This is a genomic window from Variovorax sp. dw_308, from assembly GCF_019207085.1.
Classification (GTDB): domain Bacteria; phylum Pseudomonadota; class Gammaproteobacteria; order Burkholderiales; family Burkholderiaceae_C; genus Variovorax.
Genome location: NZ_JAATOM010000019.1, coordinates 1 through 115,343, shown reverse-complemented (window position 1 = coordinate 115,343; position 115,343 = coordinate 1). Strand labels below are relative to the sequence as shown.

The following is a 115,343-nucleotide window of genomic DNA, read 5'->3' as shown; positions in this document are numbered from 1 at the left end:
CTCATCGACGTCGGCAATACAGTCGAGAGCGTGCGTGAAAACGTCTCCGGCTTGGTGCGCATGAACCTGATCGGATGGGAGGCTGGCAATGCCTAAGCGCATCGTCTCATTGCCGCGCACTGCGGGCATGGAACTCGACATCGTGAGCTATGGTCGCCGAGGGCCAGGCGGCACGTTGCGGTTGAATCCGGAACAGGTCGAGCAAGTCAAACGCACCACCAGTCGCGTCCCGGAAGTGATGGTCAAGGTGTCTGGCGGCGCGCGCGACTGCGGCGGTGCGAGGGCGCACCTGAAATACATCGGTCGTCACGGCAAGGTTGAAATCGAGACCGACGACGGGCTGACGCTGCAAGGCCGCGACGTTGCGGATGGCCTGCTGGTCGACTGGCAGCTTGATCTTTGTCCAAGCCAGTACAAGCCCAAGCCGCGGGAAGGACAGAAGGACACGCGGGCAAAGCTGGTGCACAACATCGTGTTGTCGATGCCTTCGGGCACGCCGCCCGAAAAGGTGCTGCGTGCAGCCCGCGACTTCGCCCGCGAAAACTTTGCTTTGCAATATCGGTACGCAATGGCCCTGCACACCGATCAGGCGCATCCGCATGTGCATCTGGTCGTGAAATGCCAACATGAAACTGAGCCCGGCAAGCGGCTCTACATTCGCAAGGAGACGCTGCGTCAGTGGCGTGAGCAGTTCGCGGCGTTGATGCGCGAACAAGGAGTCGCTGCGAATGCTACGCCGCGCCAGATTCGCGGGCAGATGAAGACTCCCAGCAAGGATCCGATTCATCATCGCCTTCGCGCAGTGCGGGCGTTCCAGAGTCTTCCGAGCAACGAGCGTGCAGGACGGCGACCTCCCGCGCCATCTACTTTCTTTCGTCGCAAGGTTGAAAGCGTCGGGGAAGATCTTCGGTCACGCCAGGCGCTTCCCGATCCGGGCAGGGCGACTCTGTCGGCAACCCGTGGTCAGGTCGAAGCTGATTGGAAGGCAACGATCGAGGCACTTCGACTGCAGGGTGACGAGGCCTTGGCAAAGCAGGTGGAGCGATTTGTAGTCGCAATGCCACCCGTGCGTACGGACCGCGAGCAGATGGCGAGCAGGCTGCTTGAAGCGTTGAAAGCGCGCCGAGGCGCGCGTGACTCTGATGGTAGGGATCAGTCGAAGGATCGAAGCCGCTAGGCCTGATGCAAAAACGACCCAAGCAAGTGCGGGCACGGCTTAGGTGCGATAGAGGTTGAATCATCCACCGGCGTTGCTCTCGTCTCGGCAATCGCGCGGCGAGGGCGCGACTCACTGCAGCCGTTGGCTGTACTCAGTCGAGCGTCTCTTGCGTCTCGAGCGGCACCAACCCACAGCGGTAAGTATCGACCGCTGGCTGGCTCGTTTGCAGAGATAGCCAACCGTCACAGTCTTGCATCGGACCGGGGTTCTGTCGTACCTTGAGCGGCCAATCCATACGCCGTCGCAGGACGTCTATGCGTGCTGTAGAGTGGCCAACATGAAGCACCTCAAGCAATTGGTTCTCGTGGGCGTCGTCGCAGCCTTCGGACTGGCCGTCTTGGCGCCTACGAGCGCCTTCGCCGCTGCCAAGAAGTGTCACTGGGACAAGAAGACCGGCCGCATGGTCTGCCAGCGCCCAGCGCGTTGACCCCTGGAGACCCCGTCAGTCTGCTGAAAATTCCGAGGCCACCACCGCTCGCATCGAAGAACGCTGCGGCCGAACTTCAGCTTGCTACGATCGCCGTCATTCGGAGGCGAAATTCGAGAGGCAGCACCCAGTCTTCAGCGCCAGTTCGCGGCGGCCACACGAATACCAGCTCATGGTCGGGTACGTAAGTAGCCCCAGCTTCGATCTACGACGCTTTTGCAGCAAAGTCTTGAAGCTTAGCGGGGGCGAGGCAACGGCCGGACTGGTCGGGCGATACAGGAATGACCTGCTCAGCGAATCGGCGGTTCGCGCTCTTTCTCTCGCGCCGCAATGCGTGCCATGTCGCCGCGCTCGATGCGCTGCGCGATGTTTTCGCGAGCACTGGCCAGGAAGCGGGCGCTCTCTGTTTCTTCGTACTTCTCAGCTTCGACGACTGCTGCGCCAAGTGCATTGACCGCGCGCTTGTGATGCGGAAACTCCCGCTCGAATTCGAAGCGGTCCATGACTCGGAAGGCGGCGCCCTCATGAGCCCATTGCAACATCTGCGCGGCGGCCGGCGTTGCCTCGCAGCGCGCAGCAGCGTCGTTACGCCATATGAGCGCCTGGCTGGCGACGTCGCGAGGCACGTCCGGGCTGTGCGCGAGGCGCTGCACCAGCGTCTCCCATCGCATGGCGAACTTCGCGAGGTCCTTGGGCAATCGGGGCTTGTCACGCACGGTATCCAGGGCGGCTTGGGCGCGCGGCTCCCGCTTCCACTTGCCTTCGACCAGGCGGTTCTCGTAGAACTGCAGCGCGTTCCGGTCGATGATCCGCAAGCCGTCCACAGCGCGCCGCTCTTCCAGCAGGCCGATGGCCGAGCGAACGTTGGCTAACGCCAAATCGTGCTCCTGCTTCGAGACGAAGCGTGAAGCGAGCCCCCGATCGCGCCAGAGGTCGTACTGCGCCATTGCCGACAGCGAGCTCTCGTCCCCGTTGGTTGCCACAAACACGGCCTGAACGACGTACGCATCCTTGCGCAACGTGGTGGCCACCCTGTAGATCGAGCGGGGATCGCGTATCTCATCCTCGACCAGAAGGTGCATGCGGCCCTGCTGCGCGTCCTGGACGATGCGATTCGACCAGTAGGCGACCTCCGGCTCCAAGCCTGGGGCGCTGAGCAATCCAGCCCCCGCGCCCGGCCGCCAGGCGGGGTGATAGGCGCGCAGTCGATCGTCGCTCAGCTGCACCACGGCGCCGATCGTCTTCGCCAGTTCGAGGCGAAGGGTAGCCGCCGCGAAAGGGATGCCGGCTCCTGGTTGTCCCGCGACAATCATCGCGGCCGGGGTCCTTGACGGCGCGGCGCCAGCGAGCAGATCCGGGCGAATTCGACCCTCGTATATCCGGTCGCGCTGCTCCTGGCTCAGGCGTGCCGAGATCATGTCTGTGCCTCCGGTGCTGGCCCTTCGTTTGAGTCGGGTGAGAATCGATCCAGGATCTTTGCGACGGCAGCGGTATTCTTTGGATCGAAGGAGGCCAGCAGCTCACACGCTTCATCACGCTCGTTGCGGACTGTCTCAAGCCGCTTCAGATCCGGTTTCCTGGAGGCCAAGCCTTCGTCGAGCCACGCCGTGCGGTCGGCGATGGCTTGGTGGAGAACGGCCAGTGCAGCCTCTGCGTCAAGGGCGGCCAGAGCATCGGCCCAGTAGCGCGGTTCGTAGGCCAGCGCCGATCGACTTTCGGGGGGTCTGTCGCGCGCAGGCTGTTCCTGGTCAATGGAAAAGTCACCAATGCGCACCGCCTTGGTCAGCATCATGCGCATGATGTCTGGCAACTCCAGGCCCCGCTCTGCGGCCATGCGGTGCGCGCGCTCGGCAATTTCGCGGTCGAGGCGGAAGCGGATGATCGGGCTGTTGTCCATGGCGACGCGAGTTATAGCAGCACTGCACCGCCCGCCAGACCTGGCCGGCCTCTGAAAGTTGCGTGGAATGCGGCTCGCCCCGTTAGGGACCCGTGACGGGCTGCGTCGCTTATGAAATGAGCTTCAAGGCCAACCAGATCGCAGCGAGGTGAACGGGATAGAAGCCATAGAAAAGCCAGCGACGACGTTCGAGTGGAAGATCGATTCGCGTTGCCGCCAGGAGGAGGAGAAGCGCTGCCATCGCGGCGAAGTTCCGGTTGATGAGCCAAAGCGACGCCAGTGACATGGCCCACAGCGCGAGGCGCACCCCGGTGGGCTTCCGGCAGTACGCCCAAGCACCAAGGCACGTCAACACTCCGAACCACCAGAATTCCACCACCGCACCCACCAGCATGAAGGTCAGCACCGCCAGGACGGTTTGGACCCGACCGCCGCACTCAAGCAGCCAAGTGATCCCAGTGGAGAGAAGCAGCATGAAGAGGATGTTCAGGGGCCACCACCCGACCAGCGCGACGAACATCGGTGTGGAGAGGGCGCCGAACACCAGCAATCGTCCCATGACCCGCACATGCACGCCCGCGGCCAAGGCTCCGGGCCGCGCGAGGTTGTACATGAGGACAAAGCCGAAGACGGGCATGACCATGCGGCCGAGGTCGAAGAGCACGGCGCTCGCTTCTCCAAGAAGGTACTTGTTGACGTGGTCCCGCGTCATCAGGACCAAGCCCAGCCACTTCAGGGCTTCCAGGGTCCCCGTGGCAACCCGTAGCGGGGCGGGGCGGCCGCCTATTGCGGCACGCGGGACATCGCCGTGCAGCGCCTTCGTCATGTCAATAGGACGGCGCGAGTTCAGAACCTTCGTTCCAGAGGCGGCGCCATTCTGCGTCGTACTGGGCCGAGGTAGCTGGGGCGTTGCGAACCACGATCACGTTCTCTGCATTGCGCTGCGCCGCCGAGGAGGTGTAGTTGAAGCTGCCCGTCTGCACTGTGACGCCGTCGATCACCATGAACTTGTTGTGCTGGATCGCGTAGCGTCCGTTGGTGCGCACCGGCACTCTCTCATTTGCGAGGAAACGCACGGCTGAATATCCCTTGCCAGCCTCCGTGGCGTCGGCGAGGACGAACACCTTCACGCCGCGCTTCGACGCTTCAAGCAACTCGGTGGCGACGGGCTTGCTGGTGAAGGTGTATGCCGCGACGAAGATGGTCGACCGTGCGCCTCGAATCGTGTCGAGCACGAGCGCCAAGGCCCTACCCGGCGTGAAGGCGGTCGAGACCACAACAGGTTGCGCGGGAACGAGTTGCGCCAACGCAGGTGGCGTTGCAGCAAATGCGCAGCACGCCATCACCACCGTCGACAGGAAACGGCTTGTGATTTTGGAAGAGGATTGCTGAGTCGACATGGAGGCGACGTTCAGGTCATTCGTTGATCTCACCCACGAGAATGCTGCCGCTCTTCCCGAGACGGACCACCGCGATTGCGATGGTGAACCGGGTTTTGATGGGCCCGCTGCTCAGGAAGTTTGATCTGCTGGCCTTGAGCAATCGCATTGGCCAAGCCTGTGCGAATTGCCTGGACGACGCGCGCCTGTTCGGCGGGATCCGGCGTCAGGCGTTGCGCGAATTGCTCGGCCAGTTTCACACCAACGACCGCGCCCGTCAGGTCTGGAAACTGCGACACGACGTCAACCGGTGAAACCTCACCGGTTCGAAGAAGATTGGCCTTGCGCTCCAGGGTTTCCAGGTAGTGGGCTTTCTCAACGCTCCAAGTCGTACGCTGCGCGACGAGTTTCTTGTCGCCAATCAGTTCGCCTTCGGCATTGCGAGCCGGCACCCGAACGGTGACAGCCCGCGCGCCGCGCTGAGCGATGACGACCTCATCTCCGACCTGTGCGTCAGAGCGCGACTCCGCGATGGCGCGTTCCAGGTCAGTCCCCCAAAGAGTACGTTCCCCGACTTCTGTCTCAACGCGCACGTAGTACGACAGCCGCTGTTCGGGATCGAACTGATAGGGTGCGGCGGCGTGCGCCAGGAGCACTCCGACGGTCGGTGGACGCATACCCGTGCGTGAACCGGCGGGTTCAGGATCATTGGGTGAAGGGCCACTCAGTTCGGGTGCATCGTTGCGCGTAGTTATGGCATCCCGCTTGCCCCGCTTGCCCTGCTTGCCACGCTTGTCCTGCTTGCCACGCTTGTCCTGCCTATCCCGCGCAGGCTCGTGCGAAGGCGGCTTCGAATCACGATCCAAAGTGCGCTGCAGTTGATGCATCTCCAGCGGGTCTGGTTCGTAGCCCTGAACGCCGATGCCCCGCATGGTGGCTTCGTGCCAGACCTTCTGACGGAATTCTTTGGTCCCGGTCACCCGAATGGTTTGCCAGCCCCGCGCCTCCATGATGGCCACGACGCTGTGCACCACTTCGAGGTTGTGCGTGCGTACCTTCAGGCGGTCACCGTGATCAACGAACGCGAGAGTGCGGTCAGCAAAGAAGTACCGATCACCGATGCGCAGAAAGCGCTGTGCGACTGCGTCCGGGACGATCCTATTCGACGGCTTTGAAGGTACGGGCGGGTGTTCGCCGACCGAGCCAGCATCATCGGCGTCGTCGTTCTGGTCTTGAGGGTTAGCCATGGTGTTTGCCTCACGATCTCAGTCGAGCAGTTGCGACACGAACCTGTCGGCCGCGGCCTGGACTTCCGCATCGGTCCATCCCCCCTTGGGGATCACGACGTCGTCGAAGTCAAGGGAAAAGTCATCGAGGTTGAGCTCGTCAAGGCGAGCTGGATCGACTTGCATTTCGGGTACCTCCTTGGTTTCCTTGGAAGTGGCATGGGCGGTGGACGAAGAGGATTGGGGTCGCTTGGCGCGGGAGTCGTTCCTGGACGCCGGGGCGGCCGTCGGCGGCCGCGAGTTGGACGGCTTCGCGATCTCAAGTTTGGGAACCTCCGGTGGCGGCAGCTCGCGCCGGGCGAAGTACTTGTCGCGGAAGTAAAAGACGCGGTGTGCTAAGACGGGGCGCAGGCCTTCGTAGAACAAGATCAACCAGTCGGCGCCCAGCTCCTTGACCTCCGGCGGCAGCAGGAGGCGGCGAGGCTGCTCGCTGATGCTCACGCTCGGCGACTTGCCCGCGCCGCCCCACATGGGGCGACTGACGCTTTTCTGCTTGACCGTGTAGGTTCCGAGCTCACGCGAAACGGCCTCGGCGTCCTCGAACTCCTTCGGCGGAAAGACTATTCGCGCTGCCAGCATCTTGCGGATCGACTTGGCTCCCTCGACGCCGTACTTCTCGATGAGCTGGGAGTTCGACTGGACGATGATCACGGTGCGGACGTTGTAGCCCGGCAGGAAGGCGGTGGATTCCGCGATCACGGGGATGCGTCCAAGGGCCGGAAACTCGTCGAGCATGAGCAGCAACTGGTGTCTGAGTTCCGGGTTGTTCTCGGGCAGTTCGCGCGTCTGCAAGCCGATCGCCTGCTGGAAGAACAGATTCAACAGTGGCTGAAGCCGCGCGATGTTGTCGGGGTTGATCTGCACGTAGATGGAGATCGGACGCTTGCGCAACTCGCGCAGGTCGAAATCGTTGGCCGAGGTGGCCGCGTCGATCATCGGGTTCAGCCAGAGGTCGAGTCGGCTGGTGAAGGTCTTGCGGATGCTCGACGCGGTGGTGGGAGCGAGGTCGATCACGTCATAGAGGCTTTGCACGGTTTCCTGCGAGAGCGGGTAGCCGGCGCGCTCGCAGGCGTCGATGACACGCTTCCAGTGTTTCTGGAAGCCTTCGTCATCACTGGCCATGCCTTGACGCAGCACCTCACCCAGCGTGCGGGTCGCACCTTCGGTCTCGAAGAGATACAGGGCGATGCCCAGGAACAGCGAACGCGCCGACGAGGTCCAGAATGGATCGCCGGCATGGGGATCCGGAAACAGCATGGTGCCGATGCGCTGGAGATCGTCGATGCAACGGTAGGGAATCTCGGAGACATAGCCCAGCGGGTTCCAGCGCGCGGAGCGTTCTCGTTCCGACAGCGGGTCGAACAGGTGGACTTCCTGGCCATGCGCCTTGCGGAAGCCCGCGGTGCGGATGAAATTCTCGCCCTTGATGTCGCTGACGATCGTGGAGCCTGGCCAGTTCAGCAGGTTCGGAATGACGACGCCGACGCCTTTGCCACTGCGGGGCGGGGCTTCGAGTTCCACGCCCTGCTGACCCGGGAGCACGAGGTACCGGTTGCCGAGGCGGCCCAGGATGATCCCTGCCTCGCCGAGGAGGCCGGCCTGTTCGATCTCCCGCCGGCGCGCGAAGCGTGCTTCCCCGTGCAACGGCCGACGCCGTGGCAAGAGCGCGAATCCGATGACACCGAGCGCAAGTCCTTCGCCTCCGGCCAGCGCCATCAGCAAGGCGCGCCGGATGTCCGGGCGCTCGCCGTAGTCCTGCCAGTACCGATAAGTTGTGAGCGGAGTGGCGTCGTGCGGCGGCAACTTCACGGCCATCAGGAAGAAGTAGCCCGCGAGGTACAGGCCTACCACCGCCGCCAGCAGCAGCGCTGCTCCCACCTTAAGCGGGCTACGGGAGCCCTCTGAGCTTGGTACCAGGGTCATACCAGATCTCCCGCACCATGCGGCGCTGACGGTCCCGCGCGCACTGCACCACCACGTCCACGCTGAGCTGCGCCAGTTCGACGCCTTCGCGTGTGCTCATGCCCTGGCCAGCTTCGCTGCGCTTCATCAACTGCGCGAGCGCCACGAAGGCCATCTCCGCGCTGTCTGCATGGATGCTCGTGATCGAGCCCGGGTGGCCGGTGTTCACTGAGACGAGGTAGTCATAGACCTCATCGCCCGTGCGAAGCTCGGACACAAAGACGCGGTCCGGGCGCTGGCGCTTCGCGCTTGCGAGCAGCTGTCCCGGCGTCACCGATGCCTGACCCTGGGCACCTTGCGAATAAAAGAGTCGCACATGGTTCGGCTGGTTGCGCAGCGACAGTTCCTTCACGTCCTCGATCGTCACCAGCCGGTCTTCGGCGGGCACTTCGAGGATCAGCGCCTTGCTGATCGTGGTCTTGCCTGAGCCGGTGGCGCCTGAGAGCAGGATGTTCTTGCGCAACTGAACGGCCCGGCGCAGGAACTGCACGAACCTGCGCGTTGCTAGCAGGCCCATCAGTTCCCGGTCAGCGGGGGCAAGAGCGCCTTCGCTGTTTACTTGACAGCGTGCCGCGGGCGCGCCACGCGTGGCGTCGAAGATGTTGAAGGCCTCGAGTTCTTCCAGTGTCCACAGCACGTTCGACGGCCGCCGGATCGTGATCGAGACGGTCCTGTCCTCGGTGGCGGGAGGCAGCACGATCTGGATGCGCTCGCCGCCCGGCAGCGTTGCGGACAACAAGGGCTCGCTGGCCGAGATGCGCTGGCGCGTGAAATTGGCGACGAGCTTGGCGATCGACATGCACCACTCAAAGCTCGCGAAGGGGAGAACCTCGTGCTTCCAGCCTGACTGTCGCTCCACGAAAGCCGAGCCAGGCTGATTGATGCAGATCTCGGTGACTTCCGTGTCGTTGAGCAAGGAGGCCAGTGGACCAAGGAACAGCGAAAGCGACGACGGCCCGTCCGTCAGCGTCATGCCGTGCTGGGCGACGCCGCTGTTGCCGCCTTCGAACCGAGTCGTCGCGTGCGGCGCAACGTCACGGATTGGCTGGATCGTTTCGGAGTGCATAGACTGTCCTGAAGTCCACGTCGCGTGCCACGAGGATCTGGATGCGTTCCCCTTGGTTCTTGATGACGGTCGGCGGTATGTTGACGGTGCTGCGAAGCACTTCGGTCACGACGTCACGCCCGCTTTGCGGGCCGAGCACCACGCCACCCCCACTGCCGACGTTGGTGCCGCTTTGCTGGCTGGCGGCGATAGCCTGCATCGTCCCGTCGATCACCGAGATCAGGATGGCCGCGCCAAACCGCTCCCAGAAGTGCCTGTCGACGAAGCCGGGGAGGCCGTTCCGGCCAAGCTCGTCTGTGCCCGGGGAGGCAAGCTGCACGACAACGCCCGTGGGCGTGCGCGCCTCGTTCCAGACCACGAAAACGCGGCCCTGTCCCTGCCGCGGTTCGCCGCGCTGCTCACCGACGTACTTCGTGCCCCGTTCGAGCAGCACCACCTTGCCATCCGCGCCGTAGATGTCGCTTGCCCCTATGCAGGTGGTCATGCCTTCATAGGTGGAATCGATGGCCGTCTCCAGCGTGCAATCGATGAATGCGCCCTTGGGCAGCAACATGCGTCGGGTCGGCAGCATCTGGGCGGTCACTGCCGGCGTCGGCGTGGGCCTCAGGTTGGCTGCCAGGGTTCCGCCCGCGACAGGCGCAGCCGTGCCCGGCATCTGGAGGGTGCCGAGGAGCTGCGCCATGTTGGGCAGGGCGCCGGGCTGTGCGCCCATGTACCCACCGTAGGGGCCATATGGGCCAGGGGGCCCAGCCGGGCCCGGTGTCTGCGCTGTCTGTGCACGTCGTAAGACCGGGATCCCGAGTTGTCGCTCGAGCGCGAGTTGCTCCGGGGTTTTCTGTGGCGGACCTGCGTTGGTGTTTGTGGCTGGCACCGTCGGGGGCGTGGGGAGGGCTGCCGGCGCAGCGACGGGAACTGAGCCCTGCGCGGGCCTTGGGGGATCGACGCGGCCCAAGGGGGGAACCTTCATCTCACCGCCCGCGCGCGCTGCGGCGGCTTTCTTTGCGGTCTCCTCGACCTCATGGGCCCTGGAGTACTGCGTGTTGTAGTACCAGAACAGAAATCCGACGCCAAGGAGGACAAACGTGCCGAGCGCGAGCGAGCCACTGATGCGAGACTGGATCGAACGCTCGCGGTTGACCGACGGGATCGCCCGTTCGCCCTGTACCGTGGCTGCCCCGGCGTTCGGGATGGACGCATCGTTCCGGCCCTGCGGATCCTCCCGTGGCGAAAGGATCTCTCCAGTCTCCTGGTCGACGTCGTACGAATCGCTGCCACCATCGACTGATGATGGCTCGCCGGGAGGGGCATGGCGAAACCGATCCTGCCGAGTCATGGGTTCTCTCCTGAATTCGTGCGCTGGACTCCCGGTACGTTGGTGTTTGCCTTCGTGCGAGCTCCACCGCCCGCGAACGACTGGTTCAAGACGCAACCGACCAGCTTGCCCCGGCGCAAGACGAAGCGTCGGGCCACACGATGGATCACGACCTCGTCGTCCTCGATATTGAAGTTCAACAATGACTCCGTGCCGTCGTCGTTCTGGACGAACATGGCCGGAAATTCGGATCGCGCCTGGAAGCGCAGCCGCGTTTGCACGCCGTCGTCAACGGCGCTCATGGGCTTCAGGCTGTCGCTGCCGCAAAACCAGTAGTCGGTGTTGAGCGGCCTCCCCGTGGCCGACTGCCGGATGCGTGCCTCCGTCCGTTGTCGTTCCCGCTCGGCAGCGGCAAATCGCGCGTCGTCTTCGGGATAGGTGAAGCGGATCGAATAGACCATGCGTCGGGCGGCAGCCCCCGTGGGCGCGTTGGCGGAGACGACGTAGTCGAAGTGATAGGCCCTGCGGTTCGTCAGCACGGTAAGGTTGGTCGACGCGTGCGCTTCCTTCGGCTTGATGAAGAAGTGGTTGCGCTCCGCACCCACATCGAATGCCCCGTTGTCGCCAGAGCCGAGATTGACGAACTCTTCGCCTTCCGCCCACTGCAGGTGGATCTGGTAGCCGACATAGCCCTGCAGCGTGACCACATCGTCCGGGTTGTAGGCGACGACGCGGATGCGCGCATCGACCCGTCCCATCGGCGGCATGGTCGCAGCAAAGGCAGTGCCCTCTGGCGCGAGGACCGGGGCGAAGACGAGGATCAAGGCGCCTGCGAGCAGGACTGCGGGGAAGGAGTTCATCGCGGGCCAGCCTTCGCGGGCGGGTCGACTCCGCTCGCCGCAACTTCTGGTTCCCGGCGGTACTCCAGCACCCGAAATCCCAAGGGGTTCAGCGACCGTGTCTTGTCGTCCTTGAAGGGCTGCGTATACGCGAACTCGATGGTCGACACCCAGTGGCTGGCCTGCTCCTCGCCGGTGCCGCCGGGACGCGCGTAGCGGCTGAAGCGAACCTGGGCCAGTTTGTCACGGCCACTCTCCAGTTTCAGGAAGGTGACCGAACGGACCTGCGTGCGCACCGTCGTCCCGTCCTTGAAGACGTTGAGCGGCGAGAGCGGGTTGTTCACGTTCCAGAGTGCCGCCCATTCCTGGTTCAGCCGCGGCGAGTTCTCGGCGGCGACCAGGTCATAGTCAGCCTCAGCGGTACCGTAGAAGTAGCGCTCGCGTGCGATGACGTAGGTCGAGAGCAGGTTGCGGGTGACCACCTGCTCGATATCCGTGGTGCCTTCATACGCCGGCACGATATCGACGACGCCGCTGCTGCTGTCGACGCGAATGACGACAGGGACCGGCTGCTTGAGAGGCGTCAGGCCGGCAACTGCACCGACGGCAAGGAGCGCAATGAGCGAAGCGACGCCAGCGACTATCCAAGCGATTTTGGAGGACCGCTCTGCGCGACGCGCGCGGTCCATCTCCCAGCTCTGGGCCTCCAAAAGATAGCGATCAAGGGTTGGTTCGCGATTCATGGAACGCCCCTGCTGAAGAGACTTGGCCCGGTTGTCCGTTGATAGGGCTGAGCGATCCTTCGCATTCAGGTGGCAGCGGTGGACGCGTGCCGCAACCTGGCAGCGAGACACAAACGAACAGGGCGAACAAGGCGAGTAGGGATTTCATGATGCCTTCCCGACGCTTAGCGGCGACGGTTCGGGTTTGGCATGACCTGCTCACGCGGGATCAAGGTGCCGCCACGGCGCGCTCCGCTTGCGCGGTCCCATGTGCTGGCAACGCCGGCACCAACGCGGTTTCCTGCCAGACGGCGGAACGAATCCCATCTACTGCCAGGCTCTCTCTTGAGGCCGTCGATCAACCCCCGACTGAACTCATACGAAGTGCGCCGAGCTCCGCCCATTCCCCAGCGGATGGCCCCGCTCACCGCCCCATAGGTGCTGAGCGCGACACCGCTTGCGAGCCCCGCAGAAATGGGCATTACTTGGCGCATCACCAGAAACACCAAGGTTGACACCATGCAGACGCGCGCGCTTTCTGCAACCGTTATTCCAGTGCCGGACGCGGCGGCACTTGATGCGTAGGCTTTGACCACTGTCAGCAGTAACGCGGAGGTCAACAACGTGAGTATTCCAATCAACGCATAGTTCGCGAGCTGGGCCACCCATGCCTCGAAGAAGCGCTTCGTTGCATCGAAGAACAACATCACGATGAAGAGCGGTCCAATTGCCAAAAGAATCGCGATTGCAACCTTTGACAACGCCAGCATGAATGCGGTGACAACCACTGCCAGGCCGACCAGTAAGTAGACAAGGAAGCCTGCAGCATAGAAGGCGAAGTCACTGTCGAGGATGCTGCCCTTTCTCAAAAGCAGTTCCGCAATCGCAGTGCCTTCAAGCCAAACTTGGTCTATCACGCTTACGACATTTGGAGCCCCAACTACTGCGGCGGCGAGTTGGCCTGGGGCCGTGAAGAACGTATTTGTGATGATCTCGTTGTATGTCCACAACCGGAGGCCTACTCCGAGAATCAGGACGATTGTGATGATGCGTCGAATACCTTCCCAAATCGGTTCCTGTATGCGGCCGGTGATGCTCATGAATCCCCACATCATCACGTAGATGGTGGCTAGCGTCACGGCGGTCGGTTCGATAGCGGCAGCGACTCGGATTGTGTTCAAGCTCACGTAGACCGCAACTTGCGCGTCGATCCACGTGAAAAATTGAGCAAAGAGTCCCACGGCAATCTCCTAACGTTGCGCTAAGGAATTGGGACGGGTTTGAGATTCTTGGTGCTGCCGATGCCTTCGAGCTTTCGACGCTGCATTTCATCGTCGCGTTTCTGTTGAGGCGCAGCAATCGAAGGCTCAGGACTGGATGGCATCGCCGTCGCTGGTTGCTCGACTTGCTGATGCTGGGTGTAGTAAAAAACGGTTCCTCCCGCTGCCACCACGAGGACAGCGAGGCTGAAAGCCCACGCAAGCTTTGTCACGATCGATCCTAGTAGTCCACGGTGCCAAGAGATCGAGCAGAACCAATATCTGAAGTCACCCGCTCGCGTATTCTTTGACGGCGTGCGAGTTCTTCAGATTGGGCGACTTGGTACAGGCTTTGCAACTTCGTCTGCTCGTTGGTCAGCATGGCCTGTTCCGCTTGCATACGTGCCTGGAGGTCCTGGATCGCTTTCGGATCCTGTGCAGTGCCGATCCGGCTGATCAGCTGTTGTAGCGCAGAGAACCGCTGGCTCGTGTTCTGGTAGGCACTCTGCGTCATGCCGCTGAGCATGGCCGAGGCCTGTCGCCCCTGCTCGATTTCGTATCGCATCTGCGGGGTCAGCGCGTCCATCTGGGTGCTCGACAGGATGCCGTTGGCCTTCATGATCGACTGGACCTTGTCCGCCAGTCCCGCATAGTTCACCGACGAGCCGTTGATCGTACCCATCAGTTCGCCGTAGCTGGAGGGCAGGTAATTACGCGCCGCGTCCGAGGTGGGCAGCAGCTGGTCCATCCCCCGGCTGCCTGTCATGGCGTTGTAAGTCTGCTGCAGTTGATCCTTCGACTGCTTCAGCTGTTCGTATTGCCTCTGCATCCCCTGCAGCTGCTGCTCCCAAGCCACGAGCTGCTGCATGAGGTTGCCGATCGCGGCGAAGTCGATCACGGGGATGCCGGCATGGGCATGAGGCGGCGCGAGGAAAGCGGCGGCCGCAATCAGTACGGCAAAGAGTTGTTTACGCATGAGATGTCTCCTTGAGGGAGGGAAGGGAAGGGACGGTGCCTTGCGCGGTCGCGAGTGCCGCCAGAAAATGCGGTAACCACTGATCGGGTTGCGGCCCGTGGATGTCAATCAACTGCTGCATCAAGCGGACGTTACTGGTGCGCCCAGAGATCACATGGAGTGCGTCATCGAACCCCGTGAGGTCGAGCTGTGCGACCACGCTGATATGGTTCTGCTTGATGAGGAACTGCCGTGAGCCTGGCTCGAGCTCCTGCTTGATCAGCGCGAACTCACGGTCTGTCAGATTGAAGCCTTCGGTGTATTCCTTGTAATCCGCCTCCGGGTTCGGAAACAGGATCTTGGTGGGCGTCTGCTCGACGATCGCACGGGCGATGTTGGAGTCAAGGACGTGGCTTGCACTTTGCGTGAAGGTCTCGAGGTTGGCGTTCTTCTTGCGCCAGGTCTCCAGGCCGTTCTTCGCGAACTTCGCAAACGCAGGGTCGTTCAGCAGCTTGGCGAACTCGTCCATCCAGCACACGAGCTTTCTGCCATCCACCATGCGGTTGACCAGATGGAAGAGGTACATCGTGAGCGGCGCGCGCACGATGTCGTTGTCCAGAAAGTCGGTCACGTCGAAACCCACCAGCGAATGACGCGACAGGAGGGGCGCCACCTCGTCGTAGGGGTTGTCGAAGACCCAGGCATAGTCGCCCTGCTCAGAGGCGCACCACTTGCGCAGCCGCGCATGGATTCCTTCCGGATCGGTAATGTCGAGGAACGCGGCGAGACGGGAGAGACGTCGGAAGGGAGGTTCCAGTCGGAGCGTGCCCTTCAGCGCCTGGTCGAGGTCGTCTTCCTGGCGGACCGTGAGGGTGTCCGTAGGGGTACGGAGCACGAGCCGACGCAGCCAATGTCGCATGAATTCGACGTTGTCGGAGACCGTCTCGTCGAGCTGCAGGGGGTTGCAGCCCGTTGGCGCGCCGTTCTTCAGCGGCAGGTACTGGCCGCCGAGTGCTCGCACCAGGATATGCAGGCCCTCGTCCTTGTCGAAAATCACCTGTGTCGCGTCCAGCCGGTTGCAGATCGCGACCATGCAAAAGCCCAAGAAGGTTGTCTTGCCGGTGCCCACCGGTCCGATGCTGGTAAGGTGTCCGACATCCTTGCGGCTGCCGCCATCGGCGCTGCGCGGATCGCTTGCGTGCAGCGAGAAGTAGTACGGCGAGCCAGCGCGCGTCATGAACATTGTCAGTGCATCGCCCCAGTAGTTGCCGGTCGCGCGACCGGTCGGAAAATTGTGGAATGGCGACATTGCCGCAAAGTTGCGGCTGGTGATGGGGGCCTTGCGAGTGCGGAAGGCGAAGTTGCCAGGGAGCTGCGCCCAGAAGGCGGCTTCCAGTGCCAGGTCCTCGCGGGCGACGACCATGCCGGTGTCACTCAGCAAGTACCGGGCCCGCGCGACGTTGTCGTTCAACTGCTTCAGGCGCGGACGGCCCTCTGCTTCGCTGAGGCCGTCATAGGCGTCCGCAAGCACATGCAGGGTGAAGTGGTGGTCGCCGACGACGAACCGGTTGCTCATCAGGTCGTCCAGTGCATCCTTGAGTTCTTCGGCCTGTGAGACGGCCATGTCGCCGGCTGCGGCCATGCGATTGTGCTGGCGGCTCATCATGTCGGTGGCTGCTCCCTTTCCGAGGAACGTGAAGCTTTGCGTCAGCACGAAGGGGAACGGCGCGGTCAGGAGCGAGCCGAACATCCCCGGCGCCGTCGGCGTCGGATACTCCTTGATGCCGAGGAACGCTCCGATGCGGGTCTCAGTGCCCGTCCGGTACTCCATCGCTTCGTTGCCGAAGAACGGGCGGGTTGTGGCCAGCACTTCGTTCAACGGCGACCGTGGCAGCGGCATCCGCTGCCACTCTCCATTGATGAGCAGCGCCTGAAATTCCAGGAACGAAGAGAACAGGACGGGCGTGCCGGCAAGCCGGTAGATGCCCAGCGGCTCCGGGTCATACCGCTCCAGCGCAGCGAGCAGTTCCTGCCGTTTCTTGGTGCACTCGTCGAGCGAGTCGGTTAGTTCGGTGCGCTCGCCTTCACAATCCGTCTTCTTGAGGATGCGAAGCGCTGCGTTGCCGATGCGCGTCGGCTGGGGCCGGAAGACCAGGGAGAGGTACAACTCGTTGACCATCAGCCGTTCGCCCGCCATCTTGCGGCGGTAGCGCTGCTCGAGGTCGTGCGCAAAGCCGGGAATGGTGCGGCCGGCAGGGTAGCCTGACTCCCTTCGCCTGATGACGTGAGTCCATACGGCGTGATTGGGCGACGCGATGTTGCGCAGGAAGACATTGAGGCGTTTGTGCCAGCTGTTGATGTCCTCGTCGTCCGCGCTCTCGAAGCTCGCGCCTGCGAGGCGAAACGTCTGGACGTAGTCGCCGGCCTTCGTCCTCGCGACATGCTCGTCCACGTGCGCGAGCAGCGGGATCATCGATGCAGCGCTGGCCTCGCGGCGAAGCGTCCGATCCTTGCGCAGGGTGAGTGCCATCAAGACTGCTCCTCAGAGCATGACGCGGTCTGGCACCTGCCGGCGCCGGCCGTTCAAAGCTGGCAGGTCAAGGGCAAGCGGGCTGTACGAGTTCGCGCGCCAATAGCGCACATTGCCTGCCAGGATGGCCGGCAGTCGTGTGCGGCCCCAGAGCTGCAGCAGGTCGAAGAAGCGGGGCTCGTAGAGGCAGACCAGGTACAGCACGCCGTGGATCGGCAGAAACGCTAGCAGCCAGGCCAGGTTCTTGGTCACGATAAACGACTCGGTCGTGATCACGACATTGAACATCATGGCCGAATACGTCACGCCCCAGATCATCGAGGGACGGGTCATGCCGACAAACAGCGTGTCGGCAACGATGCCCTGGTTGCGGTTCATGGCGGCCTCGATCCATGCCTTGCGCGTGGGTACGTCGTCGCTCAGACGCCGAACATCCCGCGAATCCAGGACACGATCTGAGGGCCACCGAAGACCAGCACCGTGCCCAGCACGACACCCACCATCCACCACCAACTGACCCGCCCGAACCACGCCATAACACCGGAAACCATGACTGCCACGGCGGCCAGCGGCGTCAGGATGCTGACCAACTGGCTTTGTGTGGCGTTGGCACCGGTGGCGAATGGACTGCCGGCCAGCGCAACGCCAGGCAGAACCAGAACCAGCAGTGCGAGCCCCTTCCAGAAAGCATGGATGCAGGCCGCTCGAATAGCATCTAAGGCAGAAGCTCCAACCGTGTCACGGTGTGAGTTGCGCCCATCGTCTTGAGGTGACGCACGAGTGTCTCGAGAGTCTTGAAGGTGCGCGGGGCTCTCCAGCCTGTCAGCGTCCAGCGCCCCACCCGCCAGGCAATGATGGCCTCGATGCGATACAGGTTGGGTGCGAACTCCACGATCACCAGTTCGTGAACTGCGCGCTTTTGCAGCAGGCCAATAAAATCCACCTGAGATATTTCGTTCCCCGGCGGCTCCAGTTCCGGGGGGTTCTTGCTGACCCGACGGGTCGTTGCCATGGCTGTCCTTTTTATTGATCGATGGCGCGAGATTCTGAGGGATAGCAAGGACAGCCATGTTGGATCACTCCATGCGATGGGACGGTTCGAAGCGCGCTGATGTGGGGCGGGACGCCTGGGCAGAAGGGCCGCTAACGGCAGCGTCTGCGCGCCCGGACTTGCCATAGACATCCCACCATGGGGCGGCCTTCTCGGTCTTGGGCTGAACAGGTTGGGCCGCCAGGGCCCTGACGCCAGCCGTCGGAGCTCTAGGCTGTGTCGGTGAAGGAGCTGGTTGTGTCGCGGCAATCTCGCGCTTGATCCCAGCGATGTCGCTCAAGACACGGATGCGGTCACTTTCGGCTTCATCCGCTGCAACGATGTCGGATGCTGCAAGGCGCTCGGCTCTGCGCTTCGCAAGCGATTCGACGAGCGCCTCAGACTTCTTGAGTTCATTGCGTAGGATGAGAAGCCGATCGTCTTCGCGCGCGGCCTGTTCGGCCGTGCTGACCTTTGTCGACACGGGCTGGCTCATTGCATCTCCTGGGCAAAAGGCCAGCGCAAGAGCAAGCGAAAATGCGAGGGAAAAACGCGGACAGGACGCGGCGGAAGGCTTTCCCATGCCTTTCAACACAGCAGCGATGCGTTGAACTTCCCGGACTTCCATGGCCGCAATGTTTCATGCAATCGTGGCGTTGTCAAGTGGTAAATTGGCTCGAAGTCATTCTATAGCTAGCTATAGAAGCTTGACTAAACATGCCGAGGGCTGCTATTTTCCGTCTGCGACGCTTGCAGTCGCATGTGTTCTGTAATTGAAATCGCGCCAGAACGCGCAGCCCGTTTCGTATCGTCGGAAATATGTTAGGACGCCGGCACCTTTCGCTCAAGATACCCGAAGTCAGGTACCTCGCAAGTTTTGCAACCGACCGTAAAAATGGGACGGATGACGGGAAGCATCTGCCGCGGCAAAGGAGAGTTCAATGCGTGTTGTGGTCATCAGCAATCAAAAGGGCGGCGTAGGCAAATCGACGCTCGCAGTACTTTTTGCACAGTGGCTTGCCGCCAAACACGCCGCGGCCGTGTGTGTGATCGATCTCGATTCGCAGTGCAATTGCTCGAAGTCACTGGCGCGCTTTGGCGGAGAGTTGGAGGCCGCCGCACTGTTCGCGGTGGAGACGGTTGCTGTTGCAAGGGCTGCGCCTGGCAGCGTCACGTTGCTCAAGGGCAGCAAACGTCTGGCAGACCTCGAATTGGCGCGCGCTGAGGTGGTAGTTCCAGCGTTTCGCCGGCAAGTCGCTGCCTTGGGAGGGACCTATGACTTCGTGATCATCGATACGCCGCCAGCGCTCGGCCTGCGCATGAGCACGGCATTGATCGCCGCCGATGTGGTTGTCTGTCCGATCGAACTGGAGGAGTACAGCATCGACGGCGTCACGGACATGCTCAAGACGATCTTTGGTGTCCAGAAGCGCTACAACCCGCGCTTGACGTTGGCTGGCGTCGTGGCCAACCGGTTCAATCCACATTCATTGCGGCAGAAGGCGGCTCTGCGCGACCTGGTGGCGAACTACGGCGAGTTCGTGCTCCCCGCCAAGATCTCCACCCGCTCCGCCATCCCGGAAGCATTGGCTGCAGGCATGCCGGTCTGGGAACTCAGCAAGACTTCGGCGCGCGAGGCAAGTGAAGAGGTGTTTGAGGTTTTCCGTTTGATCATGCAGCGCATGCACTACGACGCTGCGGTGGAGGAAAGTGCCACATGAATACCATCCAAAGCCTTGATCTCAGCGGCCTGGCGCAGTTCAAGGCGAGCGACTTGTTGCAGATCGAGCCGATAGCCGGCCCCGGAAAGCCGATGCAGGTTGCGATTGCCCTGATCGATTTCGATCCCCGTCAACCGCGGCGCAATGTCGATGAGGCTTCGATTGCAGAATTGGCCTCGTCGATTCTCACGCACGGTGTCCTCGAACCTGTGTCGCTGAGAACAAATCATGACCTCGAGGGCCGCTTCATCGTCAACCGCGGGGAGCGTCGCGTTCGTGCTGCATGCGAGGCGGGATTGACTGAAATGCCAGCGTTCCTGGACGAGCGCATCGATCCGTTCGCGCAAGTCGCGGAAAACCTGCATCGGGAAGACATGTCGCCGTTCGATCTGGCGACATTCATCGCGGAGCGCGAACGGGAAGGGCATTCGCGCGTCGAAATCAGCAGGCGCCTCAACAAATCGCGCTCCTTCATCACGGAGGTGGCAGGCTTGATCGAGGCGCCCCAGGAGATTCGACAGGCGTTCGAAGCCGGACGTCTGGGGGCGGATGTGCGTGTGCTTTATCGGCTGGCCATGACGATGAAGACGCAGCCCGAGCGGGCAACTGCCTTGCTCGCTGGCGCAAGCGTCATTACCCGGGCCAGCCTGGATCCGCCGTCACGGGAAGAGAGTGCGACGGTGAACCCGAACACGTCGTCGAGCACCGTCGGTGTCAAAGCCAGCGGCGCACCCAGTGCGGGACGCACCGTGCTGGTTGTCGAACACGCCGGGCGACGCGGCTCGTTGCGCTTGAAGGCGCACGATCACGACGCCGCAGAAGTGCGTTTCGGCGATGGGTCGCGCGACATGGTCAAGCTGAAAGATTTGCGGCTCGTTTGCTGGGCCACGGAGGAGTAATGAAATGGCCAACATTCAGATCAACCGGCGTCAGTTAAGGCGTGGCGAGTTCGTGGCTCCCCGACGATCGCTCGGACTCCGGATGCTGGGAGTGCTGCTCCTTGTTGTCTGGCAGGCCGTGCGGCTGACCTGCTGTGCGGTGCTGATCCTGCTCGAGCCATTGTTGCGCGCGACGCTGGTGCCTATCGCGTTCCTGAGCTTCATCGTCACGCTGATCTTCGGCTTCCTGATCGGCGACCCGCGGTTTCCGCGATGGGGCATGCTGGCCTTTTCGATAGGCACGCTGATGCTCTACTGGCTGTTCCTCGCCCTGATGAGCGTTTTCATGAACCTCCCGCCAAGCCATGACCGTTGACGAGCCCATTCTTGAACGCGTCCTCAGGGAGCGCCGCTTCGATGAGCGGACCGCGGAGATCGCAAGACGCCTGTTCCTCGGAAATGAACGGCCACAGAAGCTGGCAATGGAGTACTGCTTGCTCGACAAGCGTATCTACGCGATCCGCGCCGAGGTGGTCAAGCACGTGAAGGGATACGCGTTGCCGGCGGGATGGTCGGAGGTCACGCTGAGAGGCCCGGTCGATGCGGTCAAGGCAGCGCACGCGCTTTTCCGCAAGCGCATGCGCGAGCATGAAGAAGCGTCTCGCGACTAGCGCTCGGTCGCTAGCATTTGAGCACGCCTTCCTGTCGTCGCACGGAAGCCGCTACGGCCATGAGAACGGCTGCGTGGGCGCCTTTGTTCTGCGTGAGCGTGATCACGACTGCCGCATCGGATGTGGTGGATGCGGCAAAGTAAGTAGCCTCACAAGGCGCGGCTTGTTGACAGTGCGGCTGGACGATCGATGACCGTTCATATCAGTCGCGTCATCACGCGTTCGTCGTCTCATCGTCGCCAAGTGCGACGGCACGGTCGGCCAGCACGATGAGGAGTAGGTCGCCGTGAAGTCGCGTTCGGAGATCAGACGCTGAGGCTTCGCGAGGAGCGTGAGTTGGCATCTTCCGCCGGCTGCGGCGCCCACAATCTTCTGGGCAAGGACTCAGATGACGTCGGCCGGTGCAGCGACGACCCGGTCGTACTTCCTCATCGCCTCCGGTTCGATCCCGAGCCAGCGCGCGACTTGCACAGCGTCTGTACCGCGGCGCAGCTGGCGAATGGCGAAGGTGTGCCTCAGGCGGAAGGATCCGCCCTCGCTGCTGTCCAGGCCGGCGTCCTCGAGCACCTGGCGCGCGCACTGGTAGTGCGACAGCTTGCTCCAGGGCTTGCCCGTGCGCGTCGACGGGAAAAGGAACTCACCGGGGATGCCTGCCTCCGCACGAACCTGCAACCAGTGCTGAAGCAGTTCGCCGGCCCACGGCGCGATCGGTGTCTCGCGCGGAAGCGAGCTGCCATTGCCCGGAACCGACACTTTCCAGGGCCGCTCGCGCACGCGGCCGCCATGCGATGTCGGCGATTGCAGCGTCAAGACCCGCACGTCGCCTGGCGTCAGTCCGCCGCCCAGTTGCAGTGCCACCGCGGTGCGATTGCGCAGTTCCTGCCAGGTGAACGAGGAGTGGCTGTTGCGTCGGGCCTCCGACAGGCCCGGTCGTGGCCGTGCGGCCGAGAGGTAGGCGATCAGGTGCCTGGCCTCGACACTGGACAGGTACTCCGGAAGCGGATCGGCGCTTGCCGCATCGGCAAAGCGAACTTCGGGGTGCGAAGCGATCCAGTCGGCCGCCGCTGTGTTCGGCTGTTGATTCATCTCTGCCGCATGGTGGCCAAGCACCCGGTCGATCAGTCGCATCAATCGCAGTGCATGTCGAGGGGTCAGGGACAGGTCCGAGTTCTTGGTACCGAACCGGGCTGCATGGAATGCCTCGAGATCGCGCGGGTCCAGCGACGCGAGCGTCACAGTGGGTTGCTGGCCGAGACACCAGGCGGTGAACGCGGCCCACATTTCCCCGTAGACGGCGATCGAGGACGCTTGGCGCAATGTCCCGGCGGCGCGCTGGTCGGCCAGCCAGCGCTCGAAAGCAGCGGTATGGATTTCCGCCGGAGTGTCGGAGAACAGGGCGAGGGTAGACATAAGAACATACTAACGGAATGCAGCATTATGTTGCTGTACTGTACTTTGCCGATGAAAGACTTCTGTTCCCCGTTAGTTTATTTGTGACGAGGCTTTCTAACAGCCGCAGGCAACTCAACACTTTCGACCCCCACCTCCACGGCGCGTGGCGTAGCCTCGCGATGAGCAATGCCAGTCCCAGGAACGGAACATCTTCACCAGGCGGCCCTTGACGCAACAGAAGTACTCTTCTGCGCCACCGGCGGCGCTTCTTTCTGCATTCCGATCCCTGGAACGACACCGCCGGTCTATGTGGCCGCGGGCGAGCGCGACACAATCAGACTGATACAGCCGGACTGCGCGAACGAGACCATCGCTGATTCAACTCCCAGGTCATCTCCATGCGGAGCGCAATGCGGCGTTCGATAGAGAGGGGCAGCGAGTCCGATGCGAGTCGACAAAGGGGGATTCAGCCTGTCATGCGCATATCGCCGGCGCTCAGCCCCAGAACTTCCACCACGGGCGCCTGGCCGATCGGAGATGCAGCGGCCGCGTGTCCAGGCGGTCAAGCACGATAGCCGCCGCACCGAAGCGAGACTGCGCCGCCTCATCGGCGGCGCTGATGGGGGCTACTTCCCGGGCATCAGAACGCTCGCCATCTAGCGGCAACGGGGTTGGTCTCAGGGCCCCCTCTTCGGACAGAGGGTCAGGATCGGTCATGGCGTCATTTTCGTGCCTTTGGGCGGCCTGAGGATCCTCTCCCGCGCCGGATTGATGCCGCCGCCTTGCGGCATCCGTCCTGTCGGCGGGTCCGCGTGCTCCGTTGAGCTGCACCAACTTGCTTGGCCGGCGTCCACTATCCTGTTCGCCGTTGCAGCGTCGAAGCGCCTCGTGCAGTTCCGCCCATTACTTGAACGGAAAGCGGACGAACTTCGCTCCCTTGGACGGCGGGCGGCCCGACTCCTCTTTGCAGTTACTCAGTCCCCGAACATCTTTTGCTTCAGTTCGCGGCGCTGTTGCGCTTCGAGGGACAAGGTCGCCGTTGGCCGCGCCAGCAGGCGACCGACGCCTATCGGCTCACCGGTTTCGTCGCAGTAGCCGTAGTCGCCGGCGTCGATGCGCTGGATCGACTGCCCGATCTTCTTCAACAGCTTGCGCTCGCGGTCGCGCGTGCGCAATACGAGGGCGTGCTCTTCCTCGATGGTGGCGCGGTCGGCTGGGTCGGGCACGACCACCGCGTCGTCGCGCAGGTGGTCGGTGGTCTGGGTGGCATTTTCCAGGATGCCCTGCTTGAGGCTCACCAGCTTGAGCCGAAAGAACGCCATCTGCTTCTCGTTCATGTACTCGCTGTCGGGCATGGCGATGACTTCGGCGTCGCTCAATTGCTCGGGCGACTTTGTCTTCCAGTTGTTGGCGAGCTTCGGGTCTTTCTTGACCGTGACGTGCGGCGGTGGCACCAGCGCGCTCGACACGACCTGGCTGAAGCTGGACTTGGCGGCGGTAGAAGCCACCGACTGCGCCATCGAAGGCACCGTCCGTTGGGAAAGGCGCGAAACGCGGGGCACGCGAGCGGGTGGATCGGGGACGACGGGGCTCCCCGGAGCGGGTGTGGGGGCGGCAGCCGTTTCTTCATGGGCGTCTTGATAGGAGCAAAAGGGTCGCACAACCAAGTCCCGCCGCGGCCGTGCCGAGATGTCAGGAAAGAAGCGGCGAGGCAAGACGACTGACAGTGGCGAAGTCCAGAACGACACCATCGTAAACCTCATGGCAGTTGATGGTTGACCTTTGATGTTTGGACGAACTCACTCTCCCGCCTGGCTTCGAGGAGCTCGAGCCATATAGCCAACGATTCGAGCTTCAGTCTGCGCGGTGGTCCGGTACACGCCGCGCTGCTTCGTGCGCAACAGAACGCCGGAAGCGAGCCAGGCCTGAATCATGTGTCGCGCGACGCCGCGCGAAATCAACTCACCGGCCGTGACGGCCCTGCCTTGCGCACGGCGCGGCGCTACCGCTATTCTGTTTTTCGCCGACACCGGCGGCGCGGGCGGATCGACGACTTGGGGCTTCCGTGAGCGCTTGCGCGACGGCGCTCCGGCGGGCAGCGGTAGCGCCGTTGGCGCGGCGGATGCATCGTCGAGATCGATGCCGAACAGGGCCGACAGATCGGCGCTGTCCAACACACCTTGCGCGTCGGGCGGCGTCATCATCGGAATGTCGGCGGCTTGCCGAATCAGTTCCGTCGGCTCCACATGGCGCAGCCGGAACAGCAGTTCCGGCTCATCGTCCAGCCGTGCACCGATGCCGTACAGCGTTGCCGCGACATGCTTGCACATGGATGCCGCATCCGGGCAATTGCAGCGCAAGCTGATTTGCGTCGGCTGCGGGAATAGCCCCTCGCCACGGCGCGTCACCGTTTCCATCACCGCTTGGGACAGGCGACCCTGCAGCAACTCGATCACGCTCGCAACCTTGCCTGAGCATTCCTTCATGATCGCGTCCCACGCCTTCGCCTCCAGCGGGTGCACAGTGATCTCGACGCTGTAGAGTTCGGATCCGCACACGAGCGCGTGCACCTTGCCGGGCTCAATGCGCAGGTCGATCACCGAGCCGTTGCGCGCATACGTTCGCCCGCGCGGCAGCCTGTTTGCAAAGTCGCTGTAGGACTCCAGGTTGTCGCACCACGCCTTGCCCCAGAAGCTCTTGGCGATGGCGCGGCCTTGGATCGTGACCGGTTGACAAACCTGCCCCTTCTTCGCGAGCGCCGCGGCCTTTTGCTTCGCTTTGTGCTGCCGCTGTGCCACCGGAACGTAGGGCGCCCAACTGCCGTAGTCGTTTCGTGCCATGTGTTTTCTCGGCTCCCAGGTCTTAGTCCTTGCCCACTTGGCCCGTGTGGCCCGCCTTGGGCTCGATCATCGCACTACCGATATCCAGCGCCACCATGCGCAGCAACTCGTCGTTGCTCATTTCTGTCAACAGTGCCTCGCCGCCGCCCTCGATGATCTGGTTCGACAAACCGAGTTTTGCTTCAACAAGGGCGTCGATCTTCTCCTCCACGGTGCCGCGACAGACGAACTTGTGAACCAGCACATTCCTCTTCTGCCCGATTCGATAGGCACGGTCGCTCGCCTGATTTTCAACGGCCGGATTCCACCAGCGATCGAAATGCACGACGTGCGACGCGGCGGTCAAGTTCAGGCCCGTGCCCCCCGCCTTGAGGGACAGGACAAAGAATGGCGGCCCCTGCTCGCGTTGAAACGCTTCAACCAGGGCCGCGCGTGCCTTCACCGCGGTTCCGCCGTGAAGCACCAGGCCTGGTCGCCCGAAAACGCCATGCAGAAACTGCGCCAGCGGCGCGGTCATTTCCTGGAACTGCGTGAAGACCAGCACCTTCTCCTGGCGCGCAGCGATCGCCTCGGTCAATTCGCGCAGACGTGCAAACTTGCCGCTGTCATGCGGCCCGTACGCGCCGTCGCCCAGCCATTGTGAAGGGTGGTTGCAAATCTGCTTGAAGCGCATCAGAAAGGCCAGGACCACGCCACGGCGCTCTATGCCCTCCAGGGTCTCGATCTGCGTGGCCAGCGCTTCGACCGATTGCTGGTACAGGCTCGCCTGGACCCTGCTGAGTGCGCAGTAGGCCTTGACCTCGGTCTTGTCGGGCAGGTCGGCAATGACGCGCTTGTCGCTCTTGAGGCGCCGCAGGATGTAGGGCTGCACCAGGCGGCGCAGCGACGCGTAGTCCGCGTGCTCGCTGTCCGCCAGGCGGCGTACGAAACGGTTGAATGTCGCTGCCGACCCCAGCAATCCGGGGCAGATGAAATCGAAAAGCGACCAGAGGTCGCCGAGCCGGTTTTCCACCGGCGTGCCCGTCATCGCGAAACGCACCCGGCTGTTGAGGGTTTTGATCTTGCGCGTCTGCTGTGCGCCGGGGTTCTTGATGGCCTGCGCTTCATCCAGCACGACCAGGGACCACTGCACTTCGGCCATCCAGGGGAGGCGCGCGACAGTGCCGTAGCTCGTCACGACGATGTCAACGCCCGCGAGTCGATGCCGAGATAGCGCGGCCAGTTCCTTGGCCGGGATCACTGAAGGGTGCGCGACCAGCAGTCGCAAGTGGGGTGCGAAGCGTGCCGCCTCCGCCTGCCAGTTGGCGATGAGCGAAGCGGGCACGATCAGAAGATGCGGCCCCGGATCGCGCTCGCGCTTGGCCAGCGAGAAGAGGCCCAGCACCTGAACCGTCTTGCCCAGTCCCATGTCGTCGGCCAGACAGCCACCCAGCCCCAGGCGGTTGAGCCACCACAACCATTGGACCCCCTTGCGCTGGTAGGGCCGCAGTTGCGCCAGAAGCTCGGGTTGCGCATCGGCCCCCTCCTCAGGTTCGCGAAGTTGTGCGAGCGCATCGTGCAACCAGTCGCCCGCCGCCACGATGGACCACTCGGCAGTCGATTCCGCCAGCGCCGCCGGGGCCTCGCCGTCAATGGCGGCGCCCGACAGCAGTCGCATCCCCTGGAGAAAGGAAATCCCGTCGGCAGCGGCCGAGCGCTGCACCGTCTTCCAGTGGGCCAGCACGGCGTCGAGCTTTTCGCGGTCGACCTCGACCCAGCGTCCCTTGAGTCGCACCAGACCGTCGCCGGCCGAGTACATGCTTCTCCGCTCCTCGTCGGAAAGCGCTTCGCCGTCGAGCGTGAGCTCGGCCTTGAAGTCGAGCATCGTGGCCAGCCCGATGCCCGAGGCTTGCTGACCCAGCGTCACCCGCACTTGCGGGCGTGGCGGGTGGCGCGGCTTCCACCAGTCCGGTATGCGCACAATCAGGCCGTTGGCCTCGAACAGCGGCACGTTGCGCAGGAACTGGTGCGCCTCGGGTGGCGACCAGGCCAACGGATGGAACACCTTTCCTGAATCGACCAGCGATTTCAGCCACGGGCTCTGCTCGGCGGCCTTGTGCACCGGCAGCAGCAGTTTCAACAGCCCGGCGCGATCCTGGGCCTGCGAATAGCTCTGCAGCGCTCGCCCCAATGGCACGTGCTGGACGCGAGCTTCCTTTGACACATGGCTCGCGCAGGTGGCAAGAAAGGCGAACGGTGCCAGTTCGTTGCCCTTGTTCTCCGCCAGATGAAAACAGACCCGGCCAACCAGGTTCCAACTGGGATGTTTGCTTCGCAGCCACGAATCTATCGCGCCACCGCTGGCCGCGATTTCCTCGCGCACTGCCGAGTGCATGTCCGCCCACCATGCATCGAGCGCCGTTCCGTCGAGGTATTCCGCACCCGTCATCGGTGGCGCTGCGGCTGCCAGTTGCTCCAGCTCTGCGCGGGGGGCGGGCAACTCGACGTTCGCCCAGTCCTCGGCCAGCGTGACAAGGGCGGTCAGCCGCACCATGAACAGATGCGCGAACTCGCGCCCGAAGGCCAGCGAGGGGGGCAGGGCGGCGCCCAGTTCTACCGCGCCCAGCTGCAGCAATCCATGCGCGCTGCCGCGCTCGTAGGCCTTGCGAATCCGCGTTGCCGCATGCGACACCGCAGCGTCGCTCGCATCGTGCACGATCTCGAGGTAGCCCCGGCCGGCCGGCGAAATGGCAAGGGCAAGATCCAAGCCCATGTGATCGCCCTGAGGGACCGACTCAGCGCCATCGTAATCAGCCATGAAGGAGGATTTTCGCTAGAGAGTGGAGTGGCCGGAAATGGTACGCGCCAGTCACCTCAAGCAAGCCGGCCGCGGCACCGAAGCGGATGCGCGTCGCGTCGTTCGCGGCGTTGACGCGCGCGTCTGCCCGTGCATCAAGACGCTCGCCGTGCAGAGATGCGGGACTGTCTTGAAAATATCTCCCCGCAAAGGGGGCGCCTGCGAGAGTGGTCAGCAACTGCATCGACCTCACCACGCGCCCGCGAGATTGACCGTTGTGGCGTCTTGCCGATGCCCCTGCGGGAGCGCTGCTTCTGACCGGTCGACACCCGCGTTGGCGGGTCGCGTCAAGGGCCTCGCTGAGGATTGTCACGGAGCCGATCCAGGTCGCGAACGACTATGCGGAAGCGTTGACGGCGTCCTTCAGTGCCTTGCCTGCTGTGAACTTCGGCGACTTGCTCGCCTTGATCGTCATCTGTTCACCCGTCGACGGATTGCGGCCAGCACGCTCGGGGCGGCTCGCCACCGTGAAGTTGCCAAATCCGATCACTTGCACAGTCTCCCCACGCGCCAGGGCCTTGGTCAAGTTTTCGAGCACTGATTCCAGAACGCGGGCCGCCTCGGCCTTGCTGAGATCCACGTCGGCTGCGATCGCGGCGATAAGTTCGGTCTTGTTCAAACTGAGATTCCTCGTGAAAGTTGAAGGGAAAGGATAGCTCCGGTAAGTCAGGCGATTTGCGTCGCAGTCTGCGCGCGATTCGGAAGGGTCGCCAGTGCACGGTTGGCAGACTCTGCCTCACGACATCGCGGCGCGAATCGCCTGGTCCAAATCGCGCGAGAAGCGACATGGCGATCGCGGACAATTCGCAGATGGAGTTACCGCTTTGATCGTTGCAGAGGACATCCTTCGTGCCACCTGGTCGCCCGAGTACTAGGCCATCCGGACGCACTACGCCGATAGGGTCGCGAAAGGCTCAGGGGTCGCGCTCCTGCAGCGCATCGACGAGGGGCTGATGATCCTGAGCGAACTCGACGCCACGGAGGCTGCGATGCGTGCATTCTGCCTGCACCCACTGTTCCAAGCGGACGAGGACCTGATTCACCACGGCCAGGATTTCATGAACAGCGTCGACGCGGACCCGTTCGTGATCCTGCTGGTCATGGAATTCCGCAGCAGGGCCAATGCCTGGCCAACCAGCAGGGCGCAACGCTCGCATGAAGGCCTTCGCATGGAGTCCAATGGCTATCCTTCCGCCGGCCCTATCGAAGCCGTGAAGCACATGCTCATCGCGGACAAGGTGCAGCACCGCAAAGACTTCATTCGTCATCACAGGGGCAAGCATCCCTGCAGCGACGCACTGGACCTGCACTTCGACCAATGGTTTGGCGCCCTGGGCGTGGACCTGACCGAGTACGAAGAACTCTGCGCGGCCATCGACATCTCCAGAATCCGAAGGTGACGGCCTGATCAACAACGCGCAATGGTAGCGAACGGTGTGCTGCGCAACGGAGGCAGCGGCATGTTGCGAGGGCGTATGAGGGTAGACCGCAGGTCGATCAATAGGTCGCGCGCCGGGGCAACGCTAGGCGTCGTGGGAGTCGTCGTCTTGAGGACCGCAGAGCTCCAACAGCCTGCCAAGCGAGTGGTAAAGGACGCGACGATGTTCCGGTGCCAACTCCAGGAGCATTTCAGCTTGCCGACGACGAGCGATCGGCATCACCTGGTCGTAAAGGTCGGCGCCCTTCGGTGAAATCGTGCAGGTAACTTTCTTTTGAGATCCGGCCCCTTCGCTGACCGTCGTCAAGAAGCCCTTGCCTTGCATGCTGCGAAGCATCCGGACCAAGGAGCCCTTGTCGGTTGAAGCGGAAAGAGCGAGTTGGGAAAAGTCCATACGCCGCGCATGGGCCAGCACCGACAAGATTCGCCACTCCGCCGGCGACATGCCGAACTGCTTTGCGTAGCTCAGCGTAATGCGCTTGCGCAATGCATTCCCGGTATTGATGACCTGGGTCGTAAGGAAGTCAGTAACGGAGAGCCCTTTTCCATCGGCATCCAGGTCGTCCCATGGGGATTTTTTCGGATTGCAGGGGTGAGTCGATTTAGATTTTGACGAGGCACTCATAGCAGAGAGATATTCTTTCACAGTCAACATGCCTCTTGCTCCCGACCAAAGGCAGCACGTGGCGTAGCACCGGTGCAAGCAGCATCGCTCACCGGGAGGCGCGATGGTCCCGTACTCCCGCGCTGCAATAAACGTAGCCGCAAATGCGAACCCGCGCTGAAGCAACTATTCGGGCCCTTCACTCGCGGGCCGACGGACGCCCTGATCGCTCAACTTGTGCGCACGAGGTCGATGAGCCGCATCGTCAGTGTTTACCCGATCCGAACGCTAACAGAACCGAAATTGTCTTGTTGACTTCTCAATAAGAGATTATCATTTGGTTCACCGACAAACCAACGTTCCATAGGTGGAACAACTCGAGGAGTGCTTGTATGCCTGCTTCACGCCGACTTTTCAGCTTGTTCGCTGTCTTCCTGACGTGTGCTTTCTGGGCCTGCGGTTCAGCGCTGGCCCAGGCGTATCCCTCGAAGCCGATCACCATCGTGGTCTCGTACCCCGCCGGTAGCGACACCGATTCCATCGCACGCATGCTGGGCGAAAAACTTTCGGCACGCCTGAACACTCCCGTCTTGATCGACAACCGACCAGGCGCCGGTGGCACCATCGGCAACAGCTACGTGAGCCGTGCGCATCCCGACGGCTACACCCTGCTGTTCACGCCGAACCCGTTCACCACCGCCCCCATGGTGATGAAGCTCGGCCCGTCATCGAATTACGACGTGCTGAACGGGTTCGAGCCAGTGATCCAGATCGGCACGCAGCCCCTGGTCCTGGTGGCCTACCCCGATCCCGACATCAAGACGATTCCCGGCATGATCTCTGCAGCCAAGGCCGGCAAGCCCCTGAGCTACGCCAGCCCCGGGGCGGGCTCGCCCATGCACATCGTCGGCGAGTGGCTCAACTCCGCCGCTGGCGTGAAGATCATGCACGTCCCGTACAAGGGTGTGGCGCCTTCCGTCACCGACGTCGTTGCGGGCCACGTCAGCACTGCATGGGTCACGCTGGGCATCGTCCGCGACTATGTCGCGACCAACCGTCTGACGCCGTTGGCCATCGGCGACGCCAAGCGCTCTTCCCTTGCCCCGAACGTCCCCACCTTGACCGAGTTTGGCTACAAGGATGTCGTGGTCGGAGCGTGGAACGGCTTCTTCGCGCCCAAGGGGACGCCGAGCGACGCCATCCAGATGCTGAACACCAACCTCAACGCCATCCTGGCCGAGTCCGATGTCAAGGCCAAGCTGACCCAGTTCGGCGCCGTGCCGGTTGGCGGTTCGCCTGACGTGTTGCGGAAGACAAATGCCCACGAGTACCAGGTGATGGGAAAGGTCATTCGTGACCTGCATATCAGCGCCGAGTAGATGGCCATGAGCAACTCAACCATCGGGAAGTCTGTGCCCCAAGTCACCGCTCGGGCCAAGGTGCTTGGACGGGCACTCTACGCAGGCGATATCAAGGTTGCCGGGATGCTGCACGGCAAGGTCTTGCGAAGCCCGCATCCGCACGCGCGGATCCTGAGTATCGACACCAGCCAGGCGTCGGCCTTGCCAGGTGTCAAGGCGGTGGTTACCGGAGCCGACGGTCCCCGAGTGTGCTGGGGCGTTCATCACAAGGAACGGCGCATCCTCGCGGAAGGCGTAGCTCGATTCGCCGGCGAAGAAGTGGCGGCTGTAGCTGCCGATTCCGAAGAAATCGCACGCGACGCTCTGGATCTCATCAAGGTCGAGTACGAAGAGCTTCCCGCACTGCTCACAGTCGAGGCGGCGTTGGCAGATGGCGCCCCGGGAATTCATCCGGGCCGCGGCAACATCTCGCACGAGATCAACTTCGAGCGCGGCGACGTGGACGCGGCGTTCGCCGACGCTGCCCTCGTTTTCGAAGAAACCTACACCACGCACGCCCAATATCCCGGCTACATGGAGCCGATGGCCACCGTGGCGCAAATGGACCCGGACGGCCGGCTGCAGGTGTGGACATCGACGCAAACCGCCTTCCTTGTGCGCGCGCGGCTTGCGTCAGCGCTTGAGTTGCCAGTGTCCCAGGTGCGCGTGATCCAGGCGACGACTGGAGGAGGTTTCGGCGGCAAGATCATCGAGGATGCGAACAGCCTGATTGCGGGATTGCTTGCGCTTCGTACAGGCAAGGCTGTGCGCCTGGTCAACAATCGGCTCGAGGACTTCCTCGCCTGCTGCAGCAGCGTGCCGGAACGCATCACTCTCAAGCTGGCGATGGACCGCGACGGAAGGATCCTGGGCAAGGACACGCGCATCCTGGCGGACTGCGGCGCCTACAGCGGCCTGTCGGCGGAAGTCATGCACGTGAGCGCCATGCGGAGCGACAACATGCACCGCCTTGCCAACGTTCGCTCGGACGCTTCCCTCGTGTACACCCACACGCCGCCGCATGGCGCGTTCCGCGGCTTTGGTGGCACCCAGATGCTGTTCGCGCTCAACAGCCACATCGATACGATGGCCCTGAAGCTCGGGCTGGATCCGCTCGACGTCCACCGCCTGAACGCGATCGGGCAGGGCGAGACTTCCGTCCACGGCTGGAAGATCGGCAGCACCGGTCTGCAGGAGTGCCTCACCCAATGCACGAACGCCATTGGCTGGAAGGAGAGGCGAACAAAGCCGGGAATAGGCAGCAAGCGGCGCGGGATCGGGCTTGCCGCCGCGATGCATGTCAGCGGCAATCGAACCATCGGCGACTGGGACGGCTCCTCCGTGGTCATCAAGATCAACGAAGATGGCAAGGCTATCATCCATTCGGCGGAAGCGGACATGGGGCAGGGCGCGATGACGGTCATATCGCAGGTCGTCGCGCACGAGTTGAATGTCGGCCTGAATTGCGTCCACATCGTCCAGCCTGATACGGATTCCGCGCCCTTTGCCATTGGATCATTGGCATCGCGCGTCACGATCACCGCAGGCAATGCCGCGATCGTCGCGGCTCGGGCGGCGCGAGACAAACTGCTCGCGCAGGCCGCAAGGCAACTGGTCGTGCTGGAAACGGACCTGGAACTCTGGAACGGCGCGGTGCGTGTTCGGGAGGAACCGGAGCGCAAGGTCACATTCGCCGAGCTCGCCCGCAACCACATCTGGCGGGATGGCGGTGAGGGCATTCAGGTGAGCGGCTCCTGGGACGCGCAGACCCGGATGTTCGACAAGAAAACCCTGATGGGCAACATTGCCCCCGCGTATTCATACGCAGCGCAAGCCGTGGAGGTAGAGGTCGATGTGGAAACCGGTCAGGTGTCAGTGATCGACAGTTTCGTCTCTGATGACTGCGGCAAGGCGCTCAACCCGCAAGCGGTACACGGCCAGAGCAACGGCGCGGCCGCACAGGCGATCGGCTGGACACTGTACGAGCACCTCAAGCTGGAGGATGGTCGCATCGCGAACGGCAATTTCGCCGATTACACGATGCCGACGCCCGACGCGTTGCCCGAGCTGCGCAGCGGCATCGTCGAGTCCATGGATCCGAACGGCCCCTACGGCGCCAAGGGCGCGAGCGAAACGGCCATTCTCCCGGGCGCCGCAGCCATCGCCAACGCGGTCTATGACGCCGTCGGCATTCGCATGACCCACCTCCCGATCACACCGGAAAGGGTTCTGGCAGCGCTGCGCAGTCGCAATGAGAGTGCGCGACATGCATGACTTCGACTTCCTGCAGCCTGCGTCCGTGACGGAGGCCAGCCACATGCTCGCCGACCTGGGTGATCAGGCGCGGGTCATGGCCGGCGGAACTGCCTTGATGCTGGCGCTGCGTCAGCGCATGGTCTCACCTACGCATGTGGTGTCGGTCGCCAACATCCGGAGCATGCGCGGCCTCACGTTCGACCCGGGACGCGGCCTTCGCATAGGCGCCTTGGTCAAACACTCCGAGGTGGCCCGCTCGGAGCTTGTGCGGGTGCACTATCCGGTGCTCGCGGCAATGGCCGCCCAGGTCGCGAATCCGCAAGTGCGCAACCAGGGCACCCTTGGTGGCAATCTCTGCTACGCGGACCCCTCCACCGACCCGCCGGGATGTCTCCTCGCGCATGGCGCACAAGTCGTTGTGGCAAGCACCAGGGGGGAACGCGTGCTGTCGATCGACGAATTTCTGGTGGACTTCTACGCCACTGCCTTGGCGCCGGATGAACTGGTGATCGAGATACGCGTGCCGCTATTGAGCGCCGATGCGAGTGGCCAGTACACGCGTTTCCTGCGGACGGCCGCAGAGCACCGTCCACTTGCAAGCGTCGCGCTCATGACTCGGCGAAACGGCCGCCACTGCCACGAAGCGCGCATCGTCGTGGGCGCTTCCGTGTCGGTGCCCCGGCGCCTCACCAGGGCGGAGGCGTTTCTCGCCGGCAAGACGGTCACGACACAGGTCGCCGCAGACGCAGCCGACATCGTGGCGGCGGAGATTTCCGCCATCTCGGATGCACGCGGCTCCGAGGAATTTCGCCGGGACATGGTCCGCGTCATCAGCCGAAGGACGATTGCCGACGTGTTCGGCTTGGCGACAGCATGAGCAAACACACCATTCAACTCCTCGTCAACGGCGAACTCCAACGTGCAGAGGTGCCCGCGCGCCGCATGCTGTCCGATTTCATCCGAGACGACCTGAACCTGACCGGTACCAAACGTGGCTGCGAGACCGGCGTGTGCGGTGCCTGCTCTGTGCTGGTGGATGGCGAAGTCGTGAAGTCCTGCCTGTCGCTTGCAGTGCAGGCAGACGGCTGTGACCTCACCACCGTCGAGGGCCTTTCGCTGGGCGGCGAATTGCATCCCTTGCAGGAGAGCTTCATGAAATGCGGCGGGCTGCAGTGCGGGTACTGCACGCCGGGATTCTTGATCGCGTCGTGTGCGTTGCTGACAGCCAACCCGCACCCGACAGCGCACGAGGTGCGCATGGCCCTGAATGGCAACCTGTGCCGATGCACCGGTTACACGCAGATTGTGGAATCGGTGCTGGAAGCAGCGGAGAAGATGAATGGAAATTGAAAAGACGTTGGCAATCGCCGCTCCGGCAGACAAGGTCTGGTCGCTGCTGCTGGACCCCCAGGTCATGGCCGGTTGCGTGCCTGGCATGCAGTCGATCGAAGTCGTGAGCCCGACGGAATACAGCGCGGTGATGACCGTCAAGTTGTCATTCATCAGCGCAAAGTTCCGGATCAAGACCACGATCGTCGAGCAACGACCGCCCACCTATCTGCGCTGCGAAGGCACCGGAGATGATGCTTCGGTCGCCAGCTCGATGAAGCAGCAAACCGAATTGTTCCTGGCAGCGATGCCCGACGGCAGCACGGAGATGCGCCTGAAGGTGAAGGTCGACGTGCTCGGGCGTCTTGGCAATTTCGGCCTTTCCGCCATGAAGACGAAGGCGGACCGACTGTGGGAAGAGTTCGGGCACAACTTGCGCCAGAGGATCGAGGGCGACGCATCGGTGAGCCCGTCTGCGGATGCGGACACCATCGAAGAGTCGTTGTCCATGCCTCAGCACGAGAGCGCGCCGGTCCTCCGGAACGATACGACCTCCGCTGCACCGACGGCCACTTCGGCGCCGTTGAATGGGCCCAGGCCATCGCCAGCAGCGCCTGCGACACCGGCCACGGGAAAGCTTGCCACATCCGTGACCCCGGCGCCGTCGCAGCCCGGGTGGCTCTCCCGGTTGCTGGGCGGGTCCAGCAGCCGCGGCGCGCTTGTCGACGCCAACCGGGCGATCCGCATCGAAATCCAGCGCGAAGGTACCTTAGTGGTCATTCATTGGCCCGTCGAGGCTGCCGACAAGTGCGCGGCTTTGCTGCGCGATTGCCTGCGCTGAGCTACGGATCAGATATTCCATGCCTGTCCCTCGGGACAACGAACTTGCAAGCCTGCACGACAGCAAGCGTGGCGGCAGCTACGCCCAGGAGATGCTCAGTGGAAAAGACTTCCGGCCACCGAATTACGCAGACAGCCTCCCATTGGGGCGTGTACGACGTCGAGACGGACAAGCAGGGAAAGGTGGTCCGGACAATCCCGTTCCACGCAGACCCGAATCCCCCGCCATTCCTCTCGAGCCTTCCCGACACGGTCCACAGCGCGCTTCGCATCTCACAGCCGCACGTGCGTGCAGGCTTCCTGAAATCGAACCGCACGTACAAGCGCGGCGGGGAGCCCTTTGTGCCGGTCAGTTGGGACGAGGCGCTGGACCTCATCGCCCGTGAGTTCCAGCGCATCAAGGCAAAGTACGGCAACGAGGCGATCTATGGCGGCTCCTATGGCTGGGCGAGTGCGGGCCGGCTGCACCACGCACCCAGCGTACTGAAGCGATTCTTGGGCCTTTTCGGCGGCTATACGGACAAACGTGGCAACCACAGCTTCGGCGCGGCAATGCACATCACCCCCTATGTCATTGGCAGCTCGGACATCACCGAGATGGTCGTGTCATGGCCTGATGCGATCGCGCATGCCGAGTTGATCGTCATGTTCGGCGGGGCGTCGTTGAAGAACACGACGATCGATCCGGGTGGGGCAGTCGTGCACGAAAGCCCCGACTGGTTCAGCCGTGCCAAGGTCAACGGCCTTCGCTTCGTCAACATCAGTCCTTCAAGGCAGGATCTTCCCGCCGAAGTCGAAAGCGAGTGGATCCCCCTGCGTCCCAACACCGACACCGCCTTGATGCTGGGCCTGGCTCATACGCTTGCCTCCGAGGGCCTTGCTGATCATGAATTCCTCGGCAAGTACTGCGAGGGTTATGAGCGCTTCGAGGCCTATCTGATGGGCCGCGATGACGGGAAGCCAAAGGACGCTGCATGGGCCAGCAAGATCACGCTGGTCCCGGTTGAAACGATCCAGGGCCTTGCACGCAAGATGGCAGGCTCCAAGACCTTGGTCACGACCAGTTGGTCGGTCCAGCGGGCCGACCACGGCGAGCAGCCCATCTGGATGACGATCACCTTGGCCGCAATGCTTGGCCAGATAGGCCTGCCGGGGCGGGGTTTCAGCCTGGGCTTCGGTGCGATCAGCGGAATCAACATCCCGCACCGGACCGACCTGCCGCGTCCGACGCTTCCGCTCGGCCCCAATCCCGTCAAGACCTATGTGCCGGTTGGTCGGGTCGGGGACATGATGCTGCGCCCCGGGGCCCAGATCCAGTACGACGGCAAGACGATCACCTACCCCGAGACAAAGTTGCTCTATTCGATCGGCGGCAACCCGTTCCACCACAACGGCAACCTCAACCGCTTCCTCGAGGCATGGCAGCAGCCCGAGGCGATCATCGTCCACGAACCCTGGTGGAATCCGCCGGCCAAACATGCCGACATCGTGCTTCCCGCGACAACCACCATGGAGCGCAACGACATCCTTGCGCAGGAGCACACGCCGTACTGGATTGCAATGAAAAAGGTCGTCGAGCCGGTAGCCGGGGCTCGCAACGACTTTGACATCATGGCCGACCTGGCGCATCGGCTCGGCTTCGGACTGGCCTAACACCGAGGGCCGCGACGAAATGGGCTGGTTGCGCCACATGTACGAAGGCGCGCGTACCAAGGCTCAGGCTCTGGGACTCGATCCACCGCCCTTCGAGAAGTTCTGGACGGACGGCGAATACCGGTTCCCAGCCCCTTCCCAAATGCCGCCGCTACTTGGCGACTTCCGCCGGGATCCCGTGGCCAATCGATTGCCGACACCCTCGGGCAAGATCGAGATTTTCTCGGCGCGCATCGATGGCTACAAGTATGACGATTGCCCTCCGCATCCGACCTGGTTGAACCCTGCCGAATGGCTTGGCTCCGATGAGACGAAGCAGCACCCGCTGCACCTCCTGTCCCACCAGCCAACGTTCCGTCTTCACAGCCAGCTGGATCACTCCCCTGTCAGCAGGAAGAGCAAGCTCAAAGGCCGCGAGCGCATCACTTTGCACGCAGCGGATGCAGCGGCGCGGGGACTCGCGGACGGCGACATCGTGCGAGTTTTCAATTCCCGCGGGGAGTTCCTCGCTGCGCTGCACATCGCCGATGACTTGATGAGTGGCGTTGCCATTATCGCTACCGGCGCTTGGTACGACCCGTTGGAAGGCGGCAAGCCAGGCAGCCTGGAAAAGCACGGCAATCCGAACGTGGTGACGCTGGACACAGGCACGTCGCAGCTAGCTCAAGGATCGATGGTCCAAACCGCACTTGTTCAAATTGAAAAACATTTAAGACCCCCGCCTCCGGTGACCGCCTACGATCCGCCACTGTTTGAACAAGACATTAGCCCTGGCGCCTGATTACCCTGCGCTGTAGGAGTCAGTCAATTCCGCAGCCAAGTCAGCAAAATGGTTCACCCGATTCAGCGGGTCGGCTCGCTGGGGGCTCGGACTGGGACTGGTCTGAGCCAATAATGTGTGACTTGGACTCGATCGCGTGGCTTGCGGTATTCCAGTCGAACGCTCGATCGCTGTCTCGGATCCATGAACTAGACCGTCAAATATGCGATATTTCGATTTGCTCAAAGCACGACTGTACCGATCGGCCGCTATATCGAAAATAAGGCTATCCGATTTATGTTAAACGCCACCGGCTAAGCTAGCGCTGCCCGTGCGGGGCGGTTGAGGCACGATCTCATGATAGTGATTTGAGCTCCGTCTGTACGATCGCGCTTCCTACCCTAGACCCAAATGTACGTCGCGAGCTGCTGGACCGGGCGGTGTATGCCGGCCTTGTACCTTAGCGAACCAGCAGTAGTGTCCTTTTTCCCTGACTGGGCAAACGGCCCATTCCAAGCCGTCTCCTGTGAGCGTGTAGAACTCGAGACGTGGCGAGCCGGGAACTACCGAGGGGCAGACGGACAGATTGTGCAGAAGTCACAACGGCTGCAGTGGTGACCGATGGCCGGCGCATTGTCGCCGGCGGCGAAACGCTGTGCCGCCTTGTAGGCCTTGGTCATTTCAATGGCCTTCGAGCCCTCCACTTGGTCGGTCTTCTCCGAAAGCACATGGTGAAGAGACATGGACGTAGGTCCCGGTAAGCCCAGCCCACGCAGCACCGGATTCATAATGGTCTTGAAGTCGCTGATTCCGCGACGGGAGAACCTCAGGATTGCGTACTCGGTTCCCCCGTAGGTCCCGTCGATGCGAAAACCCCAAGTCATCTGCAGCTTTAGTCCGCCGATGGTAGCCAAGGCCTGCTCAAATCGGCCGCCTCGCTCCCGCAAGGTCTTCACTTGGCGCTCACCTCGGTCAAGCGCATAAAGCGCGTCTGCCCACAGTGAGGGGTCTTCGACAGCGGTGGGCAATTTTCGGTTCGTCCAGGCCGAACCCAGCGCCCCCTGTGCCGAGCCTGACGCGCCGGAGGAGAACGCCTTGAGCGCATCCATCACTGCCCATCGCGCGCGTAGCGATACGTCGACATCCGACTCGCTTTGCATTTCCAGCACGTGGCTGTACCAGTAGCGCAGCGAACAAGTTGCGTAGCTGTAGAAATCTTCAAAAGGCAACGCCGTCGCCGCTGCAAAAGCCCCATTCGTCATTGCCCTCGCCATGGTCAGCGACGACCCGCTGTATGCCTTTGAGAGGTACTTCCTGGGATAGTGGTCCAGTTGGGGTGCGGTTGAGTACTTGAACTTGGTGTCTTGATAGAGATACAGGTGCCGTTTCGCTCTCGAGATAGCCACGTAAAGGAGGTTGTTCCGTTCGACTGATTCCTCAAATTTGTATTCATCCATGCTGCTACCGAGGGCCTCTGGCGGCACGATGTCGAGAATGCCTTCAGGCCGCCAACTGGGTTCTCGGCTTCCGTAGCTGTCCGCGCTAACGAAGCCCACATGCACCGCCTCGAACTCCAGCCCCTTACTTCCGTGAACGGTCATCACGCGAACGCCGTCGAGCACGGCTGCTTCCGGCGGAAGCTCGCGCTGACCTTGGGCATCACCGATTCGCTGCCGCAGCCGTTGTCGCAGCAAGTACCGCGACAGCCGCGCCTCCTTCATTTCGCCGTCGCCGTTTCGCACGCTGTAGGCGAACTGCCAGAGGGCAATGCGACTTACCCAGGCTCGAACGCTGATGTCAGCGGCAGGCGGGACGCCGAAGCGCTTGTCCAGCAGGAGATGGCAGATGAAGGCCCAGGGATTGGAGCCATGCTGGAACTGCCCGATAAGGTCTCGGAGACTGGCCGTCACCTCCAGGCCGCGAGAGCTGAGCCCGGGTGGCGGCACGTGGATCCAGCGACCTCTCTGGAAGGCCACATCGCGCTCGGCTGCCTTTAGCAGAACGTGTAAGTCTGCCAACGGCATGTTGAGAGCAGAAATCCCCGACAGGCCGGCCAATGCCTTCGGGCGACGCTCAACGAGGAGCTGGATGAGGCAGAGAATGTGCTTAACCTCGGCCCTTGCAGTCAGCTCTCCGCTGTAGATGATGGGAACCCCCGCCTGCTTCAGAAGCTCGGCGGTGCGCTCTACGTCGCTCGACCTGCGGCAAAGCACTGCCTGGTGGCGAAAGGGCACCCCGCTGACCTGCAATTCGTTGATGTGTTCAAAAATCGCGCCGAGGAGGGCATCGCCGTCGCGGCAGGTGACAACCACAGGCATTGCGCCCGATGTGCCATTGGTCGCGACAACCTCATCGAGCCTCAACGTGCTCTCAAGAGCGTGGTCGCGGCCAATCTGCTGTGTAAGGTCGACGACCTCCTGCGAACTTCTTCGGTTGAAGGTCAACGGATACCGCTGGATTGAAGTCCCAGCGGCATGCGCCTTGAACTCAACGTCGAACTTCTGGAGGCTTTTCAGCGAAGCGCCCCGCCAATGATGAATGGCTTGGCGAACATCCCCGACTACCCAAATATGCTTCTTGTACGCCAGCTGACGAAGCAGTTCGACCATAGCCTGCGTGACGTCCTGGTATTCGTCCACCAAGACGTATTGGAAGCGGTCAGCCAACTCGACGAATGGCTTCCTATCGTGTTTCAGTGCAATTGCCGGCTTCGAGATGAGGTCCACGAAGTCAACAGTCCGGCGCTCCTTGAGCAAGGTCTCGTGCAACTCGAAGAGGGTGGCCACATCGAGGCGCTTTTGCTGAATCTCCTTGTCTTCGACCTCGTTGGTCTCTATAAAGCTCTTGTAGGTAGCCGGGGAGACCATCTCCTCTTTGAGCCTCGTGATGCCGTCGCCGACGGCCCCAAGCCAGTCGTACGGGTCTTCCACTCGCAGGAAACGCCCGAGCTTGACGCGCGGCAGCGCCTTGACCAGATTGGTCATCGAGCCCATCAAGTCCGAGACGTGAAGGTCCGAGTCCAGCTCGAAGTGCTGGTGGTACTTCCGCAGAAACTCCAGTCCGAACGAGTGGAATGTGCCCGCCCAGATATCGGAAGCATCTGCAATTCCGGCGCTTCGCAGCCGTTCGACCAGTTCCAGAGCCGCCTTGTTTGTGAACGTGAGGACCAGAATTTGGCTCGGATGCACGTGCTTCTCTTCCACCAGGTACTTGACTCGATGGATGAGCGTGGTGGTCTTGCCTGTGCCCGGTCCTGCGACCACGTTCGCCGCGCGTTCTTCGGCTCTCGCCGCCGCCAACTGGTCGGGGCTCGGTTCACTTAGCGGGCTGGTCGTCTCGCTTGAGTCCGGAAGCAGGAGGCCATCGAGCATTTGCTGCCTGACGAATTCCAGTGGGATACCGAGCTCGGTGGCCGCATCTGCAGTGCCCTTTCCGGCCAATGCGAATTGGCGGGCGACATCTCTCGGTAGCAGCAACTCGCGGGCGAAGACGTTTGCTTGGAGCTCCTGCCGCTCGCGCGCGCCGTAGGCTTCCACTTTGAGGACGGCCGGGCTGCCAGCGCTGCCCACCAGAGTGCTCAAGTGCGCAACAGTCGTGGCTGGCTTCGTCGCATCAAGAAAGAAGTGCCCGAGTTCATGGGCGACAAGACCACAGAACTCGGCATTCCATTTGTCGACCTCCGTACTCACATAGATGAACATTTGCTCCCGCTGGAGCACAGCCGTCCCGCCCCCAAGGTCGGGATAGGTGGGCGGCACGGACTCAATCGCAATGTTTAGGATCGACTCGACCCTTTGCAGCAGGTCTTTGGCCGATAGCGGGGTGTGCGCATGTGAGGGCTCCAGTTTCGCTCTGGTTGCATGTGCTTCATTTCGAGCGCGCTGGAAGGGATTCATGCGTATCAGACTCCCAGTTCAAGAAGAGCTTTCGCATCTTCTGGGGAAAGGCTCAACGCCTTCACCGCGGTGGTCCAAGTTGAAGGCGCCGTAGAAAGCACTGGCTTTCCGCCCTCCGCTTTGAATGCGGGTACCAGCCTCCGGTCAAAACTACCTCGAAATACAGTGGACAGCAAAGACTCAGGCGCGTCCAAGGCTATGGCGAGTTTGGGGAGCAATTTCCTCGGTGCGCGTACGCTTCCTGCGAGGATGCCCGATACGAGAGGAACGGCAAAAGGCTGAAGTCCAAGCTTTGAAACCAGCCCTCTAATTGCCGGCCCCTTGCACTTCGAAACCCGAGATTCGAGGGGCTCGAGCAGCCTCTGCATCGCAATACCATGGGCCAAGCACAGCACCGTCAACTCGGAGACCGACTTCTCGTACTCCTTCGCGGTCGACCGGAGCCGCACGGCCTGGCCTGGGTCCAAACGCACCATTACCTGCTCGGTGTCGGAGTCGTCCCATTCGTGCAACTCGTTGGCCAGCACATTGAATAGCAAGGTGGGGCCCGCGTAGAGCGCCCTCGCGATGAAGTCTTCAAATCCGAAGACAACAAATCGCCGACACACGTCGGCGAAGCTCGTCGCCTCGGCGGCAGCCAACTCGCCGAGATGTTCCTTCAGGCGAGAAGGCAACGAAGCACCAAGCGTCTGTTGCTTCGCTTTGGAAAGCGCGCGCTCTGGAGAAGGCGCCTCCGTTGCCAATTCGGTGCCAGTAGCACAGGAACTCATTGGAATCGCTTCGTGTTCTTGTGCGCACGACGTGACATAGGTCGCCACGTCGACGAGAGTCAGTCGAATCGCTTCATTCGGCGAAGCAGCCGTCACTTCGCGCTTCAAAGAGCCTTGCATGGCATAGGAAACGGAAATATGTCCCTCAGGCGTCGCCCGCAATCGGGCTGTCCGAAGAATGCTAGAGAATGTATCTGGGAGCCGGGACAAGAGTGCTTGAGCTTCGGCAAGGTCTACCGGTTTAAGCGTGGTTTGCATTGACGCCCTCCATGGCTGCGGGGCACGCGAGCCCCTTGACGCAGTGTAGATGTATATCAATAATGTATCAACCCCCCCCGTGGAGATGTTATGACTGCGCCGAAGCTGGCTGCGGCCATCAGGACCGCCGTCGCAGCCTGGGAGCTGGCGACCTCATTTGAGCAACGAGTGGACGAGCTGGCTGAGCCGAGAAAGCTTGGTGGCGAGCTGTCCATCGGCGTGGAAGAAGCGCTCATTGCAGCTGGTGAAGACTTGGCGGCGGTCCGTCAAGGAGTCCTGTCGGCGCCATTCGTGGTGTTGACCAACGTATTCGAGCCGACCCACTTGCCCGACACGCCGGACTGGTTCACGCCTGTTCCGGACGCCACAGGCACGTACGCGGGCCGCGCTGCGGCCATCGCTGCCCATTCCTTCCTCGGCATGGAAACCGTGTCGTACGGTTCCGAGAACAGCGGAGAACTCTTCGTCAGCCTGACTGCGATCCCTGGCGACGGTAAGTTCGCGCGCAAGTCTCAGGGAGGACTGCGCGGGCACACGGACGGCGTGAGCTTTCCGTTCAACGGCGAGACCGACGCGTCCAATACGCGAATCGCGCCGTCGCCCGATTTGGTGACTCTGGTCGGCCTGAGAAATCCGAAGTCCGTGCCGACGACGGTGATGGTGCTCCGAGAGGCCTTGGGAAAGCTGTCACCGGAAGACATTCACGAACTGAAGCAGGCGCAGTTTTCCATCGAGTCGCAAGCGACCTTTCTCGAAGGTATGCGCGATATCCTCGGGGAGGTCCATACCGCCATCGATGAGCCAGTGCTCAAAGATGCAGCCATCGGCACGATCGTTCGATTCAGCCATTCCAGCGTTTCTCCAACTGAGCCTGGCGGCGCTGCAGAAAAAGCAACTGAGAATTTTACTAAGGCCTGCAGCGAAGTAGCCTTGGCCGTGGCCATCCAGGCAGGCGACCTGCTGCTCGTGAGCAACCGACTTTGTCTGCACGGCCGCGGTGAAGTAGGGAGTGAAATCGGCGGGCAGTCGAGGTGGCTGCTGCGGACCTACGGGCTGGACACGTCCCAGCTGGATGACAGTCGCCGCCATCTCGGCGACCGGCCGGCTCACGTGCTCTTTCCCTAGTGTGGGCGCCAGACAGCGATCAGCCTGGACCTCCTACCTTGGCGCGCAGCTTCGCAGCGGAATCGAGAGGCGAACTCGGTGGCCTTTGCTTTCGAGACGCGACGTAGTGCCGTGCGGAAACGCCAACCGGCCGTTTTTGTAATACGTTAAACTGCCAGTTTTATTGATGCGATAATCGCTAAGGAGTCTTTGATGGGGAGGCCGCCGTTGGTCGAGACTCGGGAAAACATCACAAGCATTCGGCTCACCACCAACGAGCGCCAAGAGATGGAGGAGGTGTCCGCGACCCTAGGGTTTAAGTCGCTAGGCGACTATCTACGCCACCTCCACAACGTTTCCGCGGCGCCCTTGCGCAAGCAGCGGCAGGAATTGCAAGGGCGAGACTTCGGCAAGTTGCACGAGTCTCACAAGACCTCGCTGGGCAAAATTCTGCAGGGGAATAGTCTTCAATACCTCCACCACGCTGCCAAGCCCGAGTCGGTAAATCTGATTATGACATCGCCCCCTTTTGGGCTGGTGCGCAAGAAGAGTTATGGCAATGAGGATGCCGCCGAGTACTGCGAGTGGTTTCGTCCATTTGCGGAAGGATTCCATCGCGTACTCAAAGAAGACGGAAGCGTGGTGATTGACATTGGAGGTGCTTGGAAGTCAGGCACCCCCACCCGTTCGCTTTACCACTTCAAGCTATTGGTTATGCTGTGCGAGGAATACGGCTTTCATCTCGCACAAGAGCACTACTGGTGGAATCCGGCGAAGCTTCCGAGCCCGGCGGAATGGGTCAACGTACGCAGGGTTCGGGTTAAGGACGCTGTCAACTGCGTTTGGTGGCTCTCGAAGACCCCGTTCCCGAAGGCCAGCAACAAGCGAGTGCTGATGCCCTATTCGGACTCCATGAGAAATCTGCTCAAGAATGGTTACTCGGCTAGGTTGAGACCGTCAGGGCATGACATATCAGACAAGTTCTCTAAAGACAACGGAGGTTCGGTTCCGCCGAACCTGCTGGCAATCGCAAACACTGAGAGCAATGGCCTCTACCAAGACTATTGCAGAGCCAATGGGATTGACATTCACCCCGCCCGCTTCCCGGCCCTCCTGCCGGAATACTTCATTCGCATGCTTACTGATCCAGGCGACTTGGTTCTCGACCCCTTCGGCGGTTCATGCATGACGGGAATGGTCGCGGAAGCATTGAGGCGCAGATGGACATGCGTGGAGCTATCCAGCGAGTATATAAGGGGGGGCATGGCTCGCTTCCAAGCGGAGGCCGCAGACGCGCCTAGAAGTAAGGCTGCTACGTACTCGATCAGTACACCTTGCGCACAGCCGGTAGACGAATCGCAAGTTCCGCTGCACCCTAACGGCGGTGAGACAAGATAGTTAGGAGAGACTGGATCTGCGGCATGTTCGACGGGCTAGTTCAACAAGCCGCCCACGGCCGATGTCATCGAAGTCTGCGGCGATCAGCTGATTTACTTTCGGTTCTCCCGGATCGAACTTAAGAAATCGAAATGAAACAACTGCGCAGTTGGCCAAGGGCGTTTCTTCGAATCGTGGCCCCTTTTTGGCCTCTTTTCGGCATTCGGCCACCAAGCTCTCAGTGGCCAAACGTATCGCTTCGCTTTCAAAGTCTGCGCTCAATACTTGTGCGCATCGTAGGAAGGCTAAATATGAGCCGGAGTGCCCGTCTTGAACGCAGACGATGCGCGGGTCTTCTGCGTCAAGGTGTACGGGTGTGTTCCACCCCACCGTGAAGAACCCCACTTTGGCAATGATGCCATCCTGCTCCGCCGACAAGTTCCAGACCATCGGATGCCCACTGACGATAGACAACGCCTGAGCCAGTGACAGTCCCGCCGCCAACTCCAAAAGCCGCTGTTCGCCCGTGCGGCCTAGCACCGCATCAAGAACAATGCGCCTCAATGCGAAGGGTGCGAGGCGACGCAATCCCTCGTAAACTCGAATGACATCGCCGGACTTTGGATGCAGAGCGCTCCTGCTTTGTCGAGCACCGCTAATCACCGAATGTCGCGGACGATAACTTCCAATTCTTCCAGCGAGGGCTCTCTTTATATGAGAGGATGCTAGGGCTGCGTTGTACACCGCAAGGCGAGCTTCAAGGTCTCGGCGAGCACCTGAGTCACTAACGCATATTGCCCTTGAGATCTCGTCGCGGGCTAGCTTTAAGGCCCAAGCTGGAACTTGACGGCTTTGAAGGGTTTCCTTGGATGCAACTAATTCGTTGACAACGAAGACGCTGGGGTCGGCCTTTACATGCTGGCGCATGAGCGTTTCGTTAGCGTCGATGGAGCCCGAGATTTGTCCGAGGTGCTCCGACGTCTCCAAAACACTTCGTTGGCGCATCCCGCGGCGGTGCCCCAAAGCGCCCAAAGCTATTTCATGGATTTCGTGGGACATCGCCCAAGCCAGAAGGAGAGCGCCGCGGGCGCCTCGAGCTTCTGAAGAAGCAAGCATTCTTCCGTTGGGCGCTAGGCGCTTGTAGCTGCCCAACACCAAGGAAAGGCATAACTCTGCAATGGCAGCGGACCGACTAGCGCTCAAGGGCCTAGCCTAGTTCCGATAGGCGGCGCTGCAAGTCGCCTGCGGCCTCTTCGGAAAGGTTCCATGCCGCGGAAATCTCCGACGCCAAGTCTACGGCTTCGTCCTTGCCAATCCCATCGAGCAGTGGCAGGAAGGTCGAGGCGAATGCAGCAACGAAAGTTCGCTGAGTTGAGGGCAAAGGATTTGCTAGGAAATCAATCGAATCATCGACTGCGGACACGAGCCTCAGGAAGTCAATGGCAGGGGCAGCTCCCATCTCTCTGAATGCGCACACGATGCGCCAGACGTCTGCCACGGGATTGGGTAGCAGTTCGTTGTAAGGGCCTTTCATCAAGGCGAGCTTCGCAAGCATCCTGTGAACGAAACTGCGAAGATCTGGGGGCGCCCCTAGACGAATCCAAGTGAAACGTCGCGTCATTGCAAGGCTTACTTGCTCCAATTGTTCTTTGTCGGCTTGGTTGAGCGTGCAAATCATCGCCCAACTGGCCCCTGGGGCAAATTCATGTGACTCCATGGCCGGATTGGTCTTGGGAAGGAGCCGATAAAAGGGGCTTCCGGGGTCCTCAACATTTACACGGTACTGAAGCGACGTGGCATGCCCAGAAAGAACAGAGAACAAAGGACCTATGACTTTGTCAATGGGGCAACGGTTAAGTTCATCGATGATGATAGGCTTGTGGAACTCCCGAAGCATGACGCCGGGGATGAATCCTATTTTGCCGGGCCCCAGCGGCTGGTAGCCGCCAACCAAGTCCTGGGAACTCCATGAAGCGGAACCTGTGAGCAGAGTGTAGGGCGCTGACGCATCGCCCGAGTCTCCCAAGTTTTCAGCGACGTACTGTGCCAAGGTGGTCTTCCCAGTGCCAGGAGGGCCATGGAAGATGAAATGGCGCTTACCTGCCCTGAGAGATGCATTGATCACATCGTAAACTTCGTCGGGTATGCCAAGGAGTTCAGTGGAAGGAATGATGTCGGAGGCGAGAGCAGCCACCGTACTTTCCGCTCCAAAGCAGCGCCCTAGATCGACCTCCATACGGATCAATTCATTTGGATCTCTGGGATCGTAGGCGGATACTTCTGCCGTTCCCGATGAAAGCCAAGATTGGAGTGCGTCGGTCGCGTCTTCGTAGCTGACCAGCCGCCCGTCCGGCATTTGTTGAGACTCGCGAGGAGCGAGTGTCATCACCAGGCCAATCTGCTGGATCTTGAAGTTGGCCTTCACGTCGGCCCGCCCCTTGTATCCGATCTCGCTGCGATCCGCGGAGAACTCGGTGAGCGCGTCTCCTGACGTCCCCATTGGCAAGGGCTTCGAAAACCCGAATTGGATGATCCATTCCCAACTCTCCGGGAAGGCATAGGACTCATTCGAGAGCTTCAGAGAAGGCTTCAGTCGAAAGGCTGCTAGAGCACAGCGCCCCTGCCCGTTGTTGATATAACCAACGGTCTCCGCGCCCTGAAATGGCTCGCCTTCCGCATCGCGTGCAATGTCGACCGATAGTTCCGGCACCGTGGCGTCGATTCTGACAATCCAGCGAGGCGGCTTACTGCTGATGTTAGAAGGGTTAGCCCAATACCCCGTCTCAGCAGAGGTGGGCTCGGAGAGAGCAAGGTCGCGAGTTCCGCACGTCCTGCGGTCGTACGAGAAAGCACGCAATGGGGCAGAAGAGGCCGAACGAGCCGCAGCTTCCGCGCCCAAAATATTGTTTCGCGTGGTGGCCAAAGTTATCCTTCGTTCTAGTTCTCTCGCCCTGTCGACCAATGGTCAAGCCGTGACGGGAGCCTCGGCTGGGCCCTCTGCGCCTTCGTCCTCGTCTCCACGTCCGGCGAACTTCCACAAAGAGGACTCGGAGTCAAAAATCGCATCGATGTTCTGCAACACAGCACTAAATTGCTGGCGGTCAACCTTGCGCTTAGTTTCACGCTCGACAAACTCAAGCAATTCGGCTCTGGACAAGCCTTCAGGATGAGCCTTCAGCGTCGCGGTAGCGGCCTCCCCGACGGAGACGCGACGCGATTCTCCCCATGGCTGCAGATAGCAATATTGTCCCTTGTCCATGCGCAGTCCATCCTTACTGGCCACCGAGACAAGCACTGGTAACCTGTCTTCGCTATCTAAGCCCAAGTACGCAGCTACTTCGGAGGCATGCATGCCAACTTGCCGAGCGGCAAGCTCCTTAAGTAGTTGGAATGACATATCGCCGGCTTGCTGCATGTCCACATCCCTGCCTTCCAATCCCCAAAGGCCAGGGCCTAGACGGACCAGAGGGCTCGAAGCCCAGATTTGAAAATGGATGTTGAGGCCCCGGCCTTCAATCAGCTTCGAGCGGATTTTCTCCGTACTCATGGGCTTGCCCTCGTCTTCAAGTAGTGAAACGATGGCCTGCCTCACATCTAGTCGAGCATCGGCGTTCTCGCTCCACTCGCCGCGCACCCCCCAAACCATGCGGCGCAGGTAGACGAGCGAAGGCGAACTGGACAATGCCATGTTAATGATGTATTTGGTGAGCTTTCCCTCGTATGAAAAGCCGCGATTGAGGAGTTCGTCGTACAACTCACTGCTGTGCCATTGCTTTGAAGACGATCCCCCAGAGATGATGTCTTCGACCTCCGCACGGACGGCCTGCATCTGAGAAGGGTTCAGGGGACAGTGCTTTGAAAGGCCATAGGTGCCGCGTCCGAAAAGCATACCCACTTCGGATGCAGCCCTGCTGATGTTGCGGAGGTTAGTGCCCTCGTAGGTCGAGTGAGTGCGGACACGCCGCTGGATCTCATCGATGTGAAGAGGAGTATCGGATGCCTGCAGGACGCCTGAAACCAAAGCCGCTGCCGACTTGCCGAAGCCAGCAAGGATTCGCGACCCATCGGGCAGGGCAGACCATATGCAGAGTCTGGAAACTTCCTCTCGCAGGGCCTCTCGCATATCCTCCCCATTGCCAATGAGGACACTTGCGACCTGTGAGAGCGCGTCGCGTTCACTCAGATTCTGTTCCGCGAGAGCCAACATCATGCCTTTGGCCTCCTGGATTGCTTCGAGCCACCGCGCCTGACTCATGCGCGAAATTACGGGACTGTCGTTCCAGCTCAAGACGTAGAAGCCCAAACGGGGAATGCGGTCACAGACCTCGCGCAGGGCATGCTCGAGTTCGCCTGCACCCTCGAACCAAGGGTCAATCGCAGATACTCCATTAAGGAAAAGCGGCGAGCTTCTTTCGCTCAAATGCTCCTGTACTTTTCGGGAGAGTTCGTCCCAGTAAGGATGTGTACCAACTTTCTTGTAGATTTTGATTTCGATCTGACGGACTCGTTCTCGAGTAAGGCCGATCTGATCGGCAATCTGCTGGAGCGTCATCGGCTCGCAACGGAAGCCCAAGCGGCCAGCCCAAATACCTCTTTCGCTTTGTTTGAGCCCATCGGCAGTGTCTATAAGGCCACTCGTGATGCTTGGTGAGGTATACGAGTCATCATGACAAGTAGGAACTTCGTCATCGGTGTCCGTGTTGTCATCACAGGCACTGTATTTCGGTGGGCTGTCCCCAAGTTGCTCAGGTACGACCCACTCGGACTTTGGTATGACGGCCTTCAATGGATGCCCCGTCGTAAACTGCTGCACCATCTCCCGACCGATCTCGTGGACCGATTTTTGACCTAGATTCGGGAGCTTGAAGAGACCATTCAGGCCATACTTCGCGAAATCGCCCATGGTTTTGATCTCATGGGCTGCGCAGACATTACTGGAACGAACCGAAAGATTCAGCAGTGCGATAGGCGCATTCAAAAGCCAGGGAGGGGCGGATTTAAGGTGGTCGATGAACGAGGCAGGGTCGGGCAACCGATCTTCTAATATTTCGTACCGACGCAGGCCCAAGACGTGGCGAGTCTCCCGGTCAAGGGATCTTTCGTGTAGGAGGTATGAATCCTCGTCCAATATTCCAGCGGCATCGAGCTTTTCGGTCAAAGCAGGACTGACGCTGGCAAGCCTGCCCACCCATCCCCTCGGCGCGGCGCTCTCAGCCGAGGGCATTTTCGTCTCTGACTGTAGGAGGGCCTGTGGCGGCTCTACAGTTTGCTCAACTTGATACCCGAAACCATCAATGGCGGGGTGGAACGAGATTGCGCCCGTTGATCCGATCGGCGCGCGACCTGCGCGGATTGGGAGTGGCATCGTCCCAATCGCTCCGCTCGATAGGTATACGAGCCCCGCTTGACTGGAGAGTAATTCCGCGACGGCTTCTGTGTCGGGCCGCTCGAATCCTACGTGTACTCCGACGGGGTACTGACTTCCCCTATTTGCGGCAATTATGGCATCGAAGAGCGGCTCGAACTCTCGGAAGACTTGGCAGCTCCACAGGCCGCTCTCGCCTTGGGCAAACAAAAACGCGCGAATCGGTCTCATCGGTCTAAGAAGATTTCTCCGCGGCAACGCTCATGAGGGACGCGACATCGAGGAAGCCCCCCTTGAAGCGCTCCTGCAGCTCCTTGATCCCCCAATCGGCTAGGCGTTCGGAGTAGGCATACACACCTTGTCCTTCGAGATTCACCAGCATGCGGATGGCTGCAGCGATCTCGCCGGTCGGATCCAGCGTAGAGACGGCAATGAAATTCCGGTTTTCCGTTGAAAGTTCTCCCGGCGTGGCACCCATCGAAAGAGCCAAGGCAATGCCGAGTCGGTACCCGTCGGTCATCTCTGCTAAGTACCCGTCCTCTTTTAATTGGGTGAGAATCGTGTGTCCCTTGTTGCTCAGGCGCACTTGCGTACGCTCTGATGCAGTTGCAGCAATTACGTCGATCATTGATTGATCCTTTCGATGCGCGAGTGCCTCAGGCTGACTTCTTTGATTTCATATACGCAGCCGACTTTTGATTTCAGCTGGGCCAGGTCGGTAGCCTTGTCAACTTCGCCCTCATGCACAAACAAAACCAGTTGGGCGGTTGTGGTGGGCAAGTAGGCCAAGATGTTCGCGCGATGCTTCTTGTCCAATCGCCCAAACGGCGTATCCATGACAACAGGGCCTGCAGCGCGCCCAGCGTGCGCCAACCCATCGATAAGCGAAAGCGCAACGATCTGTTCTGCGCCCGCGCTTCGGATTGGCACCTCCTGAGCACGCTCGTCCAAGATTGTCAGGCCGTAGTTGCCGTTGATGCGCAGGCCTGAATATTGGCTTTGGGTGGTCAGTTTGCGGAACGCTCGGCTGGCCAGCATCTCCACCGATGCCTTGAGGTCGTCGCGCAGTTGGTCAATGCTTCGCGAATAAACCTTCTCCAACGCCGAAGCAAGCTTGACCAAGCGAGAGCTTTTGGCAGCACGGGCCTTAGGCAGGCTTTCCAAGATTTTGGAGATCATTGCCAACTCGCGCTGGAATGCAGTGAGCTTTTCTTGACTAGCATTGATCTCTCCGGTGATACGGGAGGATTCCTTGATAAGGCCATCGCGAAGGAATCGCTTTCGGGCGATCTCGGCTGTATCTTGATCCTTGATCACCTCATTGAGTTGTTCAACCTCGTTGTCCAACCTTGTCAACTCAACACTCAAACGGTTGACCTCGCGATCGATGAACGCAATTTGTCTCGCCTCAGTGGGGTTCAATAGCTTGTCTAAGGACTGCATGTCGCTTGAGAGCTTAGAAATGAGATCTGTGTCCACGTTGAATCCCAGCAGATCGGCCTGAAGCTGACCCAGCTCTTCGCCTGCCGCGACGCGCTCTTTCTCATGCAGGGCCTGCCCGCAAGCGTGACAAGTCGCAGATTTGACCGCGCCTTGCATCTGGGCAATCCTGGTCTCCACCTTGGCGCGGGCAAACATTTGGGAGGTGACCGCTGAAAGCGCGTCCTGTATGTGCTCCCGCTTAAGCGTTAGAAGTGGTCGAAGCACTTCTTTCCATGCGTCCCTCACAAGCCCAAGCCTTTGCTGCTGCAACTCGTCTTGACGTGTCGTGGCTTTGTCGCGGGTCGCAATGACGTCGTCGAGCTTTTGCTTTGCTTGATAAAAGGCCTCAACTTTTGCCAGATCGTCGTCAAGTTCTTCTCTATCTGCATTGACCTTCTTTAAGCGATCCTGCTGGCTCTTGATGTCCTTTTCGATTGACTCAATCTGCGTTTGGTAGTGCCGCTGCTTCTCGGCTTGAGATTCGAATCCACCCATCTTTTGAAGATCCGCGGTCTGCTGCTTTTGAGCTGCCTTCAAGATAGTTTGGGCATCGTCGCGCCCACGTATCAAAGTGGGGACACCCAAGACCTGTTCGATTGCCTCTTTGATCAACTTGCTTTGCTCGCTGCCGTCGATCAACAGTTGCTCGTACTCGTCCAGCAACTCGCCATCGAAGAGGAAGAAGCGCGAGGTTTGCTCTGGCGCGAATCGATTAATCTCGGCGTCAATCAGGTGGTCCCCAAGCGGAATGTCGTCCTTCCGCATCGCACGCTCCATGAGCAAATCCTCGGAGCGTGCTGGCTTCGACACTAAGGCACGCTTCGTCGCCGTGCGCCTCATCTCGTAGCGATGCCCGTCATCTTCAAACGTGACTACCACTTCCATCGACCAGTCGCCCTCCATGGTCGCTTCAGAATTTATCAAGTCGAAGAGGCCAATTTCGCGGGAGTGTCGCCCCACGGCCTTGCCATAGAAAACCCAGCGTAGCGCGTTGAGCAGGCTCGTCTTGCCGCGCATATTGTCGCCAAAGACCAGCATCACATTGCGGTCCTTATCGGTTGGGAAAGAGAGGGACATCTTCCCTCGGTAGGGCATGAAGTTCGTGGTCGAAAGTGTTTGCAGGATCATTTCGCGTCGTCCTTGTCGACCATGACATCCAATAGGGATTTCAGCTCCTGCATAGAAAGCTCGCGGATGTCATCGCGGTCGAACTGGTGCCTGCGTTGGATCGCCATGGATTTGTGAAGCAACTCTGTGGAGAGCGATGGATCAACCTCCGCCGCCGCTTTGAGCAAGGCCGCAAGAGCCATATCGTTGTCGTCTGTCATTCTTCGTCCTGATCCTCTTCAATGGCAGCTTGGCCTTCGGGTGAGGGGTCGATCCCCATATCGAGGGCAATACGGCGCAGTTCGGCGCCGGCCCCTTTGTTCAGCGCCGAGTCAGCAAACTCCAGCGCGCGTACCATTTCCGCCTTCAGGAGCGAGATCTGTTCGCTCTCACTTTGAGGGTCCACAGGCACCACGATCGCGTCGTGGATAACCGCCAAATCCTTGCCGACTGATTTACGCAGCACTCGCCCACGGCGCTGGATGAACTGCCTGGGGTTTTGGCTCGATGCCAAGATGAACGCGTGGCTCACTGCCGGGATGTCCACCCCTTCATCCAAGCACTTTATCGAAACCAGCACGCCACCGAACTTCTTGAACCAAGCGAGGGATTCCGCTTTTTCTCCAGACATGTTCGAGTGGTATTCGAGCGGTCGGAGACCTTCGTCCCGAAGCTTGGAGAGCATTTCATCGAGCTGCCCCGAGTCCTCGCAATACACCAGCCAACTCTGTCCTTCCTGGAATTCCTTCTTGATCACTCCTGCGGCCAAACCGGTCTTCACTCTGGCCTTTTTTGCGATCCGCGATCGCTGTATCAACAACATCTTGGCCTTGTCCGTCAGCCCCCCGCTACCATTCGCCTTTTTGGCTTTGCTCAGTTCAAAACTGATCTGCTTCGTGAGTTTTTTCCAAAGCTCGGACTCGTCTTCGTTCAGGTGGACCGCATGGGGAAAATACTCGTAATTGACCAAGCGCCCTGCCGCGATCGCATCCTGCAGAGTAATCGGCGGAGGAATGACCGGTCCGAAGCGGTCGAGGATTCTCTGGGTGCCCTCGGGGTCGCCGTAGCGAATGGGCGTCGCCGAGAGGCCCAAGCTCGCGCCAGATTGAATTGCAAGTGCGAGTGAGTTCTTGGGGCTGCCGATCTGGTGAATCTCGTCGGCTACGATCAGGAGATGAGCTCCTTGGGCAAGGCCGTTGATGAACGCGTCGGTCGACGCCGACTGCATGGTGGCGATAACCACTCGGTTCATGCCAAGCCCGTGACTTGTGTGCGACCGCAGGCGGCCGCGCTCCTTCCACTTGACGTGCCCGCCGCCTACCATCAGCACGGAAACGTCCGGTATTTCCTCTAGGATTTCCTTTTTCCATTGCTCGTGCAGCAATTGGCTCGGCACCAATACGATCACCGGCTCTCCTGTGCCCAAATGCTTCTTCATCGCCTCGATGGCGGTGAAAGTCTTCCCGCTGCCGGTGGCGTGCTCGAAGACTCCGCGCCGGCCCGCCTTCTCCCACGCGCATATTGCGGTGGCTTGATGTGGCAGGAGCCTACGGCGCCTTGAGCCGGTCGCATCGTGCGAGGCGATTTCCGGGTCGTCCAGTCCGGGAGCGGCAACAGTCAAAAGCTTTCGCCGTTGGGCCTCGGGAAATTCAATCGTGTCCACACCCGGCGTTTCGCCCTTCCACAATAGGTCAAAAATCTTCTGGTGCGATTGGACTCGGACTTCATCTGCAGGCAGCCAACTCCTAAAAACTTCGATGGACTCGTGGTTGCCCGCGGCGTGCCAAGCGCTCCATGTCTCGTTTGCCGACCCTAAGAAGCTGACCTGGTGTCCGAAGTCGTCCTTGAAGACGCCAATCTTCTCGTGATAAATGCCATTTCCTCCGCTGCGAATGGCAATTCTTATGTCGAGGGCCCCAAACTTGATGAAGGTGGCTAAGAGCCTTGCACGATGTGCCGCAGCAGGATCCGAAAGCAGAGTATCTATGTCCCGCGAGACCGCTCGCTCCACCATCTTGTCGCGCTGAATGTAGCCCGACGCGATCGCTTCGGCATCCTCGTCAGTGATGGAGGGAGAACAAATGAACCGGGCCTTGCCGCCTCGGCGAGCGAAATCCAAGAAGGGCTGGCCGATGATGGCGAAGATGCTGGAGCGGAAATATCCCACAGCCCGGTCGTACGTCACAGCGACGTCGAGGCAAGGCTTGTAGAAGCCAGTTACAGGATCTCGCTCGCCAGTTCGATAGTGGCCGTCAAGCGCTAGATCCGGGAAGTCGGAGTGGGCCCCGCGGCCAACAGAACTGCTCAGCATAAGTCTGGGAGTGCTTCAGATTCGGAGCGATAGCAGCTTCTGGGACGGCTCACCCTTTAAACCCTCTTTTCGGCCTCGGCCATGATAGCGACAGCTGGCGGATTTTCTTGCGCTGTCTAGCTTAGGTTGGTCGACCGCGTCCTAGTCCTCGTAAGCGTTGGAGAGCCTTCTCTTCGGTATGTAACTGAGTGTTAGATTGTATCGAGGCACAACCTGTGTCGATAGACCACAAGGACCGTTCGCATGAGTAGGGCGCTCGGTGGAAAGGGTGGCGCAGTGCAGAGGCCTCGTTCCAGGCCTGATCGTGCCAGGCAACTGACGTATGGGTTACCCATGGACTTGTCCCCTTTACTTTTTCCCATGGTTGCTCGACGCGAGGGGCGTCGACCAACTGACGGTTAGCTCCCGGCAACCGACCTCTGCAAAAGGCCGCGAGACCTTCCCCGTTAGATACTCGGCCTTCGCGCCGGTACCATGCGGAATTCTCAGGGTCCAGTGCGCGCCGCATTCACCGCAGTTCGCCCAAAATCCATGATCTGATCCGTGAAAGGCCGAAGGGCTGATGCTATGTCCACAAGCACGGCATGTCCCGAGCACATGCGCCAACTTCAGCGACTCGAGCAGTTTCTTTTTTGTGAGTTCGTTGGCAGTACTCCCTCTTACGGCCGCTTCGACCTCGAATTGAACGTCAGGCTTCAGAAGTTCGCAGAATCGAATACCGTGGCCGGCCTTCTGCGCCCTGTCGCCCGCTGCGGCAAAGATCGCTGTCTGGAGATCGGCCGGGAGTGGCGTGACACGGAACGGATATCTGCTCAAGACCTGCTTGAGCAGCCACTTTTCGATAGCCAGTCGGACCCTCTCCACGGAGTAAAACTGTAGCGGATGGAGAACGCTGGCGTCTCCGGAGCCGTCGGCGGTCGCTTCCGAGTCATGGCAGAAGAAGACGTAGTAGTTGTCGCGCTGGTCTGCCCAGTTTAAGCGGCCCTGCCAGCCTGCAACAATCGTCAATTGATCGACTGAAGTTTCTCCGTCGAACAGTTCCAAGTGGCAGCCACCCATCTGGCCCGCAAGCCGCAGTTCCCAAGGGCCAAAAGTTGCCTTCCGGCCCACATCGTCCCATTTGACCAATTCGCTGGCGAACAGAGCCCTTCGAACGAGTAACTCGACGTAGGTGACGTATCGTTCGCCGACTGCCTTCGCCGCTTCGAACTTCTGGTGGGGCGTCTTGACCTCCCGGTCCGCTCCGGCGTGAGCAAGTAGCCAGATCGGCCGAAGGTGCCGATAGTGCGGGTCGTGCTGCAGTATGTTCGTGTTTCTGAGCGCAATGGGGAGGTTCGACTTTCGGGGTATCTGCGTGTAAAGCCCCTTATGCTGCAGCTGCTTGACCTTCCGATGCAGCTTTATCAAAGCTTCATAGGTTTCGTGAGCCCTTGTGCCGGCCTCAGGGTTGTCGACAAAGGACTGGCCCCAGAGAGTGCAGAGGTCCTGTCGCAGCCTGCGATCGAGTTGCTGCGCGTCCGAAAGCAGCTTCGCTTCCTGGTGCTTCTCCAATAGTTGCAATGCGTCATGGATCCGCGCCCGAAGCAGAGTCAGGACACGATCGACCAGTCGCGCAAAGACGACGTTCTCATAGATGGCATGCTCGTCCTCGCTCACAAGAGCTTTGAGCCGCGCGGGAACAATCCCCGTGATCCGCCTGCGACTCCAATCCTGCGAGTTGGAAGCGAGCGCCGTCAGCGCGTCGGGCGCTGGCCGCCTTGCCCGGGAGACTGGCAGCACCTCGACGTCGTAGCGCATGTCCAGCCTTGGCCGTTGTGAAATGGATTGGAGGTGGCCCGCGTCCAGGAGATCCGCCAACAGCCGTTCGAAGTCGAGCAGATCAAAATGCTTTTCGAGCTGTGACGGCATGATGGGAGAGGGCAGTTCGCCGGTCTCGAGCTGGTCCGTCACGGCACCCACGGCTTCGTCGACCAGCGCGTTCGGGGAGACGCCAGCGGGCCAGTTCGCCGCCGGCGCAAAGGTTCTGTCTGCCCTGTCTCCAGTCAACGCGCACTTGACGTTACCGTCGCCCCAGAGGATGTCGCCCTTGTTCATCAAGGCGTGGCCGTTCAGAGTGCACGGCGCCAGAACCTGGAACCGGCCAGGCACCACAATGTCGGGGAGGTCTGCCTCTGCTCCGGAATAACGATCCCACACCTTCATCCACCGCGCTCCAACCTCTGGATGTCCCTTTCAATCGCTTCGAAGCATGAACTAGGGATGCCTCCGAGCTTGCCCTCCTTCCACAGGACCTCCAGTGCATCGTGAACCCGAAGGAGATCGTCCGCGCGCTTGTCGTGCCGTCCTGTGACCTTGCCTTCTCGGAACATCCGTGAGGCGAGCATGTGGTCGAGCGCCAGCGCCTCGGTTCCACCGCATTCGAGCACTACTGGCATGAAGCGGATCATCTGCTGCTCCAGACGATTGCCCCAACCCAGGCCGAAGTCGTCATTCAGGACCCTTGTCAGGCGGCTGGCGTCGATGAACCCAAGCAGCTTCTTCACGTGAGCTTCGTGCATCTTGCGTGCCTGGTCGAATTGATCCATGAGGTTCTCGAATGACCACGTCACACCATTTGTTGGCCGGTCGATCTTCTGGGTAACGGGACCGTGCTTCGGGAGATCTAGGACGAATGCGCGGTCATGGGTCTTGTCTGCGAAGGCGTTCGTGGTTTCGTCGTGATTGGCCGTTCCGATGAACCAGACATTCGACGGTAGGCGGATCAGGCGCCCATCTTTCAACAGCACAGGCGCACCACTGGCGGGCCGAGACTCCATGAGGGTGATGAACCGTTTGTCTTCGGAGACCTCCATTGCGGACAGGAATTCTGCGAAATACTGCTCAGGACGGGAGAGGTTCATCTCGTCCAGCAGAACAACATGCAGCTTGTCTCGTTCCGCCTCGGTCTGAGCGCGATACAGGGCCTGCAGCGTGTCCTTCTCGTAGTAGCGCTTCTCGAATGCGTTGTAGTGGCCGATCAAGTCGGCGCGATCCCGCCATCCGGCTTGCACCGGAACCACCTTGCAGGTAGCTCCAATGGCGGCGCAAAAAGCCGTTGCCAAGCTTGTCTTTCCGGTCCCGCTGATGCCCTGAAAAACGTGCAAGCGGCTCATCGCCAAGCCACCCATAAAGAGCTGCAGTACTTCCCTTGAGAAGTGGAGTTGCTTGCCGCGCTCCGCGTAGGCGATGCGGGCCTGCAAATCGCCAACCAACGCGGAAAGTATCGGCGCCGCCTCAGTGGGAACGCGGAGCGTGAGATCCTTGTCCATTCGCGTTAGCTCGGGGAAGACGGTACCCTCTTTACCTTGGTCGATAAGTTCATCCACCTGCGTCCGGAGTTCCTGTACCGCGCTGCCCAGCAGCGCCTTGTGCTTTTCGAGGACGACGCGCATTGTTTCGGCGTTTTCTCGTTCGGTAACACTGCGCTGCCACTGGTGCTCTTGCTGACGAAGGCCGAAGACTTCACCCCGCGCTGCATCCAGGCTCTGTTGCAATGCGTCGCGTTGCGTTCTGAGTTCCTTCGCGTCGTCTTGAGACTGATTCGATAGCAGTTCCTGTACCTTGCGATCAAGTTGTTTGTTCTGCGCGCGCAGCGATTCACTCTCGTCGAGCAGGCGCTGGGGGTCATCGCCAAAGACTTGTCGAATTGCGTCCACGCCATCAAGTTCGACTTGCTGCTCATCTACCACCTTGCGCAGCCTCTCAATCTCCCGCAAATGTTTGGCGAGGATCGCGCTTTTCTCGTCCAAGAGGGCCTGAGCTTGCAGTCGTGCATCTTCCTGAACGTTTCTTTGCCGTGTTTTGACAACATCCTCCTCAACACGAACTTTTTCCTGCCGGCGTTGGATGGCGACTTCCTGCAGCGCAAGTTCTGTTTCCCTCTGCTGAAGTGACGCGCTATGCTGCTGTGCGAGCGCGACCAAGCGCGCAGACTCCTTGCGAGCCTCATCCATGAGTTCCTGCCGCCGCGCCGCAAGCTCCCCCGGAAGTCGGTCGCGCTGCCTTTCGAAAACGGCGATTTGCTCTTGAAGGATCGCGAGCGACCCCTCCCGTTCCAGCACCAGACCGCCTCGGATCTCGGCCTCCCGCACCGCAAGTTCTTGTTTCGCCGAGACAAGGTCGAGCCGCAGCTTCAACAACTCCTCGCGATCTCTCCCCAAGCTCAGAGATTCCGTTTCGAATCGGGATTGCGCCTCCTCAAACGAGGCTTTTTCAAGCCTTAGCATCTCACGGTCCGCCACGAGCGATGCGCGCTCGCCCGCAAGGGAGGCCTCCTTACTCTTGAATTCATCATGGGCCTCTTTGGCTCTCGTACCAAGGGAATCGAAGACATCTATGAAAGACTGGAACCGGCTTCGATCGCCGTCCGGCAGTTTGTCAAGAAACTCCGTCATGGTGTCTTCGGACCACTCCGGTGCGGGCTCTGCGATAAGTGGTGCAATTTGCGACCCTGACGCAAGGAGCTTCATAACAAGCGCAGATGATGCAGGCGCAGTTGCTGCCGGTTGAGGGATTGATGGTCGTCCCTGTTGATAGTTCTTGGCCTTGCTTTTGCCCATCTTTCTTGGACCTCTTCAAAAGTAATTCGAGAAATTCATGAACCACGCGATCGCGAAGTCCGCCTCTGAAAGGACGTGCCCTCGCTGCAAACGCCTCCCGCTCGCGTGGCTCCCCTTGTTTCGCATGTCGATCAACGTGAACAAACGAACCCACTCCAATTGGGTCTCGTCGAGTTCACGAAGTGGATGGTCGTCGTGGTTATGCGTTGCCAACAAAGACGCGAACAGGAGGGCCTTGAATGCCCGATCGCGATGCTGCGCTGCGAGACGAACGTCGCGAAAATTCTGCCCAGCCAACAACCTTCTGCACTCACTCGGCAACGTCGCGCGGATGGGCACCATGCTTAGCATGTCTTCTGCGGCCTTCCGGTTCAAGCCGTCGCGCGGCCAGACAATATTTCCCACTGGCCAGCGCTCCAGCATCCACTGCGCTACTGCTTCAAGCAAAGACCCGCATTCCTGTATCAAACTTCCCAACTCTTCCTGGGAGGAAGCACCCGTCGCTTCTGTCCTCTCCTTTTGTCGCAGCACCCTCGCCAGGTGCTCCCTTAACAGTGACAGGTGGGGCATGTTTAGCGCAGGCCATTGCGTGAGATGAAATTCCACCTTTCGCTCGATCAGTCCTCTGAGGTCTTCCGCGGTCAACACGGCAGAACCTTTGTCCGGCAACACACTTTCGATGCGCCCAGCCAGCCCCGGAATGGAGGCCAGACCCGCTTGCAACGGCTCGCGCAGCCATCTCGCCACCGAAGTTATCCGCCAAGGATCCGTCACTAGCCAAGGTTGCAGGTCGCCCGGTTTGTGGATGATCTCGCACCACACGTACGCCAACGCGGGCTCGCCTCCGACAATTTCGATGTCGTCGCTCAGAATTTCGGGCACGCCTTCATCGTCACCATCTGCGTGGATCACGTCGCGAAGACCCTTGCGCCACGCCTTCAGGACGTCGGCTTTGTGAGGCAGGCTCACCTTATGCCTTCGCGGCAGCAGGAAGGGCCGAATTTCTCCGCCTCCTTCGCGGCTATTGCGGAACGCTGGGAACTTTTTCGCGCCCATTTCGAGGGGATTAATGTCTGGTAGGTCACGGCTGACGCGCGGGAGCCAGTGCCCAAAGACGCCATCTCTATAGGCGTACTGCAGCGTCAGCGCGCCTTGGCCGTCAATGCCACTGGAAAGGAGATCCTCGCCCGCCGGCGTAATCTTGAATTGCGCGTCGACCCACCCGTTCGGCATGATTTCCTGCGCAATGATGAAGGCGATCAGGTTCTCGTCCAAGCACAGTAGTTTCGCCATCTGTTGACGATCTCGGATTCCTGCCCTCAGCAGGCCGAGAATGCCCTCCTGGAAGACATTGAGGCTACGGTTTGCGTCAGGGGCGAGAATGGTCCACACCTCCACGGGCCATAGCAGCGACGCCTGCTTGGCCTTTGGCAGTTTGTGCTCCCAACGCAGGTATCGCTCACTGGACACGGGCGGCCTCCTTCTCGCATAGATCAAGGAAAGCGCACATCTCCGGTACAGCCTCTCTCGCCGAAGGTCCTGTGAACATGCTTCTATCACCAACAGCGATGAGCAAGCGCCGTTGACGGCTCATTGCTACGTTTAATCGGTTCGCGCTGCGCAGATGGCCGTACTTGCGGCTGGCAAGGCGTTCGAACGCATCCGGGATGTCGTAGTCGGAGCGGACTTCGAGCTTCTGGCCGCTGCTTCTGACGACAGACAAGAACACAACGTCGAATTCCTTGCCCTGAAAAGCGTCAACTGTGCCGACGCGAAGGCGCTCAGGGCATTCCGAGTTCGACGCAATTTCTTCCTTGATATGCCATCCCGCTTGACCTCGCTCAGCGAGCCCGAGTTTGGCAAGTTCTTGAAAGATTTGGTCTCTCTGTGCCGCGTAGAACGTGATCACACCGATGCTCTGGCTAGGCGAAAGCTGCTCCAACAGGCGCTGGACCTCGTGCGCGACGCGTATCGCCTCGGCGGGTCGGACGCGACTGCCGCTCGCAAGTCTTTCGTCGCCTCCGGCTTTGGTAGGAATGTCTACCCATTGGCACACGACGCGACCGTAAAGAGGCACTGTTTCAGGAAAGTCGGCCTCCAACTTACCTGAGTACACCTTGTCAAGACCAGCAGCCTCGTAGAAATGCTTGCTGATGAAATCGCCCAGCGTCGGGTGCATCCGGAACTGCATGTCCAGCATCACGACCCGGGGGATCCCATCGAGGGCTTCACGCACTTTGAACTGCCGCCACAGTCGTTCGAACAAGCTGTGCTGGTAAGTGTCGGCTTGAATCTGCTCGCCGCGCTCGCCGCGGATCTCTTCCTCGATGACTGGGTCCAGGATGTGCGGCAACTGCCGATGGTCGCCGACGAGAACGATCCGCCGTCGAGCCATGGCCATGGGGATAAACAAGTCCAGGGGATTCGCGCGAGCGGCCTCGTCAACGATCACGCTCTGAAACTGGATCTGTTGCACTGCATCGGAGGAGACGTTCTTGAGTTGCGTCATCATGCGGCTCGCCGACTGCTGGCAGGTGGCTCCTACAATGCTGCTGTAGTTCTCCACAGCGCGTCGCACCCACGCTGGCTGCGAGACGAGCGCATCGGCGAACTGCCGCACCACTCCAAACGCACCGGTGCGCGATTTCGCCACTTTGGCCGCGAGTTCGCCTTGAAGCGCTCCGAGCAACCTCCTGGCGTTTTCGTCCAACGTCTTTCGAACCTTGGCTGGGCGGCGATCAGCGCGAAGAAGGTCAAGAAGTGCGTCCCGCACTTCTTTCAGTTCTTCCAACTGCGCCAACGATGGCGCCGATTCGTCTGACATTCTGTTGAGGACGTCGACGTGCGGCTCCGTGCACCACTCCGAGCCCTGCGCCATGCGCAAGACTAGAAGTGCGCGCTGCGTTCCATCGTCGTCGAAAGACTCGGGCAACACGCGCAAGGAGCGGACCGCACGCGTCAATTGTTGTCGCCGGACACTCGACAAGGATCCAGAAGTGCGAGCAAGGGATACCATGCTTTCACGATAGGCATCCCACTGGCTCTGCCAGTCGAGTGAGGGCCGGATACGGGCCACACTTGCGAGTTGATTTAGCAACTCCTGCAGCAGGTCGAACTTCTGTGTGCGGCTATCTGCGGAGGCCCCGGCAATGAGTAGTTCGTTGAGCAAGCGAGTGAGTTCCTCTAGCAGCGTTGCACTGGGTTCCTCTGCTTCCAGGCGAGCGATCTCCGCCGCCACTTTCGCGTGCTGCCTGTGGCGCCATGTGTCCACCGGGTCAGCTGCCTCTTGCCGTCGGGCACCAATTTTCACCGCAGGCAGTCCATACACGTCCGTTCGTCCCAAGGCGTTTTCGACTGCATCGTGCTGGAAGCTCGAGATCAGCACCTGCTGCGCAATCGCATGGCCTTCGTTGAGTTCGGCGAGCCGTCTCTCGAGGGCGGCTATGACCTGCGTTTTACCTGTGCCTGGCGGCCCGATGATCAGCGCCACGTCCGGAGTATTCAAGGCAACCTTGATCGCAAGTTCCTGCTTGACCGTGGCCTTTCCCGCTTTGAAGCTCTGCTTCGCATAGGAAGAGAGCCCTACGAGCATCGACTGTCTTTGCCGGGGCAACGGCATGTCCTGTAGCAAACGGTTCAGAGTCGGAACGCCCAAGCCAGATTCGATCGCACGGCGGGCATTGTCCCGCCGCTCTTGTTGTGTCCGATTGCCGGTCAGCGAGAGGTAGACGAAGCCCGTTGAGGGCGGTGTGAGCCGGTCATCGGTTTTGAGAAGGAGGCCACCGGGAGTGAATTGCGGCCGCGCGCGCACGCGTTTGCGCTTGTCGATCGCACTCAAGTCGGTGTAGTGATCCGACGTCCACTCGGGCGCGGATTCGTCGATTTCGACCTGGTCATCTTCTGTCGAGTGTTCGCGCCAGGCCTCTTTGAGTGCTGCGAGGGACTTCTGTTCGATCGCCAAATTCCAGCCTCCACCCTCTTCACTTATTGGCTGGAAGGATGCATAGCGTACAGCGCTAATGGCAGCGGCACGTGCCACGTCACGCTGCCACTCCTTCTCGCTATAAAGCCGCCAGAGATCCAGGTAAGCGCCGTAGCTGGTGACTGCGCTGTCAAGCAGCGTGCGGTCGAGATGCGGTATGCCGGAAACTAGGTTCGACGCGTCTGCGAAGCCGATCTGCCCTGCCAGCACGGCGATGGGCGCCAGCGACTTTCGCGGTCTGTCAGCTATCCGATCCACGACAATTGGTCCTTCGGCGGAACGCGTGAGGTCCGCTTGGTACCGCCGGCCGTGCAGTTGCAACTTACGGTCGTCGCCTCTGGAGTGGATCACGGCGAAGACGCGTCGCGAGTCTCGCAGGCCATCAGCCAGCACGAATTCCTCGTTCAGCCATGCAATCGCATCAGGAATGCCTGGAAGCGCAATGCGACCCTTCCCATGCAGGTCGTCGGCCACGCGTTGGTCGACGCGCAAGTCCAGGCGATTCAACGGTGTCGCTCTCACTGGCACCATGCACTTGAGCCCGACCTGGTTCGGCTTGGCACGAACCAGAAGCCAGAGGACGTCAGAATTGGCAGCCTGATGCTCCATGCTCCCAGACTGCGGCCCTGTCACGAGCCGCGCCACGCGGTCGCCTTGCCGCATGAGGATGGCGTCTTGCTCAGCCCGCAGGCTAACCTCGTTGTTTATGATCCAGGCCTGAGGGTCAAACGATTTTTCCGCAGGCCGAGCGAGCAGCACCTCAGGCTGCAGTAGGGGAGACTCATGTAGCTGCATTTGGGCTCACCACGTCAGGCGCCACACGTTATGTGGGGCGTCGAGCCGCCCGAGATGCAGCGCCAGACGAAGGCCACTAGCGGGCAGCTGAACACGACCTCTCAGGGTCTCGAGTTGCTTGACGCCAGAGGTTTGCAGCGTCACGTCGGCTCCTCTCTCGACTTTGATAGTCAGAGCACCATCTTGGATCCAGATAGAGGCGAGTTGCTTGCTGTCGGGATAGCTAGCGGTGCCTGGCGGCGACTGTCGCAGCGGCACAGGCATGGCGCCCACGACTTGAGCGCACCCGGTTCTTGTCCACTGGTCTGCCGGCTTCGCATCGTCACCGAGGACGGAGCGGTGAGCGAAGATCATGTGGTCCATGAGGACTGCCGATTTCGCTCCAAGCTTTGCCTGGCCACAGAACGGGCACTCCATCGTGTCCGACCACAGGAAAGTGCTTCCGCAGCCCCCACCTGCTTCCGAGCACTGAATCTGCAGGGCAGCCGCAGCTTCCAGCACTTCCGCCCATTCCGCCAGGGAGGGGCGAGCTTCGGGTTCGCTCAGACCGTCCTGAAAGCAGCGTTGGAATAAAGTGCTCAATTGAGAGGTGCAGACAAACTCTCGTGGAATTCCTGCGGTTGCGCGATTGCGATCGTCGGAATCATGGTCGACCCAAGGGACTTCGCCTCGGAAGGCCGCCGCCTCGAGGTCGCTGTCCGCATCGACCAAGGAACCACTTTTAAAAGGGTGCAACAGAGTAAGTGTCTGGAACGCGATGATCGCGAAGCTCCAGATGTCTGTGTAGGTGCTGATGCCGAGTTGGCCGCGAAATATCTCGGGGGCGCCGAAGTCCGGCGTGTAGATCTGCAAAGTGCTGGTTTTGACCGCATAAGTGAGGTTGTCGCAGTCGATCAACCAAACCTGATCGTGTTCGACCGAGCGCGATATGAAGACGTTCTTGGGCGATAGGTCGCCATGTGCAATCCCTAGCCCGTGTAGGCGGGCAAGGATCCGCGCCAAGCGCGCCAGTAGACGCAGGCGACGCTCGAGGCCGCCGGTCGCGAGGAATCCGGCCAAGCTGTCCTCGATGAGCAAGTGCTCGTGCGCCTGCCTGAGGATTTCCTCCAGCGGGATAAGTCCATCCATCAACTCCATCACATAACCCGGTCGCGGCTTGGTGACTAGGGCTACGGGCATCGCGATGGGCAAGTCGTTTTCGTCGATCGGCATGCGCTGGACGGCGGCAATCTGCCGCGACCATGCTTCCGTTCTGGGATCTCCCGCGGAGTGTCTGCTTACCTTGACCAAAAATCGTGGGTCCTGTGTCGGGCACACGATGCCTTGGCCGCCTTCTGCTATGCGCTTTCCCAACTCGTACATGCCGCCCTTGTCGTCGAAGACCCGCGGCTTTCGCACCGGCTGGCTGTTGGGCTGTTCGGATGTTGTTGTCATGAATTCCTCCTGTCCACAAAGATGGCGGCCAGCGTCTTGTCGTCGGAGTGCCCTGGCGTTGCCCAGTTGGTGAGTTCGCGCTGTAGCCATTTGCGAGCGCCCCGGCGGGACCGCTTCTTGAACTCTCCCCGGACGGCGCAGACAAAGCCCTCAATCAAGTCTTGTGGGATGTCGTCAGAGATCCCGTCCGTCATGAGCAAGAGCGTGTCGTCGGCGTTGCCGAGAACAAGGTCGGCCGAATGCCAAGCTGACCAAGCCGTGTCGACACCTAAGGCCCGCGTTTCATTTCCAAAGCCGCCTCGCTCCGGGGTGAGAATCTTGATTTGCCCGTTGACAAGACTAGCGATCAGACCGTCCCCGATCTGCCAAACGCGGGTGTAACCGTCCACATCGCAAATAGCGAGCAGGAGGGTAGTTGCCGCCACCGATTTGTCGCTCCAGGGAACCTTTTGCAACCACCGCCGGTAGATTTCCGTCGCCACGTCCCGCGCGGGCAGAGTTCGCCACGCGGAAGTACTCTCCCACTCTCGAACGACTGCTTGGGCCGACCGAACAGCGACTTGCGCTCCTTGGGCGCTGTGAGTGCGGGATCCCAATCCGTCTGCCACAGCGGCGATCCACCCGCCCCTCCAGCCTTTGACCAAGTGGGCATCTTGGCAACCCTCATTGACTTCCAAATGGCCAGGCCCTGTGACACTTGCGCCGACTGCGCGCAGCATCAGATCGCATCCAGGTCGAGGTCGTCGCCGGGAATTTCGCTCATGTCGAAAGTGAGGGGTCTGTCAGGTGTGGGGCTCGACGAGCGCGCCACAACACTCATCGTGACTGCCCGGAAGAAGCGTCGGATATCCTGCGCTTCATGGGCTTCGAATACCGGCGCTTCCGCATCGTTGGCAAACTGCGCCAGAAGATCCCTGTCAGCGTCAGCGCCGATCGCCATTGCGATGCGCGACGCTTTTTGCCCGCGCTCGCTCGATTTGAGTGCTGCCAAGGGCGCCTCCCACTTGTCGGTGGGCGCGCCGTCCGAGACGAGAACCAGCACGGGCCGGTATGCGCGGGACGGAATACGATCCTTGTCTTCCAGGAGTTGCTTGGCGAGTTCAAACGCCGCGCCCATTGGCGTAGCACCAGCGGCCGAGAAAGAGATAACTTCTTTGACCGCGTGGGCGCTGACGAGGGGGAGGTGAAGTTCAGCCTCCCCCCCACCAAAGGTGATGAGGCCAACCTGAATCTCCGCACGCAGCCGCGACTCATTGGCAAAGCTCGTCACCATCTGCCTCACAGCAACGTTGAGCGCCTCTATTTTTCCGTTTTCCGCCATGCTGCCGCTGACATCGGCGAGGATGATCACGGGCAAGGGGCGCGCTTGCGGAGCGGCGAACGCCTTGAGCTTTGTTGCGACACCGGGTTTCTTGTCCGGGGCGATCTGGGGTGTGTTCATGTTCTTGTCTACCGCATTGCGGATGATGGTTGCGTTGAAAAATCGGCTCTCGTTGTCTTCGTTCATGCTGGCCCAGCCCATTTCATGCTCCTTGTTTGCTTAGTGATGGCTAATTGAATGGCAGTGGCGCTGAGCGCGGGGCGGCGACTTGATCGCGTGAAGATCGTGGCTGCGATAGGTGGTCACGACGGCGCCATCATGGGAGACCAGCACTTGAATACCGGCGGCTGCCGCGAGATCAATACCCTGGGCTGAAAACTTTTGGACCTCCTTGCGCCCGATCACGAAGAACGTGACGCCTTTGGCGTGGATCGTCCTTCCATAAGTGAGGGCAGCATCTATGTCGTCCAAGCCGATCCCGCGTTGCTGCATGCGGGTGCTTGCGTGCTTGGTCAAAGTAGGCAGCGGTACTGCTACTGCAGAGGGATTCGTCGGCGTGCTCGCGTGGTTCAAGATGGTCTCCAATCTGTGTGCCATCCCGTATGCGAGGATCGTTCCAGCTCGGGACCACTCTAATTTCCTTTCAAATCAATGGGTTACGATTTCTCTGACTCATGAGAGCGTAATAATATTTACTTTTTCAATACCATTTCTTACGTCCTCGCAATGTCGACGCCTGCAGTCATCTGCAACTTGGCCAACCGGTTATCTAGCGTCTGATAGTTCGAAAAGCCCAAGAGCCTTGCCGCGGCAGACTTGCGCCCTTCGGCTTGCTTCAGCGCGCGGCTCAGGTACGCCCTTGACACGTCGTCAAGCACTTCTTGCAGTTGGAAGCCAGGCGTCAAAGGGCGATCCAACAAGCTCGCGTCTGTTCGGGGAGGTCGCAGGATGGCTGCAGTCACGTCCGCTGTTCCGATTTCCGGGCCGAGCGACCAAATCGACGCTCTGAGGAGCGTGTGATACAGCTCTCGAACGTTTCCCGGCCAGCTGTGCGCTAACAGCAGCGCTTTCGCGTCTGGGGCAAGAGACTTTTCCTGAGCCTCAGGGCGCCCTTTCGCGTCCGCATTGATTTGCCTGAGAAAAGAATCCAACAGAAGCGTGATGTCTGCCCCTCGCTCGCGCAAAGGCGGCAATCGCAAGATCCCAACTGCGAGGCGATGAAACAGATCCTCCCGGAACCGGCCACTGGCTACGTCGGCGAGTAAGTCGCGGTGAGTTGCCGCAATCACACGTGCATTCACCTTAACTGGCGACGACTCTCCCACCGGTGTCACTTCCCTCGCCTGCAAGGCGCGGAGCAGTCGCACTTGAGTTTCGAGAGGAAGGTCACCTATTTCGTCCAAGAAGAGCGTTCCGCCGTCCGCTTCCTGGAAGTGGCCCTTGCGATTCGAAGTGGCCCCCGTGAAGGCGCCCCGCTTATGCCCAAAGAGTTCCGAGTTCGCCAGTTCGGGGGGAATGGCCCCGCAGTTGACCGCCAAGAAGGGCTTCCCATTCCTGGCACTCGTCGCATGGATAGCTTCCGCAAATAGCTCTTTGCCCGTTCCAGTCTCGCCCAGGATAAGAACGGGAACTTCGTGAACGGCGATCCGCTGCGCTAGGGCTACTTGGCTACGCATGCCTTCGCTGGCATGAAGGATCTTGGCGAAGCGTGTACTGACGTCGACTGGGCCCGCCGCGAGCCTGTCGATGCGGTCGCCGGCGCGTTTGAGGAACTCCGGCAAGAAGTCGCTTGCGAGGTCGAAGAAAAAGTCTACCGGCTCGAGCCCCTTCTCGCGGGAAGTTTGAATCAGGGTCGCCGGAAATCGGGTCTTCGCCAGGATGATCCAGATGGCCGCCATCGCTGGCGTGCCAGGGCTGAGATGAAACGTGAGATCCACTTCGTCCCTGGGCAGTCGAGCCTCTTTCAAATTCCTCGAAACCTCGGCATAGATCGAGGCGTAGTCGATGGGGCTTCGCAGATCGATGCCATACAGGTCGACCTTTCCGTCGGGGTAGTCGCATTTTTCCTGCAGCCACGCGCAAAAGTCACGACTCCGTTTGAACGGATAGTTGGTCAGCAAGTACACGCGGTCGTAACGTTTCGGACTCGAGAGTGCTGTGGCAATGGGACCGAGGTCGGTCTCCGCCCCCTTCTCCGCTGCTTCATGGTCCGTTCGGCCAATCCAAGAAACCAACCAGCTTTGCCTTGTCATTTGGTTATGATAACCAATCAAACTCGAAACGTAACTATTCTTATAGGTAGTAGCGCGAGCAGATCCCTTCCAATGATGCTGGACCGCAGGGATGTCATTTACAGGGCATACAACCCGTTCGCAGCAGATTTCGCTGCGCGCCAGGCAATCGATCACCTATTGGGCTATTCCTCATGGGCTTATCCAAATCCGACCATCAGATGCGCGAAGGATCTGCACGTAGCTTTCATGAACGAGGAGAGTTGGACCTCGATCTTTTGACACCCACAGGACGCCCGATGCTTCGTGTACCGTCCACGAACCGGCCACGTCAAACTGGTCAATTATCTGAATGTTGCCTACTGGCAAGCCACAGTTCCTGGGAATGCGCAAGCAGTTTTCGATCGCCGAGAACCGGGCAAAACCGAGACTGACCTTCGGCACATTGAGGCGGCCTTCAACTTCGTGCGCCGATCGACCTTTATGGTCGCGGTAAATTGAAACCGTTAAAAGCTGCACGTCTAGAGTGTTCAAGAGCTTCGCCCATTCTAAATTTGGCAAATTTGCGACCACAGCGACATAGCGCGGAATGTGGCGAAGAATGCTTTCGGCGCGCTTAGCATCAACACCCTCGAAGCCGCGCATGAGGCTGGTAATACAACTGTCTTCCGGCGCGCCATAGCGAAAGCACCGCACCTGAGGGAGCACATGGCCTTCAAACGAGTGGCCGGCCAATTCGACTTCGATCACAAACCAGTGCGAAAAGCTCTTGTGAATGAGAGCCAGATCAGCGCTGCGCCGCGTTCCTTCGAGGATGAACGTGCCGGCAAAGACGCCGCACATGTAGCCAGGCAGTAAACAGGTTAGCGCCTTAATAACTTGTGCCTCGAAATCGATCTCCAGGAAGGAAGTCGGGTCTACAAGTTCGAAAATGTTGTCTTCCTGACACTCGCCGATGAAAAGTCTCTTCACGCCTTGCTCCAGCTAACTTCGGCTACGCCATCCATGGTCTCTTCTTCATCCTGCAGACGCTGAATCTCCGGTCCGCTGGCGACCAACGTATAAATCACCGCGCCCTCTTTCTCCTTCGCGGGACGCACGACTCGCCCGAGGCGTTGAATTCGCTGCCGCCGCGTCGCTGTGCTGGCCGCGATAATGCCTATCTCTGTTTCGGGTACGTTGAAACCCTCATCTAGGGCACGGCACGTAACCAGCAGATCTATCTCCCCGCGGCGATATCGGCTTAGCATCGCCGCACGATCTCGGAGCCTCATCTTTGAGTGGTAGACGCCGCAGCGCACGCCATTTTCCGAAAGGACACTTTGAATAAGGTCGCACGCTTCGATGTCTTCATGGAAGACCAACGTCTTCCTTCCACGATTCGCTGCAACAAGCCGTAAAGTTATGCGAATTCGATTGAGGCTCAGGTTCAGCACACGGGCGCGCTTGAGGTAGAGGGCAACTGTTTGCTGTGCTTCAGCACCGTGATGTCCAATTGATCGTGCGATCGCTTTGCTCAGTTTGTCGTACTCAGCCTGCCGGTCATCTTCAAGTTCAAAAATGATATTGCGCAGCTGGAACGGGACTATGACGCCGTCTCGGAGCGCAGCCGCGTAGTCATAGCTGAAAATGACAGGGCCAAGAGCAGGAATTAGGACATCTTTTAATCCTTCATCATAAGGCCGCTCTGGGGTTGCTGAAAGACCGAGCGAAGCGATGCTGTTCACTTGTAGCGCGGCGCGGAAGTGCTCGGAGGCAGCCTTGTGGCACTCGTCAACGACCAAGAAGCACTTTTGGCCCTTCATCCGGCCCACGAGCTTGGCGGCCGTGTTGAGCACAGCGATATTGATCGTGCCGACGCGGAAGCGCAAACTGCCGTTGACAATGTTAATTTCGTCGAGATTCAGGTCAAAATAGCTCGCAGCTTCTTCCCACCACTGCTCAAGCAGCGCCGCCGTGGGAACAACGATGAGCGTGGCTTCAGGCTTAATTCGATCGATGCAAGAAAGCGCGAACACCGTCTTTCCGCCGCCGGTTACGACGCTTACTATCCCGCGATGTTCAGCGCGCTCCCATTCGGCGAGCGCTTCCACTTGCCATCCGCGAGGCGCCAGCTTGGGCAAATGACCTCTCCGTCAGGTTTCGGTCTGGCCGCCGAAAAGCCCAGCTGTGGCCTGAGCGCGCACCTCGGCATCGGCGTTCGCCAATTGTTCGGCGCGAGCGCGCAGCAGCCCGTTTTTAAGATTGCGTACGCTATCCGGATTTACGCGAGCAATGAGCTTGCTGGTCTTGAACTCGGCCACGGCATCGAAAATGTACTGTTGGACGCATTCGGCAATTGCGTCTTTTGCTTCAAGCGTTTGATAGTACGGATGCAGGCCGTTAATAATGACGTGGAGCACACCGGCCTGCGAACCTGGCACAAAAACTACGTGTGGCTCATACTGGCTTGTCTCCTTCACAGAGATGTTGACTTGAAGCTCCGGGAGAATATTGAGGCGTCCCACTTCGTCTTCTGCGGTCAAGTTCAAAAGCTGTTGCTGATTGTTTGCCATGATGATTTCAGGCGGAGGCAACGTAGCGCTCGCCAATGCATCCTTCATCTCGGCGCTGGTGAACTCGGACTGCATGTCCTTCACAAGATCGCGCACTTGATCCCGCGACCACTTCGCAACCCCGCGTCCGGAACTTCGCCGGCTCTTCGCATACTCGACGTAGTCCTTCGTCTGTTCAACCAGGAACTTTTCGAGCGCTTCCTCTTCCTCTCCCTCGAAAAGTACCTTGTCCTTCGTATGGGAGACGCCGAAACCGTCAAGCAGAAGAACGCCAGTCACGCGCTGCGTAATGAGATTGTTAGCCCCCTCATCGTCCACGCCCCCGAAGATCACACTGGGCTTCCAGGCAGTCGGATACCCTTGGATTTGGCGCCCATTCTGGAACATAGAGAAGCCCCCATACTTTCTCCCCCCCTTTCTAAGGACGCCAATCCAGCCATTGATGGTCTTACCGTCGACCGTGAAGGTCGAAAGGTCGCGCTTCATCACAATCCCGCTTGGATCTGTATCCCAGTCGCTTTCCTGAGGCGGGAGCACTTCTTCGCCGTTGTAAGTCAACTTCATCTCAACTTGGCCACTTTCGCTAGGACGCAAGTCGAACATGTACATCGAGCCGAGGTAATCCTTGATCGTTTGCTCGGACCGAGTTTGGATGACCCGTCGGAGCTTGCTGATCGATATCTTTGTGTAATGCTCATCGCGGCTGACGTTACGCATAGTAAGGGGCACCTTTGCTCCGCGGTTGGCGATGGCATCAACGTCGACCGTCGCAGTCCACTCTTCGCCGCTCCCCAATTCACAAGTTGTGACGACCCAGTACGCGCCGATCCAGCATGCGGCTGTTTTCATCCCCATACCGTACTTCGAACGGCCCTTGCTGTCTGGCGTAGGCTGCGCGATCCGCAATGCTGCAATCAAGTCCATTTTGCTCATTCCGATTGAATTATCGGATATCGTCAAGGTCTTGTTTGGCCTGTCGTGCACTATCGACACCGTCAATGGTTGGCCTTCGACACGTAAAACCTCGTCAATTAGATTGCCGTAGTTCAAGCGGGATTGAGTGGAGTTATCGACAAATTCACCTAGCGCAAACCACATCGTATAACTAAGTCGGGCGTAGGCGTCGATTGCCCTTGGGCCAACTGTGAGTTCCGCCTCGTGCACTTCTTTCTCCGGTACTTCAGCCGTCACTACGTCAGTCATTTGCTATCTCCTCAAAATGTTGAACTTTGCCGACCGTGGTCGGCCACCCTTAGCAGGCCGGGAAGCAATGTCATTCTTCTCGAAGCGCCAGCCCTCGTTTTGCTTACTGCTACCCAAGGGATCCGAGCACTATGCTACCCGGCCGCCGCTGGCGGGCCCCATACTGGCCGATTGCCTGATCGGCTTTATCGTAGCGACGACTCGGCCTGGGCTTAGGGTGATCTCGGTTTCAGTGCAATCTCTTGGCGGTCAAGAACCGCGGGTGCGCCGATCCTCCCTGGAGAACTGGCTTTGGCCATTCTGCGCCAAGTTCAATAGCGACCTGTCTGCGACCTTTGGATTTTCATCGGGAAGCTGGATCAAGCGCGCAGAAGTACCGAAACTGAGATTCCCCTAGCGGAGGGCGTTGGGCAAAAGCGATCTCCTCCCTCCGAAGCGCCCCGCAGTTGTGCGGTCTCAGCACGCTGCTCCGCTAGTTGTTGCTCCAGCGTTTCGAGCTTGCTGCGCGTAGGCCAGCGCCGAGTCCACCCTCACCCGGGTGAAGCCAGCTTCGACCTGCGCCTAGTCGGCCTGTAACCGCTAGCACATTTCCGGCTCCGGCCGCGGCAGGACATTTTCAGTCTGTGCCTTAAGACACGGCGCCTTGAGTCTTCCTGCCTGTTCACGCTCCCCTTCACCGCAGCGGCTGGCCGCCAGGGCCAAGGCCGCCTAACTGGCGGCCGCCTAAACGCTGCAATGGTTTGGAAGCTGCACTAGCGACCGTCCATCTCATCTTTTGAGTTATAAGCGTATCAAGCACATGCCGGCGTACAGGAGATAAAAATGCAGCTTGACGAGGGCCAAGCCTCAGAAGTGGTTGGAATCACGGTGGATAGGCTTAGGGAATTAGGGGCAAGCGACGTTTTGGAGGGCATACAGGAGAGTAGAAGAGCAGGGGTGGAAGAGCCTGTCCCTGACGATATGTCGTCGAGGAGCGGTGGTGTTGGATCACTCCGGCGAAGACCGCCCACGGAGCCAGAGTTGCTCCTTATTGTTCTGGAGCGATTGAAACAGAGGATCTTCATTGTTCCGGAGATTGCCAGCGCGATAGAAACAAGGATTGGCAGAGCGATCGAATGGCGAGTAGACCCCGAGTTCGTCGACCCATCGCAGGCGCCGCTCTTCGAGGCCGGCTTAGACGAGTTGCGCCCCGCTGGACTAGAAGAAGTTCAGCAACTAATGCGGGAGATTGAGCACGCTATAGCTAACTCCTCGGGGAACTTTCGTGGCTAGTGCGGCTGAACTTGCGAACCTCAAAACTCAGATTGAAAAACTTCTCAATTTGAGCGCAGCAAAGCAGCTTCTTCAACTGAATTCGAATACGTGCGATCGAGCTTATGAGGCTTACGTCTTCGCACTATGCTGCGACGCTGTAAAGCGTGCCGGCGGAAAAATCGAACTCATTGGGATTAAGAGCGGCAGCAACCCTTCGCCGGTCGTTTTCCGCGGGGCTCCTGGTAGCATGTCTTCACGTGCGCAAAATTATGTATACGCCGACGGTTCGCTTGGTTCAAAGCGCTTCGAAATCCACGTCGATGTCGAGTATCAAGGGACGTCCGGAGCTTTACATGAGTTGGATGTGTCATTCTGCGAAAAGGTGCATGCGGAGGCGGTGCGAAATAGTTTTGGAACCCCCAGTGCGCCCAAGCTCCATGTAGCACTCGAATGCAAGTTCTACGAGGCAACTCCGGGAGTTAGTCTCGGTAGAACTTTTGTCGGCCTGGTGGCAGATTGTGGAACGCTTAGATTCAAAGGATTTATTGCCAACATCGCCTCCACGAAGCTTCAGCAATACTTTTCCAAAACAAGCAGGCCGGATCCTTTTTTGGGGATGGTCCCATCGCACGCAAACGACGAAGAGCGCTTCTTGAGCAACTTGGAACACGAGCTTCGTAAATGGTCAGGAGCATGAAGCTAATCAATTAGCTACATGGTCGAGCGATGAACTCGGCGATGTTGGCAAAGCTCATCATGAGTGCACGAAGCACTCATGGCAGTCGCGGGATTCGACGGGCAAGAAATGACGACAATTACCGATGACAAGGGCGGTTTACCTTTGCGTTTCTATTGTTCCATGCAAGGGGCTTCAGCTCGACGAATGCCGCCAAATTTTCGCGCCGTCGTTTCGCTCGCCAAGTGCTTTGGCGCATGAGCGACTTGTTGGCCCAGTGAACGGAAGCTCTCCCTTGAACCAAACACACCATCGATCACGCCGCATTGGCAGGGCCAGGTGCTGTCCGCGCGGCCGGTGAACTCACCGAGGTCGTCGCTATCCGCCACACACTGACCGTTCTCGATGGCTCGATCTTTGGCGAGCCGAGCAGGAGGCCCTGTCGCCATCCTCGGTGGCAGTCCTGCTGGCTCATTACGACAAGCTGCGCAGCGTGCGAGTGACCGGCTGAACGGAAAGATGGAACCTTGGATCTAACTGGTCACTGGCACAATCGCAACGAAGCTGCCTGACTTCGTCTGGCTGCAAATCGTGCTGCAAAGCAGCGAGCGTCGCAAGTGGCAGAGAAGTTGGTCCCCAGCAAGAGGGGGGTGGCTAGGGCTCGAGGCCGATGCTGCTCCTTACCGTACCGAGGCTTTGTTGCACGGCGATGTCGGTGAGTTTGAGCAGGTTCAGGCGCAGGAAGCACAGCAATTCGATTCATGGCGCCTGCCGCGCTTCGTGCGAGCCGTCCATAGTAGATAACCATTTTGAAGTTGTTGGTACTGACTCACTGCGTTTAGCAGCGGATGGAGTTAATGCCGGAAGTTCGGGTTGGTGAAGTAGTCGCACAGGAACACCGGTTATCAGCAAGGCCGTTGTCGGCGAGAGTCGGGCTCTCGGGCTGCGGCAGCCTCAATGAAGTAGACCCCGTATCTCCTTGCAGAGCGGTGACTACGATGCCACGCCAATGGCGGCAATCTGCGAAGCTGGTTCTCACCCAAAGACGCAATTTATTGCTGTGGTTTTCCTTGCATAGGCATAAGCAGTGGAGCAAGATGTGAATTCAAGAGCCGCTTATGGGAGTTGGCGACCGGAACAGAACTAACAGGGGCATGACATGCTGCAATCGGCGAAAGCTCTCTTCCCTATGGTAACGACGGTTTGTCTGACTTTGGCTTCGTTTCATGTTTTTGCAATAGAGGTTGTGAATCAGAAAACAGTCCACCGTTTAGCGCTGTCAATTGGAAATGAGGCCTACGCCGCCAATGGTTTTTGGACAAAATTGTTCGCTCCCAAGCGCGACGCAGTGGACATCGGTGAAATGTTTAAGCGAGCGGGATTCAAAGTCACTGTTGAGACAGACCTTGACAGCAAAAACTTGCGAAAGACCATAGAGAATTTCATTTACGAAGTTGAAACTGTGAAGCGAGACATCCGAAACAGAAACGCAGAGGATTCAGAAGCTGTGGTTGCGCTCTTCTTCTATTCTGGACACGGTTTTGCTTTAAATGACTCGCCGTACTTGCCTGGCACAGATGCAACCGGGACTCAACTGGAAGATGTAGTTCCTAAGAGCTATCGCTTAGCACAACTCGTAAACTTTTTGACACCTAAAGACAATGATGTCGATTTTCTGTCTGTACTAATGATCGACGCTTGTCGTCAAACAATTCAGCTGCCGAGCCGAACATCAGGTCAAAAGGGCGCAACGTTCGCCGCAAAAACATTTGCAGATATAGGCGGAGTTGGCAGAATCGCAATCTTTGCAGCGGTGAACGGACGACCCTCATACGATGCCCGCGAGGGAGTTGCTGAGAATAGCGTTTTTACCCAGGCCATCAAAGACGCCGCGAATGATCCGTCCGCTCTGGTATCCTTCAGCCAATTCGTATCGTACGTTGAACGTCGAACGCCCGAAATTTCCAAAGCCCGGTTTGACGTGCGGCAGTTCACGGAGGTGCAAAAAGTGGGAGTAGAGAATGATTTTCTATGGCGCAAAACAGACGAAGCGGTAGTCAGTACTAAAGTATCCGCTTTGAATCAAAAGGGAATTGAGGAGCCTTCGATTGGCTTTATCAATGTTGGTCAATTGAAGAGTAGTGCCCAAGGCAGTGATGCCAAGACGATTTGGACTTCTGTCGCCGTTGCCGGGGGGGAAGGCGACAATACGAAAAGTATCAAGAAGGGCGATAAAATTACCCTTTTGACAAATCCAATTGTTTCAGCGAATATACCGCAAAAACGCGTAGTATGCTTTCCCGCGCGGGGAAGATTATTAGATGTGGCCCCAGAACGATGCACAGAGATGACGGTTGTTCCCGCGATACGAATGGGAACTATTCCGAAGGGATTAGAAGTAACGGCCGTCGAGAATTCAGTGAATGTGGACGGGCAGACATGGGTTAAGATTCTATTTGATCGAAAGGCTCCGCTATGATTAGATCGAAGAAGCATTATCTTTGGTGCGCCACCCTTGGTCTGTTGGTAGTTGGCCTGCAATCGGCCTATGCTACGGAAGAGCGGACATTTAACGAATACATACTGCGCGCTGTTGATGTTGTGGCGGGAAGCAGAGCCGGCTTAGGGTATGACAAAGGGTCGTATACACAAGATTTAAAGTTTGGCAACTCAGGAACCTTGATCGCAACGCGTCCGCCGTACACAATGTGCGTGGCAGCCCAGGTGGAAGTTATGCACGCCGCGCTGGATTTATATTGGCGAGACAACCCGAAATCAAATGTTTTCAGCTTCCTGCCTTTTGAACAATGGCAAAAGCTTAGACCTGGCACGCTTCGAGGAAAGATTTGGTTGGTCGAAGACTCTGGTTCGTGGGGAACGGCGTACGCACTGGAGTACTTCGGCATGGGAGAGCAGCGCCCCTTCGACAAACTGACGCCCGGATCACTAATTAACTTAAACAGAGAAAAGACTGGCCACGCCGTAATATTTCTTGCGTATATCGATAAAACTGGGAGTGAATTGAATATATTTTCGGACGCAGTTGCTGGCTTCAAATATTTTTCCGCACAGGGTTCTCGAACGACCGGTGGTTTCGGTTATCGCTATGGCTTTTTTAGGGAGGCTGGATGTCCAGTACTTGATGACAGCAAACGGCGCGATTGCGGAATTATCCGCTCTGTAAATGCACGCGTTTTAAATACCGGTGTTATGCTCAATCCCCACTATTGGGATCCAAAAAAGCGTGATAAAGCGCTGGCATTCAGCCGGGCTACACAGAAGGGGCCGGAATTAGATGTCGATATGAGCTATTTCGATGGACGAACCACGGACGATTAGGGATGTCCTGCATAAATCCGGGCAAGTCTGCTTGCCCGAGCGTGATGTGCCTGCGACGATCTGAACGATGAAACAAGCCGACCTGGGCCTTTGCAGCCTGGCGTAGTGGCGCCGCGCTTCTGAATTCCAGCGCTCGTCGGGAAGAAACAGCTGCTCCCGGCCGCGGAAGCTCAGTGAATGCTCGATCCAGACCGAGCCATTGCGCACCGCCCGGCGCAGCGCGAGAGGGTGGCGACCTCCATCGCCTTGAAGGCGCGCTCGCGGTCAGGGTCGGCAATCGCTTCGCGCCAGGCCGGGCCCAGGCGCAATGCCCCGACTTCGGCAGGAAGTCGCTTGGTGCCGCCGGCGTACGCGACCCGCAGCCTGTGCAGGGCATCGAGCACTGGATGACCCCCAGTGGCCTGCCAAGGCAGGCGACTCACGCCCGCGAGCAGCGAGCGCACAGGGGCAATGGCGTCGATGAGTCGCTGCCGGGTGACCGATGCTCGAGTCGGCGGACGCTGAGCACGGCTGGAGGCTACAAGATTGCGCAGGCTTGCACGAAGCTCGGCATCTGGCACGGCGTCATCAGCGGTGAGATCGGAGATCTGCTGAAGCAGTTGCTGGTACTGCTGCGCCCAATCAAGCGCCGCAACACCGTCGGCGCATTGCCGCCACAGGTCAGCCACGCGGCGCTGAAACATGAAGATGATCTGATCGGTCGCGGTGAGCAAGCAGTAACGCAGGAAGCAACTCAGCTCGAGCGTTCGTGCCGGCTCCTTGATCCTCGCGCTTACCGACGGCGGCCGTGCGGCCGTGCGCCGGGCGTAGCGGCGCACCAGCTGTTGAAGTCAGCTAACGGCGCTAGCCAAGCGTGAAGTGTAATGAACATGTGCTTTTAAAGTAATAAAGTTGTGCTCGCAGGCGATGTGATCTACGGGCACGCCGGAAGCCGGTCTAGCGAAGCAACTCCGGCAGAAGCGCGACGACTCCACGCCGCCTGATCATGGCCGCAACGAGCTCGCGGCTTCGCCGCTCGATAAGCGCCATCGACCTGGGCAGCTTCGAGATGACCTCACGCTGGCAATCGACCTGCTGGACAACTTCGAACCCACTCAACCACCGCACGATGCCGGTGGGCGGATGCAGAGGCTTGCAAACGAGTGCCGCCGGATGTCGGCAGCCCCACCAATGCATCGCCGCGAGCAACCACGCTACGGCGTCCGCATGCGCTGGCAACACCCTGATCGTCGCGCTGTGCAGATCGAATCGAAGTGTTGCCCGTGCGATCGCGCGCCGATGCGCATGCGACAACCGTGCGCGCGACCTGCGCAGCAGCAACCGCATGAGGCGCACGCAATCGCCAAGCAACTCCTGCGTGCCGAAATGTGGAGACGCATCCAGAGCGGTTGTCCGCGACATCGCATGCTCCTTCGAGGTACCGCCCCGTCGCCTTGGACGCCGTGCCACGCGGCGCCAGTGGTGAACGAGCTTCGCGCGCTCGCCCATCATGGATTGAACGGGCGCAGGCACGCCGCGTGCAGCACCGGCCACGCGGTGCCGCGCCTGCGCGAGACCGGCGCGCACCCAGTGCGCCTGCGCGATCATGCTCGCGTGCAGGACCTCAGGTGCCGCAGTTGGCAGCACGAGGATGGGGAGCACCATTGCTACACCTGCAGAGGTACGGTTTGCTGCGCGACCACGTAGCCGGACTCCTGAACTGCGCGCTCCCAATGCAAAGGCCCGAGTTCCAGGGACGTGGCGTCCCACTGCACGCCGTTGATCAGCATCGACTCGACCGCCCGCGTGAAGTAGTCCATCGGAATCTCGGCCATGCCGTACAGCTGCGCGGCCGCGTGCGCATGGACGAAGGCGTTCCACAGCGCCCCGGCCGAATGCTCCAGCCGCAGGCCTGCGCCATACGCCAAGGGATAGAAGAACGCGGTGAATGTGTCGCCGGTCACCTCCGGATAGCGACTCAGGTCGTAGCTGGCCAGGCAGGTGGCCGCCTCGGAGGCGGTGGTGATGCCCCGGAAATGCAGTTGCTCGATCATGAAGCGGGCCACGATCTGTTCGTCGCCAGCCAGCTGGTAGCGGGCCTTGTGTTCCATCAAGTGGGGTTGACCCACCAGGAAGGCGTGAGGTGTAATGAAATTGTGCTTGTAGCGTAGTAAAAGTGTGCTCGCGGGTCGCCTTGCGCGATGTTCGCGCAGTCGACATTGCAAGCGCGCCCAACGTCTATGAGCGGGGTTCAACGCGTGGCTTGCAACTTGACGCCGGGGGAGGGCGCACCTTCACTCTCAAAACGCGGCGTTCGCCGCCATTTGCTGCGCCGGATTCGTCACGCCGTCGGTCTTTGAGTAGTAAACATGTGCTCATGCGGATCACGGCAAATTGGCGCATCTTTACTACAGCAAGGCGGAAAAGCACGAAATTACTACCGGAAAATGCGAAGTAATGTTGTGCTCGCAGTCACTCCGCGACGCGTTAACTCATTGATTTAAATGGGTTTTGCTAAATAGCAACAAACACATTTTCATTACTCTTCACGCCATCTGGACCTAGCGGGGGAACGATTCGGTACCCAACGCAAGAAGCAGGTCGACATCGCGTAGGTAGGCGATGTGGTCCTCGGAAGTGTCGTACGCGACCGACGCCTACTCCGGGAGGCCAGCCTTGCGCAGGGTGCGTGCAAATCGATCAGCATCGCGCCGGCCTACGTTCGGCATTCGGATCGCCAATTCCTGCGTGATCGTGAAGTCCGGCGTCAAGCGCATGACCTGCGCGGCCGCTGCTTGCGCCTCAGCGTGCTTTCCCAGTTGGGCGGCCACTGCAGCAAACCAGAGATGGCCGCCCTTGAATTCGGGCAGCTGTCGCGCCACGCCTCGCAACAGCGCGAACGCATCCTCGTAGGCCTCCATCTGAAAGTAAGCAAAGCCGCCAAGGGCATCGCATATCGGATGAATGAAGGGGTCGACGCTCTTGATGCGTTTCATGTACTCAATCGCTTCTGGTGCCCGCCCGTAGTGCGCCAGAACCATCATGTATGGATGAAAGACGAGATTCGGATTGAGCTCGAACGCGCGGACGAATTCGGCACACGCGTCATCGGGACGCCAGTTCCAGTGCAGTGCACTTGCCAACTGCGCATGCGCCTCGGCCGAACAGGGGTCGAGTTCCGCCGCCTTCTGGGCCCAGGAGCATGCGCGCGCCAACGTCGACGCCTGCGCATACTCGGCGCGCAGCGGTCCTTGCTCAACAGGTTCGAGCCAAGTCCACAAGTCTAAGCTTGCAAGCCTGACCCGCGGACGCGCATACGCCGGGTCCGCGGCGATCGAAAGTTTCAGCAGGCGCCGCGCCTCCGGTATGCGCTGCGCCCGCTCGCCCCAGAGTAGTTGCGATGCGACGGCGTGGCCTTGCAAGAAATAGTCGTAGGCCACCAGAGAGCCAGGGGGCTTGTGTAGCGATCGGTTCACCTCCGTCATCGTGAGTCGGCCCACAATGCTGCCAACGATTCGTTGCACCAAGTCGTCCTGAATGGCGAAGATTGCGTTGCCGGTCCGGTCATAGCGTTGTGCCCAGAGCTGCAGCCCCGTGTCTGCTTGCACCAACTGCGCAGTAACGCGCACGCGCTCGCCATCGTGGCGTACGCTTCCTTCGACCCGATAGCGGGCACCCAGATCCAGGCCCAGTCGACGGGCATCGAACCTCTTGCCGCGCGAGGCAAATGCAGTCCCTCGGGCGATGACGTTCAAGTCGGTGAAATTCGACAGGCTTGTGATGAGGTCGTCGGTGAGCCCGTCGCCGAAGTAGCCGTCAGTTTCGTCGCCCGCCGAGGTGAACGGCAGTACCAGAATCGTCGGTGGATCGGCGACCGTGCGAACCTTAGGGGCGCTCGCGGTCGTCAGCGCGGCATCGAATCTATAGCCGCGCCGCGGCACGGTCTTGATGATCCGCTGCGTCTGGTCGCACAGCGCTTGCCTGACATCGCTGATGCACTGCGCAAGCGATTCGTCGGTCACCACGATATTCGCCCAGACGGCCCGGATGATCTCGTCCTTCGTGGCTAGGCGGCCCGGGTTCTGCGCCAGGTAGCGAAGAACGTCGAAGCTCTTCGGACGCAGGTCTACCGTGCGGTCGCCGTGCATCAAGGCGCCGCGCTCCAGATCGAGCGTCCAACCATCGAAGCAAAGTGTGAGTCGACCTGCCACAAGTCTGCCCTCAACGCATGCGACAAGGCGTTGCTGTCCGGACCACATTGCTGATCTTTGGGGAAAGTTTCATGGTTCCTTCACGACCTCGCGCTGCCCTTCGGATGCAATGGCGATGTCAACACAACCGGGGATTTTCATCATGAACGCTGCGAAGAAATTGACGTCGTTTCAGAACGAATTTTGGCACCGGCGTGCGTTGTCGGTCGCCTTGGGAAGCATGGCGCTGTCTGCGCCGCTCGCCTTCGCCCAGACCAGGCTGCGCCCCACTCCGGAGCAGCAGCTCGGCCCGTTCTATCCGGTTGTCAAGCCTTTCGATCAGGATGCGGACCTCACGATCACCGCGGGCCGATCCGGGCGCGCCGAAGGTCAGGTCATCCATGTCATGGGGCGCGTGCTGGACGTGCGGGGCGACCCGGTCGCCGGTGCCCGCATCGAGATCTGGCAGGCTAACTTGCACGGCCGCTACACACATGGGAGTGACCGCAACGCGCAGCCGCTGGACCCCAACTTTGAGGGCTTCGGACTCCAGACCACGGATGCGCAAGGTCGTTATCACTTCAAGTCCATCAAGCCCGGCGGCTACCCCGCGACACCCGACTGGATGCGACCAGCCCATATCCATTTCGAGGTGAGCGACGCGCGCAACAAGCTGGTCACGCAGATGTACTTCGACGGCGACCCGTTCAACGACAAGGATCGCTATCTGCAAGCGTCATGGAACAAGGACGCGCTGATCGCCAAGGTCCTGCCGCCTACGAAGGAGCTCGAAGTCGATTCGCTCCTGGTGCCTTGGGATATCGTGATGCCACTGCATGTCAGCTCGGCGTAAAGGAACACCTGCGGATAATTTTATTTGAGTGAGACGATCGATGAAGCGTTTTCACACGGCCATCTCGGCCGACTCCTGCCCGTCGCATTGATTACGGCTCCCCGCGCTCGCGCCCGCGCCAGTGAGGTCACGATCATCCCCGCTTATCGAGGGTAGAGAGGCGGCGAAAGGCCGCAGCCGATGTTCGGAGCCACCGTGGCTACCCAGGACATTAAAACAGGCTCCTGCTGACTTTTAATCCGTTGGTCACAAGTTCGAATCTTGTACGTCCTACCACCAAAACCCGCATGGGATAAGGAAAGCCTGCTACTGAAAAGGTAGCAGGCTTTTTTACTTCCGGCTCCCGCACCCAGTCCGTCTCCAGTTTTCGGCCCGATGCTCTTGGCGTGACGCCGCGACAACAGCGCGTGAGCGCCGCTCAGAGAGCCGCGCAGGCCGCCGCTGGCCCGCTGGTACCCGGGCGCGGAGATCGCGCCACAGGGCCGCGTGACGCAGCCCTACCGCCATAGCGCCGACGACCCGATACGCAGGTATTTACGAAAGACTTGCACCCTCTCGCGATCGGTTTCACGAAGCCATGTGAACAGGTTGTCCTGCAGGCCTCGAAGTTCGAAGTCGCCGCCGGGATCGTTTTCGATCTGGCGCGTGCGCGTGTCGATCAGCCCACTCCACTCGTGCGCCTTGCTATCCAACGTGAGCAGCAGCGACTTGACATCCAGTCCAAAAAGCCAGCGCGAATCGTTGACGGCCTCCCAGAAGGCGTTGCGCGCCACGTCGTCGTACTTGCCCTTCATCGCGAGCGTTCCGACCTCAGAAGCTTTGCGGTAGACCGCGAGCCGTTTGTCGAACAGGTCGAGGCCGGCGCATCTTCGACAAGGCGGTGAAGCCGCTGAACCTCGAAGGGCTGGTGGCCAAGCGCCTGGACAGCGTCTACCAGTCGGGCGTGCGCTCGCCAGACTGGGTCAAGGTCAAGCGCAAAGGCGCGGTGCCGGCCGAACGATTCAAGCGCGGCCCGAAATGACCCGGACGGCGCGCCGCATCCTGCTCGCCGTGCTCGTGGTGCAGGTGTTGGTCCTCCTCGCGCTCGCGGCTTGGGTTGTGCTGGCCCTCGACAAGTAGAGCCGCCCAGAGCCGCTTCTGACCCGGGTGGCCTGCTGGAACCGGAGACGGCTGAACGCGGCGCGTGGGGCCGCCTGACGCGGCAGTGAGGCCGCCTACACTCCAGCACCAGGCGGAGAGGTGACACTCGTTGGCGAGCCGGCTGGAATAGGCGGCAACGGCTCAATGATTTCCCCGCTGGAGAGCGTCCAGCGCCAGCGTGCCAGATCCGACTGGCGGTCGACGAGGCATTCATGAAGTTGCTTCTCGGCGAATTCCAGCGAGTAATCAAGCGCGTTGAGGCAGATGTTCCGCCGATGAACATCCATTTTGGAACTTGCCAGATGCGGCTCGGCCACCTGAAAGCAACCGGCAAGGTTGGACACAGCCATCGCGGCTCGGGCATCTGGGAAATCAAGCGGAGCGATTTGCGCCAGCTTGCTGATTTGAGAGTGCAGGCCAGCAGATTCAGACAGCGCCGCAAGCATCAGATCATCGGGCACCTCAAACGTGAGACGCATCTCCCCGGCGCACACACGGCACATCAAGATCCCGGCGCCGATGAGCTTGAGCTTTCGGACCTCCTCTTCCCGATGCGCGTCACGCTGCTGCTGGTGCTGGCGGTGGACCTGCCAAGCGATTACCACCGCGCCGATCAGGATGGCGATAAATGATGCGATGACCTGTCCCCACGCAGCCCACCCGGCCTTGGTCATGCAGGTCGCCCACGATTGAAAGCCCCCCAGCCGCAGGCAGAACTCTGGAACAGCTTCCATCACGCGCCACCCCGGTGGACGGTGCTGCTGGCGTGCAGGGCCCTCTCGTGCTCGGCCACTTCCTCGGGCGTCTCAGGCACCCAACGCTCGATGAGCGTGCCCTCAATGCGCTCGGCCTCGGGATGCTCGATGCGGATCTCGGCCTCGGTGCAGTGGAAGCGCGTGACGCGCCCCTTGCCATTCAAGGTCGTGACGCGCCAGCGGCAGTGCTGCTCCAGCCTCATGGGCGCACGGCACCCGCCGACCACAACCGGTCGCGAATGAGCGCCTCCAGTTCACGGTAAAGAGGCTCGCCCTTCTCGACAAGGATCTCGAAGCTCGAAAAGTCTCGGCGCGCATCACTCGGCAATTCCAGCCGAATTTTGAACTCGGTGAGCGCCGCTCTAATCATTTGCTCGATCTGATCAAAGAGAGCGTGAATCTCCGGCAACATGAAGATCGCATTGCGATCAACGAACACGACCAACTTTTGCCGTGCAGCGTTGCACTTGCCCAGCGTAAGCCAGTCAGTTGCGGTTCGAAAGTAGGCGGTTCGTTTGTCCGCGTCATCCAAAGCACGAAGGTCAGACTTCTGCCATGGGTCGATGTCCGAGTTTTCGATGAAGTGCTCGGCTTGCCCCTCATTCATGCGCTGAAATTCATAGACGGTGCGCCCCCGGCCAGTGTGCTGGCGAACGCGCCAGTAGGCTTCGTGAAGCACGGCCCAACCTTCGGTGAGGCTGTCGAACTCTTGGGCGTTGAGTTTTCGCGCGCGGTCTAGCTCGCGATCTATCGAGCTTTGCAGGTGGCGCAGCGACATTTCGTGTTGCTGTTCCAGGTTCTTGAGCTTTTCGTCGAACCGGCTGTCCAGCCACTTGCTTGACAGGTGCTTGAACGCCTGCCATGCGGCGCCAAGCCCGAGGATGACGAGCGCTGCGTACCCGCCCAGTTTCGCGAGCACCTCAGCCATGAGTGAAGTGTCAGACATCGGTATCCCTCAGCCCACCGGGGACGCGTCTTCATCCTCGCCCGGCGCGCGCGGCCCGATGCGGTCGTCATCGAACAGTTGCATCAGCTGACGACCCCGGCGTTAAAAGCGTCGAGCCACGTCGGGTACGACAACTCGCTCGATTCGAGGTCGACCCAGATGGACGCGTCCTCGGTGCTCTCGTGCAGGACCCAGCAGAAGTGGCCCGGGTCTGGATCGTCGACGAAGACGCTGACATGGCGGAGGTGGCTCATCGCAATCCTTGGTGGAGGAAAGGATGTTATCCAAACCAGCAGCGCGGCCTATCATGCATGACCCGCCGCGCCCGACCACGCATGAGGAAGGTTTGATGATCTATCACTATCGAATCGATGTGAACGACAAGCAGTTGATCGACCACATTCAAAGCGCCCAGAAAAATATTCGGGTCCCGTGGGAGATTGAGCCGCGCTTCGACCCGACCGGGCGCTTCTGGGTATGCAGCGTGCGCTGCTCGACGGATCAACAGGAGGCCAGTTGGGAATTGCACTGCGGCGACATCAAGCAGCGGGACTTCGGGCCGTCTGGACAGCCACCCGTGCCCTGATCGCGCGCTGCGGGGGCGCCTGACGCGGCGGCGGGCTATAGGTGCAGAATCTCAGTCATGCCGCTCGTCACCATCACCGCCGGCCCCAAGTTCCGCGTCAGCGTCACCCATCAGACCGCCGGGTAGGTGCGCAGACCCGGATCGCGGGGCTTTACTTCCTTCGCAATCCCCCGCCCGAGCGCCTTGGCGGCTGTCTTGAGGTCGTATGCGGCCTGCATGTTCAGCCAGCCCTGCGCGTCCTCGGCCGTGCCGCCGAAGTGACGCGCGAGGCGCAGCGCCGTGTCGGCGGTGATCGCCCGGCGCTCCAGCACAATGTCGCCCACGCGCGACGGCGGGACGTGCAGCGCGCGGGCGAGCGCGTTGATGCTCAGGCCGAGCGGCCCGAGGTAGTCTTCTCGCAGCACCTCGCCGGGGTGAACTGCTCGCATGCCTGACGCGGTCATGGCGTTTCCTCTTCACTTCTGCCCGTAGGGCGGTTTTCGATACTCAGTGGGGGTCCTCGATCCTTACCTTTGCCGGGCCGGCGTCCCCCCACGAGAACGTCAGCCGCCATTGATCATTTATCCGGACGTGCCACACGCCGCCGTACTCCTTCAGGTCATTGCCCGGGGGCATGCGCATGAAGCCGATGGTTGTAGCCGAGTCGAGCATCTGCAGCTTTCGCGTTGCGACCTTGGCAATATTGGCGAATCGGGCGCATCTGCCCGACCGGAACAGCGCCTCGGTGTCTGGGCAATCGAATGACTGGATGCTCATGGTCAGTAAGTTTATACCGTTTGACGGTATCGCGCATCCCGTCGCACGGCATAGGCGGGGCGCGCTTACGCTCAGGCGAAACGCGTATCGCCGCCAAATTTCAAGCGAGCCTTAGACCGCGTCGACCTCGCCGTCCATCACCGCCGCTGCCAGCCGCGTGACCACGCCAAGGAGCCTGCTCTCAAAACCCGATGGCGCGCGAATGGCGGCCAGGGCAGTCACGGAAAACTCCAAGCAGGTGACGGAGGTGTTGGCACGCATCTTCAAGTTTTTCGGCGGCAAGTTCAAGCCGTGGGGGATGGTCAAGCTCGATCGTTGGGTGCAAGTCGGGGGCAAGGTGGCTGGCCCACTGGTGGCTGTCGCCGAGGCCTACTTCAACTACCATGCGGAAGAGGCGAAGGAGAAGGCCGACCGGCAGCTCCGCACCTTGCGAGCCGACATGCGGGCCAGCTTCGCCGACATCGCCCGGCAGTTCGATGCAGTGCTTCAGGAGCAGAGTGATGCGCTGCTGACCCAGCTCTACGATAATCCGCTCGAAGACGCCTCAGCCCTGGCCCGCGAGATCGTGGCTGGCGGAGACCACAGAACGGCTCTTGCTCAGCAGTTGAGTGGGCTGGTAGAGGACGTGCGGCTGCAGATCGAGCTCGCGGTGCGTTGACGGCCGCGTCTTCAGGCGCCCGCGCGCGGCGTCAGGATGCGAGTGGGAGAGCACACCACCACCTGGCGCGCGCCTCGCGTCAGCGCTACATACAGGTGTGCGGCCGTCATGGCCTGCGGCTCGAGCACCACGGCAACATCGGCCTCCAGTCCTTTGAGCAACAGGGTGCTGCCAACGGACCGTCGAGAAACCGGCCGGCTCAAGTGGCGTTGACGCTCGCGCGCCTGGAGTGCCGCAGCGTGCAAAGTGCAGGTGCCACGAGCGGCGACCTGCATGGCCGCCTGGCAGCAGCGCAGCACTTCGGGGCGGTACACATGAGTCCCCGGCTGCCGAGCGAAGGCGTGCAGCAAACGAGAAGCCTCCGCGACGCTGGGACCTTGAGCAAACGCCAAGGCTGCAGCCTCGATCGGCGTCGGTGGATTGCGAGGCCTGCCATGCTGCAGGACGCGCACACGCTCCAGCAGCGCGGCCGCCCCCACGCCGGTCATCAGGCTCGCGGCAAACTCGACCACTTGTTCCAGCGGATTGGCGCCAGCGGGGTCAAAGACTCGTGCGAACTGGATGAGCTCCACGAGGTCGACGCGCTCGACAACCGTCGCGCCAGGTGTCTGGCTGGTCAACTGATACCGCCCGCGGACATTCATTGCGTCGCCGATGATGAGCACGCTGTCCTGCGCGTTGCGCCCGCGCGTCCTTGCGGCGGCCCGGCGCTGCTCTTCGGCCGTCGCCGCGGCCAGTTGCACCCATTGCACTTCAGCTGGCGCGCCCTGCAGGTCTACGGGCTGTCCGGCTTGAAGCAGCGCCCGCGCGTTCAGCAGCCATTGCCCCAACTGCTCGGTGCCAGCAAGCCGCCAGCGCCAAGGTGTCTGGAGCATGCCGACGGAAGGGAACTGCGCCTCAACATCGACTTGCCAGTTGACCAGGCGATTGCCACCGAACCCGAAGATCGCCTGCATGGGATCACCGAGCACGCACGTTGGCAGGGTCTGCGCAGCCCAGGCCACTAGGCGATGCTGCGCCGCATTGCAGTCCTGATATTCATCGACCAGGAGCCTCGCGTAGGTGGCCCGCAGCGGCGCGTTGATGTGTCCGGCTTGAAGCAGGTTGGCCGCTGCTTCTCGAATCGCTGGATAGTCCTGGGCTGGATTGGCGAGCTCCAGCGTCTGGGCAGGAAGGCCACTGCGCAGCGGAAACTTCCCGGCGAGTCGCATCGCGAACCCATCGATCGTCGAGATCCGGTAGGCCGAGCTGGGGATGGCCGCTTTGGCCATGCGAGCCCGCAATGCCGCGACACCGGCATTGGTGTGGGTCAAGACCAGGATGGGCTTGTTACCGGTGTGCGCCGCCAACGTATCGGCGATGAGCTGCGTCTTGCCACAGCCCGCCGGCGCAGTGACCGACCCGCGTGCGACTGCGAACAGGTCGAGTTCAGGCGGCATGGGTCCATGCCCACAGCCGATTCATCACATCCACGAACCCAGCCTCAGAGTTTTGGCACTGCGGTCCCACGATCCTGCGGCCGACATGCTGATAGGCAGAGACGGACTTGAACCAGCCGTTCTTGTTGACCCGCGATGCGCGGCCCAAGAGCTCACGGGTCGCCGCCGAATAGACCCCCTGCGCTGCTCTCTCCGCCTCGCAGGCTTCGAGGGTCCGTTGACCTTCGGACTTGGACCGAATGTGCTCGGCCACGTCATCGCGGCCGATGCGTTCGATGGCGTAGCCCAGCAGGGCGTCGATCGCAGCTTCCGTCATGCAGATGAACAGTTCATCCTCCAAGGCGCGGCCTGGTCGCCACGTGAGCAGGCCAACGCCCTCGGCGGCAAGTGTCGCAAGCAGCGCCGGCGTTGCCGCCTTGTCTGCATCAATGAATGCAGTCACGTTGTAGCCCAGTCGGCGCAACACGAGCGCCTTCTCCAGGCACTGGTCCGGCGTGCTGCCGCCTGCGTTGACGTACGCGCCGCCGAGCGCGAAGAACGAGGTCTGGTTGTGATCCTCCACGCCATATTGGTCGAGGCCTCGCGCCAGCCCGATCTCACTGGCCCCTTCACAGACCAGGATGGACTTCGCAAGGAAGGCCTCTGGGTCCGTGCGCAGGATGCTTTGCACCTGATCGGTCACGCCCGCAGGGCGCACGACATGGCCATCACCCTCGCGCCGGACGATGAACAGCTGGTTGCCGGAGAGCTCGCGCAGCGCAACGGGTGAGTGCGTCGTCATGAATGCCTGCAGGGGCAGGGTTGTATCCTTGGCGCCCAGGGAATCGAGCAGGCGCTTGAGCCGGTGGGGTTCCAAGCCGAATTCGACTTCGTCCACGAGGGCGATGGTCGCTGCTTGAGCGGCCTCGCGCTGCAGCCCCGCCATCAGCAGGCGTGCCGATCCCGTCCCCAGTGAGCGCAGCGGGATGCCGGTCTCGCTGTGCAGTGCGATCGCACCATCTCCAATGGAGACGGCATGCGCGTCCAGCATCGCCTGAGCCTGGCCCACCGGCACACCTAGCGCGGTGGCGGTACGCGTCACGACCTGGAGGGTCTCGGCCAGTTGGGCTCTTGCCCGGTTGCCGAACCCTGTCCTAGCGTCTCGCGCTGCACGAGCCAACTCGGCGCCGAGATCGGGGCGTTCGTCGGTCAGCCGGTTGAGCACAGAGCTACGGCTCCAGGACAGATGAGTGCTGGCGTAGTTGCCGATGCGCGCAGGCGCCAGCGCGGCGCGATGCTTCCAGGCGAGCCCACGTTCCAGACCTTGCTCTTGCGCCCTCTCCGAGTACAGCAGCCACGACGGTTCTAGGTCGGCGCCGATCTCGACGCGTAGCGTCAATGCGGTCTCGATGTCGGCCCTGGGTTCCGGCTCGATCTGCCCTGTCGCTGCATCATGTCCCCGCAGAAACTCGCCGTAGGCATCCAGACTCAACAACTCGTCAGACAGGGCACCTAGGGTTACCTGGATGACGATGGGCTCGGTGACAACAAGCTCATAGAAGTCCGTGTCGGCGATGCTGACGCTGCGCCGCGCGCCCAGACATAAGTCGATGGCGTCCAGGATGGTCGACTTGCCACTGTCACCTGGACCGATGAGGCAGTTGATGCCTGCGGAAGGCGCCCAATCGAGCGTCTTGATCGAACGGAAGTTGCGGATTTCCAGCCGGCGGATGCGCGCCATGTTCCTCCCCAAGTCGCATGCTATTTGCCCAAGTATCCGCTCTTCTTCGTAAGCTTGGTTAGCCGCGCCAAACTCCGCACCGAGCCAACGACGCGGTCAACAACGATCTCAAGGGAATCCATATTCATGTTCGGCAGCATCGGCAAAAGAAAGGGCTTGCTGTTCGTCACCTATGACCGTGCTTACGTTGCACGTTCCGCAGTGATTACGAGGTCAGCGGCGAACGCGGACGATGGCAGCGTCGTGATTTGGAACGGCCAATCGCTGGGACAAGGCGGAAACGAGAAGATGAGGGGAGGCGATGCCACCGAGGATCGACATGAGCCTGTCGCGCTGCGCAGAAGCGGCCCTTCAAGCAGGCACGGGGCGGAGCAAGCAGTCGAAAGGTAGGTTTCGATGGTGAAGCTGCCGGTCAAGCCTGCGGCGCTCAGTGGCCGCCTGTGCCGGTATCGGCCGCTAGGCTCTGAGCCGGGAACGACTCAGATCAGTCTGCAGCACTTGTTAGCGCCGGCCGTTGGAATACCGCTAGCGGCCGACTCGGCAGTTGGACGAACTTTGCCCGATCCCGCGAAATCCAAGTTGTGCCGGTCTTCAACTTGAAAACTAGAGTCTTGGACTAGGGATGCAGAGAGGCATGTTCAGCCCGCGCAGAGCGGTCCACTTCACGCATCGTCATGGTGATCGTCGTATACGGTTGGCCCACCGATACACCTCGCATCCCACAGATCGGAAGTCGGAGTCGACACGATGCGACATCTCTTTGGGAGAAAACGGGTGAAGCGGGCACCTCACCAATGGAAAACGCCTCGGATACGCACACGCGGCCGCGAGAGAAGGATGGGCAACCATCTGATGAAAGTCCGCATGCCTACACGTCGCCGTGACTGGCCAACCTATTGACAGCGCAACCCAAATTGGCGATCTCTCGCGGCCTTGCGCTCACCTCGAATTCGATCTTGCTCAGCAGCAGGGAGCGGCTGCCTTGCAGCTGCGTCCAACGCCGATATCCATGTTTCGAGTTGACCGCATTCAGAGACCGAGGTATTGGCGGCAGCGCTCGTGGCGACGCGCCGTTCGTGGTCGGCCCGCGCCTGCGCAGCTGCGCTGTTCGCCTGCATCGATGCCTCGCGATCGCTCAAACGCATGCCATCCGCGAGATTGATATCCGGGCGCACCGCGATGGTCGTCGAGCGGGTCCCGGCGGGGCATGTGCCGTCCACATAAGCTGCCGCCCCGCTTTTGGCAACGCACTTTGTGATCTGTTCGACTCTCGGTCCACTCGTCGCGGGCGAGCCGCTTGCAGAAGGGGCGGTTGGCGAATTGTTGGCCGGCGCTCGAGAGCCGCGTGCGGCTCGATCAGGAGTGGCACGACCAATGGAGAGCCAGCCCTGCATGAGCGCCACGCACAACAGGCCCGCAACGACCGCGAGGGTTAGCAAGAGCGGCAAGTTGCCTGTAGGAGGCGGACGGAAAGCTCGATCCGGCGCGGTGGCCAGTTCAAGTCGCTTGCTCATCGAGGGATCTTGACGCATCGACGATGAATGTAACCGAATGCTCCTTAGCCCTCGTCAAGGTGTTCCCTTGCCAGGGAGGAGACACGCGTGGAGCGCGAGTCTCGGAGAGCATCTCCCTTTCCCAGGGCGCGCAATGCAAGTCCTCGGCCGTTCCCACATCGCGCGCTTGCCCTCGCGCACCAAAGTTCGAATGCCGCCTCTACAAAGGCCGTCGTTGTTTCTACCGACGACTGGGTTCGAAGCCAAAGCGGCAGATGGGCCCCATGCGACGTCTGCGAATCTACTGCTCTTTCGCGAACCCTTGGCGTTCACCTGGTTGAGTGCTGGAAAGCCCACCTCGGCGCACTTGTAATATCCTATCGATGGACAAAGCGACCGTCGACTACTACGAGGCTCGCGCAGCATCGATTGCGCAACGCTACGAGTCGGCCCCGAGCCCTGTGGAGCGTCTGGCAGCTGTCGCATTTCCGTCCGGCAGTACCGTTCTGGACATTGGCGCGGGGTCGGGCCGCGATTTGGCAATGCTCTCGAAGCTCGGGTACGACGCCTACGGAATCGAGCCCAGTGACGCCCTCCGCGATCTTGCGGAAAGGCTTCATCCAGAGCTGGAAGGGCGCATTCAAGCCGGGTCACTTCCCAATGTGCAGGACCCGCAGGGGCGGGTCTTCGATGGCATTCTCTGCAGTGCGGTACTGATGCACCTGCAGGAAGCTGACCTCTTTGACGCGGCTTTCGCGTTGCGTCGCTTGCTGAAAACGCACGGCCGGCTCCTGATCTCGCTGCCCCAGCAACGGTCGGACGTTCTGGCAGACGAACGAGATGCCGCGGGCCGCCTGTTCAAGTCCTATACGGCGGAGTACATGTCCCTGCTGCTCGAGCGCGTCGGCTTCCAGCAGATCGGCCGATGGGTGAACGAGGATGCGCTCGGGCGCGACATGACCAGTTGGTACACGCTACTCTTTGAGCTTCGTTCCGGGTCCACCCTTCGCGCGGTCGACCAGATCGAAGGGATTCTGAATCGCGATCGCAAAGTGGCAACCTACAAGCTTGCCTTGTTCCGTGCACTGGCGCAGATTGCAACCCAGGAGGCTCACACCGCTGTCTGGCACTCATATGGCATCGTCGGCATTCCGATCGACGCCATCGCTGAGCGCTGGCTTTTGTACTACTGGCCAATCTTTGCCTCGCAGCGGCACATCCCACAGTCCCAGTCCGAGGGCAAAGGAGAGCAGAAGCCGGTCGCCTTCAGGGCGGCGCTCTTGACGCTGATCGATGAGTTCCGAATGCAGGGTGAGCACGGCGGCCTTACGGCTTGGCAACTGGCCAGAACCGCAGGCCGTCTGAGTCCTCAGACCAATATGGCATTGGTGAGCGCGTTGCGAAAGATCAAGGAGGCCATTCGATATGGGCCAGTGTTCCACTCGGGAGGAGCGTTGGAGACAGGGCGAGTGTTTGGCTATGACGCGACGACCCAGCGCGTCGAGATGTCCGCAGAGATATGGCGGGAGCTGAGTTTGCTCGGCCACTGGATCATCGACGCCGTGGTCGTCCGATGGGCGGCCCTGACCGAGCAGTTCTCGCGTCGGCAAGGGATCCGCTCAGGCGATGTATTGCCGTTGCTCCTTGCCAGCCCGGTGCCAGAACGCGCTGCAGGATTGGCAAGGGAAATCTACATCAGCCGGGGCGTCGAACGCTGCGTATGGAGCGACCGACGGCTGAGCACACGTTTCGCGGTGGACCATGTCATCGCTTTCACACTCTGGGGCAACAACGATCTATGGAACCTGCTGCCCGTCGATGAGCGGATCAACAATCAGAAGTCGGACAAGCTGCCTTCAGCCGAATTGCTGCGGCAACGCGAGTTTGCTGTGACCGAAGGATGGCGCGTGCTCAGAGATGCGCTGCCGGAGGCGTTCGATCAGCAAGCCGGCCGTCTACTTGGCAGGCCTTTGCGTGGCCCTCAGAACTGGGAGCAGGATCTCTTTGCACGCCTGCGCGAAGCGGTTGAATTGACGGCGCTGCAACGCGGTGTCGAGCGGTGGACTCCGCGGGCGAACATAGGGCAGACAATCAACGCCGCTTGACGCTTCTAGCTCGAACACGCGGGCTTCCACGGCTTACCTTGATGCAAGCAGTCGCCCAAAATCGCAGTCATCCCCTTCAACGCTTGCAAAAGAGAACAATCTTGGCAATTTCAGAGACGACCCGGCTTGCGGTTCTTATCGACGCAGACAATGCATCTGCATCGGTGATCAGGGAACTTCTCGAGGAGGTTGCCAAGTTCGGCACTGCAACCATCAAGCGCGCTTTTGGTGACTGGACAACCCAGAATCTGGTGGGCTGGAAGTCGAACCTGCACCGGCACGCCATCCAGCCCGTCCAGCAGTTTGCCTATACGCAAGGCAAAAACTCGACGGATTCGGCGTTCATCATCGACGCCATGGACCTCTTGTACGCGGGGAACGTCGATGGCTTTTGCCTGATCTCAAGCGACAGCGATTTCACCCGCCTGGCAACTCGGCTTCGGGAGGCTGGCAAGGTCGTTTACGGACTGGGCGAGCGCAAGACGCCCGAACCCTTCATCGCTGCTTGCGACAAGTTCATCTTCTTTGAGGTTCTCAAAAGGCCCGTTGAGGCCGCAGTCCCGGTGCAAGTGCCTGGCGTGCCTGATCTGAGGGAACTGCTCACCTATGCGATCCGGGAAACCGTCAGAGACAGCGGATGGTCCCGGCTTTCCACCGTCGGGGGTTTGGTGAGCAAGACGCACACATCGTTTGATCCGAGAAACTACGGATTCAAAAAACTGAGCGACCTTGTTCGCTCGCAAACCTACCTCGACGTGATGGATGCGCCGGACGCTACCGGCTTTGTGCACGTCGAGGTCAAATTGAAATAAGCCGGCCGAGTCTGACCTTCCAGAGGGCAGCGGCCACAGTTGCCTTGGGCTCGAGCCGCGCCTGACAAGCGTAGTTGGCCGCCGATTCGACGAAGCCCGTGATTATTCGCTCTCCCTGGCAGTTGTCGCCGCGCGCGGCCGTGGACAGCTGTCCTCGATTTGCTATGAGTGCCCCTCGTGCCCGTCCTCTTCGACGCGGCCACTGCGCTTGCCGTTTACGTGCGCCCAGAACGCGACCTTGCGTGCATGTCGCGATCGAATCGCGGCCTCGAAAACTTCGTGCGATTCCAGCGGAAGCAAATCCATACCCGTTGCGGCGATCTCACCCAGCCGCATCCAGTAGCGTGCCGCGTGTCCATAGGCACGGGCATAAGCCCGGGCGAGGATCGCCGTGAGAAGCGCCCTGTAGATGGCGGCTTCGCCGCGCAGGCGCCGATGAGTCCTCAACGCCTGGGCCAATGGCACCAGCGCCCCATAGTCGTCGCCGCGGATGCGGGTCGGTTCGCCCAGCAGCATCGCCTCGGAGGCTGCATCGTCGCCAATGTCCAGCAGCAGCGTGGCCGCTGTCGCCGGGTCCTCATGGCCCAACGCCAACTGGCGGGCGCGCTGCAATGCCTCGGGCCTGGACGCTTCGGGCAACTGTTCAAGCCAGCGGTGCAGATCAAAAACGGAGATCGATTGCTCGAACAGGCGCTGCCGGATGGCCGCGCTCTCGCCATGTCGACCCAAGCGTCCCAGAGCATCCGATTCCAACCTCTGCCGGGTGTCTTCCATGTGCCCCCATGGCCGTTGAAGCCAGGCCAACGCATCGCTCGGACGGTCGGCCTCGAGATACGCGTCGGCGAAGGCCTTCTGCTGCATCGCGTTAGGTTTCGGGCTGTAACTGAGCACACCCCGAACCATGACGTCGGGGTCGTGCAGAGCCTCGGCCAGCAGCGAAAGGGCGGCTGAGATCTTGAACACCTCGTACGCATGACCGTCGCCGTCCGTGGGGGCGACAAGGGCGCCGGCCATGCGGGACTCGAACTGTGCCGCCAGGGCGCGCAGCGCCTTCTCGTCGAGCAGCAGTTCCGCGCGGCGCAGCAGTTCATCGCGGGCACCGTACTGGTCGTCACCAAACAGCTTCACAAGTCGGCTTGGCCAATCGCTCGCGGGTGCTTCCTCGCACTGCGAGGCGGCTTGCAGCCAGTGCCGGCAGGCAGCGCGCACCGCGTCGCCGATGCAGCCGTCGGAATCGTCGGCACGCTCGAAGAAGGTGCCGTCGGCTTCAATGAACGATTCGAATAGCGCCAGCGCGGCAGCGGGGTCCTTCGGGAAGAGTTCGCGATGGACTTGATCCAGCCACGCCTCCAACGTGCGACCGAAGTCGCTCGCCTCCCCGTAGCTGACGAACCTGGACGAACGACGCCAGGCATTCAGCGACTTACGAAAGCCAGCCGCGAGCATGTCCGGCCGGCCGGACAGTTGCAGTCGCTCCAGGCGCTCGCGCACCGCATCGTCGTCATTGGCGAGTTCGATCAGAACGCCCACCAGCGTCGACGGGTCCTGACGATTCAGGAAAGACTCGAGGTCCTCGGATGGCTGGGGTGGCATGGTCACGGTGAAGAAAGTCAGTCGGATGCCGTGCCGTGGCTCAGATCCCAGAACGTGCCCTGCCAATTTGAAATGCGCCCCTCGATGCCGCAAGCAGGGCAGCGCCAGATAACCAGTTGGTCGCGATCGATGCGGGTGTCCACGCGGCGACGGTCGCGCTTGCGGCACTTGAAGCAGGCGGGGCTTGGCGTGTCTTCCGGGCGGTCGAAATCGGAGGCGTGGGCGATCACCGAGGTAACGAAGTCGGCCATCTTGCGAGACGGGCCCTTTCCGGGGCCGATGTCGCCTTTGTCGTCGAGGTAGTGCCGGACGTCGATCACGTACATGATGCTGCTCTCTGCTTCCCGTTTCCTACATCTGCAGGAACAATCGACCCTGCCGGCGGTGCGTGTGCAGCGTATCAGGTACCTGGGCCGCCGAACGTACACCCTGGCGGCATTGGCAGCATTCCGCGTCCGTCTACCCACCCCCGTCGATGGGCGCTGAGTCGCTTCGGCGTAACCGCACTCGTGCTGCAGCAACTCTCCAGGTGAAGCTCGAGCGACACCGGTGATGGAGTTGCTGCAGCTGCTTCGAGAACCTTCTCGCAGGTCTTCGAACAGTAGGATGAATCTCTTCCAGTTTCGAAGAGGGCCCACCATGCAGGCATCCAGATCACTGATCCTCGTCTCGGCGGCGGCGTTGTTCGCGCTTGCCGGCTGCGCGACGAGCCGAGTCACGATCCCGGCAGACCTACCCGCGCCGCTCAAGACGCCCGCGGGTCAGGCCCCCTACATCGAAGCGCTGGCAACGGGCGTGCAGATATACGAATGCGCGCCCAAGCCGGGTGATTCTTCGGCCTTTGCATGGACGTTCCGCGCACCCGAAACCGCACTCACCGATCGATCGGGCCGACCGCTCGGCAAACACTATTCCGGGCCGACCTGGGAGTCGCTCGAAAGGCGTCCAGTGACACCGGGGCCTTTGCTCGAACGGCAAGCATCCAGCGGGTCAGGACGGTCGGCGGAATCGCGCCCACTGAGCGCTGCGATGCGACCAATGCCGCGAAGCTCGTGCGAGTGCCATACAAGGCCACGTACTTCTTCTATCGCGTGGGTCCGTAAGGAGGAAGGCCACCTGGCAAACGATTCGACCTCTGGATCGAGTCGAGGCTCAACGTGTGGCCTCTCCTGCCGGGTATCACTTAACCGGAAGGCTCGCGAGAAAGCGCTTGCGGCCGATAGTCATGTGTACGCCATGAAACTTCGAGGCCATAGGCGCCTCCCGAGGCCGCATCAAGAGGTGGCAGCCTCGCCTATGCGCTCAACTCTTCATGCAATGCCACGAACTCCTGGGCGAGCTTGTGGCGCGGCTCGAGATAGATCATGGGCGTGGCGTACTGGTGGCTCTCGCGAATCTTGACAGACTGGGAGAGGTAGGAATTCAGGACCGGATGGCCCTCATCGATCAGCTCATTCACGAGTTGCTGGGGGAGCGCTGCGCGGGACTGGAACTGGTTGATGACGATTCCTTCGACGGTCAGGCCGCGATTGTGGTCGTGCTTGATTTCCTTCACGTTGTCGAGAACCGAATACAGCGCCCGGCGTGAAAAATCGTCGCAGTCGAAGGGGATCAGGCAGCGTGCAGCCGCGATGAGTGCCGAGCGCGCGTAGAAGTTCATGGCTGGCGGCGTATCGATGTACACCGCGTCGTACCCCTTGAGGGTCTTGAGCGCGTCGCGCAGCTTGTAGATCTTGTGACGGGATTCGAGCTTGCTCGTCAACGCGTCGAGGTCCGCATGCGCCGGGACAATGTCGAGGTTTTCGAACTCCGTCTCGTGGATGAATGATTCGAACTGCGGCTCCTTGAAGCTGAAGCTCAGGGCCGCGTCGAAGAAGGTCGCGATATTGGGCGTTGCGTCCTGCGCCTGTTCGCCCAGCAGGTACTGGCTTGAATTTCCCTGCGGGTCGAGGTCGATCACGAGTGTGCGCAACCCCTGAGAGGCGCTGACGCTGGCGAGATTGCAAACGATCGTGGATTTGCCCACGCCACCTTTTTGATTGAACACCACGCGCAACATCTGTTTGTCATCCTTGGGAGCGAATCCCGCAAGTCTATGGGATGGAAGGCTGCACGCTCGAAAGTTCCTGCTGTGGCGCAACTGGCTGCACCACTTTTCGCTACCGCACCGTACGTTGCGTCCGACTGTCGTTCAGACGCAGCGCCGGTAATTGCGCAGAAGAATTTGCGCCATCGATCCAGCAGCATGCCTTGATGCGCAAATTCGGGCGCCCGACAACGGTAGGAATTGGCAATTCCGGCGCGCAGATTTGGCTACGGGGACGGCCCTCTTGTCGGAAGGGCTCGCTGTCGGTTACAAGCGACCGATTCTTCACCTGCCCAGCCCCTTGGCTGCGTTCTCGTTGGATACGCCTGTCGTCGATTCCCTGCGCGCTCGTGCTCGGCGCATTGCTGCCGAGGGTCGACTTGTTTCCATCGATGTCGAAGCCCATCCCGAGAAGGGCGACCGGATCTTCGCCGTCGGCGCCGTGCGCTCCGACAACACGGACACCTTCAACAGCGCTTGCTCACCCGCCAGGGCCCCTTCGGTTGTTGCCGCTTTGAACAGCATTTCACGCGAGGGCAGGGTGCTCCTCGGGCACAACCTGCGGCGCCATGATCTGCCTCTGCTGCGCGCGCAGCTGCCACAGCTCGAATGCCTTCATTGGGCGGTGCTCGACACCCTCGAGTTGTCGGCACTCGCCTTTCCGAGAAATCCCTATCACCGGCTGGTCAAGGGCTACAAGCTGCTCACCGACGAGCGCAACAACCCGACCAAGGATGCGCGGGTGGCGCTCGACGTGTTCGAGGAAGCCGTCGAGGCGCTGCTGGAAACACACGGGCAGGAGCCCTGGTGGCTCGCGCTCCTGCACTTCCTCTTGCGCGACGACGAGGGCATGGCCACGCTGCTGGCCCAGATCCGGGAGGAAACGGCGCCGACGGGGGAGGGCGCCGCACGCCTCGTGGCGACCCGCTTCGCCTATCGATGCTGCGCCACGCGCCTGCGCGCACTGGCGGCGGATGTCGCGCACCCGTTTGACGGGCACGACCCGTGGTCCGTCGCCTTCGCCCTGGGCTGGATCCGGGTCTCCGGCGGCAACTCCATCCTGCCGCATTGGGTCTTTCATGAGCTGCCCGCCGTCCGACAGCTGATTGCCGAACTGCGCGAGATCGACTGCGGCCAGGTCGACTGCCCGTACTGCCGCCAAAACCACCAGCCCGAGTCGCTCCTGTCGGCGCTGTTTGGCAAGCCGGGCTTCCGGGCCCATCCGGCCGCACCCGATGGCACATCCCTGCAGCGCGCCATTGTGAGCGCCGGCCTGGCGCGCGAGAGCCTGCTGGCCGTTCTACCCACCGGTGGCGGCAAGTCCATCTGCTACCAGCTTCCCGCGCTGGTCCACTACCGCCGCGCAGGCCGGTTGACCATCGTGATCTCCCCGCTGCAGTCGCTGATGCGCGACCAGGTGGAGAACCTCATGAAGGCCGACATCCAGTGCGCGGCCACGGTCAACGGAATGCTCACCCCGCTGGAGCGAAGGGATGTGCTGGATCGCGTGCGGCTGGGCGACATCGGCATCCTGCTGGTCTCCCCCGAACAGTTCCGAAGCCGTACCTTCGTCGAGGCGATCCGCCTGCGCGAGATTGCCGCCTGGGTGTTCGACGAAGCGCACTGCCTGTCCAAGTGGGGCCATGATTTCCGCACGGACTATCTCTACGTCTCCCGCTTCATCCGGGAGCAATTCCCGGGTCAGGCGCCCGTTGCCTGTTTCACTGCCACGGCCAAGCCTGATGTCATCGAGGACCTGTGCAGCCACTTCCAGGAAAGCCTCCAGATCGAGCTGAAGACTTTCCTGGGCGGCCACGAGCGCACGAACCTGTCCTATGCGGTGGTGCCCACCGCGGGCGGTGAAAAACCCCAGCGCATCGTCGAGTTGCTGCGCGACGGCTTGCGCAAGGAAGACGCCGCCGTGGTGTTCTGCGCCACCCGAAAGAGTGCCGAGACCCTGGCTCAGATCGTTGCGCAACAAGGCCTCTCCTGCGCCTGCTACCACGGGGGCCTGAGTGCCGAGTTGCGCAAGGAGACCCAACGCCGATTCCTGGAGGGCGAGCTGCAGGTGATCGCGGCCACCAACGCCTTCGGCATGGGGGTGGACAAGCCCAACGTGCGGCTCGTCATCCACGCGGAGATCCCCGGCTCGCTGGAGAACTACCTGCAGGAGGCGGGCAGGGCAGGGCGTGACGGCGACGAAGCCCGGTGCGTCCTGCTCTTTGATCCCCAGGACGTGGAGACCCAGTTCCGCCTCTCCTCGTCCTCCCAGCTGTCGCAGCGCGATTTCACCGGCCTGCTTCGCGCCCTGCGCGGCCAGGCGAAGAAGCTGGGCCAGGACGAGATCGTCATCTCAGCCAAGGAACTCCTCGCGCAAAGCAGCGGCACCGCCATCGACATTGACGCACCGGACGCTTCCACCAAGGTGACGACCGCCATCGCCTGGCTGGAGCGGCACAGCTTTCTGAAGCGCAACGAGAACGCGACCAAGGTGTTTCCGGCGAGCCTGCGGGTGGCCTCGCTGCAGGAGGCCAAGGACCGGATCGAGAAGGCCAATCTGCCGGCCAGCGACCAGCAGAAATTCCTGGCCGTCGCCACGGCGCTGTTTCGCTCGGACACGCCCGAGGGCCTGAGCACCGACGAGCTCATGCTCGATGCCGGCATCCAGCCGGAGGAGTGTTTTCGGATCGTCCACCAGCTGGCCAAGCTGGGGATCCTCGTCAACGACCTCGGGCTGACGGTGCGCCTGTTGCGCGGCGTTCGCGGGGCATCCGCGTCCCGCCTCGAGTTCCTCTTCGCCTTGGAAAAGGAACTCCTGGCGCTCATGGCGGAGAACGCACCCGACGCCGATCAGGACGAAGCCCAGCAACACCTGAATCTGCGGGCCGTCTGCACGGAGCTGCGCAGTCGGCTAAAGCTCGGTGACGGGGCGTCGCAAGTGGACCCCACGCAGGTTCGAGCCTGTCTGAGAACAATGGCCGATGGATTCGGCTCCGGCAATGACAAGCGCGGCATGATCCAGCTGCAATCGCTCGGTGATGACACCTTGCGCGTGACCTTGCGCCGCCCGTGGTCCCAGATCCGCCGGATCTGCGAACTGAGACGCGCCGTCGCCCAGGTCACGCTCATGCGGCTGCTGGCCGAGGTACCGGACGGCGTCAAAGGCGCCTGCCTTGTGGAGTGCAAGGCCCAGGCCTTGATCGATGCGCTCAATGAGGACCTGGTGCTCAAGGTCCAGCTGCGCGAGCCGGAGGTGGCGCTGGAGCATGCGCTGCTGTACCTGCACCAGACGCGCGTGCTCGAACTGGACAAGGGGCGTTCGGTCTTTCGCTCGGCGATGACCATCCGGATGGAGGGGGACACCTCCCGACGCTTCAACCAGGCTGCCTTCGCGCCGCTGGAGGAGTTCTACAAGGAACGAACTCTGCAGACCCACGTCATGCACGAGTACGCGAAGCTCGGTGTGGAAGATCCGGCGAAGGCGCTGGGCCTGGTCCAGGCGTATTTCACATTGCCGCACAAGCAATTCATCAGGGAGTTCTTCCGCGGCAGGACCGTCCTGCTGGAGCGCAAGACCACGGACGAGTCCTATCGGCGCATCGTGGACGATCTCCAGCATCCTGTGCAGGAGGCGCTGGTCACCCAGGCCAGGACCGGAAACCACCTGGTCCTGGCGGGGCCGGGTTCGGGCAAGACGAGGGTGATCGTGCACCGTATCGCTTACCTGTTGCGGGTGGAGCGCGTAAGCCCCGGCCGCATCATCGCGCTTGCCTACAACCGAGGCGCGGCGATCCAGCTGCGCCGGCGCCTGCTGGCCCTGGCCGGGGAAGACGCGCGGGGCGTGCTCGTCATGACCTACCACGCCATGGCGCTGCGCCTGACCGGCACCAGCCTCGCAGGGGCCGAGCGCACGGCCATCAGCATCGACTTCGGCAAGATGCTGCAGGATGCCGTCGACCTGCTCGAAGGCAGGAGTTCGGCCCTGACCGATGCGGATGAGATCCGGGATCGGCTGCTGCAGGGCTACGAGTACATCTTCGTCGACGAGTACCAGGACATTGACGAGCAGCAGTACGCGCTGGTCAGCGCGTTGGCCGGCCGCCGGCGCGCCGATGCCGACACCAAGCTGAGCATCATGGCGGTGGGCGACGATGACCAGAACATCTATTCCTTCAAGGGCGCGAACATCGAATTCATCCGGCGCTTCCGGGCCGACTACGAGGGCGAGCTCACCTACCTGGTCGAGAACTTCCGCTCCACCCAGAACATCATCTCGGCGGCCAATCACGTGATCCAGCGCGGGGCCGACCGGATGAAGGTCGATCACCCGATCCGGATCGACGCGCGGCGCAAGGACGATCCGCCCGGCGGGCGGTGGGCGGAAATGGACAAGGAGGGTCGCGGTGCGGTGCGCCTGATCACCAGTCCGGCCGATCCGAACCGCCAGGCCCAGGTTGTCTACGCCGAGATCAAGCGTATCCGGCGCATCGACCCGGGCGTGAAACTCTCGGAGATCGCGGTGCTTTGTCGGACGCACGCGCCGCTAGAGAAGATGCGGGTCATCTGCGATGTCGAAGGGCTGTCCTGCGAGGTCACGGGGCCGGAGGCGGCCAAGGGCCAGATCTCGCTCATGCGAACACGTGAAGGCTGGGCGTTGGCGCAGGCGCTTCGACGGCGCCAGGTGCGCATGATCAGGCTAGGCGCATTGCGCAGGCTCGTGAATCGGCAACGACGGGCGCAACCGCGGAACGCCGCTTTGCAGGACTTGCTGGACATTGTCGAGGACATCGCATCGACGCTTCAGGCGGACATCGTGCCCGCCGCAGAAGTGCTCGAGCTCTTCTACGAGATGGCAGGCGAGATGCGGCGCGACGGCCGGGAAAGCGCCGTCAAGCTGATGACCGCGCATGCTGCCAAGGGCCTGGAATTCGATCACATCATCGTGATGGACTGTGCCGACTGGCGCTGGGATCAGGAAGATGAGCGGCGGCTGCTTTACGTGGCCATGACGCGGGCGCGGCAGTCCTTGACCCTGATGCGGGCAGAGGGCGGGCGCAACCCCTATCTCGTCGATCTGGGGACGGTGGATGGAGTACAGGACCAGTTGCCGGCTGCGCGACCTCGACATCGTGCGGACCTCGAGCGCCGGTATGTCATGCTGGGGCCGGCCAGCATGGACATTGGGTTCGCCGGGCGCAAGGTGCCGGCGGATCCAACTCACCGAGCTATCGCATCACTTCGGCCTGGAGATCTGGTGGAAGTGAAGGGGAGATTCGTCCAGTCGATGTCGGGTCAGATCGTTGGCCGGCTCGCCACGAGCGTGGACGAGGTCCCTCTTCAAGGACGGAACGCGTCCGTCGTGGCAGTCATGGTTCGAACGCGATCCCAGACGCCCGAGGACTACTTGCCGTCCTTGCGGGGGGATGAATGGGAGACGCCGCTGGTGGAGATCCAACTGGATATCTCAGATTCCGTGCCGAAAGCATGAGGTGAAATCGAAAAGGTCGTCACGACGGCAGAGGGTAGAACAAAGGTATTCCTCTCTGGTGTGCAGCGTGACGATCAAAGTCTACGCAACCATGTCTCCCCAAGTTTCCGAGAACCCCGCATGAGTGCTTGCGATATGCTGGAAAGGAGGCTCGAAGCTTTCTCTCTCGGAACACGGTTGAATTCAGCACCATTCAGAGATCGAGGGAGCCATGACAGACAAGCAACGTGCGGCCACACTGCGGCCCGCCCAGATGCGCCACCTGCTGCGTGTCACAGCAGCCACAAGCCGACCGACACCCCGAACGAGACGCCTTGGTACTGCTGCTAGGCCTCACGTGCGCGATGCGCGTGACCGAGATAGCGCGCTTGCTTGTCTCTGATGTACTGCTGCCCAATGGCGCGCTTCGAAGCGAGGTATCGTTGCGGGCGGCGATCACGAAGGGCTGCAGGCAACGCTGCGTGTACCTCACACACGCGCAGGCGACCGAGGCACTGGATCGCTACATCGAGCACCGGTGGGCGAAGGGGATGGGTACGGAATTCGATAGCAAGCGCTTTCGCGGCCTGACCCCGACAACTGCCCTGGTGCTCACACACAAGGGAACCGAGTTCGAGCTTTCAGGCAAGCGTCGGCGTATGGGCGACGGTCGCGAGGAGACCTACTTAGCGTGCGACAGCCTGCTGGCCCATGTGACCAAGCTATACCGAGATGCGGGCCTGGTCGAATGCTCAAGCCATTCAGGTCGCAGAACCTTTGCGACACGGCTGGTCGCGCAGGGCAACGACATCGAACTGGTTCAACGGCTGCTTGGTCACGCCAGTTTGGATCACACGGACGACTACCTGCCGGCCGCAGTGAAGCAGTGTTCACCCATGCTATATGATGGTGTACATGAACACTGGCACCATGACGAACAATGAACGGTTGCGCGCGCTAGTTGAGGCCTCCGGCTTGACGCAAGCCGTCGCGCTGACCGTCTTCAACCGAGGCCTTGGCCCCGCGGCCTACAGCGAAAGCGCATGGAAGGCGTTTCTTGTCAGCCCTGACTCATCTCGCTTTCGGCCGTTGAAGGATGAACTCCTGGCACACGCTGAAAAGCAGTTCGGCAAGGTCACAAGAACAAGGCTTGACATTGGTGTACATGTACATCAATAATGAAGTAATCAACAGAAAAGACGGACAGCTGGATTCAGCGCTGGTCAACCATGAAGCAGAAAGAAGCATGAGAAAAATCACTGCTGCGACGGGGGCACTGGCATCCGCAATGGCCGCCTTGCCTTCCATGGCAGAGACCTATCCACAGGTCTCCGCCATGTTCGCGGCCACCGAGCAGCGCTCGGGAAATTCGGAAACGCCGGCGTATGAGTTTTACCTTGACTGCGGACCTACTGCGTGCAGGGTGGAAAGAACGATCTACGACGTCTGCAAGATGGAATCGGAACTCAAGGTGCCGGTCATGCAGGTTATTAACCATCGGTATTCCACCGCTGACGGGAGCTTGAGGGTCGAGCGTCTGCCGTCGCGCGGCGAATGGCAGTTAATAGAAATCAAGTTTGGATCGCCGCCGGCCTATGGTGGGCTTACCGACATCAAGCTGGAGGTGCGACCTGACGCAATCGTGGGGGAGATTCGAAATATGGCGGGTTCGATTGAGCAGGTCTTTGTTGCCACAGGACAACGGACCGTCACCGCGTTGAGTCCGACGCCGAGACCGGGTCGGCCACTGCAGCGAAGCTGCCCCGTGATTCTGAAGTCGTTTCTCAAGTAGGCAAGTCACTGGGATCGCAAGACGAGCGGCGATCGACCGCCAAGGAAAAGAGAACACCATGGATTTCGCAGACCTCGATCGACAACAGCGTGAGTGGGCCGCGCGTGCCACGGCTCTGGATGCGCGGCCTCGAGTGCAGCGACGGCGAGGACCTGCTCAAGCTGCTTCACCTTGGCGTCGTCGAAGTCCTGCAGCCCCAGGTAAGTTCGTGACCAGGCTTGATGTTCGTACAAGGTCTGGCGGCGTTCGTATAGCGACCGCAGGGTAGCAATGCTCACCGCCGAAGTTTGCAGCGCGTCACATACGGACCGTAACAGCGTCTTTAGGACCGATGCGAAGCGGTCCATGGGTCGCCCGCTTGCGCGCAGGAAGAGCATCTGGATGGCCGCAGCAACGCGTCGATCGTGGCGAAATCGCTCGCTGATCGCATTGACGTCGTCCTTGCTCAGACAAAACGCCTGCTGGACATCGAACTCGGACATCTTGGCAGGCAAGTTCTCCACGCCGATAAAGCGCTTGGCAAACGACGACACGAGGAAGTGCTCCAAGAAGTTGGAGCCGCGAATCTACTCCTGACACGAACGTGTGAGGCCGCGGTTACAAACCGCAGCATCAAGTCGCAAACTCCCGCCTGCACGTGACCGTGTCAATTTGTTGAAAAAATACGTTTACCCCATCATGGAAATTGACATTCTCGGCATCGACTTGGCCAAGCGATTCTTCCAGCTTCACGGCGCCGATCGACAAGGCCGCGCGCTCTATACCGCGAAGGCCACGCGCGCTGCGTTCTTGGAAACAGTTCGCGAGTCACGCCCTCGCGTCGTCGCGATGGAGGCATGCAGCTCGGCGCACCACTGGGCGAGATGCTTCCGGGCCATGGGCATCGAGGTAAGGCTGATCAGCCCGCAGTACGTCACCCCGTTCGTCAAGACCAACAAGAACGATCGCAACGATGCGCAAGCCATCGTCGAAGCCGCCAGCCGTCCGACGATGAATTTCGTGACAGTGAAATCAGTCGAGCAGCAGGATATCCAGGCGGTTCATCGTGTCCGGGAGTTGCTGGTTCAGCAACGCACGGCCCTGATCAACCAGGCCAGAGGTCTGCTGACGGAACGGGGCGTGTCAATGGCGCAAACGCGCCAGGCTTTCAAGCGCGAGGTTCCTCAGATGGTGGCCGCATGTGAAGGCGAAGTGACTAGCGTCTGCCAAGCCATGGTGCTGGAAATCTCGCGGCAGATTCAGGCGCTCGAGGAGAGCACCAGGCACGTCGAGACCTGGCTCAAGTCATTCATGAAGCAGTCCGCGCTCTGCAAGAAGATCGCCGCCATCGACGGCGTCGGCACGATCACGGCGACGGCCATGGTCGCTTCCGTCGGTGAGGCCAAGGAGTTCAAGAATGGTCGACATCTGTCGGCTTGGCTAGGGTTGGTTCCGCGACAGCACTCGTCGGGCGGCAAATCGCAGCTCAGGGGCATCAGCAAGCGAGGCGACAAGTATCTTCGAACCTTGTTGATACACGGCGCGCGGGCCGTGCTGCGCTATGCGGTCGGTAAGACCGATGCGCAGAGTCGATGGCTGCAAGATCTGATCGCTCGGCGCGGCTACAACCGCGCGGCAGTGGCGCTGGCCAACAAGAACGCGCGGGTGATCCAGGCACTGCTGAGCAGCGACACGCCTTACCGCCGCGCCGCAGCGTCTTGAGCAAGCGATCGGCGACGAGCACCAGCTTTCAATCAAGGAGGATCACACCCAGCACTGGTTTGCGAAGCTTTCGGAAGTGATGACAAAACTGGTTGGACCAACGCCCACAAGCCTGCTTTTCGTGCCGGCTGCGCCTTCGGGCTCAAGCCGTCAATCTACTGAGGACGGGGCGTGCGGATCTCATCGAGGCTGCGGGCATGTTTCGACGCGCCCACCGGCAAGCCGTATACATGCATGCAGACCGTTTGACGTCACTGAAAAGAGCTTGCAAAAGGCGCAGGGTCCATACATTCACGAAAAGGACCATTACCCCAAGTATGCGAGAGCGAAGAAAGGTACGGAGCCGGCTACCAAATAAACACTGCGCGCGGGTGCCTGTTAGCGCCTCAGCATGCGCAGTCGAATCACGCGAGGAATCAGGATTCAATCATTGCGGGCGGACGAATTCATCTTTTCGATTCTTTTTGCTTTGTTGCTTGGATGTGTTCCGGGACTCGGCCCGCTGCTGCGCTTTGTTGTTCCCGGCTGCGTGATCGGCGTTTTCTCCGGAAGCTGCTGCGTCGCGAGTACCCGCTGGATAGCCAGCAGGCACCCGCGGCTCGGTGTGCCCGGGAGTGCCTGCGTCACTACCAACTCGTCGCTGCTTTTTCACGGGTTCTTCCGTCTGGGCAGTTCCAACGAATGGAGCGAGTGCCGCACTCAGACTCAGGCAGACAAATAGGCCACAGCGTAATGCGCGATAAAGCCCTGGCTCAGTGTTTTTCATGGCTTGTACCTATGCTGTAAAGGATTTCAGCGAATGCCGCCAGCAAGCGAAATGCCATTCCAACTAATCCTGCGGCCGGACTGATGTAATAAGCGAAATAACGAACGGAAAACGCCAAAATGAAAAAAGTACCAACGGTAAGAATGACAGTGCGAACTATCGATAGCCAAACGGGCACGGTTCTCAACGAGATTTCCAAGAGCAAATAAAAGATAAACCCAACCAGAAGATTTATCGTGCCACTCGCAGGCAGGAAATATCGTTCGTCTAAAATTGCCTCGATGGCGTTGACCTGCAAGGCCGCGCCTCTCACATCACCGATAATTGTTCGATGTATATCGAGTTTTTCAGTCACTTCTCCGATCAATACAATGCGGCCGCGAAGATAATTGGAATGAAGCGTTTGTTGGGAAGAAGCATATTTTTGACACAAGATTTTTAAATCCCCGTGAACCTTGGGCCATTCGCAAATCAAATCGCCGGAATTAAATCGAATCAATTTCGATGGATCTATAAAACTCATAAACGGACTTTCGCGGCCTACAATCAGGTCGCGCAAACGATCGTATTTGTCTAGTAATTTTTCGTCGTATACCAGAGCAGCTTGGAGGGCAAGTGAATTCACATGCTGAGGCGGATCCAACCCGTTGCGCGAAATATCCCACCCCAGAGCAATGCGTCGGTTGTCAACATCCAAGGACATAATGCCGCCACTTTGAAGCGGAGCAAAAGGAAACTGTACTGCGCGTTGCAACGACGAAGAGGGTGTAATAAATCCCTCCGCATTCAAGGTTGATCCTTCAATTTTTAATCCAACAACTACTGGTATTTTTGAACTTACATGCGCGATGGCTTCTTGTAAATCTTGGGTCGAATGTAGGTCGGGAGACTGTTCGCGGATGCAGCCTTCTTCGGCAAATGATTTGTCGATAACGATCGTGGCTGGGTGCTGCTCGGAAATCGCCGGTAATAACTGAGCGAGATACGCGCGTTGCAGGCAAATGTTCGAGGCCAATCCAACTGCGGTTACATCGTTTTTGGTGTCTAGTTCGACCAAAACGGTGTATCTTGGAACTTGGTGGCGGGGCCAGCCTGTAACCAAATATTCATATGCACGACTAATATCGAATACGCGTGCAGAAAAAGCGGATCGTGGCGCGGCGCCATCCAGAATGTCCCCGATCTTTTCTTCTAGTTCGAAAACCAAGCCAGTTGCAAGAACAAAGAAAAGGGCGCTCACTTGGACGCGGCGGTCTTTAACGAGCTTTTTAAGCCTCTTCCTTGTGCGCCACCAGCACACTAGAAGAAGGCGTTGCAGAGTCTTCCTTTTTCTATTGAGATCGGCGGAAGGTGCGGGGAGTGGCATCTAGATTTGAGGATGCCGGAATTGTGCGCAACGTACAAGTGTCGCAGTCTTGTGACACCACGTTGTGGTCTTCCGCGCTCTCAGTCGCGCACTGCGTGTCTTGCAGGCCTAAGCCGTCAGGGCTGCAAACGAGCTCTGAATATGCGATCTCGGTGGAACGCCAAGTAGGCCGCCCGCCACTGCGTAAAGGTCCCGCTCTGAGCATTTTCGCCGACAGAGCATGAATACATGCTTAACCGGGGAACCGGGGTGCCTCCGGCGGCCCGGCAGGGGCCTCAAGACAGAAGAGAAAGCAGTCAAACCGATTCAATCAACTGCCTCACACACCGATATTCGGACGCCCCCGCATGCATTCGGCTGCTCCCTCTCGGCGAGCGCGCTTCACCCCTACAGCCAGTTGCCCATCAGTACGTATGGCGCCCAATAATGGGGATGGCTAAGGTCCTCGTAGCCAGCCTGCCCTTTGATGCGACCACTAAGCAATCCCAGTTGGGCCCATCTGAGCGCCGCGGACTTGCTCATTTTTCGCTTCTCTCCGCGTTGCCTGTAGAAATCCACCATGAGCGGTGCTGCGCCCACATCGGCTACAGGCCACAGAGTGGCCAGCACTGACTTTGCGCCGGCCGAGCGAAACACCCCCCCCAACGACCCGACCCCCCCATTACTCCTTCCCGTATCGCATGCTGAGAGTACGACCAAATCGTACTTGCCCATACTAGGTCTCCATGCTTCGATTGTGTGGATCGAGACTTTGCTGCGATCCCCCATTTGTAGTTTTCCATTCTCAAGTTTGAAGTGAGTAGCGATGTGGAGGAAATTTCGTCCCGACGTCGATCGACCCATCAATTGCTTCAGAACGCCCTCAGTAAAGCTTGCATCCAGAAACCGATCTCCCGCGATCACACCGTCGTCCTCGTTGCACGCTGCTTCGGCGTGACCGCGAACAATGCCGCAAACTTCTCGCTGCACGCCGGCCAGCGGCAGATTGTCAAATTCGGGATCCCCCTGCGACGCTCCTAAGGCTACCCCTTCCCAGGAGTCTCTGGGTTCCGTTTCCAGTCCCTCCAGCCTGGCCGTCCCGTCAGCGGTCAGTACTGTCACAGCGTAGCGCTCGATCAAATGTTTGCCATCCGCCTGGATGAGCGCGGCGAAAGGTACATCGCTTAATACTCCGAATGGCAGAATTGCCCACTGTTCGACATCCTTGGCTCCCTTGAGTTGCTCTTCCGCCGGCTGGATCAGATGCTCATACAGTAATCGAGCTGGCCGTTTGTAGTCGCCCTTCGCGGTTTGCAGGGCCACGCGAAGATCGTTGACCCACTCGCCTAATTGGGCCTCGGAAACTTCGCGCATCAACGGCACCGCGCCTTGGTCGGTGGTTACGATAATCGTCAGGCCTCGCTCGCTCGGCAAAAGCAAGAGACCGGCTGTGCGCAAGCCCCCGTCAGCACGCAATTTAAGTTCGTCTAGCTTCATCGACAAGGCTGTTCGGGCGTTCTCGAAGGCTTGCTGTCGACGAGCGTTCGCCTGTTGACTTGCCTGCGTGAACCGCCGGTTCGCGTCCTCGAGAACGTTTTGAGTCCGGTCTTCCAACTGAAGTCGCTGGTTGTCGAGCACCTGAACTTCCGGGGACGTCATCTGCAATTCGCCTCTCGTCACTCGCTCGTGAATAAGCAAGCGGCGTCCGTCTAATTCGCGCCACTGTTTGGCGATTCCGGCGAGATCGCGATTCAAAGCCTGCTCCTCAGCAGTCCACCCTAAGGCTTCGGCCTTGACTTCGCCGGTGGAACCATTACGCCGCAAGAATGCATTGAATTCTGACTCCTTGAGCAGCAACAAGACTTGCTCGGCTTCCGCCAATCGGCCGCGCTGGATGAGAAGTTGGACGAGATCGTGATAGGGATGCTCGACCTTCGTGGTAAGTGACTGCCGTAGCGACGCATCTAAGCCGCGGGCGCCAATGCGCATGCGCTGCCGGGCATTGATTGAAAGCTTGTAGTAGTAGATCGCTTCGTCCGGTGAAGCGGTACCGTTGTGCTGAGCCAGAAATGCACCCAGATTAGCTGAGTAGATCGCTAGATCCTGAATACCGCCGTGAACTTGTGCTTGATCGGTCGTATTCGTAGGAGAAAGAATACGCACTGCACGCCGGAACAAGGGGAGTGCCTCATCGTAACGGCCCATGGATTTATACAACTCAGCTAAGTTGTTGAGCGCGGCAGCCGTTTCTGGATGCTCCGCGCCCAATGCCTTTTCATCGATTGCCAAGGCACGCGCGTACAACGGCAACGCCTTGTCATAGCGCCCCAGGGAGTCGTACAGAGCGGCCAAGTTGTTGATGCTAAACGCCGTGTCCGGATGCTCGGCGCCAAGCGCCTGCTCGCGAATCGATAGCGCACGCGAGTACAGGGGCAGGGCCTCATCTTTGCGTCCGATAGCGGAATTCAGCGCGGCCAAGCCATTGAGACTGATGGCCACTTCCGGATGCTGCCTACCCAGCGTCTTTTCCTGGATCGCTAGCGCGCGCGTGTACAACGGCAAGGCCTTATCGTAAAGACCGAAGGTGAAATACAAGGAGGCTAGGTCGATGAGGCTCCTAGCTGTATCCGGATGCTCCGCCCCTAGCGACTGTTCTCGGATCGCCAGTGCCCGGGAATACAACGGCAAGGCTTCGTCATAGCGGCCCACGACAAGATAGAGCTTTGCTAAGTTGTCGAGACTGTAGGCGGTGTCCGGGTGTAGTGGGCCGAGCGTCTTCTGCCTGATAGCCAACGCACGCGTGTACAGCGGCAAGGCCTCGTCGTAGCGCCCCATAGATTCGTACAAGACGGCCAGATTGTTCAGGCTGTGAGCTGTGTCCGGATGCTCCGTGCCCAGCGCCTTCTCGCGGATCGCCAAAGCACGGGCGGACAGAGGCAGCGCATCGTCATAGCGCCCCATGGAAAAATACAAGCTAGCAAGGCCGGCCAAGCTTGTAGCTGTAAGAGGATGCTCTGCGCCTAGCGACTTCTCCCGGATCTGCAGCGCACGTTCATACGGCAACAAGGCTCGATCGAAGTGGCCCATCGAGCGATACAACGAGGCCAGGTTGTAAAGGCTGTTGGCCGTGCCGGGATGCTCCGGACCCAGCGCCTTTTGCTTGATTGCAAGCGCGCGTATATATAGCGGTAATGCACTCTCATAGCGACCCATGGCTTCGTAGAGTCCGGCTAGGTTGTTTAAGCTGGCGGCTACTTCCGGATGCTCGGCGCCTAGCGTCCTCTCCCTTATCGCCAGCGCTCGCGTGTACAAAGGCAACGCCTCGTCGTAGCGGCCCATCGATCTATACAGCACTCCCAAATCATTCAAGCTTAAGGCGGTTATCAAATGCTCGGCGCCCAGCGCCTTCTCCCGGATCGCCAGCGCGCGTGTCTGCAAGGGCAATGCTTGGTCATAAAGGCCGATGGAGTGGTACAGCACGGCCATGTTGTCCAGGATCGTGGCTGTGCTGAGGTGTTCGACTCCCTGTGTTTTCTCCGAAATCTTTAGCGCACGGGTGTACAGCATCACGGCTTGGTCGTAGCGCCCCATGGACCCGTAGA

At 60.4% G+C, this 115,343-nt stretch carries 97 protein-coding genes, 1 tRNA gene and 1 pseudogene (1 of these 99 running past the window's edge); 36 read left to right on the top strand and 63 right to left on the bottom strand.

The window, feature by feature from the left end; genetic code table 11:
• The 3 genes from HCU76_RS36860 to HCU76_RS27545 all read left to right on the top strand — a co-directional run.
• Positions 1-96, top strand: partial view of a hypothetical protein gene (locus tag HCU76_RS36860; RefSeq protein WP_256354508.1) — the 3' end only. It extends 405 nt beyond the left edge of the window; only the last 96 of its 501 coding nucleotides appear in the window; the start codon falls outside the window, past its left edge; it ends in the stop codon at positions 94-96.
• The gene (locus HCU76_RS27550) at positions 89-1,177 is read left to right on the top strand and encodes a relaxase/mobilization nuclease domain-containing protein (protein WP_256354507.1); all 1,089 of its coding nucleotides are present in this window, start codon (positions 89-91) and stop codon (positions 1,175-1,177) included. The genes HCU76_RS36860 and HCU76_RS27550 overlap by 8 nt, the downstream gene beginning before the upstream one ends.
• Positions 1,178-1,496: 319 nt before the next feature.
• Entirely contained in the window at positions 1,497-1,646 is a 150-nt protein-coding gene (locus HCU76_RS27545; protein ID WP_213956786.1) for a hypothetical protein, read from the top strand.
• Positions 1,647-1,936: 290 nt separating this feature from the next.
• Here the strand turns inward: HCU76_RS27545 and HCU76_RS27540 are convergent, their stop codons facing one another.
• The 18 genes from HCU76_RS27540 to HCU76_RS27455 all read right to left on the bottom strand — a co-directional run bounded on the left by HCU76_RS27540 (position 1,937) and on the right by HCU76_RS27455 (position 18,511).
• A complete protein-coding gene (locus tag HCU76_RS27540) occupies positions 1,937-3,064 on the bottom strand; it encodes a zeta toxin family protein (protein WP_213956785.1) in 1,128 nt (375 codons plus the stop codon).
• Positions 3,061-3,543 carry a hypothetical protein gene (locus tag HCU76_RS27535; RefSeq protein ID WP_213956784.1) on the bottom strand — a complete coding sequence of 161 codons (483 nt, stop codon included), beginning with the start codon at positions 3,541-3,543 and terminating at the stop codon, positions 3,061-3,063. Before HCU76_RS27535 ends, HCU76_RS27540 begins: the two co-directional genes overlap by 4 nt.
• A 109-nt stretch (positions 3,544-3,652) precedes the next feature.
• Positions 3,653-4,369 carry a TraX family protein gene (locus tag HCU76_RS27530; protein ID WP_218511102.1) on the bottom strand — a complete coding sequence of 239 codons (717 nt, stop codon included), beginning with the start codon at positions 4,367-4,369 and terminating at the stop codon, positions 3,653-3,655.
• 1 nt (position 4,370) lies between these two features.
• Positions 4,371-4,943: a phospholipase D family protein gene (locus HCU76_RS27525; RefSeq protein WP_256354506.1), complete on the bottom strand. Its 573-nt coding sequence runs from the start codon at positions 4,941-4,943 to the stop codon at positions 4,371-4,373.
• A 29-nt stretch (positions 4,944-4,972) separates the two neighbouring features.
• Complete coding sequence (locus tag HCU76_RS27520) at positions 4,973-6,169, bottom strand: LPD7 domain-containing protein (RefSeq protein WP_213956782.1); 1,197 nt, start codon at positions 6,167-6,169, stop codon at positions 4,973-4,975.
• Between the two features lie 18 nt (positions 6,170-6,187).
• Complete coding sequence (locus tag HCU76_RS27515; RefSeq protein ID WP_213956781.1) at positions 6,188-8,131, bottom strand: type IV secretory system conjugative DNA transfer family protein; 1,944 nt, start codon at positions 8,129-8,131, stop codon at positions 6,188-6,190.
• On the bottom strand, positions 8,097-9,236 hold the full coding sequence (virB11, locus tag HCU76_RS27510; RefSeq protein ID WP_256354505.1) for a P-type DNA transfer ATPase VirB11: 1,140 nt from the start codon (positions 9,234-9,236) through the stop codon (positions 8,097-8,099). Before virB11 ends, HCU76_RS27515 begins: the two co-directional genes overlap by 35 nt.
• Positions 9,205-10,569, bottom strand: a complete 1,365-nt coding sequence (gene virB10 / locus HCU76_RS27505; RefSeq protein ID WP_213956780.1) for a type IV secretion system protein VirB10 — start codon at positions 10,567-10,569, stop codon at positions 9,205-9,207. Before virB10 ends, virB11 begins: the two co-directional genes overlap by 32 nt.
• Positions 10,566-11,372, bottom strand: a complete 807-nt coding sequence (locus tag HCU76_RS27500; protein ID WP_256354504.1) for a TrbG/VirB9 family P-type conjugative transfer protein — start codon at positions 11,370-11,372, stop codon at positions 10,566-10,568. The genes virB10 and HCU76_RS27500 overlap by 4 nt, the downstream gene beginning before the upstream one ends.
• A 32-nt stretch (positions 11,373-11,404) precedes the next feature.
• Positions 11,405-12,130 (bottom strand): virB8 family protein, encoded by a 726-nt coding sequence (locus HCU76_RS27495; protein WP_213956778.1) that lies wholly within the window; start codon positions 12,128-12,130, stop codon positions 11,405-11,407.
• Between the two features lie 164 nt (positions 12,131-12,294).
• Complete coding sequence (locus HCU76_RS27490) at positions 12,295-13,350, bottom strand: type IV secretion system protein (protein ID WP_213956777.1); 1,056 nt, start codon at positions 13,348-13,350, stop codon at positions 12,295-12,297.
• Positions 13,351-13,370: 20 nt separating this feature from the next.
• Complete coding sequence (locus HCU76_RS27485) at positions 13,371-13,601, bottom strand: hypothetical protein (protein ID WP_213956776.1); 231 nt, start codon at positions 13,599-13,601, stop codon at positions 13,371-13,373.
• 8 nt (positions 13,602-13,609) lie between these two features.
• Complete coding sequence (locus HCU76_RS27480; protein WP_213956775.1) at positions 13,610-14,344, bottom strand: type IV secretion system protein; 735 nt, start codon at positions 14,342-14,344, stop codon at positions 13,610-13,612.
• Entirely contained in the window at positions 14,337-16,853 is a 2,517-nt protein-coding gene (locus HCU76_RS27475) for a VirB4 family type IV secretion/conjugal transfer ATPase (protein ID WP_218511101.1), read from the bottom strand. The genes HCU76_RS27480 and HCU76_RS27475 overlap by 8 nt, the downstream gene beginning before the upstream one ends.
• A gap of 12 nt (positions 16,854-16,865) precedes the next feature.
• Positions 16,866-17,231 carry a type IV secretion system protein VirB3 gene (locus tag HCU76_RS27470; RefSeq protein ID WP_213956773.1) on the bottom strand — a complete coding sequence of 122 codons (366 nt, stop codon included), beginning with the start codon at positions 17,229-17,231 and terminating at the stop codon, positions 16,866-16,868.
• Positions 17,232-17,272: 41 nt separating this feature from the next.
• Positions 17,273-17,518 (bottom strand): TrbC/VirB2 family protein, encoded by a 246-nt coding sequence (locus HCU76_RS27465; protein ID WP_256354515.1) that lies wholly within the window; start codon positions 17,516-17,518, stop codon positions 17,273-17,275.
• Between the two features lie 50 nt (positions 17,519-17,568).
• On the bottom strand, positions 17,569-17,865 hold the full coding sequence (locus HCU76_RS27460; protein ID WP_213956815.1) for a hypothetical protein: 297 nt from the start codon (positions 17,863-17,865) through the stop codon (positions 17,569-17,571).
• Positions 17,866-17,929: 64 nt separating this feature from the next.
• A complete protein-coding gene (locus tag HCU76_RS27455) occupies positions 17,930-18,511 on the bottom strand; it encodes a hypothetical protein (RefSeq protein WP_213956772.1) in 582 nt (193 codons plus the stop codon).
• A 313-nt stretch (positions 18,512-18,824) separates the two neighbouring features.
• On the opposite strand from HCU76_RS27455, the gene HCU76_RS27450 reads away from it, so the two are divergent.
• The 4 genes from HCU76_RS27450 to HCU76_RS27435 are packed head-to-tail and all read left to right on the top strand — an operon-like array spanning position 18,825 to position 21,153.
• Positions 18,825-19,604 (top strand): ParA family protein, encoded by a 780-nt coding sequence (locus HCU76_RS27450; protein WP_213956771.1) that lies wholly within the window; start codon positions 18,825-18,827, stop codon positions 19,602-19,604.
• Complete coding sequence (locus HCU76_RS27445; protein ID WP_213956770.1) at positions 19,601-20,503, top strand: ParB/RepB/Spo0J family partition protein; 903 nt, start codon at positions 19,601-19,603, stop codon at positions 20,501-20,503. The genes HCU76_RS27450 and HCU76_RS27445 overlap by 4 nt, the downstream gene beginning before the upstream one ends.
• Before the next feature lie 4 nt (positions 20,504-20,507).
• Positions 20,508-20,858 (top strand): hypothetical protein, encoded by a 351-nt coding sequence (locus HCU76_RS27440; RefSeq protein WP_213956769.1) that lies wholly within the window; start codon positions 20,508-20,510, stop codon positions 20,856-20,858.
• Positions 20,848-21,153 (top strand): hypothetical protein, encoded by a 306-nt coding sequence (locus HCU76_RS27435; protein ID WP_213956768.1) that lies wholly within the window; start codon positions 20,848-20,850, stop codon positions 21,151-21,153. Before HCU76_RS27440 ends, HCU76_RS27435 begins: the two co-directional genes overlap by 11 nt.
• Positions 21,154-21,537: 384 nt before the next feature.
• Here the strand turns inward: HCU76_RS27435 and HCU76_RS27430 are convergent, their stop codons facing one another.
• The 5 genes from HCU76_RS27430 to HCU76_RS27410 all read right to left on the bottom strand — a co-directional run bounded on the left by HCU76_RS27430 (position 21,538) and on the right by HCU76_RS27410 (position 28,840).
• A complete protein-coding gene (locus HCU76_RS27430) occupies positions 21,538-22,563 on the bottom strand; it encodes a tyrosine-type recombinase/integrase (RefSeq protein ID WP_213956767.1) in 1,026 nt (341 codons plus the stop codon).
• A 956-nt stretch (positions 22,564-23,519) separates the two neighbouring features.
• The gene (dksA, locus tag HCU76_RS27425; RefSeq protein WP_371319910.1) at positions 23,520-24,107 is read right to left on the bottom strand and encodes an RNA polymerase-binding protein DksA; all 588 of its coding nucleotides are present in this window, start codon (positions 24,105-24,107) and stop codon (positions 23,520-23,522) included.
• Positions 24,108-24,344: 237 nt separating this feature from the next.
• Positions 24,345-25,385, bottom strand: coding sequence for a hypothetical protein (locus HCU76_RS27420; protein WP_213956765.1), 1,041 nt, complete (start codon positions 25,383-25,385; stop codon positions 24,345-24,347).
• A gap of 22 nt (positions 25,386-25,407) precedes the next feature.
• Positions 25,408-28,137: a DEAD/DEAH box helicase gene (locus tag HCU76_RS27415; protein ID WP_213956764.1), complete on the bottom strand. Its 2,730-nt coding sequence runs from the start codon at positions 28,135-28,137 to the stop codon at positions 25,408-25,410.
• 421 nt (positions 28,138-28,558) lie between these two features.
• Entirely contained in the window at positions 28,559-28,840 is a 282-nt protein-coding gene (locus tag HCU76_RS27410) for an HU family DNA-binding protein (RefSeq protein ID WP_213956763.1), read from the bottom strand.
• Positions 28,841-29,174: 334 nt separating this feature from the next.
• Between HCU76_RS27410 and HCU76_RS27405 the strand changes: the two genes are divergently transcribed.
• Complete coding sequence (locus HCU76_RS27405) at positions 29,175-29,621, top strand: hypothetical protein (protein WP_213956762.1); 447 nt, start codon at positions 29,175-29,177, stop codon at positions 29,619-29,621.
• 123 nt (positions 29,622-29,744) lie between these two features.
• Here HCU76_RS27405 and HCU76_RS27400 read toward each other — a convergent pair whose 3' ends face one another.
• Positions 29,745-30,314 (bottom strand): MarR family winged helix-turn-helix transcriptional regulator, encoded by a 570-nt coding sequence (locus tag HCU76_RS27400; protein ID WP_213956761.1) that lies wholly within the window; start codon positions 30,312-30,314, stop codon positions 29,745-29,747.
• A 341-nt stretch (positions 30,315-30,655) separates the two neighbouring features.
• On the opposite strand from HCU76_RS27400, the gene HCU76_RS27395 reads away from it, so the two are divergent.
• From HCU76_RS27395 to HCU76_RS36850, 7 genes are all read left to right on the top strand, one after another.
• A complete protein-coding gene (locus HCU76_RS27395) occupies positions 30,656-31,642 on the top strand; it encodes a tripartite tricarboxylate transporter substrate binding protein (protein ID WP_213956760.1) in 987 nt (328 codons plus the stop codon).
• A complete protein-coding gene (locus tag HCU76_RS27390; protein WP_213956759.1) occupies positions 31,643-33,937 on the top strand; it encodes a xanthine dehydrogenase family protein molybdopterin-binding subunit in 2,295 nt (764 codons plus the stop codon).
• Positions 33,930-34,796 (top strand): xanthine dehydrogenase family protein subunit M, encoded by an 867-nt coding sequence (locus HCU76_RS27385; RefSeq protein WP_213956758.1) that lies wholly within the window; start codon positions 33,930-33,932, stop codon positions 34,794-34,796. Before HCU76_RS27390 ends, HCU76_RS27385 begins: the two co-directional genes overlap by 8 nt.
• A complete protein-coding gene (locus HCU76_RS27380) occupies positions 34,793-35,269 on the top strand; it encodes a (2Fe-2S)-binding protein (protein WP_213956757.1) in 477 nt (158 codons plus the stop codon). Before HCU76_RS27385 ends, HCU76_RS27380 begins: the two co-directional genes overlap by 4 nt.
• Positions 35,259-36,089: a CoxG family protein gene (locus HCU76_RS27375; protein ID WP_213956756.1), complete on the top strand. Its 831-nt coding sequence runs from the start codon at positions 35,259-35,261 to the stop codon at positions 36,087-36,089. The genes HCU76_RS27380 and HCU76_RS27375 overlap by 11 nt, the downstream gene beginning before the upstream one ends.
• A gap of 98 nt (positions 36,090-36,187) precedes the next feature.
• Positions 36,188-37,741 carry a molybdopterin-dependent oxidoreductase gene (locus tag HCU76_RS36855; protein WP_345944710.1) on the top strand — a complete coding sequence of 518 codons (1,554 nt, stop codon included), beginning with the start codon at positions 36,188-36,190 and terminating at the stop codon, positions 37,739-37,741.
• Positions 37,742-37,778: 37 nt separating this feature from the next.
• Positions 37,779-38,522 carry a molybdopterin dinucleotide binding domain-containing protein gene (locus HCU76_RS36850; RefSeq protein WP_256354501.1) on the top strand — a complete coding sequence of 248 codons (744 nt, stop codon included), beginning with the start codon at positions 37,779-37,781 and terminating at the stop codon, positions 38,520-38,522.
• Positions 38,523-39,064: 542 nt separating this feature from the next.
• Here the strand turns inward: HCU76_RS36850 and HCU76_RS27365 are convergent.
• Together HCU76_RS27365 and HCU76_RS27360 are read right to left on the bottom strand one after the other, a co-directional pair.
• Positions 39,065-42,397 carry an ATP-dependent helicase gene (locus HCU76_RS27365; protein WP_213956755.1) on the bottom strand — a complete coding sequence of 1,111 codons (3,333 nt, stop codon included), beginning with the start codon at positions 42,395-42,397 and terminating at the stop codon, positions 39,065-39,067.
• A 5-nt stretch (positions 42,398-42,402) separates the two neighbouring features.
• Complete coding sequence (locus tag HCU76_RS27360; RefSeq protein ID WP_213956754.1) at positions 42,403-43,425, bottom strand: hypothetical protein; 1,023 nt, start codon at positions 43,423-43,425, stop codon at positions 42,403-42,405.
• A gap of 90 nt (positions 43,426-43,515) precedes the next feature.
• Between HCU76_RS27360 and HCU76_RS27355 the strand changes: the two genes are divergently transcribed.
• Both HCU76_RS27355 and HCU76_RS27350 read left to right on the top strand, forming a co-directional pair.
• The gene (locus HCU76_RS27355; protein WP_213956753.1) at positions 43,516-44,550 is read left to right on the top strand and encodes a TauD/TfdA family dioxygenase; all 1,035 of its coding nucleotides are present in this window, start codon (positions 43,516-43,518) and stop codon (positions 44,548-44,550) included.
• Positions 44,551-44,817: 267 nt separating this feature from the next.
• Positions 44,818-45,927, top strand: a complete 1,110-nt coding sequence (locus HCU76_RS27350; protein WP_256354499.1) for a site-specific DNA-methyltransferase — start codon at positions 44,818-44,820, stop codon at positions 45,925-45,927.
• Here HCU76_RS27350 and HCU76_RS27345 read toward each other — a convergent pair whose 3' ends face one another.
• The 19 genes from HCU76_RS27345 to HCU76_RS27255 form a co-directional block, all read right to left on the bottom strand.
• A complete protein-coding gene (locus HCU76_RS27345) occupies positions 45,928-46,494 on the bottom strand; it encodes a hypothetical protein (RefSeq protein ID WP_218511100.1) in 567 nt (188 codons plus the stop codon).
• Between the two features lie 619 nt (positions 46,495-47,113).
• Positions 47,114-48,616 (bottom strand): AAA family ATPase, encoded by a 1,503-nt coding sequence (locus HCU76_RS27340; protein WP_218511099.1) that lies wholly within the window; start codon positions 48,614-48,616, stop codon positions 47,114-47,116.
• A gap of 255 nt (positions 48,617-48,871) precedes the next feature.
• Positions 48,872-51,271: a DNA-directed RNA polymerase subunit alpha C-terminal domain-containing protein gene (locus HCU76_RS27335; RefSeq protein ID WP_213956749.1), complete on the bottom strand. Its 2,400-nt coding sequence runs from the start codon at positions 51,269-51,271 to the stop codon at positions 48,872-48,874.
• Positions 51,272-51,506: 235 nt separating this feature from the next.
• Positions 51,507-51,899: a hypothetical protein gene (locus HCU76_RS27330; protein ID WP_213956748.1), complete on the bottom strand. Its 393-nt coding sequence runs from the start codon at positions 51,897-51,899 to the stop codon at positions 51,507-51,509.
• On the bottom strand, positions 51,896-53,881 hold the full coding sequence (locus HCU76_RS27325) for an AAA family ATPase (RefSeq protein WP_213956747.1): 1,986 nt from the start codon (positions 53,879-53,881) through the stop codon (positions 51,896-51,898). The genes HCU76_RS27330 and HCU76_RS27325 overlap by 4 nt, the downstream gene beginning before the upstream one ends.
• Positions 53,878-54,081: a hypothetical protein gene (locus HCU76_RS27320; protein WP_213956746.1), complete on the bottom strand. Its 204-nt coding sequence runs from the start codon at positions 54,079-54,081 to the stop codon at positions 53,878-53,880. Before HCU76_RS27320 ends, HCU76_RS27325 begins: the two co-directional genes overlap by 4 nt.
• Complete coding sequence (locus tag HCU76_RS27315) at positions 54,078-56,171, bottom strand: DEAD/DEAH box helicase family protein (protein ID WP_213956745.1); 2,094 nt, start codon at positions 56,169-56,171, stop codon at positions 54,078-54,080. The genes HCU76_RS27320 and HCU76_RS27315 overlap by 4 nt, the downstream gene beginning before the upstream one ends.
• Positions 56,172-56,519: 348 nt before the next feature.
• Positions 56,520-58,373 carry a hypothetical protein gene (locus tag HCU76_RS27310; protein WP_213956744.1) on the bottom strand — a complete coding sequence of 618 codons (1,854 nt, stop codon included), beginning with the start codon at positions 58,371-58,373 and terminating at the stop codon, positions 56,520-56,522.
• Positions 58,370-60,604: an AAA family ATPase gene (locus HCU76_RS27305; protein WP_256354496.1), complete on the bottom strand. Its 2,235-nt coding sequence runs from the start codon at positions 60,602-60,604 to the stop codon at positions 58,370-58,372. Before HCU76_RS27305 ends, HCU76_RS27310 begins: the two co-directional genes overlap by 4 nt.
• A gap of 180 nt (positions 60,605-60,784) precedes the next feature.
• The gene (locus HCU76_RS27300) at positions 60,785-62,239 is read right to left on the bottom strand and encodes a hypothetical protein (RefSeq protein ID WP_213956743.1); all 1,455 of its coding nucleotides are present in this window, start codon (positions 62,237-62,239) and stop codon (positions 60,785-60,787) included.
• Positions 62,229-65,546 carry a DEAD/DEAH box helicase gene (locus HCU76_RS27295; protein WP_213956742.1) on the bottom strand — a complete coding sequence of 1,106 codons (3,318 nt, stop codon included), beginning with the start codon at positions 65,544-65,546 and terminating at the stop codon, positions 62,229-62,231. Before HCU76_RS27295 ends, HCU76_RS27300 begins: the two co-directional genes overlap by 11 nt.
• Positions 65,547-65,552: 6 nt before the next feature.
• The gene (locus HCU76_RS27290) at positions 65,553-66,980 is read right to left on the bottom strand and encodes a serine/threonine-protein kinase (protein WP_213956741.1); all 1,428 of its coding nucleotides are present in this window, start codon (positions 66,978-66,980) and stop codon (positions 65,553-65,555) included.
• A complete protein-coding gene (locus tag HCU76_RS27285; protein ID WP_213956740.1) occupies positions 66,977-67,699 on the bottom strand; it encodes a PP2C family serine/threonine-protein phosphatase in 723 nt (240 codons plus the stop codon). Before HCU76_RS27285 ends, HCU76_RS27290 begins: the two co-directional genes overlap by 4 nt.
• Positions 67,699-68,502: a VWA domain-containing protein gene (locus tag HCU76_RS27280; protein WP_256354495.1), complete on the bottom strand. Its 804-nt coding sequence runs from the start codon at positions 68,500-68,502 to the stop codon at positions 67,699-67,701. Before HCU76_RS27280 ends, HCU76_RS27285 begins: the two co-directional genes overlap by 1 nt.
• Positions 68,503-68,520: 18 nt before the next feature.
• Positions 68,521-68,874 carry a DUF4258 domain-containing protein gene (locus tag HCU76_RS27275; protein ID WP_256354494.1) on the bottom strand — a complete coding sequence of 118 codons (354 nt, stop codon included), beginning with the start codon at positions 68,872-68,874 and terminating at the stop codon, positions 68,521-68,523.
• 140 nt (positions 68,875-69,014) lie between these two features.
• Positions 69,015-70,427, bottom strand: a complete 1,413-nt coding sequence (locus HCU76_RS27270) for a sigma-54 dependent transcriptional regulator (RefSeq protein ID WP_345944709.1) — start codon at positions 70,425-70,427, stop codon at positions 69,015-69,017.
• 297 nt (positions 70,428-70,724) lie between these two features.
• On the bottom strand, positions 70,725-71,504 hold the full coding sequence (locus tag HCU76_RS27265) for a hypothetical protein (RefSeq protein ID WP_213956737.1): 780 nt from the start codon (positions 71,502-71,504) through the stop codon (positions 70,725-70,727).
• Positions 71,501-72,655, bottom strand: a complete 1,155-nt coding sequence (locus HCU76_RS27260) for a DEAD/DEAH box helicase (RefSeq protein ID WP_218511098.1) — start codon at positions 72,653-72,655, stop codon at positions 71,501-71,503. The genes HCU76_RS27265 and HCU76_RS27260 overlap by 4 nt, the downstream gene beginning before the upstream one ends.
• A gap of 12 nt (positions 72,656-72,667) precedes the next feature.
• Complete coding sequence (locus HCU76_RS27255) at positions 72,668-74,290, bottom strand: ATP-binding protein (RefSeq protein ID WP_213956735.1); 1,623 nt, start codon at positions 74,288-74,290, stop codon at positions 72,668-72,670.
• A gap of 822 nt (positions 74,291-75,112) precedes the next feature.
• Between HCU76_RS27255 and HCU76_RS27250 the strand changes: the two genes are divergently transcribed.
• The 4 genes from HCU76_RS27250 (at position 75,113) to HCU76_RS27235 (ending at position 79,559) form a co-directional block, all read left to right on the top strand.
• Positions 75,113-75,562 carry a hypothetical protein gene (locus tag HCU76_RS27250; protein WP_213956734.1) on the top strand — a complete coding sequence of 150 codons (450 nt, stop codon included), beginning with the start codon at positions 75,113-75,115 and terminating at the stop codon, positions 75,560-75,562.
• Positions 75,555-76,241 carry a hypothetical protein gene (locus tag HCU76_RS27245; protein WP_213956733.1) on the top strand — a complete coding sequence of 229 codons (687 nt, stop codon included), beginning with the start codon at positions 75,555-75,557 and terminating at the stop codon, positions 76,239-76,241. The genes HCU76_RS27250 and HCU76_RS27245 overlap by 8 nt, the downstream gene beginning before the upstream one ends.
• Positions 76,242-77,379: 1,138 nt before the next feature.
• Positions 77,380-78,699: a caspase family protein gene (locus tag HCU76_RS27240; protein WP_213956732.1), complete on the top strand. Its 1,320-nt coding sequence runs from the start codon at positions 77,380-77,382 to the stop codon at positions 78,697-78,699.
• On the top strand, positions 78,696-79,559 hold the full coding sequence (locus tag HCU76_RS27235) for a hypothetical protein (protein ID WP_213956731.1): 864 nt from the start codon (positions 78,696-78,698) through the stop codon (positions 79,557-79,559). Before HCU76_RS27240 ends, HCU76_RS27235 begins: the two co-directional genes overlap by 4 nt.
• A gap of 170 nt (positions 79,560-79,729) precedes the next feature.
• On the opposite strand, the gene HCU76_RS27230 is transcribed toward HCU76_RS27235, so the two are convergent.
• The 4 genes from HCU76_RS27230 to HCU76_RS27215 form a co-directional block, all read right to left on the bottom strand.
• Positions 79,730-80,377, bottom strand: a complete 648-nt coding sequence (locus tag HCU76_RS27230) for a hypothetical protein (RefSeq protein WP_218511097.1) — start codon at positions 80,375-80,377, stop codon at positions 79,730-79,732.
• A gap of 118 nt (positions 80,378-80,495) precedes the next feature.
• Entirely contained in the window at positions 80,496-81,203 is a 708-nt protein-coding gene (locus tag HCU76_RS27225; RefSeq protein ID WP_213956729.1) for a hypothetical protein, read from the bottom strand.
• A 2-nt stretch (positions 81,204-81,205) separates the two neighbouring features.
• Positions 81,206-81,649: a hypothetical protein gene (locus HCU76_RS27220; RefSeq protein WP_213956728.1), complete on the bottom strand. Its 444-nt coding sequence runs from the start codon at positions 81,647-81,649 to the stop codon at positions 81,206-81,208.
• 546 nt (positions 81,650-82,195) lie between these two features.
• A complete protein-coding gene (locus HCU76_RS27215; protein ID WP_256354512.1) occupies positions 82,196-83,686 on the bottom strand; it encodes a winged helix-turn-helix domain-containing tetratricopeptide repeat protein in 1,491 nt (496 codons plus the stop codon).
• A 205-nt stretch (positions 83,687-83,891) separates the two neighbouring features.
• On the opposite strand from HCU76_RS27215, the gene HCU76_RS27210 reads away from it, so the two are divergent.
• Positions 83,892-84,581 (top strand): protocatechuate 3,4-dioxygenase subunit beta, encoded by a 690-nt coding sequence (locus tag HCU76_RS27210; RefSeq protein ID WP_213956726.1) that lies wholly within the window; start codon positions 83,892-83,894, stop codon positions 84,579-84,581.
• A gap of 205 nt (positions 84,582-84,786) precedes the next feature.
• Positions 84,787-84,857: transfer RNA gene (locus HCU76_RS27205), tRNA-Ser, on the top strand.
• Between the two features lie 221 nt (positions 84,858-85,078).
• Here the strand turns inward: HCU76_RS27205 and HCU76_RS27200 are convergent.
• Positions 85,079-85,375, bottom strand: a complete 297-nt coding sequence (locus HCU76_RS27200; protein WP_213956725.1) for a hypothetical protein — start codon at positions 85,373-85,375, stop codon at positions 85,079-85,081.
• A gap of 71 nt (positions 85,376-85,446) precedes the next feature.
• Here HCU76_RS27200 and HCU76_RS27195 point away from each other — a divergent pair, with 71 nt between their 5' ends.
• Both HCU76_RS27195 and HCU76_RS27190 read left to right on the top strand, forming a co-directional pair.
• Complete coding sequence (locus HCU76_RS27195; RefSeq protein ID WP_371319911.1) at positions 85,447-85,602, top strand: hypothetical protein; 156 nt, start codon at positions 85,447-85,449, stop codon at positions 85,600-85,602.
• Between the two features lie 331 nt (positions 85,603-85,933).
• Entirely contained in the window at positions 85,934-86,353 is a 420-nt protein-coding gene (locus HCU76_RS27190; protein ID WP_213956723.1) for a hypothetical protein, read from the top strand.
• Positions 86,354-86,454: 101 nt separating this feature from the next.
• Here HCU76_RS27190 and HCU76_RS27185 read toward each other — a convergent pair whose 3' ends face one another.
• The 3 genes from HCU76_RS27185 to HCU76_RS27175 form a co-directional block, all read right to left on the bottom strand.
• The gene (locus HCU76_RS27185; protein WP_213956722.1) at positions 86,455-86,679 is read right to left on the bottom strand and encodes a hypothetical protein; all 225 of its coding nucleotides are present in this window, start codon (positions 86,677-86,679) and stop codon (positions 86,455-86,457) included.
• Entirely contained in the window at positions 86,676-87,404 is a 729-nt protein-coding gene (locus HCU76_RS27180) for a hypothetical protein (protein ID WP_213956721.1), read from the bottom strand. Before HCU76_RS27180 ends, HCU76_RS27185 begins: the two co-directional genes overlap by 4 nt.
• A gap of 101 nt (positions 87,405-87,505) precedes the next feature.
• The gene (locus HCU76_RS27175; RefSeq protein WP_256354491.1) at positions 87,506-87,676 is read right to left on the bottom strand and encodes a hypothetical protein; all 171 of its coding nucleotides are present in this window, start codon (positions 87,674-87,676) and stop codon (positions 87,506-87,508) included.
• Between the two features lie 53 nt (positions 87,677-87,729).
• On the opposite strand from HCU76_RS27175, the gene HCU76_RS27170 reads away from it, so the two are divergent.
• Positions 87,730-88,008 (top strand): hypothetical protein, encoded by a 279-nt coding sequence (locus HCU76_RS27170; protein ID WP_218511096.1) that lies wholly within the window; start codon positions 87,730-87,732, stop codon positions 88,006-88,008.
• A 110-nt stretch (positions 88,009-88,118) separates the two neighbouring features.
• Here HCU76_RS27170 and HCU76_RS27165 read toward each other — a convergent pair whose 3' ends face one another.
• Together HCU76_RS27165 and HCU76_RS27160 are read right to left on the bottom strand one after the other, a co-directional pair.
• Positions 88,119-88,451 carry a HigA family addiction module antitoxin gene (locus tag HCU76_RS27165; RefSeq protein WP_213956719.1) on the bottom strand — a complete coding sequence of 111 codons (333 nt, stop codon included), beginning with the start codon at positions 88,449-88,451 and terminating at the stop codon, positions 88,119-88,121.
• A 43-nt stretch (positions 88,452-88,494) separates the two neighbouring features.
• Entirely contained in the window at positions 88,495-88,764 is a 270-nt protein-coding gene (locus HCU76_RS27160) for a type II toxin-antitoxin system RelE/ParE family toxin (protein ID WP_213956718.1), read from the bottom strand.
• Positions 88,765-89,014: 250 nt separating this feature from the next.
• On the opposite strand from HCU76_RS27160, the gene HCU76_RS27155 reads away from it, so the two are divergent.
• Positions 89,015-89,422, top strand: coding sequence for a hypothetical protein (locus HCU76_RS27155; protein ID WP_218511095.1), 408 nt, complete (start codon positions 89,015-89,017; stop codon positions 89,420-89,422).
• Between the two features lie 11 nt (positions 89,423-89,433).
• Here the strand turns inward: HCU76_RS27155 and HCU76_RS27150 are convergent, their stop codons facing one another.
• Complete coding sequence (locus HCU76_RS27150) at positions 89,434-90,861, bottom strand: UvrD-helicase domain-containing protein (protein WP_213956716.1); 1,428 nt, start codon at positions 90,859-90,861, stop codon at positions 89,434-89,436.
• A complete protein-coding gene (locus HCU76_RS27145; protein WP_213956715.1) occupies positions 90,851-92,581 on the bottom strand; it encodes an ATP-dependent endonuclease in 1,731 nt (576 codons plus the stop codon). The genes HCU76_RS27150 and HCU76_RS27145 overlap by 11 nt, the downstream gene beginning before the upstream one ends.
• 1,876 nt (positions 92,582-94,457) lie before the next feature.
• Here HCU76_RS27145 and HCU76_RS27140 point away from each other — a divergent pair.
• Entirely contained in the window at positions 94,458-96,179 is a 1,722-nt protein-coding gene (locus tag HCU76_RS27140) for a bifunctional 2-polyprenyl-6-hydroxyphenol methylase/3-demethylubiquinol 3-O-methyltransferase UbiG (RefSeq protein WP_213956714.1), read from the top strand.
• 101 nt (positions 96,180-96,280) lie between these two features.
• Positions 96,281-96,991, top strand: a complete 711-nt coding sequence (locus HCU76_RS27135; protein WP_256354490.1) for an NYN domain-containing protein — start codon at positions 96,281-96,283, stop codon at positions 96,989-96,991.
• A gap of 162 nt (positions 96,992-97,153) precedes the next feature.
• Here HCU76_RS27135 and HCU76_RS27130 read toward each other — a convergent pair whose 3' ends face one another.
• Positions 97,154-98,584, bottom strand: a complete 1,431-nt coding sequence (locus tag HCU76_RS27130; protein WP_345944715.1) for a DUF6880 family protein — start codon at positions 98,582-98,584, stop codon at positions 97,154-97,156.
• 17 nt (positions 98,585-98,601) lie between these two features.
• The gene (locus HCU76_RS27125; RefSeq protein WP_213956711.1) at positions 98,602-98,910 is read right to left on the bottom strand and encodes a hypothetical protein; all 309 of its coding nucleotides are present in this window, start codon (positions 98,908-98,910) and stop codon (positions 98,602-98,604) included.
• 226 nt (positions 98,911-99,136) lie between these two features.
• Here HCU76_RS27125 and HCU76_RS37310 point away from each other — a divergent pair.
• Both HCU76_RS37310 and HCU76_RS37305 read left to right on the top strand, forming a co-directional pair.
• Positions 99,137-99,508 (top strand): annotated as a pseudogene (locus tag HCU76_RS37310) (DUF3455 domain-containing protein); the annotation flags it as partial.
• A complete protein-coding gene (locus HCU76_RS37305; protein ID WP_213956710.1) occupies positions 99,430-99,687 on the top strand; it encodes a DUF3455 domain-containing protein in 258 nt (85 codons plus the stop codon). The pseudogene HCU76_RS37310 and the gene HCU76_RS37305, both read left to right, overlap by 79 nt.
• A gap of 191 nt (positions 99,688-99,878) precedes the next feature.
• Here HCU76_RS37305 and HCU76_RS27110 read toward each other — a convergent pair whose 3' ends face one another.
• Complete coding sequence (locus HCU76_RS27110) at positions 99,879-100,643, bottom strand: ParA family protein (RefSeq protein ID WP_213956709.1); 765 nt, start codon at positions 100,641-100,643, stop codon at positions 99,879-99,881.
• Between the two features lie 328 nt (positions 100,644-100,971).
• On the opposite strand from HCU76_RS27110, the gene HCU76_RS27105 reads away from it, so the two are divergent.
• The 4 genes from HCU76_RS27105 (at position 100,972) to HCU76_RS27090 (ending at position 107,929) form a co-directional block, all read left to right on the top strand.
• The gene (locus HCU76_RS27105) at positions 100,972-106,158 is read left to right on the top strand and encodes a RecQ family ATP-dependent DNA helicase (RefSeq protein ID WP_256354489.1); all 5,187 of its coding nucleotides are present in this window, start codon (positions 100,972-100,974) and stop codon (positions 106,156-106,158) included.
• 314 nt (positions 106,159-106,472) lie between these two features.
• Positions 106,473-107,081 (top strand): site-specific integrase, encoded by a 609-nt coding sequence (locus HCU76_RS27100; protein ID WP_256354487.1) that lies wholly within the window; start codon positions 106,473-106,475, stop codon positions 107,079-107,081.
• Positions 107,053-107,316, top strand: coding sequence for a hypothetical protein (locus tag HCU76_RS27095; protein WP_218511094.1), 264 nt, complete (start codon positions 107,053-107,055; stop codon positions 107,314-107,316). Before HCU76_RS27100 ends, HCU76_RS27095 begins: the two co-directional genes overlap by 29 nt.
• Positions 107,297-107,929 carry a hypothetical protein gene (locus HCU76_RS27090; protein WP_213956707.1) on the top strand — a complete coding sequence of 211 codons (633 nt, stop codon included), beginning with the start codon at positions 107,297-107,299 and terminating at the stop codon, positions 107,927-107,929. Before HCU76_RS27095 ends, HCU76_RS27090 begins: the two co-directional genes overlap by 20 nt.
• Positions 107,930-107,934: 5 nt before the next feature.
• On the opposite strand, the gene HCU76_RS27085 is transcribed toward HCU76_RS27090, so the two are convergent.
• Positions 107,935-108,477 carry a DUF4158 domain-containing protein gene (locus HCU76_RS27085; RefSeq protein ID WP_213956706.1) on the bottom strand — a complete coding sequence of 181 codons (543 nt, stop codon included), beginning with the start codon at positions 108,475-108,477 and terminating at the stop codon, positions 107,935-107,937.
• A gap of 130 nt (positions 108,478-108,607) precedes the next feature.
• Between HCU76_RS27085 and HCU76_RS27080 the strand changes: the two genes are divergently transcribed.
• A complete protein-coding gene (locus tag HCU76_RS27080) occupies positions 108,608-109,630 on the top strand; it encodes an IS110 family transposase (RefSeq protein ID WP_213956804.1) in 1,023 nt (340 codons plus the stop codon).
• Between the two features lie 752 nt (positions 109,631-110,382).
• Here HCU76_RS27080 and HCU76_RS27075 read toward each other — a convergent pair.
• Together HCU76_RS27075 and HCU76_RS27070 are read right to left on the bottom strand one after the other, a co-directional pair.
• A complete protein-coding gene (locus HCU76_RS27075) occupies positions 110,383-111,762 on the bottom strand; it encodes a CHASE2 domain-containing protein (protein ID WP_218511093.1) in 1,380 nt (459 codons plus the stop codon).
• Between the two features lie 387 nt (positions 111,763-112,149).
• Positions 112,150-115,332 (bottom strand): tetratricopeptide repeat protein, encoded by a 3,183-nt coding sequence (locus tag HCU76_RS27070; protein WP_256354486.1) that lies wholly within the window; start codon positions 115,330-115,332, stop codon positions 112,150-112,152.
• Positions 115,333-115,343: the final 11 nt, after the last annotated feature.

Coding starts and splice junctions, on each gene's coding strand:
- HCU76_RS27455 (WP_213956772.1), bottom strand. CDS start 18,511: ATGGAAGTCCGGGAAGTTCAACGCATCGCTGCTGTGTTGAAAGGCATG.
- HCU76_RS27315 (WP_213956745.1), bottom strand. CDS start 56,171: ATGCTGAGCAGTTCTGTTGGCCGCGGGGCCCACTCCGACTTCCCGGAT.
- HCU76_RS27475 (WP_218511101.1), bottom strand. CDS start 16,853: ATGGCACTCACCCTGCGCAAGGATCGGACGCTTCGCCGCGAGGCCAGC.
- HCU76_RS27095 (WP_218511094.1), top strand. CDS start 107,053: ATGAACACTGGCACCATGACGAACAATGAACGGTTGCGCGCGCTAGTT.
- HCU76_RS27550 (WP_256354507.1), top strand. CDS start 89: ATGCCTAAGCGCATCGTCTCATTGCCGCGCACTGCGGGCATGGAACTC.
- HCU76_RS27530 (WP_218511102.1), bottom strand. CDS start 4,369: ATGACGAAGGCGCTGCACGGCGATGTCCCGCGTGCCGCAATAGGCGGC.
- HCU76_RS27450 (WP_213956771.1), top strand. CDS start 18,825: ATGCGTGTTGTGGTCATCAGCAATCAAAAGGGCGGCGTAGGCAAATCG.
- HCU76_RS27430 (WP_213956767.1), bottom strand. CDS start 22,563: ATGTCTACCCTCGCCCTGTTCTCCGACACTCCGGCGGAAATCCATACC.
- HCU76_RS27400 (WP_213956761.1), bottom strand. CDS start 30,314: ATGTTGACTGTGAAAGAATATCTCTCTGCTATGAGTGCCTCGTCAAAA.
- HCU76_RS27150 (WP_213956716.1), bottom strand. CDS start 90,861: ATGCCGCCTGAACTCGACCTGTTCGCAGTCGCACGCGGGTCGGTCACT.
- virB10 (WP_213956780.1), bottom strand. CDS start 10,569: ATGACTCGGCAGGATCGGTTTCGCCATGCCCCTCCCGGCGAGCCATCA.
- HCU76_RS27215 (WP_256354512.1), bottom strand. CDS start 83,686: ATGCACGGCGACCGCACGGTAGACCTGCGTCCGAAGAGCTTCGACGTT.
- HCU76_RS27160 (WP_213956718.1), bottom strand. CDS start 88,764: ATGAGCATCCAGTCATTCGATTGCCCAGACACCGAGGCGCTGTTCCGG.
- HCU76_RS27235 (WP_213956731.1), top strand. CDS start 78,696: ATGATTAGATCGAAGAAGCATTATCTTTGGTGCGCCACCCTTGGTCTG.
- HCU76_RS27290 (WP_213956741.1), bottom strand. CDS start 66,980: ATGACAACAACATCCGAACAGCCCAACAGCCAGCCGGTGCGAAAGCCG.
- HCU76_RS27250 (WP_213956734.1), top strand. CDS start 75,113: ATGCAGCTTGACGAGGGCCAAGCCTCAGAAGTGGTTGGAATCACGGTG.
- HCU76_RS27525 (WP_256354506.1), bottom strand. CDS start 4,943: ATGTCGACTCAGCAATCCTCTTCCAAAATCACAAGCCGTTTCCTGTCG.
- HCU76_RS27110 (WP_213956709.1), bottom strand. CDS start 100,643: ATGTTGCGCGTGGTGTTCAATCAAAAAGGTGGCGTGGGCAAATCCACG.
- HCU76_RS27395 (WP_213956760.1), top strand. CDS start 30,656: ATGCCTGCTTCACGCCGACTTTTCAGCTTGTTCGCTGTCTTCCTGACG.
- HCU76_RS27460 (WP_213956815.1), bottom strand. CDS start 17,865: ATGGCAACGACCCGTCGGGTCAGCAAGAACCCCCCGGAACTGGAGCCG.
- HCU76_RS27070 (WP_256354486.1), bottom strand. CDS start 115,332: ATGGGGCGCTACGACCAAGCCGTGATGCTGTACACCCGTGCGCTAAAG.
- HCU76_RS27365 (WP_213956755.1), bottom strand. CDS start 42,397: ATGAATCCCTTCCAGCGCGCTCGAAATGAAGCACATGCAACCAGAGCG.
- HCU76_RS27535 (WP_213956784.1), bottom strand. CDS start 3,543: ATGGACAACAGCCCGATCATCCGCTTCCGCCTCGACCGCGAAATTGCC.
- HCU76_RS27385 (WP_213956758.1), top strand. CDS start 33,930: ATGCATGACTTCGACTTCCTGCAGCCTGCGTCCGTGACGGAGGCCAGC.
- HCU76_RS27125 (WP_213956711.1), bottom strand. CDS start 98,910: ATGTACGTGATCGACGTCCGGCACTACCTCGACGACAAAGGCGACATC.
- HCU76_RS27285 (WP_213956740.1), bottom strand. CDS start 67,699: ATGCTGCGCGCAGTCGGCGCAAGTGTCACAGGGCCTGGCCATTTGGAA.
- HCU76_RS27310 (WP_213956744.1), bottom strand. CDS start 58,373: ATGAAGGTGTGGGATCGTTATTCCGGAGCAGAGGCAGACCTCCCCGAC.
- HCU76_RS27145 (WP_213956715.1), bottom strand. CDS start 92,581: ATGGCGCGCATCCGCCGGCTGGAAATCCGCAACTTCCGTTCGATCAAG.
- HCU76_RS27075 (WP_218511093.1), bottom strand. CDS start 111,762: ATGCCACTCCCCGCACCTTCCGCCGATCTCAATAGAAAAAGGAAGACT.
- HCU76_RS27515 (WP_213956781.1), bottom strand. CDS start 8,131: ATGACCCTGGTACCAAGCTCAGAGGGCTCCCGTAGCCCGCTTAAGGTG.
- HCU76_RS27350 (WP_256354499.1), top strand. CDS start 44,818: ATGGAGGAGGTGTCCGCGACCCTAGGGTTTAAGTCGCTAGGCGACTAT.
- HCU76_RS27520 (WP_213956782.1), bottom strand. CDS start 6,169: ATGGCTAACCCTCAAGACCAGAACGACGACGCCGATGATGCTGGCTCG.
- HCU76_RS27375 (WP_213956756.1), top strand. CDS start 35,259: ATGGAAATTGAAAAGACGTTGGCAATCGCCGCTCCGGCAGACAAGGTC.
- HCU76_RS27210 (WP_213956726.1), top strand. CDS start 83,892: ATGAACGCTGCGAAGAAATTGACGTCGTTTCAGAACGAATTTTGGCAC.
- HCU76_RS27390 (WP_213956759.1), top strand. CDS start 31,643: ATGGCCATGAGCAACTCAACCATCGGGAAGTCTGTGCCCCAAGTCACC.
- HCU76_RS27165 (WP_213956719.1), bottom strand. CDS start 88,451: ATGACCGCGTCAGGCATGCGAGCAGTTCACCCCGGCGAGGTGCTGCGA.
- HCU76_RS27540 (WP_213956785.1), bottom strand. CDS start 3,064: ATGATCTCGGCACGCCTGAGCCAGGAGCAGCGCGACCGGATATACGAG.
- HCU76_RS27185 (WP_213956722.1), bottom strand. CDS start 86,679: ATGAGGCTGGAGCAGCACTGCCGCTGGCGCGTCACGACCTTGAATGGC.
- HCU76_RS27355 (WP_213956753.1), top strand. CDS start 43,516: ATGACTGCGCCGAAGCTGGCTGCGGCCATCAGGACCGCCGTCGCAGCC.
- HCU76_RS27415 (WP_213956764.1), bottom strand. CDS start 28,137: ATGGGCTTGGATCTTGCCCTTGCCATTTCGCCGGCCGGCCGGGGCTAC.
- HCU76_RS27280 (WP_256354495.1), bottom strand. CDS start 68,502: ATGGGCTGGGCCAGCATGAACGAAGACAACGAGAGCCGATTTTTCAAC.
- HCU76_RS27305 (WP_256354496.1), bottom strand. CDS start 60,604: ATGACGGAGTTTCTTGACAAACTGCCGGACGGCGATCGAAGCCGGTTC.
- HCU76_RS27405 (WP_213956762.1), top strand. CDS start 29,175: ATGATCCTGAGCGAACTCGACGCCACGGAGGCTGCGATGCGTGCATTC.
- HCU76_RS27200 (WP_213956725.1), bottom strand. CDS start 85,375: ATGAAGGGCAAGTACGACGACGTGGCGCGCAACGCCTTCTGGGAGGCC.
- HCU76_RS27190 (WP_213956723.1), top strand. CDS start 85,934: ATGAAGTTGCTTCTCGGCGAATTCCAGCGAGTAATCAAGCGCGTTGAG.
- HCU76_RS27440 (WP_213956769.1), top strand. CDS start 20,508: ATGGCCAACATTCAGATCAACCGGCGTCAGTTAAGGCGTGGCGAGTTC.
- HCU76_RS27545 (WP_213956786.1), top strand. CDS start 1,497: ATGAAGCACCTCAAGCAATTGGTTCTCGTGGGCGTCGTCGCAGCCTTC.
- HCU76_RS27170 (WP_218511096.1), top strand. CDS start 87,730: ATGCATGACCCGCCGCGCCCGACCACGCATGAGGAAGGTTTGATGATC.
- HCU76_RS27180 (WP_213956721.1), bottom strand. CDS start 87,404: ATGGCTGAGGTGCTCGCGAAACTGGGCGGGTACGCAGCGCTCGTCATC.
- HCU76_RS36850 (WP_256354501.1), top strand. CDS start 37,779: ATGTACGAAGGCGCGCGTACCAAGGCTCAGGCTCTGGGACTCGATCCA.
- HCU76_RS37305 (WP_213956710.1), top strand. CDS start 99,430: ATGGACGTTCCGCGCACCCGAAACCGCACTCACCGATCGATCGGGCCG.
- HCU76_RS27420 (WP_213956765.1), bottom strand. CDS start 25,385: ATGGCACGAAACGACTACGGCAGTTGGGCGCCCTACGTTCCGGTGGCA.
- HCU76_RS27435 (WP_213956768.1), top strand. CDS start 20,848: ATGACCGTTGACGAGCCCATTCTTGAACGCGTCCTCAGGGAGCGCCGC.
- HCU76_RS27480 (WP_213956775.1), bottom strand. CDS start 14,344: ATGCGTAAACAACTCTTTGCCGTACTGATTGCGGCCGCCGCTTTCCTC.
- HCU76_RS27445 (WP_213956770.1), top strand. CDS start 19,601: ATGAATACCATCCAAAGCCTTGATCTCAGCGGCCTGGCGCAGTTCAAG.
- HCU76_RS27360 (WP_213956754.1), bottom strand. CDS start 43,425: ATGCAAACCACGCTTAAACCGGTAGACCTTGCCGAAGCTCAAGCACTC.
- HCU76_RS27225 (WP_213956729.1), bottom strand. CDS start 81,203: ATGGTGCTCCCCATCCTCGTGCTGCCAACTGCGGCACCTGAGGTCCTG.
- HCU76_RS27255 (WP_213956735.1), bottom strand. CDS start 74,290: ATGACTGACGTAGTGACGGCTGAAGTACCGGAGAAAGAAGTGCACGAG.
- virB11 (WP_256354505.1), bottom strand. CDS start 9,236: ATGCACTCCGAAACGATCCAGCCAATCCGTGACGTTGCGCCGCACGCG.
- HCU76_RS27335 (WP_213956749.1), bottom strand. CDS start 51,271: ATGCCACTCCCAATCCGCGCAGGTCGCGCGCCGATCGGATCAACGGGC.
- HCU76_RS27240 (WP_213956732.1), top strand. CDS start 77,380: ATGCTGCAATCGGCGAAAGCTCTCTTCCCTATGGTAACGACGGTTTGT.
- HCU76_RS27140 (WP_213956714.1), top strand. CDS start 94,458: ATGGACAAAGCGACCGTCGACTACTACGAGGCTCGCGCAGCATCGATT.
- HCU76_RS27080 (WP_213956804.1), top strand. CDS start 108,608: ATGGAAATTGACATTCTCGGCATCGACTTGGCCAAGCGATTCTTCCAG.
- HCU76_RS27495 (WP_213956778.1), bottom strand. CDS start 12,130: ATGAATCGCGAACCAACCCTTGATCGCTATCTTTTGGAGGCCCAGAGC.
- HCU76_RS27130 (WP_345944715.1), bottom strand. CDS start 98,584: ATGCCACCCCAGCCATCCGAGGACCTCGAGTCTTTCCTGAATCGTCAG.
- HCU76_RS27320 (WP_213956746.1), bottom strand. CDS start 54,081: ATGACAGACGACAACGATATGGCTCTTGCGGCCTTGCTCAAAGCGGCG.
- HCU76_RS27295 (WP_213956742.1), bottom strand. CDS start 65,546: ATGCAGCTACATGAGTCTCCCCTACTGCAGCCTGAGGTGCTGCTCGCT.
- HCU76_RS27470 (WP_213956773.1), bottom strand. CDS start 17,231: ATGAACCGCAACCAGGGCATCGTTGCCGACACGCTGTTTGTCGGCATG.
- HCU76_RS27220 (WP_213956728.1), bottom strand. CDS start 81,649: ATGGAACACAAGGCCCGCTACCAGCTGGCTGGCGACGAACAGATCGTG.
- HCU76_RS27175 (WP_256354491.1), bottom strand. CDS start 87,676: ATGAGCCACCTCCGCCATGTCAGCGTCTTCGTCGACGATCCAGACCCG.
- HCU76_RS27330 (WP_213956748.1), bottom strand. CDS start 51,899: ATGATCGACGTAATTGCTGCAACTGCATCAGAGCGTACGCAAGTGCGC.
- HCU76_RS27380 (WP_213956757.1), top strand. CDS start 34,793: ATGAGCAAACACACCATTCAACTCCTCGTCAACGGCGAACTCCAACGT.
- HCU76_RS27325 (WP_213956747.1), bottom strand. CDS start 53,881: ATGATCCTGCAAACACTTTCGACCACGAACTTCATGCCCTACCGAGGG.